This is a genomic window from Pseudomonas sp. CFBP 13719, from assembly GCF_014842095.1.
Classification (GTDB): Bacteria; Pseudomonadota; Gammaproteobacteria; order Pseudomonadales; family Pseudomonadaceae; genus Aquipseudomonas.
Window position 1 is genome coordinate 170190 of sequence record NZ_JACYVB010000005.1, and the last position, 113629, is coordinate 283818.

Here is a 113629-nt window from a genome sequence, read left to right on the forward strand (position 1 = left end):
CCATGCCGCGCCAGACGAGGCGTTGACATGGATGAAGACACCTTCAAAGAGTAGCCTTGTTTGCAGCCTTGGCCCGTGTGGTTTAGTGCCGCACGACCAGATGTCGCACCCGGTTTACTTTCCTCTGGTATGGGCTTTGAAGAGGCTATCTGTTACCCAAAAAGGCCCGACAGGTACCGCGCAGGCACCTGCCGGGCCAGGTTCCTCAGAGCACCTTGTCCAGCGTGATGGGAAACTCGCGAACACGCTTGCCGGTAGCGTGGTAGATGGCGTTGGCCACTGCAGCGGCAACCCCGACGATACCGATTTCGCCGACGCCTTTGGAACCCAGGGCGTTGACGATGTCGTCAGGCTCGTCGACGAAGATCACTTCGATGTCGTTGATGTCCGCGTTCACTGGAATGTGATACTCGGCCAGGCTGTGGTTCATGAACCGGCCCAGGTTATGGTCGGTCTGGGTCTCTTCCTGCAGCGCCATGCCCAGGCCCCAGACCACCCCGCCGAGAATCTGGCTGCGGGCCATTTTCGGATTGACCACGCGACCGGCGGCCACGGCGCTGACCACACGGGTCACGCGGATGGTGCCAAGGTCTTCGTCGACCTCCACTTCAACGAACACCGCCGAATGCGTAGCCGTGGCATAGCCTTCGCGCTTCTTGTCCGGCTTGGCGTCGACCTGCGCCTCGAAAGTGTCCGAGCCGTCGATGCTGGCCAGGTTCGCCAGCGACAAATGGTGGCCAGGGCAACGCAGTTCGCCGTTCTCGACGAACACCTGGGTAGGATCGGCGTCGGCAAACGCCGGCTGCACCTGGCTGGCCGCGTGGATCAACTTGGCCTTGAGTGCCTCGCAGGCCTGCTGCACAGCCGTGCCTACCGAAGACACGGTGAACGAGCCACCCTGCAGCGGCGCCGTAGGCAGCGACGAGTCGCCCAGCTTGAACTCCACGTCCTGCGCGGCGACGCCGGCCGCCGCAGCGGCAATCTGGGTCATCACGGTATAGGTACCAGTGCCGATGTCGGTGGTCGCACTGCTCACCACCAGCTTGCCTTGCTTGTCCAGCCTGGCCTTGGCGCTGGCCGGCATCTGCATGGCTTCCCAGACCCCACCGGCCATGCCCATGCCCACCAGTTGGTTATCGCGGCGCATGCTGCGCGGCTCGACCTTGCGCTGGCTCCAGCCGAAGCGTTCGGCACCCTGCTGATAGCAGGCCTTGAGCTCTTTGCTGGAATACGGCTTGCCTTCGTTCTGATTGGTGTCGGAGAAGTTGACCAGGCGCAGCTGGACCGGGTCGATTTTGGCCGCCACGGCCAACTCGTCCATCGCGCACTCCAGGCCGATCATGCCCAGGGCCGCACCCGGCGCCCGCATGTCCAGCGGCGTGAACACGTCCAGCGGCACCAGGTTGTAGGTCAGTTTGACGTGGTCACAGTGGTAGAGCATGCCGCTCCATTCCACGACATGTTCCGAGAAGTCTTCGAAGCGCGAGGTCTGCCCGGTCGCGGTGTGACCGACCGCCTGCAGCTTGCCATCGGCACTGCAGGCCAGCTGCAGTTGCTGCACGGTGCGTGGGCGGTAGCCAAAGGTGAACATCTGCTGACGGGTCAAGGTGACGCGCACCGAGCGCTTGAGGTGCAGGGCCGCCATGACGGCCAAAGGCAGCTGATACTGCGGACGCAGGCCAGAACCGAAGGCACCGCCGACAAAGGCGGCCATGACGCGGATCCGCTCCTTGTCCATGCCGAACACGTTGGACAGGTAGGTCTGGCAGTTCTGCGTGCTCTGGGTCTTGTCGTGGATGACCAGGCTACCATCGGCCTGGTAGAGCGCGGTGCTGGCGTGCGGCTCCATCGGGTTGTGGTGCTCGACCGGCGTGTCGTAGGTCGCGTCGACGGTGATCGGCGCAGCTGCGAATTGCCCGGCGAAATCGCCACGTGGCTCGGGCAGCTCGGCGGGTGCCGGCTTGGCGGCGGACAGCTGGGCGCGCAGGTCGGTCTGGTGGGATTCCTGGGCGTACTCGATGTGCACCAGCGAGCCTGCATGGCGGGCCAGTTCCAGGTTTTCCGCGACGACCAAGGCCAGGGGTTGACCACTGTAGAGCACGTTGTCGTTGTACAGCGGACGAAACGGCGAGCCATCGGCGGAGTCGTCGTCTTCGTATTTTTCGTCGTAGCTGGCCAGTTTCGGCCGGTTGGTGTGGTCGATCACGGCCACCACACCGGGCAGCGCCAGCGCTTTGGAAGCGTCGATGGAAACCACTCGACCATTGGCGATGGTGCTGGAGACAACGCTGCCGAACAGCAGGCCGTCTTCCGGGAACTCGCCGGCATAGCGCGCTTGACCCGTCACTTTGAGCAGACCCTCGACGCGGTCCATGGGTTGGCCAAGTGTGCTCATGGCTGCATCTCCCCTTTTGCGGCATCGCTCAGGGCACGGACTATCGCGCGGCGGGCCAGCTTGATCTTGAAGGTGTTGTGTTGCAGGCCGCGAGCGTCCTGCAGCAACAGGTCGGCGGCTTTGCCAAAGGTTTCGGCTGTGGCGGGCTGGCCGATCAGCAGGCGTTCCACCGCCTCGTCGCGCCATGGCTTGTGAGCAACCCCGCCCAGCGCCAGGCGGGCGTCGCGGATGGTCTCGCCGTCGAGTTCCAGAGCGGCCGCGACCGAGACCAGTGCGAACGCATAGGACGCCCGATCGCGAATCTTCAGATACTGGCTGTGCGCGGTGAAGCCGGCGGCAGGCAATTCCACTGCGGTAATCAGCTCGTCATCGGCCAATTGGTTGTCGCGCTCGGGGGCGTCGGCAGGCAGGCGATGAAAGTCGGCGAACTCGATGGTGCGTGCGCCGTTCGGGCCTTGTACATGAACCACGGCAGCCAGGGCCGCCAAGGCCACACACATATCCGAAGGATGGGTGGCCACGCATTGCTCGCTGGCGCCGAGAATGGCGTGAATGCGATTCAGGCCGTCCTTGGCCGGGCAGCCGGTGCCAGGCTCGCGCTTGTTGCACGGCATCTTCGAATCATAGAAGTAGTAGCAACGCGTGCGTTGCAGCAGGTTGCCACCGGTGCTGGCCATGTTGCGCAGCTGCGGCGATGCGCCCGCCAGAATCGCCTGGCTGAGCAATGGGTAACGCTGCTCGATCAACGGATGCCAGGCCAGGTCGGCATTGCTCACCAATGCGCCGATGCGCACGCCGCCGTCGGTGGTCTCCTCGACTTCACGCAGAGGCAGCCCGGTGATGTCGATGAGCTGCTCGGGCTGCAGGACGTTTTCTTTCATCAGGTCGAGCAGGTTGGTGCCACCGGCGATGAAGCGCGAGTGCGGGCCAGCCAGGCGTACGGCTTCATCGACGCCTGCAGGCTTGGCGTAGGTAAACGGATTCATGAGCGCTCGCCCCCCTGCACTTCGACCACTTCTTCGATGGCCGCGCGAATGTTGCTGTAGGCGCCGCAGCGGCACAGGTTGCCACTCATCAATTCCTTGATGTCGGCGCTGGATTCGGCACGGCCTTCGTTGATCAGGCCGACGGCGGAGCAGATCTGCCCAGGCGTGCAGTAACCGCACTGGAAAGCGTCGTGCTTGATGAATGCGGCCTGGACCGGATGCAGTTGGTCACCCTGCGCCAACCCTTCGATGGTGGTCAGTTCGGCGCCATCGCACATCACCGCCAGGGTCAGGCAGGCATTGACCCGTTTGCCATTGAGCAGCACGGTGCAGGCACCGCACTGGCCGTGGTCGCAGCCTTTCTTGCTGCCGACCAGGTCGAGTTGTTCGCGCAACAGGTCCAGCAGAGTGGTCCAGGGCAGCACGTCGAGTTGACGTAATTGGCCATTGAGTTGCAGGGAGATGCTGTGGCTGGCGTACGGCTGCGCACCAGCGCTGGGAGAAAGCGTGCTCATCGGGTCGACCTCACGGTAATTCAGCTTGCTGCGCGACATTTTTCTTGTCGCGTCGTTTGCAGGTACGACTTTGTGCGGTCGCCATTCGTTCAGACGAGCTGATGAGTGTTTCCATGCGGTGCTGCTGGTATGATGCGCGGCTTTTTTTACCGCCCGGATGTGCTTTGCTATCAGGGTCGACACTACAACACTCGACAACAACGGCAACGGCGCAAAAAGCGCCACAGGGAGCAGGCATGCTGGAAAGGCTGTTTCAACTCAAGGCGCACAACACCAACGTGCGCACGGAAATACTCGCCGGGGTGACGACCTTCCTGGCGATGGCCTACATCCTGTTCGTCAACCCCAGCATCCTGGGTGAAACCGGCATGGACAAGGGCGCGGTCTTCGTCGCGACCTGCCTGGCTGCCGCTATTGGCTCGACGATCATGGGTCTGATCGCCAACTACCCGATCGCCCTGGCGCCCGGCATGGGCCTGAACGCCTTCTTCACCTACACCGTGGTCCTGCACATGGGCCACACCTGGCAAGTGGCGCTGGGTGCGGTGTTCATCTCGGCCGTGTGCTTTTTCCTGCTGTCGATCTTTCGCATCCGCGAATGGATCGTCAACAGCATTCCCCTGCCGCTGCGCTCGGCCATCGCCGCCGGCATCGGCCTGTTCCTGGCGCTGATCGCCCTGCAGGGCGCTGGCATCGTGGTCGGCAATCCGGCCACGGTGGTGGGCATGGGCGACCTGACCAAGCCTGGCGCGGTGCTGGCGATCCTCGGCTTTTTCCTGATCGTTGCCCTGGAGGCGCGCAAGGTTCGCGGGGCGGTGCTGATCGGCATTCTGGTGGTGACCACCGCGTCGATCCTGCTGGGCTTCAGCCCGTTCAACGGGCTGGTGTCGATGCCGCCGTCGCTGGCGCCGACGTTCATGCAACTGGACATCGCCGGGGCCCTGGACATCGGCCTGCTGAGCGTGATCTTCGCTTTCCTTTTCGTGGACCTGTTCGACAACTCCGGGACCTTGATCGGCGTTGCCAAGCGCGCCGGCCTCATGGGCAAGGACGGCCACATGCCGAAGATGGGCCGCGCGTTGATTGCCGACAGCACGGCGGCCATGGCCGGCTCGCTGCTGGGCACCTCCACCACGACCAGCTACATCGAGTCCGCCGCCGGTGTGAGTGCCGGTGGCCGTACCGGGCTGACCGCCATCGTGGTTGCAGTGCTGTTTCTGCTGGCGCTGTTCTTCGCTCCGCTGGCTGGCAGCGTGCCGGCCTATGCCACGGCGCCGGCGTTGTTCTTCGTGGCGGTATTGATGGCCTCGGGGCTGGCTGAGATCGACTGGGACGACATCACCGAAGCCGCACCGGTGGTGGTCACTGCGCTGGCCATGCCTTTGACCTATTCGATCGCCAACGGCATCGCCTTCGGCTTCATCGCCTGGACCTTGATCAAGCTGCTGGCGGGCCGTACCCGCGACTTGAATTCGGCACTGGTGATCCTTTCCATTCTGTTCGTTGTGAAACTGGGCTGGTATCCATGAGTGCTGTTCTCGACCCCTCCTCCTACACCCAGCAACTGGATGAAAAAGTGGCGCGCCTGCGCGCGCTGCTGGCGCCGTTCGACGCGCCGGAACCGGCTGTCTTCGATTCGCCGCGCGAGCACTACCGGCTGCGTGCGGAATTTCGCCTGTGGCGCGAGGATGGCCAGCGTCACTATGCGATGTTCGCCCCCGGCGAGAAGCATGTACCGATCCTGATCGACAGCTTTCCCATTGCCAGCACCCGCATCAACGAGCTGATGCCGCGCCTCAAGGCCGCCTGGCAGAACGATGCAGCGCTGAGCAACAAGCTGTTTCAGGTGGAGTTCCTGACCACGCTGGACGGCGACGCCATGGTCACCCTGTGCTACCACCGCCCGCTGGACGAGCATTGGCAACGCGCGGCCGAGCAGTTGGCGAGCGATCTGGGCGTGAGCCTCATCGGTCGTTCCAAGGGCAAGCGTGTGGTCATCGGCCGCGACTATGCAGTCGAGGCGCTCGACGTCGCTGGCCGTACCTTCCGCTATCGCCAGCCCGAGGGCGCGTTCACCCAGCCCAACGGCACGGTCAACCAGAAGATGCTCAACTGGGCGTACGAGGCCCTGGGCCCGCGTGACGATGATCTGCTGGAGTTGTACTGCGGCAACGGCAATTTCACCCTGCCGCTGGCCACCCGAGTGCGCAAGGTCCTGGCCACGGAGATCAGCAAGACGTCGGTTGCCGCCGCCCTGCACAACCTCGACGACAATGGAGTCGACAACGTGACGCTGGTGCGTCTGTCGGCCGAAGAGCTGACCGAAGCGCTGAACGAGGTGCGTCCTTTCCGCCGCTTGCAGGGCATCGATCTCAAGGCCTATGACTTCGGTAGCGTATTCGTCGATCCGCCGCGGGCCGGCATGGATGCGGACACCTGCGAGCTGACCCGGCGCTTCGACAACATCCTGTACATTTCCTGCAATCCGGAAACCCTGGCGGCCAACATCCAGCAGCTGCATGACACCCACAAAGTGGCCAAGTGCGCGCTGTTCGACCAGTTTCCGTATACCCACCACATGGAATCGGGGGTCCTGCTGGTGCGCCGTTGAGGCGCGCCCTGCGCCATCGTCGAAAACCATTTGACGTAAGTAACTAGTTCGTACAATTTATCTCCATTGCACAAACAATAACAATGGAGTCACCTGATGAGCGGCAATAACGTCCTGGCAGGCCTGATCGGCGCCGGTATTCAGCAGTCCCGTACCCCGGCCATGCACGAGCGTGAAGGCGCCGCGCAAGGCTTGGGTTATGTTTACCGGCTGATCGATCTGGATGCGCTGAAGCTCGACAACGGCGCCCTCGAAGAGCTGCTCACTGCCGCTCAGCGCATGAGCTTTACCGGCTTGAACATCACTTTCCCTGCCAAGCAGGCGATCATCCCCCTGCTCGATGAGCTGTCGCCGGAAGCGGCCGGGATCGGTGCGGTGAATACCGTGGTGCTCAAGGACGGCAAACGGGTGGGCCACAACACCGACTGCCTGGGTTTCGCCGAAGGTTTTCGCCGCGGCATGCAGGGTGCCAAGCGCGACCGCGTAGTGCAGATGGGCGCCGGCGGCGCCGGTGCGGCAGTGGCCCATGCCTTGCTGCTCGAGGGTGTGGGGCAACTGACCATTTTCGATGTCGAGCCGGCACGGGCGCAGGCCTTGGCGGACAACCTCAACCAGCATTTCCCGGGGCAGCCGGCGCGCGTGGGCAGTGACCTGCTGGCGGCCTTGTCCGAGGCCGACGGACTGGTCAATACCACGCCGATGGGCATGGCCAAGCTGCCAGGCATGCCCGTGCCCAAGGCGGCATTGCACCCGGCGTTGTGGGTGGCCGAAATCGTCTATTTTCCGCTCGAGACCGAACTGCTGCGTGAAGCCCGCGCCTTGGGTTGCCGTACGCTGGACGGTGGCACCATGGCGGTGTTCCAGGCGGTGAAGGCCTTCGAGCTGTTCAGCGGCCGGCAAGCCGATGCCGAACGCATGATGGCGCATTTCGCCGAAATGAACGCATAAGTCAAAACCCACTACGCGGTGCGGCCGGACGCGGCTTGCACCGCTGCTACAGGAGATCGCGGTGTCTGTAGCAGCGGCGCGAGCCGCGTCGGCGGTGGGTGCGGTGGGTCAGGCGCAACGCAGTGTGGCCGGACGCGGCTTGCGCCGCTGCTACAGGGGATCGCGGTGTCTGTAGCAGCGGCGCGAGCCGCGTCGGCGGTGGGTGCGGTGTGTCAGGCGCAACGCGGTGTGGCCGGACGCGGCTTGCGCCGCTGCTACAGAGGGTGATATCGGCGCACATGGGGCATTTGTAGCAGCGGCGCGAGCCGCGTCGGCGGCCAAGGCGGTGTGTCAGGCGAAATGCCGCTACGGGGCCTTGATGAAGCGCAGGAGCGATTCGCAGAGCATTTCGCGGTGGTGCAGCTTCAACGTGGCTTCGTTGAAATCGACCTGGAACAACTCGCCGAAGGTGTGCTTGTTGGACACTCGGTAGAAGCAGAACGAGCTGATGAGCAAATGCACGTCCATGGCATCCAGGCCCGGACGAAACACGCCCTGTTCGGTACCACGTCGCAACAGGTCGGCCAATGCCAGCAGCACGGTCTTGTTCAACTCGCGAATGCTCGTGGACTTCTTGACGTACTCGCCCTTGTGCATGTTTTCGTTGCACACGATACGCACGAAATCCTCGTTGCGATCATGGTGATCGAAGCTGAACTCCACCAACCGCCGGATGCCTTCCACCGGCGTCAGCTCGTCCAGATGCAACTTCGCTTCGGTGCCGCGAATATCACCATAGAGTTTTTCCAGCACCTCCAGGTAAAGCTGCTCCTTGCTGCTGAAATAGTAATAGATCATGCGCTTGGAGGTGTGCGTACGCTCGGCGATGGCATCCACGCGCGCGCCCGCCAGACCCTGCTCGACGAACTCGGTGATGGCGGCCTGCAGGATGTTCTCGCGGGTCTTCTCGGGGTTGTTCTTGCGGGGCTTGCGAGGAACGTCGGTCGATTGCGCGTCCGCCTCTGAGATCGTAGTCATGCTGGGCTCACGGCCGTCGTTGGTCAGCGGCCATTATGCGGCGCGCCGCGCGCCCATGGAAAGCCCGCAGCACACCTGCGCTGCGGGCACGCCTTCACAGCTTGGCGTGACGGATGCCGCCGGCGCGCGCCTTGGCCATGGCCGACAGCCGCACGGCGACGTTGGCCGCGCCATAGCCGGCATAGCCACCACGACGCTGCAGCACCTCGAAGAAGAAACGCTCCTCGAACGGCTCCGTGTACACGTGGAACAGCTCGCCACCGTTGGCGTCACGGTCGTATAGCACGTTGTAGTACGCCAGTTCGCTGAGGAATTCGTCGTCGAAATCGAACCGCGCGCCCAGGTCGTCGTAATAGTTGAGCGGGATGTCCAGCAGTGCCACCCCAGCCTCCTTGGCTTTGCTCACGGCCGCGAAAATGTCGTCGCAATCGAAGGCGATGTGATGCACGCCCGAGCCGCGATAAGTCGACAGCGCATGGGAGATCGCTGTGTTGCGGTTCTCCGAGATGTTCAGCGGCAGGCGGATCGAGCTGCACTGGCTGCGCACCGCACGGCTTTTCACCAGGCCGTAGGGGTCGGGCAGCACCACCTCGTCGTCGGCCTTGAAGTCCAGCACGGTCTTGTAGAACAGCACCCAGCTGTCGAGGGTGTCCGGCGGTATGGCCATGGCCATGTGGTCGATGGACTTGAGCATGCCGGGTGTCGCCGCGGGCGCACTGAGGCTGAAATCGGACTCGTAGATGGTCGGCCCATCGCTGGCGTCGTCCACCAGGTAGATCAGGCTGCCATCCAGGGCCCGCACGGCCGCCAGCTGGCGCTCGTTAGGGCCGACCAGACCGCGGAAAGGCTGGGCCTTGTAGGCCACGGCGCGCTCCAGTGCCTTGGCGCTGTCCTTGACCCGCAACGCCGTGGCGCACAGTGACGGGCCGTGGGATTCGAAGAAGTTGTGGGCAAAAGAATAGGGTTCGGCGTTGAGAATCAGATTGATATCGCCCTGACGCAGCAGGCTGACGTTCTTGGAGCGATGCTGGCCGGCCTTGGCAAAACCCAGTTGCTGCAGCCAGTGGCTGAGCTTGGCGCCCAGGCTTTCGTCCACGGCGAACTCGAGAAACTCGATGCCCTGGTATTCATCCGCAGCCGGGGGCGCGAACAGAATGTCCATATTGGGCACTGCCGTGGCCTCCTGCTCCAGCAGCTTGCGGGTTTTTTCCTCGAGGTACAGCAGCGAGCGCAAGCCGTCGGCCGCGTTGGCCCGAGGCGGTGCGGCACGGAAACCGTCGTTGAAGATTTCCAGAGACAACGGCCCGGTGTAGCCGGTCTTGATGATCGGCGCGAGAAAGCCCGGCAGGTCGAACTCGCCCTGCCCGGGGAAGCAGCGGAAATGTCGGCTCCACTCCAGCACGTCCATGGCCAGAATGGGCGCATCGGCCATCTGCACGAAGAAGATCTTGTCGCCGGGAATGTCGGCTATCGCACGCGGATCGCCCTTGAGCGACAGGGTGTGAAAGCTGTCGAGCAGCACGCCCAGCGCCTTGTGGTCGGCCTGGCGAACGATGTCCCAGACCTGCTGGTAGGTGTTGACGTGGCGGCCCCAGGCCAGGGCTTCGTAGCCGATGCGCAGGCCACGCTTGTCGGCGCGCTCGGCCAATTGGCGCAGGTCGTCGACGAGAATCTGCTGTTCGCCCAGGGAGTCGGCAGCGGTATTGCTGCATACCAGCACCAGGTCGGTGCCCAGTTCCTGCATCAAATCGAACTTGTGCTCGGCGCGGTCGAAGTTGCGCGCCATGCGCGAGCGGTTGCCGCCTTCGAAGTCACGGAACGGCTGGAACAGGGTGATGGCAATGCCCAGGTCGGCGCACATCTGCCGAACTTCCCGGGGGCTGCCGTCGTAGTACAGCAGGTCGTTTTCGAAGATTTCCACGCCATCGAAACCGGCGGCGGCAATGGCTTCGAGTTTTTCCGGCAGGGTACCGCTCAGGGACACAGTGGCGATCGAACGCTGCATGGCACGCTCCAATGGCTGCTCGAGGGCTTACGGGGAGGCCTCGAAACGAGCCTTTTTCTGCAGTTCTGCCGTGCCCTTGCAAGCAGGCAAAACCGTGATGAAAGAAGTGGTTGTATCAGCTTGCTACTCTACCCGAGCACGTACCAACCAGTTAGTTTTGCGTGCGATTATCGACCAATTACCGCATGGGTCGATTGATTCGCCGGGGCCGTGTGCCCACCATCGTTCCCGACAGTGAAGCTGGTCGATGCACATTTTGCCAATCGACCGAGCGCGGACCGTCAGCACCGCCGGTCAACACCCCATAAGAATTTCAAGAACCCAGGTAATCGCTCATGCACACCCCTATCTGCTCCTGCGCCGTGTCCGTACCCGTCTTCGGTTGCGTCGAAGACTACCAAGACGCACCTGTCTGACCCCACCGAGCGCACCCCCTGACGGCGACGTCTCTGATACCGTGCACGCCGCTGTATCGGACTGCGCCGCGCTCAGTCGAAGTTCGGCGGTGGCTCCTGCCCACCGCGCCTGTACGGAAGGCCCCAACCATGACACAACCCCACAGCTCCGCCCTGCCCCGCGCCCAACAGGCGCCTGATGCCAAAGTCGGTTTCCGGGACATGGTCAAAGCCGGCGCCGCGGTCGGCAAGACTCGCTGGGGCATGCTCGCCCTGGTGTTCTTCGCGACCACCTTGAACTACATCGACCGCGCCGCGCTGGGCGTGATGCAGCCGATTCTGGCCAAGGAGATGAACTGGACGGCGATGGACTACGCCAACATCAATTTCTGGTTTCAGGTGGGCTACGCCATCGGCTTCCTGCTGCAGGGCCGGTTGATCGACAGGATCGGCGTCAAGCGCGTGTTCTTCTGCGCGGTGCTGCTCTGGAGCCTGGCCACCGGCGCCCATGGCCTGGCCACTTCGGCGGTGGGCTTCATGGTCTGCCGGTTCATTCTCGGGCTCACCGAGGCGGCCAACTACCCGGCCTGCGTGAAGACCACCCGGCTGTGGTTCCCGGCCAGGGAACGCGCGGTGGCCACTGGCATCTTCAATGCCGGGACCAACGTGGGTGCCCTGCTGACGCCGATGATGCTGCCACTGATCCTCAGCGTCTGGGGCTGGCAGGCGGCGTTTCTCACCATCGCCCTATTGGGCCTGGCCTGGGCGGTATTCTGGGGCCTGAAGTACTTCGACCCGGACCAGCACCCCCGGGTCAAGGCCAGCGAACTGGAATACATCCAGGATCAGGAAGCGCCCGAACAAGCGGGCGTGCCGTTCTGGAAGATCATGACCATGCGCGGCACCTGGGCCTTCGCCGGGGCGTTCATGATGACGGCCCCGGTGTTCTGGTTCTACCTGTACTGGCTGCCGCCGTTCCTCAATCAGCAATACCAGTTGGGCATCAACGTCACCCAGATGGGCATTCCGCTGATCATCATCTACCTGAGTGCCGACGTCGGCAGCGTGGGCGGCGGCGTGCTGTCGTCGTTCCTGATCGGACGCGGCATGCAACCGGTCAAGGCGCGGCTGCTGTCGATGCTGGTGTTTGCGCTGGCGATCATCAGCGTGGTGTTTGCTGCTGGCGCGGCCAACCTGTGGGTGGCGGTGGCGGCGATCTCGCTGGCCATTGCCGCGCACCAGGCGTGGACGGCCAACATCTGGAGCGTGGTGATGGACTACACACCCAAGCACATGATGAGCACGGTGTTCGGCTTCGGCGGCATGTGCGCGGCGGTGGGCGGGATGTTCATGACGCAGGTGGTGGGGTACATCCTGACGGTGACCAACAACAACTACACGGTGCTGTTCACGATCATTCCGGCGATGTATTTCATTGCCCTGGTGTGGTTGTACCTGATGGCACCGCGCAAGGTGCCGCAGGGGGGTTGAGCCAGGCGCGGCCTACATCCCAGCCAATAACGCCTGGGTTTTCTCGAGGGCCATCCGCGCTCTTTCATAAGCGCTCACACCCTGTTCCAGCAGGCGCGCCGTGGGTATCTCCAGGCTCAGCGGGATATCCCCAGGCAGTGCCCGCAGCAAGCCGACCAGGTCGCAATCACCGTCTCCGGGAAAACGTCGTTCCTGGCGCGCCTGGCGCAGTATCTCGGCCATGTCATCGGGACGCGGTCCTGCCACGTCGCACAGCTGGGCATAACGCAAACGGTGCGCCGGCAGGGTCCGCAGCTCTTCGAGTCGCGAGTTGGAGCGGTCGAAATGAAAGGCATCGACCAGGATGCAGGCATTGTCGCGACCGGCCTTGTCGAGCATGACCATCGCACTGGCCAGGTCCGGGCAGTCGGTCCACGGCATGAATTCCAGGTGCGGATGGATGCCATAGGGCCGCGCCAGGTCGCACAGCTCGGCCAGATTGTCGCTGGCCCTTTGCAGGTCTGGATCATTACCCGCCACCAGCAATTCGCTCGCGCCGAACTCGGCGCCCAAGGCCAGGTGAGCTTCGAACTCCGCCACGCGGGTAAATGGCTTGAGCCGCAGGATTTCGATGTCCAGCACCTTGATGCCGGTGTCACGCAACCGTGCGGCGGTCTGGCGTTGCAATGCCTTGTCGCGCAGCAGCGGATAATGGTGCTCTTCGGCGGTAGCCGGCTCGGTACGCAGGCCGATGTGGCTGTAGCCGGCGCGGGCAGCGACTTCGACCATCTCGGGAGGCGACAGCTCGAGCACGGTCAATGCGGCCAGGGACAGGATACGGTGGGTCATGGACGGTTCCTTGGGGCGTGAAAGGGACGACGGTGGCCAGGGCACGAGGATGTCAGCCAACCCACCGGCCTAGCCCAAGGCACGTGGCGCACAGGCGCATCCGCTGCGTATCGCTTCGCCGATGGCGTCGACCAACGCCAGGGTGCGCGCGGCATCCGCTGCGCTCACCAGCGGCTCGGCGTGCCCACGCGCGACCTCGACGAAATGCTCCAGCTGCACGCGCAACGCCTCTGCAGAGTCAAAGGTTTCCTGCACCTGCAGCAAGGGCTCATGCCAACCTGCGCCCGGTTCGGCGTAATGCCAGCGCTTGAGTTGCGGCACGCTCAGCGCACCGGCAGTGCCAGCCAGCAGGTAGCACGGCTGATCGGCCTGGCGTGGATAGACCGGGTTCTCGCCCGAGCCAAGCTCCCAGCTCCAGGGCGCAGCCACACCGTCGGAACCGGTCAAGGTGCCCAGCACGCCGTTTTCGAACTGCAGCAACACCGCCAGACTGTCGTGGTTGCCGAAGCCGCGAATGCCATTGCTGCCGAAGGCCTGCACCTGGCGGACTTCGCCGCACAGGTAGCGCAGCAGATCGAGGTCATGAATCAGGTTGGTCAGCAGCATTCCGGCCCCTGGTTCGCGGCGCCAGGCAATGTCGAAATAACTGTCGGGTTTCTGCAGCTGCCACAACGCTGTCACCGTGGTCAGGCGGCCGAGCACGCCGCTTTGCACGACTTGCCGGGCCCGGCTGATCATCGGGTTGTGCCGCCGGTGATGACCGACCAGGACCGGTACGCCGCTGGCGGCGCTGGCAGCTACCAGCGCGGCCACTTCGTCCAGATCGACCCCTACCGGTTTTTCCAGCAGCACGGGCACACCGGCTGCCAGGCAATCGAGTGCCGTGCGCACATGCTGAGCATTCGGGTTGGCCACGATGACGGCTGCAGGCGTTACCTGCGCCAGCATCTGCCGATGATCGGTGAAATGTGGCACCGCACATTCAGCGGCAAAGGCGGCTGCCTGAGGACCGGGGTCGGCGATGGCGCAGAGTTGCGCTGCATCCATTTCTCGCAGGTGCTGGTAATGCTGTCGGCCCATGGTGCCGGCACCGATCAGGGCAATTTGCAGAGGGACGGTCACGATGAAATCCTTTGTTTTTTATTCTCTCCACTTATTTAGAACCGAGTTCCGGAATATTTCAAGTCATGGATAACGGATTGGCGACGAATCGACGGACCCAGACGGCATCGCTGTTCCAACGCTCAGCTGAACAGCTCCGACGCCAGGCTGACCTGAGACAGCTCCTGTGCCGCAGCCAACAGCCCATTCGCCAATTCGTGCAGGCGTGCCTCTGACAATCGCGCGCTGGGCCCGGCAACGCTCAGCACACCCACCACGTGAGCGTCCCGTGGATGCCGGATGACCGCAGCCAGGGCCGAAGTGCCCAGCGCGGAGCTCTCGACCACCCAGGCATAGCCGGCCTCGCGGGCCAGGCGCAGACGCTCGAGCAGATCGGCATTGGAACGCGGGGCGTTCGGCCCGAAGTCGTCACGGCTGGCAATACCTTGCTGCTCAACCAGGGCCAGCGCCTTGGCATCGCTCAGCGTGGCCAGCCAGGCGTGGCCGGAGGCGGTGTAGAACAAGGGCGCATCGCGCCCCATTTCCGGGTCGTAGCGCAGGCCGGAGCGAGCGCCCTGGGATTTGGCGATCCAGGTTTGCCGCTCACCCTCGATCACTCCAAGACGCACCAGTTCGCCTGTGTCCTGAGCCAGGCGATCGAGAATCGGCTGGACGATATCGGCACCACTGCCCGAGAGGTACTGGAAGCCCAACGCAACCAGCTTGGTCGACAGGTGATAGCGCAAGGTTTCGGTGTTCTGCCGCACATACCCCAACCGGCTCAGTTCGGAAAGCATGCGATGGGCCGCGCTCTTGGGCATGCCCAATTGCTCGGCAAGGGCCTGCAAAGCTTGGCCGCGGGGTTCGTTGGTAAGGCGCTCAAGCAGGCTGAGCGCCCGTTCGATCTGACTGCCGGCCATGATAGGGCTCTCGGGAAGTTGGAACGGGTAGAAAAATTCTGCCGATTCTACACTTGGCGATTCGGCCAGCAATCCATAGAATGTGGAACCAGGTTCTATAAAATATAAGTCGACCCACCTGCCGCTCTGGAGATTCGCCCCATGCCTGCTTCCGATTGCGTAACGCCCCCTGTGGAGTGCGATGTACTGGTGATCGGCTCGGGGGCCGCAGGCCTGGCCACGGCAGTCACCGCCGCCTACCACGGGCTGAGCGTGATCGTGGTCGAAAAGGACAGCACCTTTGGCGGCGCAACTGCCTGGTCCGGTGGCTGGATGTGGGTGCCGCGCAACCCGTTGGCCCGGCGCGCCGGCATCGATGAAGATCCGGCCCTGCCTCGCACCTACCTGCAACATGAACTGGGCGCGCGCTTCGATCCGGCGCGGGTCGATGCCTTCCTCGAGGCCGCCCCGCAGATGGTCGCGTTCTTCGAGAAACACACCCGTCTGCAATTTGCCGACGGCAATGCCATCGCCGATATCCATGGCGATACCCCAGGCGCCGGCACCGGTGGCCGCTCGGTCATCGCGGCCCCCTACGACGCACGCCAGCTCGACAAGAAGCTGCTCAAGCGCCTGCGCAGAACGATGCGCGAAACCTCCTTCCTGGGCATGCCCATCATGGCGGGGGCTGACCTGAGCGCCTTTCTTACGCTGACTCGATCTTGGCGTTCGCTACTGCACGTCAGCCGGCGAGTGGGCCGACATCTGTTCGACCTGGCCTGGCACGGACGCGCCATGCAACTGCGCAACGGCGTTGCGCTGGTGGCGCGGCTGGTAAAGTCGGCCGATGATCTGGGCGTTCTGCTGTGGGAGTCGGCGCCGGTCCGGCGGTTGTCGATGCAGGGCTCGCGGGTGTGCGGTGCAGTGGTCGAGACGGCCAAGGGTGAGGTCACGATAAGCGCGCGCAAGGCCGTGATGCTGGCCACTGGCGGTTTCGCCAACGATATCGAGCGGCGTCGCAGCCTGTTCCCGCGCACGCCCACCGGCCATGAGCACCTGGCCCTGCCACCGCTGGGCGTCGAAGGCGACGGGCTGCGCCTGGGCGAGGCGGCCGGCGGCGAAGTGGCCACCGAACTGGCGTCGGCCGCAGCCTGGTGCCCGGTTTCGCGAGTGCCCTACGCCGACGGCAGCGTCGGCCACTTCCCGCACATCATCGAACGGGCCAAGCCCGGCATCATCGGCGTGCTGGCCAACGGCAAGCGCTTCGTCAATGAGGCTGACGGCTACTACGACTACGTCCAGGCCATGGTCGAACACGCCCCCGGTACTGAGGTCGCCTCCTGGCTGATATGCAGTCATCGCTTCCAGCGTCGCTACGGATTGGGCATCTCGCGGCCTTTTCCCCTGCCGCTCAAGCCACACCTGGACAGCGGATACCTCAAGGTGGGCAGTACGCTGGAGGCATTGGCTAGCGCCTGCGGCATCGACCCGGCGGGGCTGCGCCGTACGGTGGACGACTTCAACCGGCACGCGCGCCAGGGGCAGGACCCGGCATTCGGCCGCGGCGGCAGCGCCTACAACCGCAAGCAAGGCGATGCGCTGCACCGGCCCAACCCGTGCGTGGCACCGATCGAACAGGGGCCGTTCTATGCGGTCAAGGTTGAAGCGGGCAGTTTCGGCACCTTCGCCGGGCTCAAGACCAATGAGCACGCACAGGTGCTTGATCGTCAGGGCCTGCCCATTGCCGGGCTGTACGCCGCCGGCAGCGACATGGCCAGCATCATGGGCGGCCATTACCCGGCCGGTGGCATCAACCTGGGCCCTGCCGCCACCTTCGGCTACGTCGCCGCGCGGCACATTGCCGGGGCAACGCAGGACGAATAACCGCCATTAGAGAAGGAGATCGACATGCAACTCATCACCAACGCGCAGCACCTGAAGATGCCGAAACTGGGGCTTGGCACCTGGCCGATGCTTGGCGAGGAGTGCACCTCGGCCGTGATTCAAGCACTGGAACTGGGCTATCGGCACATCGATACCGCCGCCGGCTACAACAACGAGGCCGCCGTGGGTCGTGGCCTGACCGAGTCCGGGGTGCCGCGCGGCGACATTCATGTCACCAGCAAGGTCTGGTGGGACAAGCTGGCGCCCGACGCGATGCGCGAATCGTTCCAGAACACCTTGAGCGCGCTGCAAAGCGACTACATCGACCTGTTCCTGATCCACTGGCCCGGCCAGGAGGGCTGGGATGTGAAAGCAGCCATCGACACCCTGGTGTCGTTCAAGCAGGACGGCCGCGCGCTGAACATCGGCGTGGCGAACTTTCCCCTGCCGCTGCTGCGCCATGTCATGGAAGATTTGAACGCCCCGTTGGCGGCGATCCAGGTTGAATACCATGTGACCCTGGGCCAGAACGCCCTGCTCGACTACGCCCGCAAACATGACATGGCGCTGACCGCCTACAGCCCGTTGGTGCGCAACAAGGTGTCGCAGATTCCCGAGCTGCAGCAGATCGCCAGCAAGCACGGTGTACTGCCGACCCAGGTGGCACTCAAGTGGCTGCTGGATCAGGAGAACGTGGCGGCAATTCCGAAGGCGGCGAGCAAAGCCAACCAGCAGAGCAACCTGGATGCGCTGAAGGTGCAGTTGGACGATGAAGATCGTCGGATCATTGCGGCGCTGCCCAAGGATCAAAGATTGGTGAGCCCGGATTTCGCGCCCAAGTGGGATTGAGGTAGGGCTTTGAATCGCGGTGCTCCCATTCGCGGGCAGAGCCCGCTCCCACAGATTGCCCAGAGGTCACACGGGAGACCTGTGGGAGCGGGCTCTGCCCGCGAATGAAGGCACCGCAATATCCAATCAGAAATCGAAAAACACCGTCTCCCCTTCCCCTTGGATACGCATATCGAAACGGTAGGCCAGCTTGCCGTCCACCTCGCAGCGCGTTGCAATCAGGGTTTCCCGGCGCGCGGGTTGTTCGATCAGATTCAGCACCGGGTCCTTGCCATTGGCTTCGGCCTCATCGCTGAAATACAGCCGCGTGTGCAGGTGAATGTTCACCCCGCGGGCGAACAGACTGATGTTGATGTGCGGCGCCATCGGTACGCCAGCGGCGTTGTTCACCACACCTGGCTTGATCGTCTGCACGGTCCATTCGCCGGCATCGAACGTGGTGGCGGTACGGCCAAAGCTGTTGAAGGGTTGGTTCTGGTCGAAATCGATGTGGTAGTGGCCCTGATCATCGGCCTGCCACAGTTCCAGGAACGAGTCGCGCACCAGATGGCCATTGCCGTCGTAGACATTGCCCAACAGCAGGATGTGCTCGCCTGGCGCTTCGGGCTTGGCCATCTGGTTCCAGATTTCATGCTCGCGCGGCTCGATGCCGGCCGCCGCCAGGGCCAGGCCGATGTGAACGTAGGGGCCAGCTGTTTGTGACGGGGTTTCTTTAAGCAGTTCGATAGGCATGTCGATTCCCCTCAACGGTTTTCGAAGTGAGTCTTGCGCTGACCGCGCAGCACGATGTCGAAACGGTAGGCCAGGCAATCCATCGGATTGGCGTTGGCCATGTCCAGCCTGGCGATCAGGCTCTGCACCGCCTCGGGGTCGTTGATCGACTTGACGATGGGGCACATCGGGATCAGCGGGTCGCCTTCGAAATAAAGCTGGGTGATCAACTTGGTGGCGATCGACGGGCCGCTCACCGAGAAATGCACGTGGGCCGGGCGCCAGTCGTTCGGCCCGTTGCGCCAAGGGTACGGGCCCGGCTTGATGGTACGGAAACTGTAGTAGCCCTCGCTGTCGGTCAGCGTGCGGCCGACACCGCCGAAGTTGGGGTCCAGGGGCGCCAGGTAGCGGTCGTTCTTGTGCCGATAGCGGCCACCGGCGTTCGCCTGCCACATTTCCACCAGGGTATTGGCAATCGGCTTGCCGAATTGGTCGCAGACGCGCCCGGCCAGAATGATCCGCTCGCCGATCGGCAAGCCGCCATGGTTGTAGTTGAGCAGCAGGTCGTTATCGAACTCGCCGAACTTGAGGTGGGCGAAGTTGGGGCCGGTGCTTTCACTGGCCGACTGCGGAATGCTCACCAAGGCCTGGCGCGGCGAGCGCATGGTCGAGGTCTTGTAGTCGGGCGTCAGCGCCTTGGGGTGCCAGTTGCGATCACGGATGATGAAGCGACTGCTGTCTTGGGAAGACATGCCGTTCTCCTGTTATTCGATTTATAGAGGACCTGTTTTAAGGCTTCGTACTAGTCTCAAGGAAATGGCCGACAACGAATATTGAAAAACACGGTCACAGGCATACCCGAATGGTTATGCATGAATCGAGTGAGGATTTGCCATGTTATGGAAGAAAGGCCGACGCAGCGATAACGTCGTGGATGCCCGCGGTGATGGTGGCGGCAGTGGCGGCGGCGGGATGCGCATGGGCGGCAAGGGCCTGAGCCTGACCGCCGTGGTGCTGATCGTCGGCTTCGGCCTGCTGACCGGGCAGGACCCCATGCAGATTCTCGGTGAACTGACCGGCCAGGGCCAGCAGGCCGCGCCGGTCGACACCAGCCAGCGCAAGGCGCCACCGGCCAACGATGAGCAGGCCGAATTCGTCAGCACGGTACTGGGCGATACCGAAGACACCTGGAAGCAGATCTTCCAGCAAGGTGGCCACACCTACAAGGAACCCAAGCTCATCCTGTTCAGCGGCCAGGTGCAGTCGGCCTGTGGCTACGCGACGGCGGCCAGCGGACCGTTCTATTGCCCCGCCGACCAGCAGGTGTATCTGGACATGGCGTTCTTCCGCGAAATGTCCCAGCGTTTCGGCGCCGCCGGCGATTTCGCCCAGGCCTACGTGATCGCTCACGAGGTGGGTCATCACGTACAGACCTTGCTGGGCGTGTCGGATCAGGTGCAGAAAGCTCGTCAGGGTGGCCAGCGCATGGAAGGTGCCAATGGCTTGCTGGTGCGCCAGGAACTGCAGGCCGATTGCTTCGCCGGGGTCTGGGCGTTCAATGGGCAGAAGCGCTTGAACTGGCTGGAGCCGGGTGACATCGAAGAAGCCTTGAACGCTGCCAATGCCATCGGCGACGACCGTCTGCAACAGCAGGGCCAGGGTCGTGTAGTGCCCGATTCGTTCACCCACGGCACCTCGGCGCAGCGCGTGCGCTGGTTCAAGGCCGGCTTCGCCCAGGGCCAGATCGTCCAGTGCGACACGTTCGCGGCCAAGAGCCTCTGAATGGTTTGCCCACCACCACCTGCCCAGCAGGTGGTGGCGGGTTCAGATCAGTTCGCGCAGGTGCGCGCAGTCCAGCGCATGCCAGTCCGCCAGCTCCGGCCAGAGGTTCTCCGGCTGGTTGACCAGCACCGTGGCGGTGCCAGCCGCCCGGCCGGCCTGAAGGTCCATCCGATGATCCCCTACCATGACCATGTCCGGCTGGCGCACGCGCCAGGCGCTGGCCAAGCGCAATAGCCCGGCCGGGTCTGGCTTGTGCGCAGCTTCGTCGCGGCCCAGCACATCGTCGGCTTGAAAACAGTCGGCGATGCCGATCGCCTGCAGGCTGATGTGCGCCAGTTCGCGTGCGTTGCGCGTGAGAATGCCCAGACGATGGCCACGGTCGGCCAGTTCGCGGACCAGCTCCACCGCGCCAGGTGCTGGCGCCGAGGCCACAGCCAATGCGCGCTCGTGTTCCAGCAACCAGGCATGCTTGGCATGTGATTCTTCGGCCGGCAAGGTGGCCAGGTGGTCAAGAATGTCGGCCTCCTGCGGAATCTCAAGATGACGGCGGATGGCGGCAAAGTCATGCACGGCCACGGTCAGCGTGCCGTCCAGGTCGAACACCCAGTGGCGAACCCGCGCCAGGCTCATGACCAGTCCTGCCGATGGCGGATCAGACCTTCCTGGGCCGATGACGCCACCAACTGGCCGGCGCGGTTGTACACACTGCCGCGGGCGAAGCCACGCGCGTTGCCCGCCCAGGGGCTGTCCAGGGCATACAACAGCCAGTCGTCGGCGACCAGGTTGCCGTGGAACCACAGCGAGTGATCGAGGCTGGCGATCTGCATATCGCGGTGCCACACCGACTTGCCGTGGGGCAGCAACGAAGTGGTCAGCAGGTTGAAGTCCGAGGCATAGGCCATGACGTACTTGTGCAAGGCGGGGGTCTGGGCGAGTGCGCCGTCGGCGCGAAACCAGATGTATTTGATCGGATCGGTCGGCGTGGGGTTGTACGGGTCGCGCTCGGCCACGGGGCGCATCTCGATGGGTTTGCCGCACAGCAATTTGTCGCGCATGTGCGCAGGGATCAGATGGGCCACCTGCTGCATCAGCTCAAGCTCGGTGGGCAGGTTTTCCGGCCCGACCACTTCGGGCATCACACTTTGATGGGCAAAGCCTTCTTCGTCGTACTGAAACGAGGTGGTACCGGTAAAGATCGGTTGGCCCTTCTGCACGGCGGTCACCCGGCGCGTGCTGAAACTGCCGCCGTCACGCACTCGGTCGACCATGTACACCACCGGCAGCTGGGCATCGCCGGGGCGCAGGAAGTAGCCATGCAGCGAATGCACGTGGCGATCGGGCTCGACCGTCTGGCTGGCAGCCGACAACGACTGGCCCAGCACCTGGCCACCGAACAGCTGGCGAAAGCCCAGGTCCTGGCTGCGGCCGCGGAACAGGTTTTCTTCTATGGGTTCCAGGCTCAGCAGCTCGACCAGATCGTCCAACACATGGCTCATTCAAAACTCCTCGGCATAGGCATTACCCACATAGGCAGAACCAAATGGGCGCAATGATAGCGGACACTTGTACTGCGGACACCTGTGGGAGCGCTAGCGAGTGTGCTGCCACTGATCCTGGGTGATGCGGTACAGCATGTGCCGCTGCAATTCATGCCCGGGCAGGTTAGGGTGGTCGAAGTCGCCCTCTGGGTCGCGCAGCATGCCGATCGATTGCATCACTTTCTCCGACGACACATTGGCCACCGCCGTGAACGCCACCACCTCGTTCAGGCCCAAGCGGCCAAAAGCGCAATTCAAACAGGTCCAGGCCGCCTCGCTGGCGAAACCCAGGCCCCAATGCTCATAGGCCAGGCGCCAGCCAATCTCGGTAGCCGGGGCAAAAGGCGCATCGAAACCCACCTGGCCCAGTCCGGCGAAGCCGATGAACTGCCCGCTGTCCTTGCGCTCGAGCGCCCACAGGCCGTAGCCCAATTCGGCAAAATGGCCACGCACACGGCCGATCACGGCGGCGCTCTGCAGTCGTCCCAGGGTTTCGGGAAAATAACGCATGACCCGCGGATCGGCGCACATGTCCGCAAACGCCGGCAAATCGCTGTCTCGCCACTGACGCAAGATCAGTCGCGCACTTTCAAGTTGGAGGATCCCGCTCATTGCTGATTCCTTGTCGATACCCGCTCGCCCCGGCCTGATTCGGCGTGGCAAACACCGTCCCGCTCCTTTCGAACGCGAGGTGTCAGGGGAGTTTTCACGGCAAGACCAACGGCACTTACAGGCATGTCGAGCAGACCTTTCGACAGAAGGCGTTGCGCTCGGCCAAGCGCGCTATCGCCGGGTACTGCGCTCGTAGGCCGCCAGCACCGTACGCTCCGAACGCACCAGATAGGCCTCGAGCAACTGCGTGGCCTCCTGCGCACGTCCTTCTTCCAGGCACTGCAGAATGGAGCCGTTCATGTCCAGGTAGGGCATGTGCAGGAAGCGCGGATCGTCGAGCAGGCCGAAGGCCAGGCGCAACTCGGCCGAAATCTGCGCATAGAACGACTCCAGGCGCGGGCTGTCGGCCAATTCGACGACCGCCTTGTGGAACATCATGTTGGCGGTGCCCACCGCCTTCCAGTCCTTGGCCTCGCCAGCCTGCTTGCCCATGGCAACCGCTTCGCGCATGTGCACGGTGCCAGGGTGCAGTGGATAGCCCTGGGCAAGGGCCTGGCATTCAATGAAGCGGCGCACCCGGTAGATGTCGATGATCGACGCCATGTCCGGCACCGCCACGGTCACGCCGCGATTCGGCTCGTGCTTGAGCAGGCCTTCACGGGTCAGGCCCCTGAAGGCCTCGCGCAGGGTGTTGCGCGAGATCTGCAGGGTTTCCGCCAGGGCGGCCTCGGACAGGCGCTGGCCGGGGACCAGCTCACCTTCCACCAGCATCCGGCGAATCTCCTGGGTGATGGATTCGCCCAGCGAACGAGGCAGGGGAAGCGCAATGTCATTCATGTACGGTCCAGACGCGAAAAAGTCGCTTCGATGTTCACCCACCGCCTGATCACAGGCAAGGCGAATGCCACTGCCGTGCATCATTAAGTAACGGCGATAACCGCAAGCGTTACAAAATGGTGCACATTGTGGGTCAATACGAAAGGCATTGTTGAACAATGCAGAGCACGCACATCAACACTCTCGGCCAGATTATCAGGCTCTGGCATGCTCATTGCTCTGTCCCTGTCATCTCCCATCGCAGGAACGATGCCGTGACACAGACAGCCGCGACACAGACCGCCAAGGATTTCACCAAGGCGCGTCGCTCTTCCCTGATCGCCGCGATCTTCATGATGGCGACTTCGGCCATCGGCCCGGGCTTCATCACCCAGACCGCCACGTTCACGGCCAAGATGGGCGCCGCGTTCGCGTTCGGCATCCTGGCGTCGATCCTCATTGATTTCGTGGTCCAGTTGAACGTGTGGCGCATCGTCGCCCTGACCCGGATGCGCGCGGCCGATATCGCCAACAAGGCCATCCCCGGCAGCGGCTACGTATTGGCCGTACTGGTCATCTTCGGTGGCTTCGTGTTCAACGTCGGTAACATCGCCGGCGCCGGCCTGGGGCTGAATGCGTTGATGGGCCTGGACCCCAAATGGGGCGGCGCATTGAGTGCGCTGGTGGCCATCGGCATCTTCATGTCGCGCCGCGCCGGCGTGGCCGTGGATCGATTGATGGTGGTGCTGGGCCTGGTGATGATCGGCATGACCCTGTTCGTCGCGTTCGTTTCCAACCCGCCGCTGGGTCAGGCGCTGTACCAGACCATCCTGCCCGAAACCGTGGACTTCGCCATCATCACCACCATCGTCGGCGGCACCGTGGGCGGCTACATCACCTACGCCGGCGCGCACCGCCTGCTCGACCGCGGCACCACCGGGATCGAGAACCTGGACGCCGTGAACAAGGCGGCCCTGAGCGGCATCCTGGTCACAGGCATCATGCGCTACGTGCTCTTTCTGGCCATCCTCGGGGTGGTCGCCAGCGGCGTAATCATCGACATCTCCGGCCAGGGCGCCAACCCTGCGGCACAAGCCTTCGAAGCGGCTGCCGGACAGTTCGGCCTGCGCATCTTCGGTCTGATCCTGTGGACCGCCGGCATCACCAGCGTGATCGGCGCCGCCTATACCTCGATTTCCTTCATCACGGTGTTTGCACCCAACATCAGCGAGCAGGCGCGCAACCGCGCGACAACGGTGTTCATCGCCGTGTCGCTGCTGATCTTCGTGCTGCTGGGCACCGCGCCCGCCGCTCTGCTGCTGTTCGCCGGTGGTTTCAACGGGCTGATCTTGCCCATTGGCCTGAGCATTTTCACCTATGTCGGCTGGCGCCGGTCCGACCTGATGGGCGGCTACCATTACCCTCGCTGGCTGCTGGTGCTGGGCCTGCTGACGTGCCTGCTGACCTGGTACATGGCGATCAAGTCGGTCGGGCCGATCTTCGCCTTCCTCACGGTCGTCTAAACCAGACCAAGAACAAGGAGTCTCTTCAATGCCAAGCATAGATATCAACAGCGACCTGGGCGAAAGCTTCGGTGCCTGGAGCATGGGCGACGACGATGCCATGCTCGACATCGTCACCAGCGCCAACGTTGCCTGCGGCTTCCACGCAGGCGATCCGGCCGGCATCCTGCGCACTCTCAAGGCTGCCGCGGCCCGGCAGGTCAGCATTGGCGCCCATGTGTCCTACCCGGACAAGGTCGGCTTCGGCCGCCGCAACATGGATGTGGCCAGCGACGAGCTGACCGCCGACGTGATCTACCAGATCGGCGCCCTGCAGGGCCTGGCCCAGGCCGCGGGCACCCGGGTCAGCTACGTGAAGCCCCATGGCGCTTTGTACAACACCATCGCCCATGATCGCCGTCAGGCATTGGCCGTGATCGCTGCAATCCGCGCAGTCGATGCCAGCCTGGTACTGGTCGCCCTGGCCGGCTCGAGCCTGATCGAACTGGCACGTGAGCAAGGCCTGACATGCATTGCCGAGGCCTTCGCCGACCGCGCCTACACCCCCGAGGGCACCTTGGTTTCACGCCGCGAGCCGGGCGCGGTCCTGCACGATCCGCAACTCATCGCCCAGCGCATGCTGCGCCTGGTCGAGGACGGCACGCTGGAAGCGATCGACGGCAGCATCACGCGCATCCAGGCCGACTCGATCTGCGTGCACGGCGACAGCCCGGCCGCCGTGGCCATGGCCCGCGAGCTGCGCCGCGTGCTGGAGCAGGCGAACATGCACCTGCAGGCGTTTGCCGCAGCGCCCGTCAGCGATGTGCCGAACGGCGCGTCCCACCCCTAGGAGATTGCCGTGCGTTTTCTACCGGTCAACCTGGACACCCTGCTGGTCGAGCTGAACGACCTGGAACAGACCCTGGCCCTGTTCGACGCCTTGAGCGCCGAGCCGCTGGCGGGGGTGGAAGAGATCATCCCGGCCGCGCGGACGCTGCTGATCCAGTTCCGCCCCAGCGCCATTACCCGCCAGACGCTGGTCGACCACGTCGCCCGTCAGGACCTGGGCCAACGCCGGGCCGCCGAGCAGCGCCGGGTGGACATTCCCGTGCACTACAACGGCAAAGACCTCGACGAAGTCGCCGCGCTGCTGCAGATCAGCCGCGCCGAAGTGATCCGCCGCCATACCGCCGAGGATTACAGCGTGGCGTTCTGCGGTTTCGCGCCGGGCTTCGGCTACCTGACCGGCAGCGCCGGATTCCAGGTACCGCGCCGACAGACGCCGCGCACGCGCATACCGGCGGGCGCCGTAGCGCTGGCCGGCGAGTTCAGCGGCATCTATCCCAAGGCCAGCCCCGGTGGCTGGCAGATCATCGGCGTGACGCCCTTGCAGATGTGGGACCTGGAGCGCGCCGAACCGGCCCTGCTACGCCCCGGCTACAAGGTGCGCTTCATCGATGCCGGGCCGCTGCCTGTAGGTGGCTTGCCCGTGCCCAGCCAGCCCGTTGCGGCCCTGCCACCGAGCGGCGCGTACCTGCAGATTCTCAGCCCGGGCCTGCACAGCGTGCTGCAGGACACCGGTCGCATTGGCCAGACCGGCCAGGGCGTGTCCCGCTCCGGCGCGCTGGACCTGGGCGCCTTGCGGGCCGCCAACCGCGCGGTCGGCAACCCCTCGGACACGGCCTGCGTGGAAACCGTGCTCGGCGGGCTGAGCTTCGTCTGCCACGGCCACGCCGTGATCGCCCTCACCGGCGCACAAACGCCAGTCACCCTCACCAGCGCCAGTGCCCTGCAATGGCCTGTGGACAACTATCGACCCATCGAACTGGTACCGGGTGACACGGTCACCCTCGGCACGCCCAGCGCCGGGCTGCGCAGCTACCTGGCGATCCGCGGCGGCTTCGACGTGGCGCCGGTGCTCGGCAGCCTGTCGACCGACACCCTGGCCCAGGTCGGCCCACCCGCCCTGGCTGCGGGAGACCAACTGGGGTACACCCCGCCAACGGGCGGCACCAGCGTGTCGCTGAGCGAAGCCCCGGCGTTCGCCCTGCCCAAAACGGCCGACATCGTCACCCTGGATGTGCTGATGGGGCCGCGCAGCGACTGGTTCACCACCGACGCCATCGAGCGCTTGAGCAGCCAGCTCTGGCAGGTAACTGCGCAATCCAACCGCGTCGGCATCCGCCTGGCCGGTGAAACCCCGCTTACGCGCAGCAACCCGCAGGAGCTGCCCAGCGAAGGCACCGCCGTGGGCGCGATCCAGGTGCCGGCCAGCGGCCAGCCCGTATTGTTCCTGGCCGACCACCCGCTGACCGGCGGCTACCCGGTCATCGCCGTGGTCGCCAGCTACCACCTCGACCTGGCAGGGCAGATACCGGTCAATGCACGGATCCGCTTCAACCCGGTGGCCGCCTTCGAAGAGATCCAGCCCACCGCGCCAGCCCCTTCTTCCCCTGCCGATGTGGAAAGACTTCCATGAAAAAGCTCTTGATTGCCAACCGCGGCGAGATCGCTGTGCGCATCGCCCGTGCCTGCCGCGACCATGGCGTGCAATGCGTGGCGGTGTACGCCGATGCCGACATCGACGCGCTGCACGTGCGCCACGCCGATGAAGCCTACGGGCTCGATGGCCAGCGGCCCGCCGAGACCTACCTGAACATTGAGAAACTCCTGGACGTGGCCCGGCGCAGTGGCGCCGACGCCGTGCATCCGGGCTATGGCTTTCTCTCGGAGCGAGCCGATTTCGCCCGCGCGGTCATCGACGCGGGGCTGATCTGGGTCGGCCCCAATCCCGAGACCATCGACGTGCTCGGCGACAAGGTCGAGGCGCGCAAGATCGCCCAGGCCGTCGGCGCGCCCCTGGTTGCCGGTACGCCGGGCCCGGTGGCAAGCGCCGACGAGGTGCTGGCCTTCGCCGAACAGCACGGCCTGCCGATCGCCATCAAGGCCGCGTTCGGGGGTGGTGGGCGCGGCATGAAAGTCGCCTGGCGCCTGGACGAAGTGGCTGAGCTTTTCGCCTCGGCCGTGCGCGAAGCAGAGGCCGCCTTCGGCCGTGGTGAATGCTACGTGGAACAGTTTCTCGACCGGCCCCGGCACATCGAAGCGCAGATACTGGCCGACAAGCATGGCCAGGTCGTGGTCGTCGGTACGCGCGACTGCTCCCTGCAGCGCCGCAACCAGAAGCTGGTGGAAGAAGCGCCCGCGCCGTTCATCACTGAACAGCAGCGCGAGCGTATTCACCAATCGGCCCGCGACATATGCGCCAAGGCCGGTTATGTCGGCGCCGGCACGGTCGAATTCCTGCTCAGCCAGGACGGCACCCTGTCATTCCTGGAGGTCAACACGCGCCTGCAGGTCGAACACCCGGTCACCGAAGAGACCACCGGCGTGGACCTGGTGATCGAGCAACTGCGCATCGCCGACGGCTTGCCGCTGTCGTTCGATGAAACGCCGGCGCCGCGCGGTCACAGCTTCGAATTTCGCATCAATGCCGAGGATCCGGGCAAGGGCTTCTTGCCTACGCCCGGGCAGATCGACGAGTTCCTGCCGCCGTTCGGCCCAGGCGTGCGCCTGGACAGCGGCGTGACCAGCGGTTCGAGCGTGCCCAGCCACTTCGACTCAATGATGGCCAAACTGATCGTCACCGGCGCCACCCGCGAGCAGGCCATTGCCCGCGCCCGGCGCGCCCTGGCCGAGTTCCGCATCGAGGGGATCGCCTCGGTGCTGCCGTTCCACCGCGCCGTCATGGATCACCCGGACTTCACCGGCAGCGACGGTTTTGCCGTGCACACGCGCTGGATCGAAACCGACTTCGCCGAGGCCATCACCCTTGCGCCGCGGGCCGCACCCGTGGCCGACACGGACATTCTGCGCACCTTCGTCGAGATCGATGGCAAGCGCCACGCACTCGGCCTGCCAGCCGCACTGTTGCGTGGCATGAGCCTGGATGCGCCAGCCGCTGCCCCACCGCACGCAACGGCCGCTGCAGACGTCGATCCGCAGGCGTTGCTCACGCCGGTGGCGGGCAACCTGCACACCTGGGTGGTGGAAGACGGCGCGACGGTGTCCAGTGGTCAGGTGGTGGCAGTGGTCGAAGCGATGAAGATGGAAAGCTCGGTGCTGGCCCCATGTGCTGGCCGCGTACACATCAGCCAGCAGGCCGGTGACTACTTCGAGGCCGGCGCCGTGATCGGCCGTATCCAGATCGACGAGTGACCCAGGGCAGCAGGCGGCACCGGCTCTTGGCCCGGGTGCCGCCAACTGGAAAAAGCCCAGCCATACGCACTGCGCATCTGAAATAATGCCGGCCTTCGTCACGCGCAACACTCCATGGATTTTGCACAAGGCCTGCAACAATGCTTTCGATCGTCGCTTCACTCCTGCCCATCCTGCTGGCGCTGGCCGGTGGCTGGCTGCTGGCAATCTTCATCAGCCCTGCCCTGCGCCAGCGCCTGGTGAAGCTGATCACCCCGTTCATCTGGCTGCTGCTGTTTTCCATCGGCTACGAATTCGGCAACGTCTTGGGCGCCCTGAACTCGGCGCGCGAATCGGCGTTCACCGCGCTGGTCTTCGCCCTGCTCACTACCGCCGTGCCGTGGTTGTTGCTGTCGTGGGGCACCACCGCTGCCGTGGCTCGCCCGGCGTCGGCCCGCCAAGGGCTGGCGGCCATTGTCCCACCGCTCAAGGAGTGTCTGATCGCCCTGCTGGCGCTGGCACTGGGGGTCGGCATGTATCACCTGTGGGGCGCTGCCGACGGCTCGGGCTTCGCCTGGCCTTCCACCAGCTACTTCCTCTATGTACTGATCGTGCTGGTCGGGCTGGACCTCTACGGGGTCCGGCCCGACCCGTCGTGGTACTCGCTGCGCACGCTGAAGATTCCCGCCATGGTGGTGATCGGTTCACTGCTGGGCGGCCTGCTCGCCGCCTGGGCCACCGGCCAGCCGCTGGCCATTGCCATGGCACTGTCCAGCGGCTTCGGCTGGTTTACCTTGTCCGGCGTGCTGGTCGGCCACCATGCTGGTGAAGCCTTTGGCGCCATGGCGCTGCTGACCGATCTGTTCCGCGAGATCCTCGCCATCGGTTTGCTTTATGCCCTGGGTGCCCGACGCCCTTTGCAGTGCATCGCTGCGGGCGGTGCCACGTCGCTGGATTCGACCTTGCCGATCGTCAAGCAGAAGTGCCCGGCTGAATTGCTCCCAGTGGCCCTGGTCAGCGGTTTTCTGCTGACCTTGATCGGCCCTTTGCTGATGGTGTTTTTCCTCACCGTATGAGTTATGCACAGCGCAGTACCGGTGGATAAGTTACGCACAGTGGCTGTGCAACCGCCTGTGGATAATCTGCGCATAAGCCACTGACGACCCGCGCCGCCGGGGGCTTGCGCAATGTGATCATTTTTTGAGCAAAAACTGTGAGCGGGTTTTGCACAAGCGATGGCAGTTACCCACATTCGCTGTGCAACCACATGTGGATAACCTGCGCAAAACAGGCTGCAGGCCACGCGATGCGGGGCTTTCAGTGAGCCGATCAAATATTGATCAGTGCCCTCTGTGGATACAGGACCGGAACGAGCCGTGTAGAATTCTCGTTCTTTCCCCTGTCGATCCGTTTCCATGCCCTCTTCTTCCCCTCGCGTTGCCGTGATCGGCGGCGGCCCGGCAGGCCTGATGGCCGCCGAAGTGCTGAGCCTGGCCGGCGTGACCGTCGAGGTCTACGACGGCATGCCGTCGGTGGGCCGCAAATTCCTCCTGGCTGGCGTTGGTGGCATGAACATCACCCATTCCGAGCCCTACCCTGCCTTCGTGTCTCGCTATGCGGAACGTGCGCAGGACGTTCGGGAGTGGCTGGACCCCTTCGATGGGCCACGGCTGCGCGAATGGATTCACGGGCTGGGCATCCAGACCTTCGTCGGCACCTCCGGACGGGTATTCCCTACCGACATGAAAGCCGCACCGCTGCTGCGTGCCTGGCTCAAGCGTCTGCGCGAGGCTGGGGTGGTTATCCACACCCGGCATCGCTGGCTGGGATGGAACGCCGACGGCAGCTTGCGCATTGCCAATCCACAAGGCGAACTGGCCGTACGTGCAGATGCCACGGTGTTGGCATTGGGTGGCGCTAGCTGGGCGCGGCTGGGTTCCGACGGCGCCTGGGTGCCGTGGTTGCGTGATCGCGGTGTACCGATCAAGCGGCTGCAACCGTCCAACTGCGGCTTCGACGTGCCTGGCTGGAGCGCGCTGCTGCGGGAGAAGTTCGCCGGCGCACCGTTGAAGAACGTTGCCCTGGGGTTGGCAGGCGAGCCTGCGCGCAAAGGTGAGTTCGTGCTGACCCAGACAGGTGTCGAAGGCAGTCTGGTCTACGCGCTGTCAGCGCGGATTCGCGACGCTATCAACCAGGCGGGAATTGCCAACCTGCACCTCGACCTACTGCCGGATCACCCTGTGGATAAAGTCCGAAGTGTCTTGCACAAGCCACGCGGCACGAAGTCCATGGCGCGCCACCTGCAGGGGCAACTGGGTCTGGAAGGTGTGAAGGCCGGGCTTCTGCGGGAATTGTCCGACGCGCAGACCTTCACCGATCTCGATGCGCTGACCTTGGCAATCAAGGCCCTGCCGCTGACGCTGGTACGCGCGCGCCCACTGGACGAGGCCATCAGCACGGCGGGCGGTGTGGATCTGCAGGGGCTGGACAAGCGCCTGATGCTCGGCGCCGTGCCAGGCACGTTCTGTGCCGGCGAGATGCTGGACTGGGAGGCGCCTACCGGCGGCTATCTGCTGACAGCCTGTTTCGCCAGTGGGCGCCGGGCGGCGGATGGCGTGCTGGAGTGGCTGGCGCGGGGGTGATGTTTGCCTTTAGGGCCTCTTCGCGGGCAGAGGCCCGAGAGGCCCCCACACACCTCAAGGCTTGCGCTTGCGCGGCCCGGTATTGAACACCGGGACCTTGCGCACCGGCTTGACCACCGGCAGCGCATCCACCGGTGAATCGCCGCTGTCGACCCACTTGCCCAGGTTCTTCTTGCTGCCACTGACCTTGGGCTTCTTCGGTTTTTTCGGTTTCTTCACCACCTGGCCACTGGCATCGGTGTCCGGCACGCGGTGGTCGGGCACGAAGTCAGGCTCATCGACGCGCTTGAGCGTCTGTCGGGTGAGCGTTTCGATGGCCGACAGCAGCTGCACTTCGTCGGCACAGACCAGCGAAATCGCCTCGCCCGTGGCCCCGGCCCGGCCGGTGCGACCGATGCGGTGAATGTAGTCCTCAGCGACGATGGGCAGGTCGAAGTTGACCACCAACGGCAGGTCTTCGATGTCCAGGCCGCGCGCGGCGACATCGGTGGCCACCAGGATCTGCACCTCCGAGGCCTTGAAGCGATCCAGCGCACGCTGGCGCGTGGCCTGGGGCTTGTCGCCGTGGATGCCGTCGGCGTTGATGCCCAGCCCCTGCAGCTTCTCGACCAGCGCGTCGACGCCGTTGCGGGTCTTGGCGAACACCAGCACCTGCTTCCAGCGCTGTTTTTTCAGCAGATGGCAGAACAGTTCGGCCTTGCGTTTCTTGTCCACCGGCACGATCCACTGCTGCACCGAGCTGGCCGCCACGTTGCGCGGGCTGACTTCGATGCTCAGCGGGTCGTTGAGCATCTGTCCGGCAAGCAAGCGAATGGCATCGGAAAAGGTCGCCGACAACAGCAAGGTCTGACGCTTCTTCGGCAAGGCTGCATAGATGTCGCGCAGTTCCTCGGAAAAGCCCAGGTCGAGCATGCGGTCCGCTTCATCCAGCACCAGGGTCTGCAGCTGGGAAAACTTGACCGCGTTCTGCCGATACAGATCGAGCAGGCGCCCAGGCGTCGCCACCAGCAGGTCGACGCCCTTGCGCAGTTTCATCATCTGCGGATTGATGCTGACCCCGCCGTACACGGCATAAGTGCTCAACGGCAGGTGCTCGCCATACTCGACGATATTGGCGTGGACCTGCTCGGCCAGCTCGCGCGTGGGGCACAGCACCAGCGCGCGCACCGAATTGCTCGCCACCTTGGGCCCTTCCATGGCCAGCAACTGCAGCAATGGCAGGGCGAAACCGGCGGTCTTGCCGGTGCCGGTCTGGGCCGCGGCCATCAGGTCGCGGCCGGCCAGCACTGCGGGAATGGCTTGGGCCTGCACCGGAGTCGGCGTCTGGTAGCCAAGCGTTTCAAGGGCGCGCTGCAGGGGTTCGATCAGGCCAAGAGTGGCGAATGTCATGGGTCTACCGTCAGAAGATGTTTCGCAATGGCCGGCAGTTTACCCTGTCGGCAGCGCTTTCGCCTTGCGCCATTGCGGTACCCCGATCAACACCACCGCGCCGATGATCACCGCCATCGCCACGCATTCCTCCACGCCGATGTGCTCGCCGGCGAACAGAATGCCCAGCAGCACGGCCACTGCCGGGTTGACGTAGGCATAACTGGTGGCGGCCGCCGGGCGCACGTGCTTGAGCAGGTACATATAGGCACTGAAGGCCACGATCGAGCCGAAGAACACCAGGTAGGCCAGCGCGCCCCAGCCGGCGGCGGTCGGCCATTGCTGCAGGCGCTCGCCGGAAATCAGGCTGCCGAGCAGCAGCACCGCGCCGCCGATGAGCATTTCCGCCGCTGCTGCCATGGCGCCTTGGGGCAATGGCAGGCTGCGGCTCCATACCGAGCCGAAGGCCCAGGCGGCCGCCGCGAAAATCAGCAAGGCGGCGCCCAGCGGGCTGGCCTGCAGGTTGGAACCCAGGTTGAGCAGACCGATGCCGATCAGCCCGAGAACGATGCCGGCCCACTCCAGACGAGTATTGCGCTGGCCGCGAAACAGACCGAAGAACAAGGTGAACAGTGGCACGGTGGCCACGGCCAGCGCCGCTACCCCGGACGACACGCCCGCGTGTTCGGCGACCGTCACCCCGCCGTTGCCGCAACTGAGCAGCAGAATGCCCACACACCCGGCCGCGCGCCATTGCGGCCAGCTGGGGTTGGGCGCCCCGCGCAGACGCAGGAAGGTGTAGAGAAGGCTCCCGGCGATGAGAAAGCGCACCCCGGCCATCAGCAACGGTGGCCAGGACTCGACGCCGATGCGGATGAACAGGTAGGTCGAGCCCCAGACGAAGTACAGGGCCAGAAAAGCGCCGATGAGCAGCAGGGGAAAGCGGGACTTGGCAGGCATTTCAAAGGTCATCCATGGTGTGTTTTTATTATTTCCTGATGGGAGCGGCGCGGGCGGCGTTCCCATCTGCCCGCGAAGAGGCCCTCCAGCCCTACGCCAATCGATGCTTCTGCAATACCTCGCGCATCTTCGCCATCGGCACTTTCTGCAGCTTGCAGAACAACCCGTGGGACACCTCGGCCAGCCCGTGGCGCTCGCGCAGTTCCAGCGCCAGGTGCTGGGTCAGGTTGGCGGCCATCTCGGCGTCGGCCATAGCCCGGTGGGCCTGGCCGGTGTGCGGCAGTTTCGCCCACTGGGTCAAGGTGCCCAGCTTGTGATTCGGCGCGCCGGGGAATAGCCGCCTGGCCATCAGCATCGAGCAGGCAAAGCTCTGCACCCGCTCGCGACGCAGCAGGCTCAGCTCGTGGTCCCAGAACTTCTGGTCGAACGAGGCATTGTGCGCCAGCAACGGCGTGCTGCCGACGAACTCGGCGACTTCGGCCATGACCTCGGCGGCCGGTGGTGCCTTGCGCACCATGGCTGTGGTGATGCCGGTCAGGCTGGCGACGAAGCCGGGCACGGGCAGGCCGGCGTTCATCAGGCTCTGGTAGCGCCCGACGATTTCGCCGCGCTCGAGCATGACCACGGCAATTTCCGTAGCGCGGCAGCCCATGTTCGGCGAGATGCCAGTGGTTTCGAAGTCGATGACAGCAATGCGTTCCAAAGCGGTGAAACCTCAGTTCTTCAACAGCAACGCGCCTTCGATGGGCACGTAGCGGGTGGCGGCGCGGATCAGTGAGTTGGCGGTCAGGCCGGGCACCCCATAGGCGACGGCCTCGACGCCATGCTTGCCGATGATGCGATCGAGCAGCAGGTCGAAGTCGCCGTCGCCCGAGGCGAGCACGATTTCGTCGACATGATCGGCGGCGTCCATGATATCGATGGTGATGCCCACATCCCAGTCGCCCTTGGCCGAGCCATCGCTGCGCTGGATGTAGGGCTTGAGTTTGACCGTGAAGCCGAGGTTGCGCAGGATCTGCTGAAACTGCTGCTGCTTGCTGTCGCCCCGGTCGATGGCGTAGGCATAGGCTTCGACGATCTGCCCACGCTGGCCAATGTCGGCCCACAGCGCGGCGTAGTTGAAATGGCAGCCGTAGGCCTGGCGCACGGTGTAGTAAAGGTTCTGTACATCGGCGAACACCGCGATCTTCTTCACCGCACTTCCTCGTCGCGCTGGGCGCCTGAGCTTCTGGATAGCCAGTATGCCAGTGTTGGGGTGAGGATGGGGTGTCAGTGCCGGCCTCTTCGCGGGCAGAGGGCTCGCCGCCCGCGAAGAGGCCCTCAGCCTTTACACGAAATCATCATCCTCGGACATGAAGCCGCCGTCATCGCCGCTGTCATAACCGGCATCCGCCAAACCACCCTGTTCATTCCAGCTGTCATTGCTGACCTGCTGGGCATCGCCGCTTTCGTTCCAGCCACCGCCGTCGCTGGCCTGGGCGGGCTCTTCCTTGATCACCTCGACGATCTCTTGCGGGTTGTCATGGTGAAACAGACTGCTGATGCCCTGCGCCAGCATCACACCCCCGGCCACACCTGCGGCCGTCTGCAGGGCGCCGCGCATGAAACCGCCGCCTGCGGCCGGCGCCTGAGCACCTGGGGCGGCGTAGTTCTGCTGTGGCGGCGGCTGGTACGCCGGCGCCTGGCGAGCCGGCTCACGCCAGCCATTGCCCTGCGGCTGCACCGCCCGCGCAGGCTGTTGTGCTTCGCGATTGCCACCGCCGAAAATGCTCGACAGGAAACCACCACCGCCCTGCTGCGCCGGTGCTGCCGATTGGCTGCGCGCCTGTTGCAATTCGGTCTGCAGCTGCTGGTTCTGCTCGCTCAGGCGCTTGATCGCGGCCTCCTGGACCAGGATTGCCTGGGCCATGTAATAAGGCGCGGCCGGCTGGGCGGCGACGTGCCCCTTGATGCGCTCGTCGGCCTGCGCATCGCGCGCACTGCCTTCCTTTTCGGCCTGCTGAAGGCGGGTAAACAGACCGTCGATCAAGCTTTGTTCATCAGTGTTCATGGCGACCTCGCTCGATTGCCCACAAAATGGGTACAGCCGGCGCACAGTGCGTCGGTTCTGCTTCAATGATGGGGCTGGCGCCCCGCCTTTCAATGACCGGCCGTGATTAAACTTTGTTCACCCTCCCGCATTGCCGCCGTTCGCAGCCTGCGGGCCGGGTGTTGAAAAGCGTCACCATCGGCTAAAGTGTCGACCTGCTTTTTGACCTGTGACCCAGCCCCATGAACCCGCTGATCGTATTGCGCGACTCGTTCTATTTCTTCCGCATCAACCTGTGGGCGATCCTGCGCCTGTGCCTGCCGCTGGTGGTCTGCGAGGCCCTGGCGCGCGAACTGGTGGCACGCGCCAGTGGCCCCGATGCCACGGTCATGTACGACGTGGCGGTGGGCTTGCTGTTCTACCCGCTGTACACCGCCGCGCTGATCCTGTTTCTCGATGCCCGCACCGACGGCTACGAGCCGCAGGGCCGGCACCTGCTGGGCAAGGCCCTGCACCTGTGGCCGCGCTTCGCCCTGATGGCCGCCCTCAGTACCCTGCTGATCATGTTCGGCATGTGGCTGTTCGTGCTGCCGGGCCTGTACCTGATGATCAAGCTGTCGTTCTCGGAATACCTGCTGGTGCTGCGCAACATCACCCCCTTGCAGGCCATGCGCGAAAGCTTCGACATGACCAAGGGCAAGTTCTGGCCGATCCTGTTCACCCTGCTGGCGATCATGATCCCGCTGTGGCTGCTCGACGGCCTGAGCGCCATGGCCTGGACCGACACCCAGCCCACGCTGGTGCGGCTGCTGGTGGACAGCGTCAACAGCTTCCTGCAACTGCTGCCCAGCGTCGTGTTGTTTCGCCTGTTCATGTTGATGAGCAAGGCCGACTGACCACTGCGTTCAGGCGCTGGCCTGGGTGCCGGCCAGCTCGTGGTAACGGCGAGCGAAGTAGACCAGCACGTCGGCTTCGTTTTGCTGGCGAATATCCAGCACTTCGCACACCAGAATGTCGTGGGTACCGACGCTGGTACTGCTGGTGATCTTGCAGTCGAAAGACAGCTTGGCCCCTTCCAGTATCGGCGCACCGGTGACCCCCTGGCTCCAGCAGCCACCCTCGAAGCGCTGCGCCTGGGGCGTCTTGCCGCCAAAGGCGTTGGACAACGCCTGCTGGCCATTGCCCAACGTATTGACACACACCGTGCCGTTGCCCGTGAACGACTCGTACACCGATGCAGTGCGATTGATGCACACCAGCAGCGTCGGCGGCTGGTCGGTCACGCTGCACACCGCCGTGGCAGTGAAACCCGCGCGCCCATGGGGGCCGTCGGTGGTGATGACGTTGACGGCGGCAGCCAGGCCGGCCATGGCGTCACGAAAGGCTTGACGCTCGACGGGAAGCGAATGAGGCACGGTCATAGTGAAAGTCCTTGAAAGTAGTCCAGCACAGCATGATGGAAGGGTTGCGGATCACTGACGCTTGACGCGTGCCCGCCGTATTCGAGTACCACCAGCGTGGCATTGGGCAACTGCTCGGCCAGGTGCCGGGAACGCTGCCACGGCACCAGCATGTCGTCGCGGTTGGCGATCAGCAGCGTGGGCGTATGAATGCCCTGCAGCCGCGATTCGATGTCGAAGGTTTCCAGCGCGTTGATCCGCCGCAGCAGGTTGTCATGGCTGGGAAAATGGGCCAGAGCATGGGCCTCGTCCTCTGCCAGACGCGCGCCATTGCTGGCGATCCAGTCGGCGGGATAGAGGAACAGCGCCTGCGCCTGTACGTAAGCCTGCGAGCCGCAGTGGCGCAGCAGGTTCTTGCGTACCGCAAAACAACGGGCGCTGTGCGGATTGGGGCTGCTCCAGGCGTTGATCAGCACCAGGCTGCTCAACCGCTCCGGGCACATCGCTGCCAGTTCCAGCCCAACCAGTCCACCCAGAGCATGGCCCATGAAATGGCACTGTTCGATGTCGAGCTCATCGAGCAGTGCCAGCAGCTCTTCGGCCATGTGCGCGATGCAGTAGCCTTCCGGCAGTTGCGCAGGGCTGCGCCCGGTGCCGGCGTGATCATAGGTCACGACGCGAAAATGCTCGCCGAGCACCGCCAGGTCACCGGCCCAGAATCCGCCTGAGCCGCCGAGACCTGAACTCAGCAGCAAAGTAGGCGCGCTGGGGTCCTTTCGACCTTGAATGGAATGATGCATGGAAACCTCCGGGCTGAGCGTCAGCCAACGTGAGCGATGCTGGCGATTTCAATCAGCGCGTCGGGTTTGACCAGACCGCACTGGATGCAATAGCGCGCAGGTTTCTCGCCGGCAAAGTACTCGGCGTACACCTCGTTGACCTTGGGGTAGTCGGCCCAGTCGCGGATCATGATCATGTTGAAGGTCACGTCATCCAGGGTACCGCCGGCGGTTTCCACCACACCCTTGATGGTTTCCAGCACGTGACGGGTCTGCGCTGCCGCGTCACCGACGTGCACCACGTTGTTGTCCTTGTCGAACGGCAGGGTGCCGGACACGTACAGCACGCCATCGGCCAGGGAGCCTGGAACGAACGGCGCCAGGGGCTTGCCGGTGCCTGCAGGGATAATCGATTGCTTGGTCATCTGTGCGTCCTCAGGAGGGCTGCCCGACAGGGGCGAAGGTGGTGCAGAAGTCATCGACGCTGGAGACCCAGCCGAAGAAGGTTTCGATGTTGAACAACGCTGCCTGCTGCGCGAATGCCGGCCCGGCCTGGTGGGTGGCATCGGCCAGCACCACACCGAAATACTCCAGGTGGAAGCCGTCGCGCAGGGTCGACTCGACGCACACGTTGGTGGCAATACCGGTGAACACCAGGTTGCGGATGCCGCGCGCGCGCAGGGTGCTGTCGAACGTGGAGTTGAAGAAGCCGCTGTAACGGGTCTTCGCAACCACGATGTCGCCCGGCTGGGGCTTGAGTTCGTCGACCAGGGCATAGTCCCAACCGCCCTTGGCCAGCAGCTGGCCTTGCAGCTCGGGGCGCTTGCGCATGGTTTTCAGCGCATTGGACTTGTGCCAGTTGGGCGAGCCGGGGCCGCCGGCCTCGACGTAGGCCGGGTCCCAGCCGTTCTGGAAGAAAATCACCGGGATGCCAGCGGCGCGGGCCGCCGAAATGGATCGCTGAATGGCGGCGATCACCGGCCCCGTGCTCGACACATCGAAGCCGGCCAGGTCCAGGTAGCCACCCAGCGTGGCGTAGGCGTTCTGCATGTCGACCACCACCAGCGCGGTTTCACTGGCTTTCATGCGCAGCGCTTCGGGGCGTGCAGGCAGTTCACGGGCGGGGTGCGGGTCCAGCGGCAGGGACACGCCGGAAACGTTCACGGGCGTATTCATCACACGGCCTCCAGGGTGCGCAGCACGTGGCGACGGCTGCTCATCAGCGGCTGTATCTTTTGCCCGAAGTCTTCGATGCCTTGCACGAAATCGTCGAACGTCAGCATCACGCCCTGGGTGCCCGGCACGCTGGCGACTTCGTCGAGCATGCGCGCCACATTGGCCCACGAGCCGACCAGGGTGCCCATGTTGATGTTGACCGCCGAGGTGGGGTCGGCCATCTGCCGCAGGTTCGAGCTGGCACTTTTGTCTGCCGAGCCCTTCTCGCCCAGCCAGGCAATGGCTTCCTGGTCGGCACCGGCCTTGATGTGCTCCCAGCGCGCGCGTGCTGCCTCGTCACTGTCGGCGGCGATGATCATGAACAACACGCAGGAGGTCACATGGCGCCCGGTCTTCTTGTTGGCCTCGACCAGCGCCTGGGCAGTGGGGGCGAACGCGGTCGGGGTATTCACGCCCTTGCCAAAGCAGAAATTGTAGTCGGCGTATTGCGCCGAGAAGGCCATACCGGCTTCGCTCTGGCCGGCGCAGATCAACTTCATGTCGGCCTGCGGACGCGGGCTGACGCGGCAGTCCTGCATGGTGAAGTGTTCACCCTTGAAGTCGCTGCGCCCGGTACTCCACAGGTCGCGCAGTACCTGCGCGTATTCGCCCAGGTACTGGTAACGGGTACCGAAGAAATCGTCACCGGGCCACAGGCCCATCTGCTCGTACTCCGGCTTCTGCCAGCCGGTAACCAGGTTGACGCCGAAGCGGCCATTGGAAATCGAGTCGATGGTTGCCGCCATGCGTGCGGTGATGGCCGGCGGAATGGTCAAGGTGGCGACGGTGGCGAACAACTGGATCTTGCTGGTCACGGCAGCCAGGCCCGCCATCAGCGTGAACGACTCCATGTTGTGTTCCCAGAACTCGGTCTTGCCGCCGAAGCCGCGCAGTTTGATCATCGACAGCGCAAAGTCGAAGCCATAGTGCTCGGCTTTCTGCACGATTTGCTTGTTCAATTCGAAGGTAGGCAAGTACTGCGGCGCGTTTTCGGAAATCAGCCAGCCGTTGTTGCCAATAGGAGTGAAAACACCGATATCCATGTGGGCCCCTCTCAAAGTGATGAACGTTGCGCACCGGACAGGTTGCGCATGAAAGGGTACTTAGCAGGGATCGGGCCATGTTTGATTAAGCTATATCTTTCATTAACTTACGAATAAAATAGGCATTCTTGTGGACCAATTGGTCTGAAGTAGAGCACTTGGTTTGTGCGATTTTCCGGCTGCCGGTGCAAAACGATGCACGACGCTCCCCTGCCTGTATCGTCGGCAGACATTCGCCCGTTATCATGGCCGTCTACATCCAGCTGCAGGTTCCAGTCGCGTGAAAGAACAGCCACCCGTCAACGAGCCCCGTGCCAAGCGCGCGCGCAACGTCAAGCCCAAGCCTGTGGTCAAGGCGACCCGAGAGCCCAGCGCCGCGGCACTCAAGCGCCGGCTGCAACTGATGGAAAGCAAGCGCACCGCGATACTGGGCGCCGCACTGGATGTGTTCTCGCGCTATGGCCTGCACGGCAGCAGTCTCGATCAGGTGGCCACCCGGGCCGATGTGTCCAAGACCAATCTGCTGTACTACTTTTCCAGCAAGGACGACCTTTACCTGAGCGTGCTCAGGCAGTTGCTGGAGGTCTGGCTGAGCCCCCTGCAGTACTTCACTGCCGACAAGAACCCGGTAGAGGCCATCGGTGCCTATATAAAAGCCAAGCTCGAACTTTCCCGTGACCACGCGGCGGAATCGCGTTTGTTCTGCATGGAGATCATGCAGGGCGCCCCGCTGATGCTCAGTGAACTGCAGCAGCCCCTGCGCGAAACCGTCGACACCAAGGTCGCGGTGATCGAGCACTGGATCGCAACGAGCCAACTGGCGCCGGTCAACCCGCACCACTTCATCTTTTCGCTGTGGGCGACCACCCAGCATTACGCCGACTTCCGCACCCAGGTAGAGGCCGTGACCGGCAAGACCCTGCACGATCCGGTGTTCTTCGAAGAGGTCCTGGTGGGGTTGCGCGGGTTGATACTCGATGGCGTGCGACCCAGAGCGAACTGAGCGCCCCGTAATCGTGCCGGGCGCACAAACCAAGTGCTCTACTTCAGACCAACTGCTCTGAATTAAGCTGGATGAATAACTCAAGCAACTGTTAAACAAGCGTTTTTCTGATATGGCACGGATGCTGCTTTCGAGCTTCGGGCGGCCAAGGGCAGATTTCTGGCCATGGCAGCGCCCTGCTGCCCCACGCTCATATTTCAGGAAGGCGCCTCATGCTCAAGACACTGCTGCCAGGAATGTTGCTCGCCGCTTCGGCCTACGGGACAGGGAGTGCGGCGTACGCCGAGGGCCTCACCCTCAAGGGCCCGGCCAAGATCGCCATGGTCTACATCAGCCCGCGCAACGACGGTGGTTGGACCCAGGCCTTCGACGAAGCCCGCATCAAGCTGGAAAAAAGCCTGGATCAGAAAATCCAGTACGTTGAAAGCGTCCCCGAAAACGCTGCGGCGGTCACCCCGGTGGTCGACCGCCTGATCGCTCGCGGCGCCAACATCATCATCGGCACCGCATTCGGTTACTCCGACACCTTCCTGGCGCTGGCGAAGAAGTACCCCGAGGTAGCCTTCCTCAATGGTTCGGGCACCACCAACGCCGCCAATCTCGAATCCTTCTACGGCCGCACCTACGAAAGCCAGTACCTGTGCGGCATGGCGGCTGGGGCAGCGTCGAAATCAGGCAAGCTGGGCTTCGTTGCTGCCAACCCCTTCGGCCAGGTCAACTGGACCATCAACGCGTACGAACTGGGCGCTCAGCAAATCAATCCCGCTGCCACGGTCACTGTCATCTACACCGGTGCGTGGAACGACCCGGTGAAGGAGCGCGCCGCGACCATGGCGCTGATCGACAACGGCATCGACGTGATCGGCCAGCATGTCGACAGCCCTACTCCGCAGATCGTGGCACAAGAGCGCGGTATTCATGGCACCGGTCATCATCGGGATCTGAGCGAGTTCGCGCCCAAAGCCACGGTGTGCTCGTCGATGTGGGTGTGGGATCGTTTCCTTACGCCTGAAATCAAGAAAATCATGGCGGGCAACTGGGTACCCGAGGCCAACGGCGCGTTGCTGTCGATGCAGCAGGGCGGCACCGATATCAGCCTGACCAAGGACGCCGCGATCAGCCCCGAGAACCGGGCGAAGATCGAAGCGGCCCGGGCTGAATTGCTGGCAGGCACGAAAACCCTCTACAAAGGCCCCATGGCCGACCGCGATGGCCAACAGCGGCTTGCTGCGGACCAGGTCATGAGCGATCCGGACCTGTGGAAAATGGACTGGTTCGTCAAAGGCGTGATGACCCAGAAATGAGCCAGGCCAACGCGCTTCAACTCACCGGTATCAGCAAATCGTTCGACGGTTTCAAGGCGCTCAGCGAAGCCGACTTCAGCGCACGCTGGGGCGAGGTGCATGCCCTGCTCGGCGAGAACGGCGCAGGCAAGTCGTCCCTGATGAACATTGCCGCAGGCCTGTACGCACCGGAAACCGGCAGCGTGCTGATCGACGATAACAGCGTGCGGCTGAACAGCCCGAAGGATGCCAGCCGGCACCGCATCGGCATGGTTCACCAGCACTTCAAACTGGTGCGCCCCTTCACCGTGGCGCAGAACATCCTGCTGGCCCTGCCCGAGCAACCGGGCGAAGGCAGCTATCGCAAGCGCCTTGCAGCGCTTGAGCAGACCATCGCCAGCAAGGCCGAGGAACTGGGTTTCGTCCTCGATCCGCGCCAGGTGGTAGAGACCCTGTCGGTGGCCGAGCAGCAGCGCGTGGAAATCCTCAAGGTGCTGCTGGCCGGGGCGCGCATCCTGATTCTCGATGAGCCGACCGCCGTGCTCACCGACCAGGAAGCAGAGCGCTTGTTGAGCACCGTGCAGTCCTTTGCCCGCCAGGGCGCCGCCGTGGTGCTGGTCACGCACAAAATGGCCGATGTGAAACGCTATGCCGACCGGGTCACGGTCATGCGCGGCGGTCGCACGATAAAAACCCTGGACCCGCAGGGCGTCAGCATCGAAGAACTGGTGCGCTTGACGGTGGGCGAGTCGATGCCCCACGGCGCGGCCCTGCCGGCAACGCCTGGCGAGCCGTTGCTGCGGGTCAGGAACCTCACCAGCGTGGCGGGCACCGGCGCGCTGCGAGGCGTCGACCTGACGCTCTGTGCCGGGCAGATCTACGGCATTGCCGGCGTCGGTGGCAATGGCCAGGGCGAGTTGGCCAATGCCCTGATGGGCCTTGAACAGCCCACCGAAGGGGATATCCATCTGCAGCCCTTCGGCGACCTGCGCAACGCCAGCGCCGCACAGCGTCGGGCCCTGCGCATCGCCGCCATCCCTGCCGATCGATACGGCGCCGCGCTGGCCGGCTCGCTCTCGGTAGCGGAAAACTTCGCCATCGGCCAATTGCACGATGGGCGCTACGGCTCCTTCCTGCGCTTGCGCGGCCAACGCCTGCTGGAAGATGCCGCCCAGGCCGTGGCCGATTTCGATGTGCAGGGTGTTCGCTCGCTGCAGCAGAAAGCGGCGCTGCTGTCGGGCGGCAATGCTCAGAAGCTGGTGATCGCGCGCGAGTTCAGCCGTGATCCGCGGCTGATCCTGGTGCATAGCCCCAGCCGTGGTCTTGATGTGCGCGCGAGCCAGGCGGTGCACGCACGCCTGCGCGCCGCGCGTGACGCCGGGGCCGCCGTACTGGTGATCAGTGAAGACCTTGACGAGGTCATGGCCTTGGCCGATCGCATCGGTGTGATGAATGGCGGCCGCATCGTCGCCGAATTCGACTGCCCGGCAGACCGCCAGGCCATTGGCAAAGCGATGGTAAGCCATGACTGAACTCTCCCAACCCCTGATCAAGACGCCACGCCAACCCTTGCTCGGCAGACGCTACACCCTGGAGCTGCGTCAGCAGATGGGCTGGAGCGGCCAGGCCCTGGTGATCGGCCTCGCGGTGATTGTCGGCCTGGCCTTGAGCACGGCCATTCTGGTGGCAGCAGGCGTGCCGGCCGATCAACTGCTGGAAGAGTTCGTCGGGCAGACGCTGCTCGATGCCGGCAACTTCAAGGCCGTGCTGTTCCAGGCGGCGCCGATGATTCTGGTCGGCATGGCCGGTTGTCTGGCGTTTCGCGCGCGCTTCTGGAACCTGGGCCTGGAAGGCCAGATGATCTGGGGTGGCATTGGCGCGGCGGCCGTCTCGATCTTCCAGATCGGCCCCGAAGCATTGCGCCTGCCCTTGATGATGGCAGCGGCCATCGTTTGCGCGATGCTCTGGACCCTGGCCCCGGTTCTGCTGAAGTTGCGCCTGAAGGTCAACGAAGTGATCTCGACCCTGATGCTCAACTACATCGCCGCCAACTTTCTGCTGCACCTGCTCTACGGCAGTTGGAAAGACCCACGCGACAACTTCCCCTACTCACCGGCCTTCCAGCCGTTCGAACGCCTGCCGGACCTGTTCGCCGGCTACAACGTGGCGATCGTCATCGCCCTGGTCATCATGGCCCTGGCCGTGTGGTTCATCAGCGTATCGCGCGCCGGACTGTACCTGCGCTTCGTCGATGCCAACCCCAAGGTTGCCAGCGCGGTCGGCGTCCCCGTACGGCGGATGATCCTCAGCACCGTGTTGCTCTCCGGCGCTCTGGCCGGGGTGGCAGGCTTCATCGTCAGCGCAGGCCAGGAAGGTCGGTTGACCCAGTCGTTCTATCAGGGCTATGGCTTCTCCGGAATCCTCATCGCGTTTCTGGCCCGCAACAACCCGTTCGCGGCCGCCGTGGTCGCGCTCGTGGTGGCGATGCTGTTCGTCGCCGGGCGCAACCTGCAGGTGTTCTACCAGATCCCCTTTTCGATGGTGCAGTTGATCCAGGCCATCCTGGTGATCTGCGTGGCCTCGTCGGACTTCTTCATACGCCACCGTCTGCGGCGCATCCAGGCAGGAGAACAGTGATGGATCTGGTGACTTACTGGCTGAGCAGCGTTCCCGAATTCGCCGTGCCCTTCGCCCTGGCCGCGCTGGGTCTGATCATCATTGAACGTGCCGGCGTGCTGGCCCTGGGCGCCGAAGGCATGATGCTGGTCGGCGCCCTCGCAGGCATCGGCATGCAACTGGCCCTTGGCCTGCCTGGGCTGTCGATGTTGGCGGCCATGGCGGCGGCCAGCGCGGTCTCGTTGCTGTTCGCGCTGATGGTGCTGTTACTGCGCATCAACCAGGTCATCGCCGGCCTGGCCCTGGTGTTTTTCTGCCAGGGCCTGACCGGGCTCCTCGGCACCTTGCTGGGCTGGACCAATCGTCCGGTCAGCGGTTTGCAGGCCGCGGAGCTCTGGCCATTGAGCGAGCTACCCGTGGTCGGCGGCCTGTTCAGGCAGAACCCGATGGTGTTCCTCACCGTGCTGATCTTTGTCGCGGTGGTCTGGTTTCTCAACCGAACGCGCACGGGACTCAAGCTGCGCGCCGTTGGCGAAAACCCCCAGGCCGCCGATGCCGCAGGTCTGCCGGTGCTGCGCTATCGACTGGCGGCAATTCTGGCCGGCAGCGCATTGATGGGCCTGGCGGGCGGCTTCATCGCCGTGCTCAGCACCAAGATGTGGATCGCCGACATGACCGGTGGCCGTGGCTGGATCGCCATCGCTTTGGTGATCTTCGCGCGCTGGTCGCCCTGGCGCGCCTTTGCTGGTGCCCTGCTGTTCGGCGGCATCGAGGCGTTGATTCCGCAACTGGCCGCCGCCGGGGTGCAACTGCCGCAATATTTCATGCTGATGACGCCCTATGCCGTGACTCTGGCGGTCATGGTCTGGGTCGCCGCCAGCAAGCGCGCAGGCGCCAGCCAGCCTGGTGCATTGGGCGAACCCTACGTTCGCGAAGAGCGCCGTTGACCGATTTTTGAGCTGTCGAGGTTTCCACATGAGCGGTACTGTTTTCATCACCGGCGCAACGTCCGGTTTCGGCCGGGCAACGGCCCGTCGTTTTGCGCAGGCAGGCTGGTCGTTGATTCTCACCGGGCGGCGCCTGGAGCGCTTGCATGCCCTGCAGGATGAACTGGGTGCACGCGTGCCCGTGCATGTCGCCGCCATGGATGTGCGCGATGCCGCGGCCGTCGCCGCAGTGGTCACCGGCTTGCCCGAGGCTTTCCAGCGCGTGACGGCGCTGATCAACAATGCCGGCCTGGCCCTGGCGCCCGTGCCGGCGCAGCACGCCAGCCTCGACGACTGGCACACCATGATCGACACCAACGTCACCGGCCTGGTCAACGTTACCCACGCGGTCTTGCCGGCGCTGCTGGAAACCGGCGCCGGCGCGAGCATCATCAACATCGGCTCGATCGCCGGTGCATGCCCCTATCCCGGCAGTCACGTGTATGGCGCGAGCAAGGCCTTCGTCAAACAGTTTTCCTATAACCTGCGCTGCGATTTACTGAGCACGGGCGTACGCGTCACCGACGTGGCCCCCGGCATCGCGGAAACCGAGTTCACACTGGTGCGCACCCAGGGCGACGAGGAGGCTGCAGGCCAGGTGTATCAAGGCACGACCCCACTGACGGCGGATGATATCGCCGAGCAGATTTTCCACGTCGCCACACTGCCCGCCCACATCAATATCAACCGCCTGGAAATGGTCCCCGTGCGCCAGGCCTGGGGACCGTTCGCGATTGACCGCGATTGAACAAGAAGCGTCGTACAACCGGGTTTGGTTTTAAAGACGCCATTGCGCTACACCCCTGCGCCTTGCGCAGGTTCAGCTATCGAACTGCGTGGCCTGCCCACCAATATGGCGCCCGGTCCTGGACATGTGTCGAACGAATACCGGTGCGCTCCAAATAAAACATTGATTGATGGGTAAAACATGAAAAACGCTTGGGGAGCATCACTGTGCATGTTGGGTCTGCTGGGGGCAGGTGCCGCACATGCGCAAGGACCATTGTTGTGGCATGGCGAAAGTGTGTCGTATCTGTACGGCAAGAATTACAATGTCGATCCGGCCATCCAGCAAACCATCACGCTGGAACATGCCAGCGCATGGACGTGGGGCGATCTGTTCGCCTTCGTCGATAACAGTTGGTATAACGGCGCCCGGTCCGGCAACGGCAATTACAGTATGTATGGCGAGTTCAGCCCGCGCTTCAGCGCCGGCAAGCTGCTGGGCCAGGACCTGTCGTTCGGGCCGGTGAAAGACATATTGCTCGCCACCACCTACGAGTTCGGCGATGACGACGTCGACGCCTACCTGATAGGTCCGGGCTTCGATCTGGCCATTCCCGGCTTCGACTATTTCCAGCTGAATTTCTACTACCGCAAACCCGACGGCAACCGCGTGCCTTCCGGTGCCTGGCAGATTACTCCTGCCTGGTCCTACACCCTGCCGCTGGGCAACTCGAACCTGTTGATCGACGGTTTCATCGACTGGGTGGTGAACAACAAGAGCGGCCATGGCAACAACCAGTCCGACTACCACGCCAACCTGCACTTCAACCCGCAGATCAAGTATGACTTGGGTAAAAGCCTGGGCTATGAAGCCAAGCATCTGTATGTGGGTGTGGAATACGATTACTGGTCCGACAAATATGGCATCAAGGATGACGGCTCTTTCACCACGGACCAGAACACGGCCAGTTTGTTGGTGAAGTATCAGTTCTAGCTCTGTCGGGGCTGCCCATGCCGAGGTGTTTATTGCGGCCACTGCTCCAGCAAGATCGCAACGAACTTCTCGGCGGCGGGCGACAGCGAGCTGCCCCGTCGCGTGACCAGGCCCAGGGTTCGGTCCACGACCGGTTCGATCAGCGGTACGCTCACCAGGGTGGGATGCTCCCCGGCCGGCATGGCCAGGCTGGGCATCACTGAAATACCCAAGCCGGCCTCCACCAAGCCCAGCGACGTGGACAGATGCTGCACCTCGTAGAACCACTTCAAGCGCCAGGGCAAGCCTGCCAGGGCGTTGTCGAGCAGCATGCGATTGCCGCTCAGCCTGCCGACCCCGATCAGTTGATGGCCCGCCAGTTCGGTCCACTTCACCGACTTGCGACTCGCCAGCTCATGATCGCGCCGGCAGGCAAGCACGAACGGCTCCTTGACCAGGGCATGGAACTCGATGTCCGGATGCTGGCCGCTCATCATGTTGATACCAAAATCCGCTTCGCCACGCAGAACGGCCTCCAGCCCCTCGTTGGCACTGAGGTCCAGAAGCCTGATGCGAATCTGCGGGTATTGCTGGTTGTAGATACGAATGACCGACGGCAGGAAATAGAACGCCGCCGTGGGAATGCACGCCAATGTCACCTGCCCTACCTGCCGCTCGGCCAACTCCTTGATGTTGAGAATGGAGTCTTCGAAGTCGTCGAGCAGGCGTCGCGCCTTGGGCAGGAAATCGCGACCGACGCTGGTCAGGCTGACCCGCCGAGTCGTGCGATCGAGCAAGGCCGTTCCCAGCCCCTCTTCCAGCTTCTTGATACGCCGGGTCAGTGCCGGCTGTGAAATATGCAGGTGATCCGCAGCCTCGTGAAAACTGCCAACTTCGGCGATTTTCACGAACGATCGTATATCGACCAGCTCATATTGCATGAATTTCGCTCTCCCATGCCGGAACGCTCCAGCCACTTCTTTATTTCGTTTGATGGAATAATCACTACGATCTTTGCATTGGATCTAGCAATTCAAGCTGTGTAAATCTTCACTCCAATACATCAATGACGTCCATTGATTACCAGAGTCGTGACTTATGCAACTGATTCCTTGCGTACTGATGCGTGGCGGGACCTCCAAAGGACCAGTGTTTCTGGCCTCCGATTTACCGGCAAGATCGGCCGAGCGCGATGAGATGCTGCTGGATGCAATGGGCTCCGGGCACGAGCTGGAGATCGATGGCATTGGCGGCGGCAGCCCGCAGACCAGCAAGGTGGCAATCGTGTCTCGCTCCGATCACCCGGACGCGGACGTGGACTACCTGTTCGTCCAGGTGATGGTTTCGCAACGACGCGTGGACACCGCGCCCAACTGCGGCAACATGCTCTGCGCAGTCGGCCCGTTCGCCATCGATCAGGGCCTTGTACAGGCACAGTCGGGGGTGACTCAGGTGCGCATCCGCAACCTCAATACCGGCACGTTCATCTGCGCCGATGTGTGCACGCCCGACGGCAAGGTCACCTACGAAGGCGATACCGCGATCGACGGCGTACCCGGCACTGCCGCCCCTGTGGGGCTGACCTTTCTCGACGCAGCGGGCAGCAAGACTGGCAAGCTGTTTCCCACCGGAGCCACCGTGGACTGGCTGGGCGATGTCCCCGTGACCTGCATCGACATGGCCATGCCGATGATGCTCGTCGAAGCGACACAGCTGGGCAAGACCGGCAATGAAAGCCCGGCCGAACTCGACGCCGACCCCAAATTCCTTCGCACCCTCGAAGCGTTGCGCCTGCGCGCCGGCCTGTTGATGGGCCTGGGCGATGTAACCGACAAGGTCATCCCCAAGCCTGTGCTGGTAGCCCCGCCCCAGGCCGGCGGCACGCTGCAAGTACGCTACTTCATGCCGCATAATTGCCACAAGGCACTGGCGATTACCGGCTCGATCGGATTGGCAACCGCCTGTGTCACCGACGGGACCGTGCTGGAGCGGATGCTGGGCCAGCGCCACCAGAAGCGCCTGACCACGGTGAAGATCGAACACCCCAGCGGCGCCATCGAAGTCAGCCTGTCCTACGTCGGCCACGACGCCGGTACCGTTCGAGCCTCGGTCGTGAGAACGGCCCGTCGATTGTTCTCAGGCAATGTCCACGTGCCAACGACACACCGATTGGCCGGTTGAGGCCACATCCGCTCTACCCTGAGTGACCCGCTTTCGCATCAGCGCAACTCCCCAAATAACTACAAGAGATAACTCATATGCTGGCGCTGTTAGGCTTAGCCATGGTGGTCGTGTTCACCTACCTGATCATGTCCAAACGCTTGTCCCCCATCGTCGCACTGACCGTGGTGCCGATCGTGTTCGCCATCATCGGCGGATTCGGCGGCACCACCGGCAAGATGATCCTCGATGGCCTGAAAGTGGTCGCCCCGTCCGCTGCACTGCTGCTGTTCGCCATCCTGTTCTTCGGTCTGATGATCGACTCCGGCCTGTTCGACCCCTTGATCCGCAAGATCCTCAAGAAGGTCAACGGCGATCCGGTGAAGATCGCCATCGGCACCGCGCTGTTGTCGCTGACCGTGGCACTGGACGGCGACGGCACCACCACCTACATGATCACCTGCGCAGCCATGCTGCCGCTGTACAAGCGCATCGGCATGAACCCGATGGTCCTGGCCACCGTGGCCATGCTGGCGCTGGGCATCATGAGCGGCATGTCGCCCTGGGGCGGCCCCGCCACCCGTGCCATTGCCGTATTGGGCATCGACGCGAGCGAGTATTTCATTCCGCTGTTGCCGACGATGGCGGGCGGCGCCGCCTGGGTGGTGTTCACCGCGTACCTGCTGGGCAGGGCCGAACGCAAACGCATCGGCAGCGTGCACCTGCAGAGTGGTGGCGGCGAGTGCTACATCGAGGCCATTCTGGGCGATACACCTTACAAGCGGCCGAAATTGGTCTGGGTCAACCTGCTGCTGGTGATCGGCGTGATGGTGGCGCTGGTCATGGGCCTGGCGCACTCGGCGGTGCTGTTCCTGATCGGCTTCGTGCTGGCGCTGATGATCAACTACCCGCAGCTGGACATCCAGAAGGAGCGCATTCTCGCCCATTCCGGCAACGCCATGACGGTGGTGCTGCTGGTCTTCGCGGCGGGCGTATTCGCTGGCATCTTCAGCGGCACCAAGATGGTCGACGCCTTGGCACAGTCGCTGGTCGACATGATTCCGCCTTCCTGGGGCCACCTGTTCCCCCTGGTGGTTGCGGTGACCAGCATGCCGTTGACCTTCGTGCTGTCCAACGACGCCTATTACTTCGGTGTGGTGCCGATCCTGGCCAACGCTGCGGCCGCCTATGGCATCTCCCCCGTGGAAATCGCCCGCGCCTCCATCCTCGGCCAGCCCGTGCACTTGATGAGCCCGCTGGTGGCGTCGACGTTATTGCTGGTCGGCATGGTCGACCGCGACATCGGCGACTTTCAGAAGGCAACCGTCAAATGGGCGGTACTGACCTCCCTGGTGGTGACCGCCCTGGCCCTGCTGACCGGTGCAATCAGCCTGTTCGCATAACCCCCCGCTACCCATAACAAGAAGAGAGTTCACCCATGCGTACAACCCTGATCGGCGGGTTCGCTTTGCCGTGCCTGAGCGTTTTGTTGCAAGGCTCGGCGACCGCCCAAGGTTTCATCGAAGACAGCACCTTGAAACTGCAACTTCGCAACGTGTACTTCAACGAAAACTTCCGCGATGAAAACGGCCTGAGCCCGCGCGCCGCCGCCACTGCCAAAAGCGAGCGCACCGAGTGGGCACAGGGCGCGCTGCTGGACTTCCAGTCCGGCTACACGCAAGGAACGTTCGGCCTGGGGTTCGATGCCCTCGGCCTGTTGGGCATGAAGCTCGACTCTGGCCGTGGCCGCAGCGGTACCGGGCTGCTGCCCGTGCACGGTGACGGTCGCGCAGCCGATGAGTCGACCAGCCTGGGCCTCACTGCCAAGGCGCGCTTCGCGCACACCGTGGTCAAGCATGGCACCCTGCTGCCCAAGACACCGGTGCTGGTCTACAACGACGCACGCCTGGTGCCGCAGACCTACCAAGGCACCCAGCTCGTCAGCAAAGACTTCGATGACTGGCTGCTCACCGCCGGCCAACTCGATCAGTTCAAGCTGCGTGACTCCACCGACAGCCGCTCGATCATCCCCGACGGCTATTCCGGCAGGGAGGGTGGCGATTTCACCTATGCCGGCGCCGACTACACCGTGAACAAGCAGCTGCGACTCAGCTACTTTCGCGGCCAGCTCGATGACTTCTACAGCCAGGACTTCTTCGGCCTGCTGCACACCCTGCCAGTGGGCCCCGGCACATTGACCACCGACCTGCGGTATTTCCTCAGCCGGGATGAAGGCAACCACTATTCCGGACAGATCGACAATGGCATGTTCAGCGGTCAGCTGAGCTTCGCGATTGCAGGCCACACCGTTGCCGCCGGCTACCAGCAGATCCACGGCGACGGCGGCCTGCCCTACATCAACGGCGCTACCGTGTACTCGTTCAGCAACGTCGGCATCGGCAAATTCATTGAGGAAGATGAAAAGGCCTGGCTCGCCAGTTACGGCTACGACTTCAAGAACCTGGGTTTCCCCGGCCTGAGCTTCATGACCCGCTACATCAGCGGCTCGGACGGCAAGTCGGGCCCTGCCGGCGTGAACGAGTGGGAGCGCGACATCGAACTGGCCTACGTGGTACCGACCGGCACCTTGAAGGGCCTGGGGGTTAAGCTGCGCAACTACGTCTATCGCTCCGACACCGCGCGCGGGCGCGACAGCAATCGGCTGTACCTGACGTATGACATTGCGCTGTGGTAGGTGGGGTTTACTTGCGGGGTTTGATGCGCGCCGTGGGTTCGGCTACCAGTGGGTTATCCGGCCAATAATGCTTGCTATTAGTTATGTTCCCTCCATCGTAGCTGTAGCACTCGGCTTGCTTTGGTAAAGTCCACGGCATGACTTTTCACGGCCCCGACCAGGTATCTCAGCAATCGCGCAGTTCGCGCAGGTCGCGCAGGTCGCGCACAAGATCGCTTGGGAATGGGGCCTGCCGACAGCGCGAAACGCTAACCCACTATCTCGCGCATCAACCTATATACCTTGAATCGCCCGATCTGCATGGCGTCCCTTTTCCATCATCGGCAAGATGCTCCAGCTGCCCGCTGCGCTTCGGCCTTGGGTAAACAGCACGTTCACGCGGCTACGCAAAACGACTCGTCCGGCATCCGGATACCGACGTTTTCGGCAGTACGCCTAGTAGCGAGATCGGGTGATCTCAAGTACCGAGCATAATAGATCAGCAGACTCTGGAGCCCGCAGTTGATCGAGTAACGCGAACGCTCCTATTCCTCAATCGACTCCAATGCGCAACGCTGAACGCACCGTGCATCAATGTCATCCGCGAGCTGACACATTTAGAGACATATACCCGCTGTTTGGCGATCCGTACCGAAGACAAAGTGACGCGCTGAGCATAAACGACTTGCACGGCCTAGAAAAACAACGACTTAGATAAAATTAGCCTATTAAGCTAACGCCGTTTTTGGATAGATCGACAGCGAGAAAAGATACAGATACGCTCTAAAAGTCAGTACAGTTTTTCATTCCAACTCGCCACCCTTCAAGGCGCAATCAATCATCACTTGACTTCTTCTAACCCTATATTAACCTCGAGCTGCAATATCACAGTGGTATCTATTGAACACGAGGGAATGGATTTAAGTTTTGGATCAAGAATCTTATTGCTGACGAAGCCGTACACTTTGGCAATGCTATTAAGATCCTGAAAACCTATTACCCTCACAGGCTACACGAGGCTGAAAAGGTACTTAGAACGATCGCAAACTTCGAAGGCGGAGATTATAAAAACACCTTCTTGTTCGATCACGACGGACCACATTTCTTGCTAGATAATCATGAGGTCGGCGATGTAGTGATACGAGAGATCCTGCAAATACTAGATAAGAGGTCTTAGTGAAAAAAGAATACTACATGCTTTTCGCGCTAGCTTTTATGGTGTTCGGGGAGATTTTGACGATCTACAGTGAAGTATATGCTGCCAAGCTACCTGGAAAGCTTCTGGAAACGCCGGGTATGTTTATCAAGCCCATACTCCTGATATGTATTGCAGGAGTCAGTTTGGTATTTGCCTATTGGCTGGGCTATCAAGCTTCTGGCAATATTTGGGTTGTCACTGTAGCGTCACTGACTCTATTGCTTATCTTAGAACCTATCGTTATCTACGCCATGCTGCAGGAGTTACCAAAGAAAGGTGCAGTGATAGGTTTCATATTAGGCGCTGCCGGATTGATTTCGACTGTAATTTTATAATGATAGATAAGGATTGAGGTATGGCTTCGGAAAATGACATTAAGACCTGCACTGTTTGTGGTTACGAATACGACCCATCCAAGGGCGATCCGGCTAATGGTGTACCCCCAGGCACGCACTGGGACGATGTGAGCGACTCATGGCTATGTCCAGACTGCCAAATGCCAAAAAGCGACTTCGAATAATCACGCTCTAAATTAAAAGTCCCGCTTCGGCGAGACTTTTCGTACGCGCTGTTTATGTACAGCCAATAGTTAACACAGGTCTTACGAGAGAGTGACTGCTTTGTGGAGCGAACCTGCGCTGCAATTGATTGATGTGCGGGACGGGCACGATCATCTGACGCTGTTGTTGGGCGGGATCAACATTCCCTTGAGGGAGTTGCCACAACGCCTGGCCGAGACAGTGGCTGGCGTCGAGACTGTGGTCTACTGCAAAAGTGGCGTGCGCAGCTTGAAAGCCTTGCATGCAATTAGCGCTGCCGTCGGCGAGGGCCGCTGCCGCAGTTTGACCGGTGGAATAGACGCCTACGTTGCAGCCGGCTGCCTGGAGCGCCTGCGCTGCGCTGAGGTCGGGCAATGAGTAATCCTTCCCTCGGTGGGCTGGGACGGGATTTCTACCTGATCCAACTAGCAGCGTTCTTGAACGCGGTGGGAACGCGTTGTGGTCAATTCGCAATCGCTTGGTGGGTGCTGGGGAAAACCGCAGACCCCGTTGCCTTTGCAGGCTATGTCGCGGTGGCCACCCTGGCGGATGTGCTGGCACGAGCGGTGTTCGGCTGGCTGGGGGATCAGTATGACAGGCACCGCCTGCTGGTGGGCTGCTACGTCATCAGCGCAACAATGACCCTAGTACTGGCCGGCCTAAGCACCCTGGATCTTTACCTTCCCTGGGTGATCGGGGGCTGTCTGGCGATTTCGGGGGTAACCATTGGCATTCGCGACCCTGTCCAGATGAGCTTGACACCTACACTGGTTGCCGCGCACAGGATCAGCGATGCGGTGCGCCTCAGAAGCATCGTCGGTTCATCATCTGCGCTGATGGGGCCTCTGGCTGCGGGCATTTTATTAGGCCCGCTGGGGGTGTTGGGAACTCTCTGGCTCAACTCCTTGGCAGTCATGGTGGCGTTAGCACTGATAGTGCTAGTCAGGGCGCCCGCTGCCAGCCACAGCCCTGGCACCACTCGGCAGATGTCCTATCTGGCGAGTTGGTACACACGCACCCGTGAAGGTTTCACCGCGCTCTATCGGGTCAAGCCTGAATGGAACCTGAGCCTACTGGCGTTCATCGTCAACTTCTCGCTGTACCCGCTCTTCGCGGTGCTGTTCCCTGTGCTGATCAATCGCTATTTCCCCCAAGACTTATGGTTGATCGCCGTCACCGAGGGCGCCTTCGCGTTGGGCCTACTGGCCGGTAGCCTGTTCCTAGTGAAACGCGCCAATGAGCGTTGTGGCCGGCCCTATGTAGTATTTGGCGGTTTCCTGCTGGTTGGGCTGGCCATGCTTGGTTGTGGGCTTTTCAGCCAATTCTTCCATGTCGAGCCCGGTTGGTTCGCCGGAGTAACTGTGCCCTTGCTGTTTATCGCAGGCATCGGCCTGGTCATGGTGACCGTAAACACCTCGACCGTGCGAATGCTGGCTACCCCCGACAATTACCGCAACCGGATCGGGTCTGCGACCTCGTTTGTTTCCAGCATGGTCATCCCCTTCGGGGCTCTGGTCGGTGGGGCTTTTTCTGAAACGCTAGGCGTGGGCTACGCCATGGCAGCCTTGGGTTTGCTCATTGTCTTGGCATCCCTGCCATGCATGTTCAGTGGGGTACTGGTGCGTGTCCTGAGCATGGACGATGAACAGATCAAGAATATCTACAAGGATCTTTACCCTGATGCTTTCCCGGATTGAAGGTGAATCATGATTACTGCCACGACCGGAATTATTCGTGACCGCACACTGGGGCAACCCGGCAGTGCCGAGTACTGGCAGCGGGTGATCCGCGCAAGGGCTGACAGCCCCTTGTACATGCTAGCGCTGGACAAAGAGCCAGAGTTGCTGTTTGCGGTGGCGCGATGTTGAGTGTGCAGCATCTACAGGAAGTGCGTACGCTTATCACCGTGTTGCAGGGCGAGGCGCCCATAACTCTGGCTGAAGCAATGCCGGAGCAGGCCGACTATGAGCAAGTACACGCAGTAGTGCGCTGGTTGTATGAGCAAGCCGCGATCGACGTCTTTACCTCAGCGTGTGCTGGCATAGCGGCCAAGGCTGCTATGCCTCGGGCATCAGATGTGGCCTTGGGCTACGGCATAGGTGACGGCTTGAACTCGATTGCAGGCGCCAATCTTTTTTGGATATTGCGCAGGTGAAAGTTTACCGCATCGGCAGTCACATTTAATATGCGGCCAATCTCGTCTGAGAGACGCCCGCGACATTCTCATCCCCTATCAGGATTTCCTAGGCTTCACTCGAGCGGTAGCCTCGGCCACCAACGGATCCTCCGGCCAATAATGCTTGGGATACCGCCCCTTCAAATCCTTCTTCACTTCCTCGTAGGTGTTGGCCCAGAAACTGGCCAGGTCCTGGGTCACCTGCACCGGCCGCCGCGCCGGTGACAGCAGGTGCAGTTTCACCGCCTGCCGTCCACCGGCGATGCGCGGTGTTTCCGCCAGGCCGAACAGCTCCTGCAGGCGCACCGCGAGGATCGGCGGTTGCTCGCTGTAGTCCAGGCGTACCGACGACCCTGACGGCACGCCGATGTGGGTTGGCGCCAGCTCGTCGAGTTTCTGTGGCAGCGGCCAGGGCAAGCTGTTGCGCAGGATGGAGGACAGGTCGAGCTGGCCGAAATGGCTCAGGCGTGTGACCTTGCCCAGGTACGGCTGCAGCCAGTGTTCCAGCTGCTTCAGCAACGCCGCGTCGCTGACGTCCGGCCAGGGGTTCTGGGTGTCCAGCGCGCGCAGCAGCGCGACCCGCGCCTGCCACTGGCGCAGTTCTGGGGTCCAGGGCAGCAGCTCCAGGCCCTTGCGCCGCACCAGGCCGAGCAGCGCGGTGGCGCGGGCGTCGGCGTCCAGCCCTGGCAGCGGTTCGCGGCTGAGGATCAGTTCACCGACCTTGCGCTGGCGTTCGGCGCGCAGGACGCCCTCGCGCTCGTCCCAGTCCAGGTGATCGACGCGGCTGACCTGTTCGGCCAGCACCGTATCGAACAACCCGGGATCGAACTCGGCAGCCAGGTAGATGCGTTCCTCACGCTGCCCCTGACGACTGCCCAGGTCGGCGATGACGATCCAGGCCTGTTTCATCAAGCCGTCCACCTCGCCGAACAAGGCAGCGCGGCCGTTGGCAAGGCGGTACTCGGCGCCGCCTTCGCGACGCTGCTGCGCCACGCGATCCGGGTAGGCCAGGGCCAGCAGGCAGCCCAGCCAGCGCGGGTGCGCAGGGTTCTCGACCGGCGTCGCCGGCCTGCCACGCAAGTAGCCGCGGTACTGCCGGGACAACTGCCGTATGCGTTGCACGGCGCCGTGGCTCTGGCGCTGGGCCTTCTGCTCGCCGGACAGCAACACGAGGCGGCTGTGCAGGTCGGCACCGGCACCGCGCAAAATGTCGCGTTCACCTAACAATGCTGCCACATCGCAGGCCATGTCGCCGAGGCCCAAGGCATGGCCGCGCAACAACAGATGAGCGATGCGCGGGTGCGCCGGCAGCTGCGCCATGGCTTGGCCATGGGGGCTGAGACGGCCGTCGGGCAGGCGTGCGCCGAGGCGCAGCAACAGGTCCTGCGCCTGCGCATACGCCGCGCTGGGCGGCTGGTCCAGCCAGGTCAATTGAGCCGGCTCGACACCCCAGCGTGACAATTGCAGGGCCAGGCTGGCGAGGTCTGCCTGGAGGATTTCCGGGCTGCCGTAGGCCGCCAACTGGGCGTGCTGGTCTTCGGACCACAACCGATAACACACGCCCGGCTCCAGACGCCCTGCCCGTCCGGCCCGCTGGGTGGCGCTGGCGCGGGAGATGCGCTGGGTGTCCAGGCGGGTCATGCCGCTGCCGGGGTCGAAACACGGCACCCTCGCCAGGCCGGCGTCGATGACTACGCGCACACCGTCGATGGTCAGGCTGGTTTCGGCAATGTTGGTCGCCAGCACGACCTTGCGCTTGCCGGCGGGCGCAGGCTCGATGGCGGCGCGCTGGGCATTGAGATCCAGCTCGCCATGCAGCGGGCACAGCAGCACATTCACATTGCCAGCCAGGGCTTCGGCCAACTGCTGATGCACGCGGCGGATCTCGGCCTGGCCCGGCAGGAACACCAGCAGGCTGCCAGTCTGTTCATCGAGGGCATCGAGGCAGGTCTGCACCACTCGTGGCTCGATGAACTCACCCGGCTGCCACGGCCGCCCCCAGCGCACGTCCACCGGGTACATCCGGCCCTCGCTGCGCAGTACCGGGGCATCGTCGAGCAACGCGGACAGGCGCTCGCCTTCCAGGGTGGCGGACATCAGCAGGATCTTCAGCGGCGGTTCGTCGCGCAGCAGCTCCCGGCCGTTGAGGCTCAAGGCCAGCGCGAGGTCGGCATCCAGACTGCGTTCGTGATACTCATCGAAGATCACCAGCCCCACCCCGTCCAGGGCCGGATCATCCTGCAGGCGCCGGGTAAGAATACCCTCGGTCACGACCTCGATACGGGTGTTCGGACCTACCTTGCTGTCCAGCCGAATGCGGTAGCCGACCGTCTCGCCAACCCGCTCGCCCAACTCGCTGGCCAGCCGCTCCGCCGCCGCCCGCGCGGCCAGGCGCCGCGGTTCGAGCATGAGAATGGTCTGCCCGGCCAGCCAAGGCTCGTGCAGCAGCGCCAAAGGCACGCGAGTGGTCTTGCCCGCGCCGGGCGGGGCTTCGAGCACCGCTTCATGGCGCTCGGCCAGGGCTTGGCGCAGGGCAGGCAGGACGGCGTCGATGGGTAGCGAGGTCATGAAGGCTCCAGGTCGGGCGCGAAGTATAACGCCGGTCCGAGGTGCAGGCGCCGCGCACGTATGGATAGCACTCCAAGGTCAGCGAACTGACCTTCGAGGAACACTGTCTTTCCCCTAGGCATCACCGTTTGTTTGCAACATTGCGGCTTATTTCCGGGACGGTGCAGCATTGAGGTGCGTTGTATACTGAACTCAGTGAACGGAGGGCTTCATGAGCAATCTATTGAAAATGATCGGCAAAAAAGATGACTTCGCCTCCAAGGTGTTGAGTCGTTACAGCGCAAAGAAGGCTGTTGGCTCGTTTGCGCGTGATCTCTTTCGCTCCGAGGATGCTGATTCCATCAACGCGCGCTTTGCAAGAGCCAAGCAATCGGCCTCTCGGTAACATGTGGAAAAAGCGCCTTAATCGCCACTCCTTTAAACCATCCAGCAAGCAATCCGCTCCCGCGTCCAAAGTGGCTTCCCCTGCGGAGATCGAATACAACGTCGTTTACCAGCAGCTGGTCAACGATGATAACGACGTTGTAGGCCAGCTTGCCTATTGTCTTTATAAGCAGAGCAAACAGCAGTACCTCCAAGAGTTCGAGCGCTTGAACCAGCGACGTCCGACGGACTTGGAGCTGCGAAACCATGTGGTCTGCGCCGAGTTACCTGCCTTGGGAATGTACCGCGAAAAGTCTACTCGCGTAGTTTCAGAACTGCTGGCACAGGCTGCCGAAGAAAAACAAGAAGAACTGGAAGAACGTTTCAAAAATCGACTTTGGAAGTTCATTGCAAAACATCAGCACGAGACGCTTGGCGAGCGGTTCTGGCATAGGGTAAAGGTACTGACGTTTGGTGGCGCAGGCGGTGTAATCGGCAATTTCTTCACCACGTTAGCCGTACTGCTTATCCTGTTCTTCGCGGCATCGAGCGGTGAGCGAGATGAGTTCTCTAGAAGTGCCAAGGAGCGATTCGTTTCCGGGCTGGCCGAGGTTATCGGCGTCGGGGTACGTATAGACAGGCCTGAGTCAGCAGGCACTCCTGCCTCAGCGGCAACCGTGCTACCTGCACCTGCGCAATCAAAATAATTCGGGTCCGGTGGGCAGCAGCCAGGCGCGTATAGATATGACGCCAAGGTCAGCGAACCGACCTTCAGGTAACAAGGTCCATCTACTCGGCTTGACCATTTGCTTGTATCGTTGCGGCCTATTTTGCGGAGATTGCCATGCGTATTCCTTCACGTTTGATCGGCGGCGCCGTTGTCGCTGCCTTGGTAACCCAACTGACCGCCTGCGGCACCCTGTTCTGGCCGGATCGGCGCGGGCAGATCGAAGGGCGTATCGACCCGGTCGTGGCGGCGCTGGACGCCATCGGTATCCTCTTCTATGTGCTGCCGGGGCTGATAGCCTTCGGTGTGGACTTCGCCACCGGCGCGATCTACCTCAACGACGGCAAGACCGCACAGGTAGCGCCGGAAAAGCTGCAGCATGCGATTGGTCGCGACGGCAAGGTCGATAACCTGAAGCTGCAGGCCATTCTGGAAACCGAGCTGGGCCGCAGCCTGCCGCTCGACGATCCGCGCCTGATCCAGCACACCGGCAGCGTCGAACAACTGGCTATGTATGGCTTGAAGCCGGTTATCTAAGGATTTTTAATGGCAACCAGCAAGGAACACGCACGTCTGCTGCGGCTGGCGACAAGGGCGTCGCTCGCGGTCGCCAGCATTCTCATCGTGGCCAAGGCCGTTGCCTGGTGGCTCAGTGGTTCGGTGAGTCTGCTGGCGGGGCTCACCGATTCGGTGCTCGATGGCGCGGCATCGTTTCTCAACCTGCTGGCGGTGCACTACGCGCTGCGTCCGGCCGATGACGATCATCGGTATGGACACGGCAAGGCCGAGGCTCTGGCGGGGATGGCCCAGGCGCTGTTCATCGGTTCGAGTGCGGTGCTGATCGGTTACCAGGCTTGGAAGCAGGTGCAGGACCCGCAGCCGCTGGGCGCGGCTGGTGTAGGCATCGCGGTGATGATTCTTTCTTTGGCGTTGACCGTGGCGCTGCTGACCCTGCAATACAAGGTCATCCGCGAAACCGGTTCGACAGCCGTGCGGGCGGACTCGCTGCACTACCGCTCTGATCTGCTGCTCAATGGCAGCATTTTGGTAGCGCTGGTTCTGGCGAGTTACGGCTGGCCTCAGCTGGATGCTTTCTTCGGCTGCGGTATTGCGCTGTACATTTTGTGGAGCGCGGTGCAGATCGCCCGCGAAAGCACGGCAATCCTGATGGACAAGGAGCTGCCGGTGGATGTCAGTGAACAGATGCTGGCGCTGGCGTGCAATGTGCCGGGCGTGCTCGGGGCCCATGATTTGCGCACGCGCATGTCGGGCAATCATTGGTTCGTGCAGTTGCATCTGGAGTTGCCAGGGCAGCTGTCGCTGGCCGAGGCCCATGGCATTTGCGAGGGCGTGGAAACAGCCATCGAAAGCCAGTATCCACGTGCCGAAGTCCTGGTTCACGCCGACCCCATTTGAGTTGAATGCGGTCAGCCAGGGAAAACGCAATGTTCGCCGACGCGGCTTGCGCCGCTGCTACAGGGGATCTGGGCGCCACGTAAACGCATGCCGCGCGCCGACAGAACGCGGCCCCATGTAGCAGCGGCGCAAGCCGCGTCGGCGGCGAATGCGGTGTGTCAGGCAGAAAGCGGGCGCCCTTGACAGAGGTGCACGGCCGATCAGTTCACCGTATACCCACGCGATGCGAAGCAATTGGCCAGATTCTGCCGGTACACGCTGACCACTTCGGGCGATGGCGCATAGGTGGCACTGGCCGGGTCGAAGCGGCTTTGTTCCACGGCCCAGCGCTTGCACTCGTATTGATCCTGGGCGATCTGCTGCGGACTCTGGCCCTGGGCCGGATAGGCGGCGACGTCATAGTTGGTCAAGGTCGGCGCTGGCTGCGGGATACTGGCATTCACTGGCGGATTCACCACCACGTATTCCTGGGTATTGTCGGCCCATTGATAGTAAGTGCCGGCCGCGACGAAGAACACCGAACTGCCGATCCACATGCGCTGGGCGTAGTCGGGCAGCACGCGCACCCGAACGCCGCGCGGCGGCTCGATCACCACGTATTGCGGACCCTGCGGCCGATACCAGTACCCACCCGAGTAGTAATAATCCTGCCCCCGATACGGCACGCGATAATTCTGGCCGGGGAAGCGATCGATCACCTGACCCGGACGATACTGCGGGCCGGGGCCCCAGCCGCCACCGTGCTCGCCGGGCCAGCGGTCTCGACCGCCCTCCCAGCGCCGATCGTTGTCGCGACGCAGGTCCGGATAACTGCCTCGCAGCGGCGCCTGGGTCTGGCGCACTGCGTCGGGCTTGCCGATGATCTGCGGCCGATTGTCCTGTTGGCCACCTTCGGGACCACCCTGATCCGGGCGACCCTGCTCCGGCTGGTTGCCTTGCCACTGGTTCTGGCTGCCGCCGCCTGGCCGACCTTGCCACTGACCCTGATTACCCTGATTACCTTGCGGCGGTCGCCCCTGCCACTGACCCTGATTGCCACCTTGCGGTGGTCGGTACTGCCCACCTCCCTGCGGCTGCCCAGGCCCGGCATTGCCCCCACCCGGCCCACGCTGGCCACCATTGGAACTGCCGCGCAACTGGTCTTGCGGGCCTTCCGCATACGCAGGCGCGCCCACCGCCAGGCAGAGCACAGCGAGACCGGCCATACGCCATAGGGGCAAGTTCATGCTGTTCCTCGCAGAAAAAGGGGGTCACCCAGTATCAGACTGACAAACCCCAACGCGGTTCTGTGAAGATCCCGTCAGGTGCCTGCAAAGGATATCGGCACGTACTGCGCGTTCATGACCGCACGCCAGGCACCGGTCACATACATTTCGCAGACGAAAAAAGAGGAGACCCATAGGCCTCCTCTCGCGAACTGTGTCCTTGCTCGACGCTTGTGACGTCGGCTCACCTCACGCTGCCTTCTGGGCCGCATGCAGCCCGGGGGCCAGCGCGACCCCGGTGGGGGTGGTGGCCGCAATCCGCCTGATTGAGCGGATCGCAGTGGACGTGTGTCCGGGCAGTGATTCTGTGAATAACAATAGCGCCACGGACGCAGCAGCCGATTGCGAACATTGCTGAATTACACAGCACTTGCGCAATTTTTGCCTTCGGATAGATAATTTGCCGCAACGCAAAACACGAAGGCAGATTTGATGAGCAAGCTTGATCGCTATGACCTGAGCATTCTGGCGGAACTGCAGCGTGACGCGCGCATTTCCAACCAGGAACTGGCCGAACGCATCGGTCTCTCGCCGTCGCCCTGCTCACGGCGCGTCAAGCAGCTCGAAGACGACGGCTACATTTCCCGTCAGGTCGCCCTGCTGGACCGCAAGAAGCTGGGGTTGAGCCTGACCGCCTACGTGCTGATCGGCATGGACCGGCACACGCCGGAACGCTTCGAGACTTTCGAAGCGGCGATTCGCGGGCTGCCTCAGGTCCTCGAATGCAGCCTGGTGACCGGGATGGATGCCGACTATCAGCTCAAGGTGGTGGTGCCGGACATGGACCACTACCAGAAGCTGCTGCTGGGCCATCTGACGCGGATCGAGGGCGTCACCAGCGTGCGCTCCAGCTTCGTTCTCAACCAGGTAATGGCCAGCACTGAATTACCGTTGACCCATCTGCGCTGAGCTTCAGGCCCGAAACAGACTTGCAGCACCTTCGCGGGTAGAACCCGCTCCCACAGTGGCCCAGGTCGGCTACAGACTGGCCGGCACCTCGCGCCACTCGCCCTGCCCCAGGCCCTCGAGGCTCCAGTCACCGATGCGCACCCGCACCAGGCGCAAGGTCGGCAGGCCCACTGCGGCCGTCATGCGCCGCACCTGACGGTTGCGCCCCTCTTTGATCACCAGCTCCAGCCAATGCGTCGGTATGCTCTTGCGAAAGCGCACCGGCGGATCGCGCGGCCACAGGTCCGGCTCGTCCAGCAGCCGCGCTTGCGTCGGCAGGGTCATGCCATCGTTGAGCTCGACTCCGGTGCGCAAACGCTGCAACTGGTCTTCGTCGGGTACGCCTTCCACCTGCACCCAATAGGTCTTGGCCAGCTTGTGCTTCGGGTCGGCGATGCGCGCCTGCAACTGGCCGTCGTTGGTCAGCAACAGCAGCCCCTCGCTGTCACGGTCCAGGCGACCGGCCGGATAGACCCCGGCAATGTCGATGAAATCCTTCAGCGTCGCGCGCCCTTCACCGTCGCTGAACTGGGTCAGTACATCGAACGGTTTGTTGAACAGCAGCAGCCGCGGCTGGGCCGGCGGGGCCTTGGCCACACGGCGGCCGCTGGCGGGTGGACGTTTGTTGGAGCGAGGAGGAAGAGGCATGACGAAGCGGCTTTCGGGCTGGCAAGGGCGCTCATGCTAGAGGCCCTTGCCAGCCACGGCAAACCTGTCAGCGGAACGGCGGCTCATCGAAGCTGCGCAGCTTGCGCGAGTGCAGCGAGTTGAGCTGGTTGCGCAGCAAGTTCAAGGCCGTGATGCCGATGTTCAGATGCTGACTGACCGCGCGGTTGTAGAACGCGTTGGCCGAGCCCGGCAGCTTGATCTCACTGTGCAAGGGCTTGTCCGACACGCACAGCAGAGTGCCGTACGGCACCCGCAGGCGATAGCCCTGGGCGGCAATGGTGCCGCTCTCCATGTCCACCGCAACGGCGCGCGACAGGTTGATCAGCGGTCGCTCCTGGGCCCAGCGCAGCTCCCAGTTGCGATCATCGTAGGTCAGCACGGTGCCGGTACGCAGGCGCTTCTTCAAGTCGTCGCCACGCTCGCCGGTCACCTGTGCCGCCGCTTCCTGCAATGCCAGCTGCACTTCGGCCAGGGCCGGAATGGGGATGTTCGGTGGCAGGACGCGATCGAGAATGCCGTCCTGGCGCATGTAGGCGTGGGCCAGCACATAGTCGCCGATGGTCTGCGACTGTCGCAGGCCACCGCAGTGGCCGATCATCAGCCAGCAATGCGGACGCAGCACGGCCAGGTGGTCGGTGATGTTCTTGGCGTTCGAAGGCCCGACGCCGATGTTCACCAGCGTCACGCCGTCGCCATCCTCGGCAATCAGGTGATACGCCGGCATCTGATAGCGGTGCCATACCACGCTGGCCACCAGCGCCTGGGCTTCGCCGTTGTCCATGCTCTTTTCGATGATCACGTTGCCCGGCATCACCAGGCGCACGAAGCGCGGGTCGTTGCGCAGCTGTTCCAGGCCGTGGGTGACGAACTGGTCGACGTAGCGGTGGTAGTTGGTCAGCAGGATCCACGGCTGCACGTGCTTCCAGTCGCTGCCGGTGTAGTGGATCAGGCGACGCAGGGAGAAATCCACCCGCGCGGCGTCGAACAGCGCCAGCGGCAGGGGATCGGCCGTGGCCCAGTCGTACAGGCCGTCGGCGATGCCATCGGTGGCGGCAGACAGGTCGGTACTGGGGAACACCCGCGCCAGGGCGGCTGCGGTCACACCGCTGCCGGCCAGCTCGTCGCCCTGGTCGACGACATAGGGATAGGGAATGTTCTGCTCGCTGACACCGACTTCGATGGTGACCGCGAAGTCGCGCATCAGCGGCCGCAATTGGTCCAGCAGATAACCGCGGAAGGCGGCCGGTTGGGTCACGGTCACCGAGTACACGCCAGGCAGGTTGACCTTGGCGTAGGCCCGGGTGATGGCAGGCAGTTCGCCGCCGTAGGCGTAGGTCAGGCGCAGTTCAGGGTAGCGAAACAGATCACGCTCGGCCGCATCCGGCTCGCTGCGATCCTTGAGGTAGCGCTTGAGCGCCTGGCTCAGGGCGCGAGTGGCCCGTTCGTGCAGTTCTGCCAACCGATCCACGGCTTGTTCGGCAGTTTCCACAACTACGAAGTCTGGAGCATTACTCATGGGGCATGTCCTGGCTGATCTGGCAGGCTTGCATCTTGCCTGCAATGCCGACGAAAGGCACCCCCGGTGCGACGGCCTTGATTACGCCGGGGCAGCGCCGGGGGGCGCATCTGCAATCGGCGGCGACACCGGCTTGGGATGGCTCAGGATGCAACCGTGCAACAGCGCCTGCAGTTCTTCGAAGCGCACCGGGCGCGCCAGGCAGACCGATACTCCGGCAGCCAGGCACGCCTCGCGCGGGGCCTGCCCGGGCTCGGTGATCGCCAGCACCGGCAATCGCTCGCATCCCGGCAGGCTGCGCAGCTGGCGGGTGGTGTGCAGAGCGCTCTGTGCGGGCAGGCTGTGCTCCATGAGCACGGCATCGAAACGCTCGCGAGTCAGCAGGGCCAGCGCACCGGCGCCGTCCTCGGCCGTGCGCACGCGGTAGCCGAGCTTGAGCAGCATGGCCCGCACGACCAACTGGTCGACGCTGTTGGCGTCCACCAGCAATACCGTGCATTCATGGGCTGCGCGCTGGGTGCCAAAGGCACCGGCGCTGGTGCTCAAGGCACGACCCGGATGCGCTTCGACAACACCCAGGCGCACGCTCAGTTCGAAACAGCTGCCGCGTCCGGGCTCGGACTGATGATGAAGCTGCCCGCCTACCAGTTCGGCCAGCTGCCGACAGATCGCCAGGCCGATACCCAATCCGCCGTACTCGCGGGTCACCGAGCCATCGAGCTGGTAGAAGCGTTGATAGAGGGTTTCTTCGTCGCGATGACTGAAACCGATGCCGCTGTCGCTGACCGTGAAGGTTATCTGCAGCTGATCACTCACTGGCTCGCCGCCACTGACGCGCACATTGACACTGCCTTCGCCGGTGAACTTGATGCCGTTGTCGATCAGGCAGCCCAGGCACAGGGCAAGCTTCTGCGAATCGCCCTGCAGGCGGTCGGGCAGACCGGCTGCGCGCTCCACGGTGAACGCCAGCCCCTTGCTCTGGGCCTGACGGCTGAATTGCATCTGCACGCTGTCCAGCAGCGCCTGCAGGCTGAACGGTTCGTTGCGCGGATAGAGCCGCCCGGCTTGCAGCTCGGTCAGGATCAGGATGTCGTCGACCATGCGCATCATGTGCCGCGCCGAACCTGCAGCGGTGTGCTGGTACTGCGCCAGCTCCGGCCCCATGGGCACGGTCTGCATCAGTTCCAGCGAGCCGATCACGCCATTCATCGGGGTGCGCAGCTCATGGGTGACAGTGGCAAGGAATTCGTCCTTGAGCCGGTTGCTGGCAGCCAGTTCCTGATTCGCCTGCTCAAGCTTCAGCCCGGCTTGCTTCAGGGTCTGCGCCTGCTGGTCGCGCAGCACGTTGATCCGGTCGGCCAGGGCCAGCGACAGCAGGCCGACCTCCAGCGCCGAACCGATCTGGCTGGCGTACATGGTGATGAACACATTGGGTAGATAGCCCAGCACCATCAGGGTATTGACGATGCCGCCCAGCAGGAACGCGCTCCAGGCAATGATGAAGTAACGCGCCAGGCGCATGCCACGCAACCAGGCGAGGATGCCGGCGGAGAAGATCACCACGGTGAAACACAGCGCCAGCAACGTGGCCAGGCGCAATGCCAGGGCGTAGCTGGTCGACAGCGACAGCACCATGACCACGGCGCCGTAGACCATCAGGCCGAGCAGCAGTCGATCCATCCAGCGACTGTGCCGCGCCGTCTGCAGAAAGCTGCGCGAGAACTGGCAACCGAAGAAGCCGGCCGCGCCGATGAAGAATGGCGTGGCAGCGTTGGCCCACCACGGATTGTCGGGCCAGAAATACTCGACCCCGGCACCGTTCACCGACACCTGGTACAGGCCGAACGACGCGATATAGACGATGTAGTACAGGTAGCTGCGATCGCGCACGCTGAGGAAGATGAACAGGTTGTACACCAGCATGCCCAGCAACACGCCGTAGATCAGGCCGAGTACGTACAGCCTCGAGGGCTGTGCCTCGAGGTACGCGTTGGCCGACCACAGGCTGACCGGCGCCTGCACCGAGCCCTGGCTGTGCAGGCGCAGATACACGGTCTTCGCTTCACCTGGCTGGAATGGCAGTTCGAACAAGTAGTTGTTCTGCTTGATCTGGCGGCTGGCATACGGCAAGGCATCGCCGGTTCGCTGCACCGAGCGGTACTGCCCGGCGGCATCGGGCAAGAACAGTTCCAGGTGGTCCATGGGCGGATAGGCCAGCTCCAGCAGCCAGCTGTGCGGCGATCCGTCGGCGCGCGGTACATAGCGCAGATCGATGCGCAGCCAATACACGGATCGCGAGTAGCCGGCATTGAGCACGTCGCTGTGGTGCTGACGAAAAGCGGGGGCCAGGCCGGTGGTGATCTGCTCGATGGTGGCGTCGCCCGACACATCCTCGTAGACCTGCATCGTGCGCCCCAGCGCGAGGCTGCGCGTGGTTTCGTCGAAGTCGACCGCACCTGCCAGCATGGGCAGCCAGGCCATTATCAAGATAAGCAAATAGCGCATGGTGCCTTCGGGATGTGTTGCAGCGTAGTGTCAATATGATACATAGCCCCCCTGCAAAGCGCGAACGCCGTTCACCGATCGCAGCGCGGCAGGCGCGCTCGACGCCGCTCGCGGCCCTGCTACAACGCCCTGCACCGTGATAAGCTCGCGCACCATGAATATCTATAGTTCCCGCCCCGTTGTCCTCTGTCTCTCCGGCCACGACCCCAGTGGCGGCGCCGGCCTGCAGGCAGATATCGAAGCCTTGCTCGCGCAGGGCTGCCATGCCGCGCCGACGATCACGGCGCTGACCGTGCAGAACACGGTCAATGTCAGCGATTTCCGCGTGCTCGACCGCGAGTGGATCCTGGCGCAGGCCAATGCCGTGCTCAGCGACTCGCCGGTGGCGGCGGTCAAGCTGGGCATGCTCGGTTCGGTGGACATGGTCGCAACCGTGGTCGAGCTGTTGTCCGCCCATCCCCATCTGCCGATGGTCTGTGACCCGGTATTGCGCGCCGGTGGCGGCGGCAGCCTGGGCAAGGACGAGGTCGGCTACGCGATGCGCGAAAGGCTGCTGCCGCTGGCGACCATTGCGACGCCGAACCTGCCCGAGGCGCGCATTCTCGCCGACCTGCCCGAAGGCAGCGCCGATGAATGCGCACAGAAGTTGCTGCCGTTCTGCAAGCACCTGTTGATCACCGGTGGCCATGGCGACGAGCACGAAGTGCACAACCGCCTGTACAGCCGCGACGGCAGTCGTCGAACGTTCACCTGCCAGCGCCTACCCGGCAGTTACCACGGCTCCGGATGCACCCTGGCCAGCGCCCTGGCCGGCCGCCTGGCGTTGGGCGAAGGCCTGGAAAGCGCGGTGCAGTCGGCGCTCGACTACACCTGGCGCACCTTGCGTGACGCCGAGCAATTGGGCCACGGGCAATTCGTGCCGCGCCGCCTGCCCCTGGATTTCTGCTCTTGAGCCGAACCCCTGCCCCCTGCCTCAGGACCGAGCGATGAACCTACGTGGCGTCTACGCCATCACCGACAGCCAACTGTTGGCCGGCAAGTTCCTCAAGTACGTCGAGGCTGCACTGGACGGCGGCATTACCCTGCTGCAATACCGTGACAAGAGCAACGACGACGCCCGGCGCCTGCGCGAAGCCGACAAACTGCGCCAGCTGTGCGAACGCTACAAAGCGCACCTGATCATCAACGACGATGCCGAACTGGCCGCGCGGCTCAACGTCGGCGTGCACTTGGGGCAGACCGATGGCCCGCTGACGCCTGCCCGCGCCTTGCTCGGCCGCAAGGCGATCATCGGCAGCACGTGCCACAACCGTCTCGACCTGGCCCACCAGGCCGCCCGCGAAGGGGCCAGCTACGTCGCCTTCGGGCGCTTCTTCGCCTCCCAGACCAAGCCCGACGCATCGCCTGCCAGCCTGGAACTGTTGGCGCAGGCGCGTGCCGAACTGAAATTGCCGATTGCCGTCATTGGCGGCATCACCCTGGACAACGCCGCTCCGCTGGTGGCCCAGGGTGCCAACCTGCTGGCCGTGGTGCATGCGCTGTTCGGCGCCGACACGGCCCAGGAAGTCACCCGTCGCGCCCGTGCGCTGAACGCGTTGTTCGAAACTGCCTGATGCAAGAGAGCTTATCTATGTCCCGTTCCGAAACTCTGTTCGCCAACGCCCAGAAGCACATTCCCGGTGGCGTCAACTCGCCCGTGCGTGCTTTCAAGAGCGTTGGCGGTACGCCGCTGTTCTTCAAGCACGCCGCCGGCGCCTATGTCACCGACGAAGACGACAAGCGCTACGTCGACTACGTCGGTTCCTGGGGTCCGATGATTCTGGGCCACAGCCACCCGGACGTGCTCGATGCGGTGCGCAAACAGCTTGAACATGGTCTGTCGTACGGCGCCCCCACCGAAATGGAAACGCAGATGGCCGACCTGGTCTGCGCGATCGTGCCGTCCATGGAAATGGTGCGCATGGTCAGCTCGGGGACCGAGGCAACCATGAGCGCCATTCGCCTGGCCCGTGGTTTCACCGGGCGTGACAGCATCATCAAGTTCGAAGGCTGCTACCACGGCCATTCCGACAGCCTGCTGGTCAAGGCCGGTTCCGGCGCCCTCACCCTTGGCGTGCCCAGCTCGCCCGGCGTACCGGCGGCGTTCGCCAAACACACCCTGACCCTGCCGTTCAACGACATCGCTGCGGTGGAGCAGATGCTGGCCGAGGTCGCCGATGAAGTGGCCTGCATCATCGTCGAGCCGGTGGCGGGCAACATGAACTGCGTACCGCCTGCGCCGGGCTTTCTGGAAGGCCTGCGTCGCCTCTGCGACCAGTACGGCGTGGTACTGATCTTCGACGAGGTCATGACCGGTTTCCGCGTGGCCCTCGGTGGTGCCCAGGCCTACTACGGCGTGACCCCGGACCTGAGCACGTTCGGCAAGATCATCGGTGGTGGCATGCCCGTCGGCTGTTTCGGCGGCAAGCGCGAGATCATGTCGCACATTGCGCCGCTGGGGCCGGTCTATCAGGCCGGCACCTTGTCGGGCAACCCACTGGCCATGGCCGCCGGCCTGACCACACTGAAGCTGATCAGCCGCCCCGGTTTCCATGACGAGCTGAGCGACTACACCGCACGCCTGCTCGATGGCCTGCAGCAGCGTGCCGATGCCGCGGGCATTCCGTTCGTCACCACTCAGGCCGGAGGCATGTTCGGCCTGTACTTCAGCGGCGCCGATGACATCGTCACCTTCGAAGACGTCATGACCAGCGACGCCGATCGTTTCAAGCGTTTCTTCCACCTGATGCTCGACGGCGGCGTGTACCTGGCGCCGAGCGCATTCGAGGCAGGCTTCACGTCCATCGCCCACGGCGATGCCGAGCTGGCGATCACCCTGGATGCTGCCGAGAAAGCGTTCGCTGCGCTGAAGTAACCACCTTCGCTCCCGTAGGAGCGGTCAGCGACCGCGAAAAGGACGCTGCGGTATGCCTGGCCGATCGCAGCGCATCGTTCGCGGCCACGGACCGCTCCTACGCAGAAGGTTGCATCTAAATCCGTAGGAGCGGTCAGCGGCCGCGAAGAAGGCAACACGGTGCGCCTGACACACCGTGCTGGATTGTCTACGGCCACGGACCGCTGCCGCGGCTGGCACCCCGTGAAACAGTGCCATCTGAGCGATATCGCAGAAAAACGAGTAAAGACTTTGTAACAGCCCCCCCGCTTATTTCATAATGCAGCACCCGCCACGTTTCGACGTCGGGTCCGCCCGCATTCCGCAGAGGTAAGTCGATCCCCATGAACCGCACCGGCCGCGCCCTTGCATTGGGCTGCCTGTTGCTTCTTCAGCCGCTAATGGCTACCGCAGGCGGCAATTCGTTGTTGATTCCGGCGGTGGGTCGCTGCACCCTCAATACCTCTGCCCAGGCATTGCCCGCAGCGCTGGCTGCCTGTCAGCAGGCCGCCAAGGACGGCGACGCCCAGGCGCAATTCGAGCTTGGTCAGTTCTATTACGACGGTACTCGAACCGAACGCGACTTGAACCAGGCCCTCAGCTACTTCGAACAAGCGTCCCTGCAAGGGCATGCCGAGGCCCAGTATCATCTGGGCACGATGTTCTTCAAGGGCGAAGGCGTGGCGGCCAACAACGTCCAGGCCTATATCGTGCTGAAGATGGCGGCGGTCAACGGCGCTGAGGATGCGCTTGACGCGGCCGACGAGGTGTCCGGGCAGATGCGCCGCGAAGACCTCGAAGTGGCCACCCAGGTACTGGGGCAGATTTTCCGCAAATACCTGCTCGAGTTGCAGACGGCCGACGGCGGCAGCCGGTCGCCTTTCGCCCCGCTGCCCTGAGCCTGGCAGCGGTCCGACAGATGACTATTTGTCGGGCATCGGCATCGGGAATGGCATGACATTGCCAGTCATGCGTGCCTCGCTGATCTTCGGCGTGCCCAGGCGCTCCACTTCATCGATCCGCACGATCGAGTGCATGGGCACGAAGCTGCGCGTCACACCTTCGAACTGAGCCTTGAGCTTTTCTTCGCTGGGGTCGACGACCATGGTGGTGCGCTCGCCAAAGACGAATTCCTCGACCTCCAGAAACCCCCACAGATCACTCTGGTAGATCTGCTTGGCGTACATCTCGAATACCTGGCCCTGGTTGAGGAAAATCACTTTGTAGATTGGAGCTTCGCGTTTGGTCATCGTCGGCAGATATAAGGTCGTGAGCTTGGAAGAGGGCGAAAACTATAGCATAGCCGCCCGACAGGCAATGCTAGGAACCACCGACCACGGGCACTATAATGCGCGGTTCTTTGAACCACTTGATGATCACCCCATGGCCAAGAAGCTTTATATCGAAACCCACGGTTGCCAGATGAACGAGTACGACAGCTCGCGCATGGTCGACCTGCTGGGTGAACATCAAGCCCTGGAAGTCACGGCACGCGCAGAAGACGCCGACGTGATCCTGCTCAATACCTGCTCGATCCGCGAGCGTGCCCAGGACCGCGTCTATTCGCAACTGGGCCGCTGGCGCGAACTGAAGCTGGCCAAGCCAGACATGGTCATTGCGGTCGGCGGCTGCGTGGCCAGCCAGGAAGGCGCAGCCATCCGCGATCGCGCGCCCTACGTCGATGTGGTGTTCGGCCCGCAGACCCTGCATCGCCTGCCCGAGATGATCGACGCGGCGCGCATCACCCGCTTGCCGCAGGTGGACATCTCCTTCCCCGAGATCGAGAAGTTCGACCACCTGCCCGAACCGCGCATCGACGGCCCGACCGCCTACGTCTCGGTGATGGAAGGCTGCAGCAAATACTGCACGTTCTGCGTGGTGCCCTACACCCGCGGCGAAGAAGTCAGCCGACCGTTCGACGACGTCCTGGCCGAGGTCATGCACCTGGCCGACAACGGCGTGCGCGAAGTCACCCTGCTGGGGCAGAACGTCAACGGCTATCGCGGCCAGACCGACGACGGCCGCCTGGCCGACCTGGCCGAGCTGATCCGTATGGTGGCCCAGATCGACGGGATCGAGCGCATCCGCTACACCACCTCGCACCCACTGGAGTTCTCCGACAGCCTGATCCTGGCCCACGCCGAAGTACCGCAACTGGTCAAGCACCTGCACCTGCCGGTGCAGTCGGGCTCGGATCGCGTGCTGGCGGCCATGAAACGCGGCCACACGGTGCTGGAATACAAATTCAAGCTGCGCAAGCTCAAGGCGGCGGTACCGGACATCTGCATCAGCTCGGACTTCATCATCGGTTTCCCCGGCGAAACCGAGAAAGACTTCGAGCAGACCCTGAAGCTGGTTACCGATGTGGGCATGGATTTCTCGTATTCCTTCATCTATAGCCAGCGGCCTGGTACGCCGGCGGCGGATCTGGCCGACGACACGCCCGAGACGGTGAAGAAACAACGTCTGGATGCGCTGCAGCATCGGCTGAACCAGCAGGGTTTCGAGATCAGTCGTCAGATGGTGGGCACTACCCAGCGCATTCTGGTCACCGATTATTCGCGCAAGGACCCTGGCCAGTTGCAGGGGCGTACCGAGAACAACCGCATCGTCAACTTCACCTGCTCGGATGCAAGGCTGATTGGCCAGTTCGTCGACATCCACATCGCCGAAGCCCGCCCGCACTCGCTGCGCGGCGAACTGCTGGCCTGACAGAGCCACACCGCGGCGCGACGTTCGCGGCCGATGACCGCTCCTACAGGGTGACCGCGATCCCCGTAGGAGCGGTCCGTGGCCGCGAAAGGGGCACCGCGGTATGTCAGGTTCACCGCGCCGAACCCTTCGCGGCCGATGACCGCTCCCACAGGGTGACCGCGATCCCCGTAGGAGCGGTCCGTGGCCGCGAAAGCCGCACCGCGGTGCGTCAGGTTCAACGCACCGAACCCTTCGCGGCCGATGACCGCTCCTACAGGGTGACCGCGATCCTTGTAGGAGCGGTCCGTGGCCGCGAAAGGGGCACCGCCGAGAGCCAGTCGTGCGCTGGCCAGGGCCATTCGCCGCCCACCCCTTTCGCCCCGCCCCTGACAGGGGTTATCCTTGGACTCATTTCAATTGCCGTCGGGCGGCCGAATACGACCTTGAACGCACCTATCGAACCACATCGCTTCCTGCTCGAGCCTTTCGAGGCTCGCCGCTTCGCCAACCTGTGCGGGCAATTCGACGAGCATCTGCGCTTGATCGAACAGCGCCTGGAAATCGAAATCCGCAACCGTGGCAATCAGTTCGAACTGATCGGCGACGCCCGACACACGCGCTCGGCGGAAAACCTGCTGCGTCGCCTGTACCGGGAAACCAAGGCTACCGAGCTGTCCCCCGATACGGTCCACCTGTTTCTGCAGGAGTCGGCCGTTCAGGAGCTCGACGATCCGGCTTCCGGCGAAGTCCCGGTCGCACTGCGTACCCGCAAGGGCATGATCAAGCCCCGAGGCTTGAACCAGCAGCGCTACGTCAAGGAAATCCTGAGCAACGACATCAACTTCGGGATCGGCCCTGCAGGTACCGGCAAGACGTACCTGGCCGTGGCCGCCGCCGTCGATGCGCTGGAGCGCGAGCAGGTCCGACGCATTCTTCTGGTGCGGCCTGCCGTGGAAGCGGGCGAAAAGCTTGGCTTTCTGCCCGGTGACCTGGCGCAGAAGATCGACCCCTACCTGCGCCCGCTCTACGATGCGCTCTACGAAATGCTGGGGTTCGAACACGTCGCCAAGCTGATCGAGAAACAGGTCATCGAGATCGCGCCGCTGGCCTACATGCGCGGACGCACCTTGAACAACAGCTTCATCATCCTCGATGAAAGCCAGAACACCACCGTGGAACAGATGAAAATGTTCCTGACCCGGATCGGTTTCGGCTCGACGGCGGTGATCACCGGTGACATCACCCAGGTCGACCTGCCAAAGGGCACCAAGTCGGGCCTGAGCCAGGTCATCGACGTGCTCAAGGACGTACCGGGCATCAGCTTCACCCACTTCAAGCCCAAGGACGTCGTCCGTCACCCGCTGGTGCAGCGCATCGTCGAGGCCTACGAGCGCTTCGAAGCCCAGCCCGCCGCCGTCAACGAGGCCGGGGACAAACGCCGCGATGCTTGAGCTTGACCTGCAACGGGCCAGCACCGCGCCTGGCCCGAGCGACGCCGCGTTCCGCCGCTGGTGCGAACTGGCATTGCGCCAGCGCAGCGCCGATTCGGAAATGACCATTCGCTTGGTTGATGAAACCGAAGGCCGCGAGCTGAATCTGACCTATCGTCACAAAGATTACGCAACCAACGTGCTTTCATTCCCTGCGGACGTGCCGGACGAGATGCTCGACATCCCGTTGCTGGGCGACCTGGTCATCTGTGTGCCGGTGGTGGAACGCGAGGCCGCCGAACAGGGCAAGGCCCTGGACGCCCACTGGGCGCATCTGGTGATGCACGGCTGCCTGCACCTGCTGGGCTACGACCACATCGACGACGATGAGGCCGAGGAAATGGAAGCGCTGGAACGAGAGTTGCTTGCAGAACTGGGTCATCCGGACCCCTATGCCGCCGACGAACACGTCGACGACACCCCCACCAAAGCAATTGGCAAGGATCACGAGTAAAGGGCTATGAGCGAAGATCGATCGAGCAACGGGCAGAAGTCATGGTTGGGTAAACTGACCCAGGCTTTTGCCCATGAGCCCAAGAACCGCCAGGAACTGCTGGAACTGCTGCGCGAAGCGCACCAGAACAAGCTCCTGGACAGCGAAGCATTGACCATCGTGGAAGGCGCCATCCAGGTCGCCGACCTGCAGGTGCGCGACATCATGGTCCCGCGCTCGCAGCTGATCAGCATCAAGTCTACCCAGACGCTGCAGGAATTCCTGCCGGCGGTCATCGACGCTGCGCACTCGCGCTACCCGGTGGTCGGCGAGAATCACGACGACGTGATCGGCGTGCTGCTGGCCAAGGACTTGCTGCCGCTGATCCTGCAGAACGATCACGCGAACTTCAACATCAAGGACCTGCTGCGTCCGGCCACCTTCGTGCCCGAGTCCAAGCGCCTGAACGTGCTGCTGCGCGAGTTCCGTGCCAACCACAATCACATGGCCATCGTCATCGACGAATACGGCGGTGTGGCGGGCCTGGTGACCATCGAAGACGTGCTCGAACAGATCGTCGGCGACATCGAGGACGAGCACGACGTCGAGGAAGACAGCTACATCAAGCCGCTGCCCAGCGGTGACTTCCTGATCAAGGCGCTGACGCCGATCGAGAACTTCAACGAGTTCTTCGAAAGCCAGTTTTCGGACGACGAGTTCGACACCGTCGGCGGCCTGGTGATGAGTGCCTTCGGCCATCTGCCCAAGCGCAACGAGACGACCGAGATCGGTGCCTACCGCTTTCGCATTCTCAATGCCGACAGCCGCCGCATCCATTTGCTGCGCCTCACGCCAATCGCCCGCTGAGGCTTCTGCCCAGACTCCTCGTTAAGGAAAATAATGCGCTGGATCACCCGCCCCGGCTGGCCCGGTAACCTGCTGGCCATGGCGGCCGGCGGGTTGACCCCGCTGTTCCTGGCCCCATTCGATATCTGGCCGCTGGCCCTGCTTTCGCTGGCCCTGTTCTACCTTGGTCTGCGCGAGCTGAAACCACGCCAGGCGCTGGGCCGTGGCTGGTGCTATGGCTTCGGCCTGTTCGGTGCCGGCACCAGCTGGATCTACGTCAGTATCCACACCTATGGCGGCGCGTCGGTTGTATTGGCGGCGTTGCTGATGCTTGGCTTCGTCGCTGCCGTGGCACTGTTCTTCGCCCTGCCCGCCTGGGCCTGGGCGCGCTGGTTGCGGCGTACCGATGCGCCATTGGCCGACGCCCTTGCCTTCGCGGCGCTGTGGCTGGGCCAGGAAGCGTTCCGCGGTTGGTTCCTGACCGGCTTCCCATGGCTCTACAGCGGCTACAGCCAACTGCATGGCCCACTCGCCGGGCTCGCACCGGTGGGCGGCATGTGGCTGGTGTCCTTTGCCCTGGCCCTCACTGCAGCGCTGTTGTGCAATCTGTCGCGCCTGCGCGAGCGAAAGCCATTGCTGGCCGCCGGCGTGATCCTGCTGCTGGCGCCCTGGCTGTTGGGCCTGGCATTCAAGGGGCACGGGTGGACCACGTCCGCAGGCAAGCCGCTCTCGGTTGCCGCCGTACAGGGCAACATTGCCCAGAGCATCAAATGGAACCCCGAAGCGGTCGACCATCAACTGCAGCTGTACCGTGACAAGACCTTCGTCTCCAAGCCGGTGGATATCATCGTCTGGCCGGAAACGGCGGTGCCGGTGCTCATGGACTCGGCGCAGGGCTATCTGGCCGTGATGGGGCGGTTTGCCAGCGACCGTCATTCGGCGTTGATCACCGGCGTCCCCATTCGCCAGGTCGAGGACGGGCAGCGCCGGTTCTATAACGGCATCACTGTGGTGGGTGAAGGCGAAGGCTTGTATCGCAAGCAGAAGCTGGTGCCCTTCGGTGAATACGTGCCCTTGCAGGATCTGCTGCGCGGCCTGATCGCATTTTTCGACCTGCCCATGTCCGACTTCGCCCGTGGCCCGGCCGACCAGCCGCTGCTGCAGGCCAAGGGATATCGGATCGCGCCGTTCATCTGCTACGAAGTGGTGTACCCGGAGCTGGCGGCGAGCATGGCTGCGCGCAGCGACCTGCTGCTGACCATCAGCAACGACACCTGGTTCGGCACCTCTATAGGCCCGCTGCAACACCTGCAGATGGCACAGATGCGCGCACTGGAGGCCGGCCGCTGGATGATTCGCGCTACCAACAATGGGGTCACGGCGCTGATCGATCCGTTCGGCAACATCACTACCCAGGTGCCGCAGTTCGAAGAGGCTGTGATGTATGGCGAAGTGACTCCAATGCAGGGCTTGACGCCTTATCTATTGCTGCGCTCGTGGCCCATGACAGTGGTGTGCGTATTGCTGCTGGGTTGGGCGTTGCTAAGTAGAAGGGCTGGCAGCAGGGCTTGATGTTGCCTGTACTGGCCTCTTCGCGGGCAGAGCCCGCTCCCACCGGTTCGTGTTGTAGCCCGTTCTTTGTGGGAGCGGGGCGGGCGGCGAGCCCTCTGCCCGCGAAGAGGCCCACAAGATCACCGATAAAACATCTTGTACCCCACCAACCCCACCGCCTCATTGAGCAACTGGCCGTTCTGCCAGATGGCCTTGCTTTCAGGCAGCCACCCTCCCAGCGGCCGTGCATTGTCGGTGCCCAGGAACCCCACCGGTGCCGGCACCACTTCCAATCCGCTCTGCTCGAAGCTCCAGCGCGAGCGCTGCATGTGCCAGGCCTGGGTCACCACGACCACACGCTTGATGCCATGCTCGGCGAGCAGTTCGGCGCTGAACCGGGCGTTCTCCCAGGTCGTGCGGCTGCGCTCTTCCATCCAGCGCGCGGAAGTGCCGAAATCATCGCGCAACGACTGCGCCATGATCCACGCTTCGCTGGGCGGCGAGCCGAAGTGCAATCCACCGGACGTCAGCACCGGCAGCCCGGATGCCTTGGCCAGCCGCGCTGCATAGCGAACCCGCTCGAGCGCGACGCCGGTGGGCTGATCGATGCCATCCCAGGCTGGGTCGCCGCGCTCGCGACCGGCACCGAGAATGACGATGGCGTCGGCACGCTGCGCCAGGCTGCTCCAATCCTGCACGGGTAGCGCCGGCTGGTTTTCCAGCCAGCCGGCCGCACCCTGCACCACCACCGGCAGGCTCATCAGCCACAGCCCGCCCAGCCCAATGACGAAGCAGGCCCCCGCCAGACGCGGCCAGCGACGGCGCAGCCACCAACTCGCCAGCAACAGGACGAGAAAGATGCCGGGAGGCAACAATAGCTGTTTGAGCACAAAACGTGAAAACATCGGGCATCTCCAGAAGATGCCCGAAGCCTAAGGGTTGCCACGATGACGAACAACTGCCGTCACGACTTTCCCGAATACCCGTGGCCGTGCTTGCCGATCGGCGAACGGCGCCGGTCGTGCTCGTGCAACCAGTACACTTTCGCCGACGCCTTGGGCGCAGGCGCGAGCGGGGCCTGGGGCTCGACGCAGGCGCGTTCGCCACAGGCGTGCAGGTAGGCATCGATCAGTTCGTATTCGGCCCGGCTCAAACCGCGCAACTCCAGTTCCGCAGGTTTTTCATCGCGCAGGCGCACCGCAGTGCGGGCCACATCCAGGGCCAGCCCCAAACGATCGATGAGTCGCTCGTAGACATCGGGCTGCATGACTTTGATAGGCGGCTCCAGCATTCGCTCACCTCACTTGAGAGAAAACATTCTTTGCTTCATAAGCTTAGCGCCGGCTGGAAAATCAGCCGGTTGCAGCGACCAACGGAATGCGTCAAGTGCCTGCCACGGTCCGCGCAGCTGCAATCAAGGTTTCCCTCGATAGACGGGGGTCATGTATGCTACGGCGTTTAATATCATCGTACCTTGCCAACAGGCTCAGCCTATTTAGCAGCTGCCGGATAAGGTCACCCATTTCTCAGCGCAAAGTAGCCATGCACGAACTCTATCAGCCCCGCGAAATCGAAGCCGCCGCCCAGTCTTTCTGGGATGCGAAGAAGTCTTTTGAAGTGAGTGAACAGCCAGGCAAGGACACGTACTACTGCCTGTCGATGTTCCCCTACCCCAGCGGCAAACTGCACATGGGGCACGTGCGCAACTACACCATCGGCGACGTGATCGCGCGCTACCAGCGCATGCAGGGCAAGAACGTCCTGCAACCGATGGGCTGGGATGCGTTCGGCATGCCGGCGGAAAACGCCGCCATGAAGAACAACGTCGCGCCGGCCAAGTGGACCTACGAAAACATCGCCTACATGAAGACCCAGCTCAAGAGCCTGGGCCTGGCCATCGACTGGTCGCGTGAAGTCACCACCTGCAAGCCCGACTACTATCGCTGGGAGCAGTGGCTGTTCACCCGCCTGTTCGAAAAAGGCGTGATCTACCGCAAGAACGGCACCGTGAACTGGGACCCGGTCGACCAGACGGTACTGGCCAACGAACAGGTCATCGACGGCCGTGGCTGGCGTTCGGGCGCGCTGATCGAGAAGCGCGAAATCCCGATGTACTACTTCAAGATCACTGCGTACGCCGATGAGCTGCTGGAGAGCCTCGACGAACTGCCGGGCTGGCCGGAACAGGTCAAGACCATGCAGCGCAACTGGATCGGCAAGTCCAAGGGCATGGAAGTGCAGTTCCCGTACCACCAGGCCTCCATTGGCGAAGCCGGCACGCTGAAGGTCTTCACCACGCGTCCCGACACGCTGATGGGTGCGACCTACGTGGCCGTCGCCGCGGAACACCCCCTGGCCAGCCTGGCCGCGCGCTCCGATGCTGCGCTGCAGGCGTTCATCGACGAGTGCAAGAGCGGCAGCGTGGCCGAGGCCGACGTGGCCACCCAGGAAAAACGCGGCATGCCGACGGCGCTGTTCGTCGAGCACCCGCTCACCGGCGAGAAGCTGCCGGTCTGGGTCGCCAACTACGTACTGATGCACTACGGCGACGGCGCGGTCATGGCCGTGCCGGCCCACGACGAGCGCGACTTCGAATTCGCCTTGAAGTACGACCTGCCGATCAAGCCGGTGGTGCGCACCAGCGCGGGCGACCTGACGCCTGCACCCTGGGTCGCGGCCTACAACGAGCACGGCCCGCTGATCAACTCCGGCGAATTCGACGGACTCGATTTCGAGGGCGCCTTCGACGCCATCGAAGTGGCCTTGATCAAGAAAGACCTGGGCAAGTCGCGTACTCAGTTCCGCCTGCGCGACTGGGGCATCAGCCGCCAGCGCTACTGGGGCTGCCCGATTCCGATCGTGCACTGCGACGCCTGCGGCGACGTGCCCGTCCCGGAAGATCAACTGCCGGTCGTGTTGCCCGAAGACGTCGTTCCCGACGGTGCCGGTTCGCCACTGGCGCGCATGCCGCAATTCTACGAGTGCAGCTGTCCGAAATGCGGTGCGCCGGCCAAGCGCGAAACCGACACCATGGACACCTTCGTGGAATCGTCCTGGTACTTCGCCCGCTACGCATCGCCGCATTATGAAGGCGGCATGGTCGACCCTGCGGCGGCCAATCACTGGCTGCCCGTGGACCAGTACATCGGCGGTATCGAGCACGCGATCCTGCACCTGCTGTACGCACGCTTCTTTCACAAGCTGATGCGCGATGAAGGCCTGGTCAGCTCCAACGAGCCGTTCAAGAACCTGCTCACCCAGGGCATGGTCATCGCCGAAACCTACTACCGTCTCGAGGCCAACGGCAGCAAGACCTGGTTCAACCCGGCCGACGTCGAGCTGGTCCGCGATGCCAAGGCCAAGATCATCTCGGCCAAGCTCATCAGCGACGGCCTGCCGGTGGAAATCGGCGGTACCGAGAAGATGGCCAAGTCGAAGAACAACGGCGTCGATCCGCAATCGATGATCGACCAGTACGGTGCCGACACCTGTCGCCTGTTCATGATGTTCGCCTCGCCACCCGACATGAGCCTGGAATGGTCCGATTCCGGCGTTGAAGGCTCGCACCGCTTCCTCAAGCGCGTCTGGCGTCTGGCGCAGGCCCATGTTGGCCAAGGTTCGCACGCGCCACTGGACGTCGCCACGCTCGACGACGAGCAGAAGGCCATTCGCCGCGCCATCCACCTGGCGATCAAGCACGCCAGCCAGGACGTGGGCCAGAACCACAAGTTCAACACGGCCATCGCCCAGGTGATGACCCTGATGAACGTGCTGGAGAAAGCGCCGCAGGCCACCGACCAGGACCGTGCCTTGCTGCACGAGGGCCTGGAAGCCGTGACCTTGCTGCTGGCGCCGATCACTCCGCACATCAGCCATGAGCTGTGGCAGCAACTGGGCCACACCGACGCCGTGATCGACGCCAGCTGGCCGACGCTGGACGAATCGGCGCTGGTGCAGGACAGCCTGCAGCTGGTCATCCAGGTCAACGGCAAGCTGCGTGGGCAGATCGACATGCCTGCCAGCGCCAGCCGCGAAGAGATCGAAGCCGCCGCACGGGTCAACGAGAACGTGCTGCGTTTCACCGACGGCCTGACCATCCGCAAGGTCATCGTCGTACCGGGTAAACTGGTCAACATCGTCGCCAGCTGATCGACCGGCGCCCGTTTCATCGGGCGCCCGTCAAGCACGCCACAGCCAACAAGGTTTCAAGGGAGCAACAAGATGATCAAACGCAATCTGCTGGTTATGGGCCTGGCTGTCCTGCTCAGCGCCTGTGGTTTCCAGCTCCGGGGTACCGGCACCAACCAGCTGGCCATCAAGGAACTCAACCTCACTGCCCGCGACGCCTACGGCCAGACCGTGGTGCAGTTGCGCAAGGCGCTGCAGGGCAGTGGCGTCAACGTGGCCAGCGGCGCTCCGTACACCCTGGACCTGGTGGACGAGCGTGGCGACCAGCGCACAGCCAGCTACAGCGGGTCGGCGCGCTCGTCCGAGTACGAGCTGAGCAACACGCTGCAATACGAGATCCGCGGGCAGAACAACCTGACGCTGCTCAACGACAAGATCCAGGTGCAGAAGGTTTACGTCCACGACGGCAACAACCTGACCGGCTCCGATCAAGAGGCGAGCCAGGTGCGCCGTGAAATGCGCAACGAGCTGGTGCAGCGCATGATGCTGCGCCTGCAGCAGATCACCCCTGCGCAGCTGGAAAAGCTCCAGGTCGACGCCAACGCACGCGCCAAGGCGGAAGCCGACGCCGCTGCCGAAGCTCAGCGCGTGATGGATTCGACGCCACAGCAGTCGCCGATCCAGATTCCCAACCAGTAAGGCAGACAAGGGCGCTCAGGCGCCCTTTTCGCTGTCATTGCCCCCGTGAAGATTGCAACCCTGTCGATGCGTCCATGAAGATCAGCCCCGCCCAACTCGGCAAGCACCTGCAAGGACCGCTTGCGCCCGTCTACGTGGTGAGTGGCGACGATCCGCTGCTCTGCCAGGAAGCGGCCGACGCCATTCGCGCGGCGGCGCGCCAGCAAGGCTTCGACGAGCGCCAGGTGTTCAGCGCCGACAACAATTTCGATTGGGGCACGCTGCTGCAGGCCGGCGCCAGCCTCTCGCTGTTCGCCGAGCGACGCCTGCTGGAACTGCGCCTGCCTTCGGGCAAGCCGGGCGACAAGGGCGCTGCAGCGCTGATCGAGTATTGCTCGCGGCCTGCCGAAGATACCGTGCTGTTGATCAGCCTGCCCAAACTGGACGGCAGTGCGCAGAAAACCAAATGGGGCAAGGCGCTGGTCGAGGGCGCGCAGACCCAGTTCGTGCAGATCTGGCCGGTCGATGCGCAACAATTGCCGCAATGGATCCGCCAGCGCCTGGCCCAGGCCGGGCTGGCTGCGCAACCGGACGCGGTCGAGCTGATCGCCGCTCGGGTGGAAGGCAACCTGTTGGCGGCAGCGCAGGAAATCGAGAAGCTCAAGCTGCTCGCCGAGGGTAATCAGGTGACCCTGGAGACGGTGCAATCGGCGGTTGCCGACAGCGCCCGATTCGACGTGTTCGGGCTGATCGACGCGATCCTCAACGGCCAGGCTGAACATGCCCTGCGCATGCTCGAAGGGCTGCGCGGCGAGGGTGTCGAGCCGCCGGTCATTCTCTGGGCGCTGGCCCGCGAGCTGCGCCTGTTGGCCAACCTGTCGCAGCAGTACAGCCAGGGCGTGCCATTGGACAAAGCCTTCAGCCAGGCCCGTCCGCCTGTCTGGGACAAGCGCAAGCCATTGATGAGCAAGGCCCTGCAGCGGCATTCGGCGCTGCGCTGGGCACAGCTGCTGCAGGATGCGCAACGCATCGACGCGCAGATCAAGGGCCAGGCACCTGGATCGGTATGGACAGGCCTGTCGCGTCTATCGCTGTTGATGGCCGGCCAAAGGCTGAGCCTGCCCGCAGAATAGCGTCGTCCTCTTCGCGGGCAGAGCCCGCTCCCACAGGTGACCTGCTGTGTGTCTGTAGGAGCGGTCCGTGGCCGCGAAAGCTGCACTGCGGTACATCTGGCATACCGCGGTGCCCTCTTCGCGGGCAGAGCCCGCTCCCACAGGTGACCTGCAGTGTGTCTGTAGGAGCGGTCCGTGGCCGCGAAAGGAGCGCTGCGGTACATCTGACACACCGCGGTGCCCTCTTCGCGGGCAGAGCCCGCTCCTACAGGTGACCTGCAGTGTGTCTGTGGGAGCGGTCCGTGGCCGCGAAAGGAGCGCTGCGGTCTGTCAGGGTGACCGCTGACAAGGCTAAACCGATGCTACAGGTTCGGCTGGCATGTTAAGGTTTGCCTCTGCCCCGAAAGCCCTGGACTTGTGAATGTCTTCTCGTCGTACCTCAGGCTGGCCCATGCGCCAGTTCGCCGTGACTACCTGCCTGGCCTTGCTGGTTGCCTGCGCGGAAAAACCCACCGTCGCCGATACCCTGCCTGCCCCCATCGTCCAGCCAGCGTTGCCGGTGCCCATGGCGCCCGCGCCAAGCAGCGTGGACACCCCGGTACTGCCCACCCAGACATTCGCCGAATGGCAGCAGGGCTTTCGTCAGCAAGCCTTGCGCAGCGGCGTCGACGCGCAGCTGTTCGACCGCGCCTTCCAGGGCGTCACCCCCGACATGAGCGTGATCAAGGCTGACCGCAGCCAGCCCGAATTCAGCCGTCCGGTATGGGAATACCTCGACGGGGCGATCTCCCCGACCCGCGTGCGACGTGGCCAGGCCATGCTCGAGCAGTACGCCGACGTGCTGGCGAGCATCGAACAACGCTACGGCGTCGAGCGCCAGGTACTGGTGGCCGTGTGGGGCATGGAAAGCAGCTTCGGCCAGATCCAGGGCGACAAATCGGTGATCCGCTCCCTGGCGACCCTGGCCTACGAAGGCCGTCGCCCTGAATTCGCACAAAGCCAACTGCTGGCCGCGTTGCAGATTCTGCAGAACGGCGACATCCAGCCTGACCGCATGCTGGGCTCGTGGGCCGGTGCCATGGGCCAGACCCAGTTCATTCCCACCACCTACAATTCCCACGCCGTGGACTTCGACGGTGATGGCCGGCGCGATATCTGGAACAGCGCCGCCGATGCCCTCGCCTCCACCGCCCACTACCTGCAGAGTTCGGGCTGGCAGAGCGGTCAGACGTGGGGGCTTGAAGTGCGTCTGCCCGAGGGCTTCGACTACGCCCTGGCCGACGGCAACAGCCGCAAGCCAGTCAGCGAATGGCAGCGCCTGGGCGTTGCGGCGATGCCAGGCGGCGCCGTCCCGGCGGGCAGCGAAAACGCCGCTGCAGCGCTGCTCCTGCCGGCGGGCTACCGGGGCCCGGCCTTCCTGGTCTTCGACAATTTCCGCGCGATCCTCAAATACAACAATTCTTCGTCCTACGCGTTGGGTGTCAGCCTCTTGGCGCAGCGCCTGCAAGGATCGGGCTACATTCAAGGCACCTGGCCCAAGGATGACATGCCGCTCACGCGCACCGAGCGCATCGAATTGCAGAGCCTGTTGAGCGCACGCAATTACGATGCCGGCGCTCCTGACGGCATCATCGGCGCCAACACCCGCAAGGCCATCCGCAGCGCCCAGCAAGCCATGGGCTGGCCAGCCGACGGGTATCCGACGCACAAGCTGCTCGAGGCACTGCGTACGCAACAGTGAGCGCGTTGACCTTCAGGAGTGGCCCAGGTTTCGCCTAGGCCACTACATCCTGCTCCAGCCAGACCTGCTGTGCAGTGGCATCGAGCCTGACCAGAACGCCCAGTGGCAGCGTCAGGTTTGGATCGCAGTGGCCACTGCGCCAGCCGGCCAATACCGGGATGCCCTCAGCCTGGAATGTCTCGAGCAGCAACGGGGTCATCTGCTCGACGGCGATTCCGGCGAAGTCGCCCACGATCACGCCCTGCACGCCCTTCAGTTTGCCTGCCAGACGCAGGTGAGTCAGAAAGCGGTCCACGCGGTACAGGGGCTCGTTGACGTCTTCGATGAACAACACGATGCCATCGCCGAAAATCTCGTATGGCGTGCCGAGCGTGGCACTGATCATCGCCAGGTTACCGCCCATCAAGCGACCCTGAGCCTGCCCCGGCACTACCGTGGTCAACGGCCACTCGGGCGGATGACGCAGCCTGTCCCCGGCACCAATCTCACCGCGCAGCGCCTGCCATAGCGACGACTCGGTGGGCGCCCGCTTCTGTGTCAACAGATCGGCCTTGAACAGCGGCCCATGGAAGGTCACGAACCCTGCATGGCGGGCGATGGCCAGATGCAGCGCGGTGATATCGCTGTAGCCCACGAAAGGCTTGGGGTGTCGCCCCAGCAACGCGAAGTCGATCTTGTCCAGCAGACGGGGCGTGCCGTAGCCGCCGCGCAGACACAGGATGGCGTCTACCTCAGGGTCGGCGAAAGCGTCGTGGAGGTCTTGCAGGCGGGCCTGATCGCTGCCGGCCAGGTAACCCTGGGCGAGCGCGACACCAGGGTAGATGCGCAACGTGTAGCCGCGCTCGCGGAACCAGTCGCTGGCGGCCTCGGCGTCCAACTCGATGGGACCGGCTGGCGCGATCAAGGCGATCGTGCCGTGGTCGGGCAGGCGTGGAGGTAATCGCATGGTTGAAACTCTCGATCCCGGGAGGAAGGAGTGACAACCCCTACCCTCGGCTTATGCGGCGCGTATGCGCACTTCGCGGGCAGCGCCCGCGCCGCCCGTAGGGCAAGCGGGCGTGTTCGGTTCGATCAGAGCTTGATCTTGGCTTCGTGCGCCTGCTGATCGGCGTGGTACGAGGAACGCACCAACGGCCCGGAGGCGACGTTCTTGAAGCCCATCTTGTGGCCCTCTTCGGCGAACCAGGCAAAGATGTCCGGATGCACGAAGCGCTGTACTGGCAGGTGACTGCGCGAAGGTTGCAGGTACTGGCCCAGGGTCAGCATGTCGATGTTGTGCTCGCGCATGCGCTGCATGACCTCGATCACTTCCTCGTCGGTCTCGCCCAGACCCAGCATCAGGCCCGACTTGGTCGGCACGTGGGGAACCAGTTCCTTGAACTTCTGCAGCAAGGTCAGCGACCACTGGTAGTCCGAACCGGGACGCGCGGCCTTGTACAGGCGCGGGACGGTTTCCAGGTTGTGGTTGAACACATCCGGCGGCTCCTGCGCGGTGATGGCCAGGGCCACGTCCATGCGTCCGCGGTAGTCGGGCACCAGGGTTTCCAGCTGCACACCCGGCGACAGCTTGCGGATTTCGCGCAGGCAGTCGGCGAAGTGCTGGGCACCACCGTCACGCAGGTCGTCGCGGTCCACCGAGGTGATCACCACGTACTTGAGGCGCAGGTCGGCGATGGCCACGGCCAGGTTCATCGGCTCGTCGGCATCCAGCGCCTTGGGGCGACCGTGGCCGACGTCGCAGAACGGGCATCGGCGAGTGCAGATGTCACCCATGATCATGAAGGTTGCGGTACCGCCGGAGAAGCATTCACCCAGGTTGGGGCAGGACGCCTCTTCGCAGACACTGTGCAGCTTGTGCTTGCGCAGCAGTTGCTTGATGCGGTCGACCTCGGGAGACACCGGGATGCGTACGCGGATCCAGTCGGGCTTTTTCGGCAGCTCTTCGGTGGGGATGATCTTTACCGGGATGCGCGCGACCTTTTCGGCACCGCGCAGCTTGACGCCCGCCTCGACCCTGGGCCGTGGCGCATTGGCCTTGGGCGCACCCTCGGCGAGGTTCTGCAGGGGGATCAGCGTTTGCACAGCTTCTGTCGCGGTAGTCATATCAGTCGATTCCGCCCGTAAGGGTCGTCTGCTCAACATAGTCGAGGTGCTTGACCAGCTGCGCTCGCAGCCTCGCACTGACCTCGGCAAATTCAAGGGGTGCGACATGATCGCACATCTGCGTCATCGGCAGGCCGGCATATCCACATGGATTTATCCGCCGGAACGGCGCGAGGTCCATGTCGACGTTCAAGGCCAGGCCATGGAACGAGCAACCGCGGCGGATGCGCAAGCCCAGCGAGGCGATCTTCGCTCCGCCCACGTAAACCCCGGGCGCATCCGCACGGGCGGCGGCCTGCACGCCGTAGGAGGCCAGCAGATCGATCAGGGTGTGCTCCATGCGGGTGACCAGTTCTCGCACCCCGTAACCCAGCCGGCGCACATCCAGCAACAGGTACACCACCAATTGCCCGGGGCCATGGTAGGTCACCTGGCCGCCACGGTCGACCTGCACCACCGGGATCTCGCCGGGCACCAGCAGATGCTCGGCCTTGCCCGCCTGGCCCTGGGTAAAGACGGCCGGGTGCTGGACCAGCCAGACTTCATCGGCAGCCTCGGCGTCGCGCTGGTCGGTGAACCGCTGCATTGCGTGCCATACCGGCTCGTAAGGCAACAGGCCGAGTTCGCGAAACCCCAGGCATTGCGGCATCACAGCACCATTTTGACGATGCCGGTGGCGCGCAGCTCACTGTTGATGTTGTAGAGCTGCTCCTGGCCGGTGGCCAGGATATGCAGCTGCAACGTGGTGTAGTTGCCGTTGCTGCTCTGGCGCTCGGCATTCTTGTCGTGATTGACGGCTGCGTGCTTTTCGACGATCTGCACCACCGTGTCGCGAAAGCCAACACCGGTATCGCCGATGATCTTGATCGGGTAGTCGGCGCAGGGAAATTCGATTTTCGGCTCTTTTACTTCGGTATCGGTCATGGCGATGACGGCCTCGGGTAAACCGTGAAAACGACAACGCCCCCGCCTGTTGCAAAGGCGAGGGCGCGCGGTCGCGATATCAGTTGAACAAGCCGTAGAAGAATAGACGAACGCTATCCCATACGCGGCGGAAAATACCACCTTCCTGCACATCGTCCAGCGCAATCAGGTCGGTGGTCTGAACGATCTTGTCACCGTTCTTCACTTCGACCTTGCCGATCACGTCGCCCTTGGCGATAGGCGCGGTCAGCTGTGGGTTCATGGTCATGCTCGCCGCCAGGTTCTTCAACTGGCCCTTGGGCAGGGTCATGGTCAGGTCTTCGGCCAGGCCGGCCTTGATTTCGCGGATGTCGCCCTTCCACACCGGTGCCTTGGCCAACTCGGTGCCCTTCTGGTAGAAGGTCTGGGTTTCATAGAAGCGGAAGCCGTAGGTCAGCAGCTTCTGGGTTTCGGCAGCGCGGGCCTGCTCGCTGTTGGTGCCGAAGACCACGGCGATCAGGCGCATGCCGTCACGTACGGCCGAGGACACCATGCAGTAGCCGGCTTCTTCGGTATGGCCGGTCTTCAGGCCGTCGACGGTCTTGTCGCGCCACAGCAGCAAGTTGCGGTTGGGCTGCTTGATGTTGTTCCAGAAGAATTCCTTCTGCGAGTAGATCGCATAGTGAGCCGGGTCTTCGTGAATAATCGCCCGGGCCAGTACTGCCATGTCGTGCGCAGTGGAGTAATGCTCGGGGTTCGGCAGGCCGGTCGGGTTCATGAAGTGGCTGTTGGTCATGCCCAGCTTGCCAGCCGTGGTGTTCATCATGTCGGCGAAGGCGTCTTCGCTGCCGGCGATGTGCTCGGCGAGCGCCACCGAGGCGTCGTTGCCCGACTGGATGATGATGCCGTGCAGCAGGTCGCTGACCGACACCTGGGTGCCGACCTTGATGAACATCCGCGAGCCGCCGGTGCGCCAGGCGTTTTCGCTGACGGTGACCGGGTCGTTCTCGCCGATCTGGCCGCGACGGATTTCCAGGGTCGCGATGTACGCGGTCATCAGTTTGGTCAGGCTGGCTGGCGGCAGACGCTGGTCGCCGTTGTTTTCAACCAGCACGTTACCGCTGGAAGCTTCCATCAGCACGTAGGATTTGGCAGCCAGTTGCGGCGGCGCTGGCATCATCTGATCTGCCGCCCAAGCGGCAGGGGCGATGATCAGCGGTACAAGCAGGCACAGGCGTTTGGCAAGTGTGGTGATGTTCATCCGTCTCTCGAAATTGCTGATGGGCACATGCCCTTGCGGGCAGTCTTGTTGTGGGCGGCGGCCCGGTGTAGCACGCCCGTTGCCGGGCGCTCATTGCAGCGCCGCCCGCAGGCGGCGCGGTTCAATCCAGTGTCACCAACTTGGGCACGCCAAGATTGGCCATGCGCACGTTGTCCTGTATCTGCTGGGCTTCACCCTGGGAATTGATCGGTCCCAGGCGTACCCGATAGAACGTCTGCTGGTTGACCGCGATCTGGCTGGTGAAGGCCGGCGCGCTGACCATCGAGCTCAGCTTGGAACGCAGCAGTTCCGCAGCGTCGGGGTTGGCGAACGCTCCCACCTGGAGATACAGGCCAGACGCTTGTGCAGAACCGTTTTTTTTTGCGTCCATCTGCACCGGCAGCGTGGCGACCGCGTGTTGCTGCGGCGGTGGCGTGTATTGCTCGACCGTACCGGCCGACGGCGTGATGTTGGGCCGGGCCTGCGCCACCACCGGTCCCTGGTTGAGCACCAGTGGCGCCGGACGGCCGCGTTGTGCCCACCACTCCTGCGGGTCGATACCTTCGACACGCACCCGCGCCGTACCCGTTTCGGCGTAGCCCAGTTTCTTCGCCGCAGCGTAGGACAGGTCGATGATGCGGTCGGAATAGAATGGTCCGCGGTCATTGACCCGCAGGACCACGCTGCGGCTGTTGTCCAGGTTGGTCACGCGTACATAGCTGGGCAGCGGCAGCGTCTTGTGCGCCGCGCTCATGCCATACAGATCGTAGACCTCGCCGTTGGCGGTGTTCTGACCATGGAATTTGGTGCCGTACCACGACGCCGTGCCGGTCGCCAGATACTGACGCGATTCGGCAATCGGGAAATAGGTCTTGCCCAATACCGTATAGGGGTTGGCCTTGTACGGTCCGGTGTGCAGGGTTGGCACGGCATCGGGAATCTTCGACACGTCGACGTCCCACCACGGCGCGCCGTCCTTGTGCGCCCGGTTGATGTTCAGGCCGGGCATGGCCTTGACGGTCGGGCCGGACGATTTCACGGTACGCGACGGCGGCGGCGTCGAAGAGCAGCTGGCGAGCAGCAGGCCCAGGGCCGCGCAGGCCGCGATGGCGGAGGATGTATGTATCGGCATTGCCCGCATTACTTGACGCCCCGTGCTTGAACCAGCGATTCCGACAGTTGGTGCACAGCCATGGCGTACATCACACTGCGGTTGTAGCGAGTGATTGCATAGAAATTCTTCAGGCCCAGCCAATATTCCGGGCCCTCGGCGCCCTGCAGGCGAAAGGCGGTCACCGGCACGTCATCGCGTAGCGCATCATGACTCGACCAGCCCAGCGCCCGCAACTGCGCGACATTCTTGACCGGGTCGATGCCCGGGCTCAAGCCGTCGTCGACCTGCGGCCCGGAAACGCTGGCACGGCTGACCACCGGTTGACCGGCCACCCAGCCATGCTCCTTGAAATAGCTGGCAACACTGCCGATGGCGTCGTCGGGGTTGGTCCAGATATTGATGTGACCGTCGCCGTCGAAATCCACCGCGTAGGCGCGAAAGCTGCTGGGCATGAACTGCGGCAGGCCCATGGCGCCGGCGTACGAACCCTTGAGGGTCAGCGGATCGAGTTGCTCGTCGCGTGCCAGCAGGAGAAACTCGCGCAGCTCCTTGCGGAAGAATGGCGCGCGTGGCGGGTAATCGAAGCCCAGGGTGGAAAGCGCGTCGATCACCCGAAAATTGCCGGTGTTGCGACCGAAGAAGGTTTCGACACCGATGATCGCGACGATGACCTGCGCCGGAACGCCGTATTCGCGTTCCGCACGGGCCAGCACCGCTTCGTGCTGGCGCCAGAAATCCACGCCGCGGGCAATGCGTGCATCGGTGATGAACATCGGCCGATACTCACTCCACGGTTTGACCCGCTCGGCGGGACGCGAGATCGCGTCCAGAATCGACTGTTTGCGCTCCACTTCCCTGAACACTTCGTTCAACTGCTCGCTGGCGAAGCCGTAGTCGCGGGTCATTTCACCAATGAACTGGGTCACCTGCGGTGAGCCACCGTAGTCGCCAGCGCTGGCTTGCTGTGCCGACCCCAACAGGCCCATCAGGCCGATCCAGGGAACGTTCCGAGCTGCCCAGCTACGCATTACTTGCATGCAATTGCTCACCTTATTCAAACCTGTGCGATCCACTTGCGATGGGTGTGGATCGACATCAAAACGCCAAACGCTGACAGCAGGGTCACCAGCGAAGTTCCGCCGTAGCTAATGAAAGGCAACGGCACCCCCACCACCGGCAGCAGGCCACTGACCATACCGATATTGACGAAAACGTAAACAAAAAAAGTCATGGTCAAGCTGCCAGCAAGCAACTTTCCGTACAGGGTCTGGGCCTGCGCGGTGATCACCAGCCCACGGCCGATCAACAACAGATAGATCAACAGCAGCGCGCAGATACCGACCAGGCCGAACTCCTCGCCGAGCACTGCGATGATGAAGTCGGTGTGGCTTTCGGGGAGAAAATCCAGGTGCGACTGGGTGCCCAGCAGCCAGCCCTTGCCGAACACGCCACCTGAACCGATGGCCGCCTTGGACTGGATGATGTTCCAGCCGGTGCCCAGCGGATCGCTCTCCGGGTCGAGAAAGGTCAGGATTCGCTGCTTCTGGTAGTCGTGCATGATGAAGAACCACATGCCGACCGCCACCGGTACCGCCGCCGCCAGCACGCTGGCGATCCAGCGCCAGCGCAGCCCGGCCATGAACAACACGAAGGAGCCGGAAGCCAGGATCAGCAGTGATGTACCCAGGTCTGGCTGGCGCACGATCAGCGCAAAGGGAATGCCGATCAGGGCCAGGCTCAGCGCCACGTGCTTGAGGGTCGGCGGCAGGGTCCGCTTGGCCAGGTACCAGGCGATGGTGGCTGGCATGATGATCTTCATGAACTCCGAGGGCTGGAAGCGGATGACCCCGGGAATGTTGATCCAGCGCGTGGCGCCCATGGCGTTGTGGCCCATCACGTCCACCACCACCAGCAGTATCACCCCGGTCACATAGGCCAGGGGCACCCAGCGCGCCATGAAACGCGGTTCCAGCTGGGCGATGATGAACATCGACACCAGGCCCAGGCCGAAGGACGTGGCCTGCTTGATCAGCAGGTCCCAGTTCTTGCCGCTGGCCGAATACAGCACGAACAGGCTGCCTGCCGCCAGGGTCAGCAGCAGGATCAGCAGCGGGCCGTCGATGTGGATGCGCTGCAGGAATGTCGCGCGGCGACGCATCACATCCTCGCTGGAGAGGATGCGGTCGAAATTACTCTTCAAGGGCGGTGATCTCCGCGCCCGTGGCGCTGGCGTATTCGGGTTTCAACTGGCCGTCGGGGCCGAGCAGCCAGGCGTCCATGATCTGGCGCACCACCGGCGCCGCCACGCCCGAGCCGGACTCGCCGTTCTCGACCATGACCGAGACCACGATGCGCGGGTTGTCCGCGGGCGCGAAGCCGACGAACAGGGCATGGTCGCGGTGGCGCTCCTGGACCTTGCTGCGGTCGTACTTCTCGCCTTGGCGAATGGCGACGACCTGGGCCGTACCGGACTTGCCGGCGATTCGATACTTGGCGCCGATGGCAGCCTTGCGCGCGGTACCGCGGGCACCCTGCATGACCTGCTCCATGCCGTGGGTGACCTTGGCCCAGTCGGACGGATTGCGCAGCACGATATCGGGCACCGGGTTCTCGTCCACCGGCGGCACGCCTTCGATGGTGCGCGCCAGCCGCGGGCGGTTCCACTTGCCCTTGTTGGCAACCAGGGCAGTGGCCTGGGCCAGTTGCAGCGGCGTGGCTTGCATGTAGCCCTGGCCAATGCCCAGGATGAGCGTTTCGCCGGGGAACCAGGCTTGCCGGCGGGTCTTGCGCTTCCATTCGCGCGAGGGCATCAGGCCCGGCGACTCTTCGAACATGTCCAGCGAGACTTTCTGGCCGATGCCGAACTGGCCCATGTAGTTGTCCAGCTTGTCGATGCCCAGCTTGTGCGCCAGGTCGTAGAAATAGGTGTCGTTGGAACGCATGATGGCGGTGTCCAGGTCTACCCAGCCATCGCCGGTGCGGTTCCAGTTGCGGTATTTGTGGTCATAGTTGGGTAGCTGATAAAAGCCTGGGTCGAACACCCGCGATCCGGCATTGATCACGCCTGAATCCAGCCCGGCGATCGCCACTGCAGGCTTGATCGTCGAACCGGGTGGATACAGGCCGCGCAACACGCGGTTGAACAGCGGTCGGTCGATGGAATCGCGCAGGTCGGCATAGGCCTGGAAACCGATGCCGGTGACGAACAGGTTGGGATCGAAGCTGGGCTGGCTGACCATCGCCAGCACCTCTCCGGTGCGCGGGTCCATGGCCACGATCGCGCCGCGGCGGCCGCCCAGCGCTTCTTCGGCAGCTTCCTGCAGCTTGATGTCCAGGCTCAGGACGATGTCCTTGCCCGGTTTCGGATCGGTGCGCTTGAGCACCCGCAGCACACGGCCGCGTGCATTGGTCTCGACTTCCTCGTAGCCCACCGTGCCGTGCAGTTCAGGCTCGTAGAAACGTTCGATGCCGGTCTTGCCGATATGGTGCGTGCCGCTGTAGTCCACCGGATCCAGGGTTTTGAGTTCCTTCTCGTTGATGCGCCCGACATAGCCCACCGAGTGCGCGAAATGCGCCCCCTGCGGGTAGTGCCGCACCAACTGCGCGACCACTTCCACTCCCGGCAGGCGAAACTGGTTCACTGCGACCCGGGCGATCTGCTCTTCGTTGAGCTCGAACAGGATCGGTACCGGCTCGAACGGTCGACGTCCCTGCTTCATGCGACGCTCGAACAGTTGGCGGTCTTCATCGCTGAGCTCCAGCACCTCGACGATGGTATCGAGCACCTGACGCCAGTCACCGGAGCGTTCGCGGGTCATGCTCAGGCTGAAGCTGGGGCGGTTGTCGGCCACGACCACGCCGTTGCGGTCGAAGATCAGCCCACGCGTGGGGGGTATCGGCTGCACGTGCACCCGATTGTTCTCCGAAAGCGTGGAGTGATATTCGTACTGGATCACCTGGAGGAAATACAGGCGCGCGATCAGCACGCAGATCAGCACCAGGATCGCCGCCGCACCGACCACGACGCGGCTGCGCACGGTGCGCGCGTCTTTCTCGTGGTCCTTGAGGCGAATCGGCTGGGACATCGGCTGGTTTACGGCCTATTTGTGATAAGGGTGCCCGGACAGCACGGTCCAGGCGCGATACAGCTGTTCACCGATGAGTATCCGTACCAGCGGGTGAGGCAAGGTCAGCGGCGACAGCGACCAGCGCTGCTCGGCGCGGGCGCAGACTTCCGGCGCCAGCCCCTCGGGACCACCGACCATGAAGTTCACCGTGCGCGAGTCCAGGCGCCATCGATCCAGTTCCACCGCCAACTGCTCGGTGCTCCAGGGCTTGCCGTGCACTTCCAGGGTAACGATGCGCTCACCCGGACCGACCTTGGCCAGCATCGCTTCGCCTTCCTGGCGGATGAAGCGCGCGACGTCGGCGTTCTTGCCGCGGGTATTGAGCGGGATTTCGACCAAGTCCAGTGCCAGCTCGGCGGGCAGACGCTTGGCATATTCATGCCAGCCCTCTTCCACCCACTTGGGCATGCGCGAACCCACCGCGATCAGACGCAGACGCATGGCCCAGGCTACTCTTGGTCGTTAAGAGCCTGGTTGCCAGGGGTGTGGTGCGCAGCGCTGGCGGCACGGCTCTGCTCGGCACCCTGCCACAGGCGTTCCAGGTCGTAGAACTGGCGGGAGGCAGCGGTCATCATGTGCACCACGACGGTGTCCAGGTCCAGCAGCACCCAGTCGCTGTCGCCCGCGCCTTCTTCGCCCAGTGGCTTGACGCCCTTGGCCTTGACCAGCTCGCGCACCTTTTCGCGCATGGCGCTGATCTGGCGGTTGGAGGTACCGGTGGCGATCACCATGAAGTCGGTGATGCTGTTCTTGTCACGTACGTCGATGACCAGGATGTCCTGAGCCTTGACGTCTTCGAGAGCGAGCTGGGTCAGCTCGACGATTTCTTCAGCGGGGATTGCTTGCTTATTGCTCATAAAAAAACTCGTTCAGTTCAATTGGACGCACGGTACAGCCCGTGCGCCTCGATGTAGGCCAATACTGCGTCGGGCACCAGGAAACGTACCGACTTGCCGCTGGCCAGCAGTTGACGGATCTGGGTGGCCGACACCGCGAGCGGTGCCTGCCAGACGAAAGTAATCTGCCCGCAGGCCCCCTTGAGGGCTTGCGGGTCGCTGATGGAACGCGCCGCCACCAGGTTGCGCAAGGCATCCGGCAGCTCGGTGTCCGCATCAGGTCGCTGCAACACGACGATGTGGCAGTGTTGCAGCAGTTCTTCCCAGCGATACCAGGAGGGCAAGCCACAAAAGGCATCCCACCCCAGCAGCAGGAGCAACTGGTCCTGCGGGTCAAGCTCGGCACGCATCGACACCAACGTGTCGAGGGTGTACGACGGTTTGTCGCGCGCCAGTTCACGGTCATCCACGGTCAGGGGCGCCAGCCCCTCTACCGCGGCACGCACCATGGCCAGGCGCTGCTCGGCCGATACCTGCGGGCGGTCGCGATGCGGCGGCCGGGCGCTGGGCACCAACCGCAGATCGTCCAGGCCCAGGGCCTCGACCACTTCCACGGCGCCGCGCAGATGACCGATGTGCACCGGGTCGAAGGTACCGCCCAGCACGCCGATTCGACGTGCAGTGCGCGATTGTACAGCGTAGGGACCGGGCCGGTTCGGTGCGGTCAACTCAGACCGGCTCCTGGCCACGCAACTGACCATCGCCGATCACCACGTATTTTTCGCAGGTCAGGCCTTCGAGGCCCACCGGGCCGCGGGCGTGGATCTTGTCGGTGGAAATGCCGATCTCCGCGCCCAGGCCATATTCGAAGCCGTCGGCGAAACAGGTCGGCGCATTGACCATCACCGACGCGGAGTCGACTTCGGCGACGAAGCGACGGGCATGGCCCTGCTGCTCGGTAACGATCGCGTCGGTGTGATGGGAGCCATGCTGGTTGATGTGTTCGATGGCCTGGTCCAGGCCGTCGACCACCCGAATGGACAGGATGGCCGCCAGGTATTCGGTGTTCCAGTCCTCTTCGCTGGCCGGCACGGCCTCGATCAGGTCGCGGGTACGCGGGCAACCGCGCAGCTCGACGCCTTTGTCGCGGAACTGCGCCGCCATCGGCGGCAGGAAACTCGCCGCCACCGACTGGTCGACCAGCAGGGTTTCCATGGCGCCGCAGATACCGTAGCGGTAGGTCTTGGCGTTGAAAGCGATGCGTTGCGCCTTGGCCAGGTCGGCCCCGGCGTCGACGAACACGTGGCAGATACCATCCAGGTGCTTGATCACCGGCACCTTGGCATCGCGACTGACACGCTCGATCAGCCCTCGCCCGCCACGCGGCACGATGATATCGACGTACTCGGGCATGCTGATCAGCGCGCCGACCGCGGCGCGGTCGGTGGTGTCCACGACCTGTACCACGGCGGCGGGCAGGCCGGCTTCGGCGAGGCCGCGCTGGATGCAGGTGGCGATGGCACGATTGGAGTGGATGGCCTCGGAGCCGCCGCGCAGGATGGTGGCGTTACCCGACTTCAGGCACAGGCTGGCCGCGTCGATGGTCACGTTGGGCCGCGACTCGTAGATGATACCGACCACACCCAGTGGCACGCGCATCTTGCCGACCTGGATACCCGAGGGTCGGTAGCTCATGTCGCGGATCGCCCCGACCGGATCCGGCAGGCTGGCCACCTGGCGCAGGCCGACGATCATGCCGTCGATGCGTGCAGGGGTCAGCGCCAGGCGCTCGAGCATGGCCGCGTCCAGGCCATTGGCGCGACCGGCCGCCAAATCCTGCTCGTTGGCGGCAACCAGTTCGGCACGGGCGCTGTCCAAGGCACTGGCCGCAGCCTGCAGGGCGCGATTCTTCTGCGCGGTGCTGGCACGGCCAATGACCCGCGAGGCTTCACGGGCAGCGCGACCCAGGCGGGTCATGTAGTCAAGAACGGACTCGGTCATGGTCTCTGTGGTCTTGGCAAAGAGGAAAGCGGCTGATTATAGCTGTCACGTACGCCCACTAACAGCGATGACGGGCGGATGGTCGAAAACACCTCTTTAAACATATGTCCACGGGCCTCACCGATGTGCAATTGCTATCATCCACCGCGACACCGAATGGACCCCGTTATGTTCAACCCGTTGCCCGATGCCTTTTTCGACACCGACGCGCAATCCCTGGCCCGTGCATTGCTGGGCAAGGTGATCCGCCATCGTCAGGGTCCGTACTGGCTGTCGGCGCGCATCATCGAAACCGAGGCGTACTACGTCACGGATCGCGGCAGTCATGCATCGCTGGGCTATACCCACAAACGCCGCGCACTGTTCCTCGAAGGCGGCCACATCTATATGTATTACGCCCGCGGCGGCGACTCGCTGAACTTCAGCGCGCAGGGGCCGGGCAACGCGGTACTGATCAAGTCCGCCTACCCCTGGCTCGACGCCCACACCGATGGCAACGCCTTTGCCCAGATGCAGCTCAACAACCCCGATGCGGCGGGTCAGCCACGTCCGGCCGAGCGCCTGTGCGCCGGGCAGACCCTGCTGTGCAAAGCCCTGGGCCTGAAGGTCCCGGTGTGGGACGCCCAGCGTTTCGACACCGAGCAGCTCTTCGTCGACGATGTCGGCGCCCGTGTCACCCATGTTCTGCAGACCACGCGCCTGGGTATTCCCCTGGGCCGCGACGAACACCTGCCCTACCGCTTCGTGGATGCCGGCTATGCCCGTTTCTGCACGCGCAACCCCCTGCGTCGCGGCCAGACAGACGGCCGCGATTACTTCTCGATCTTTCAAGGAACCTGACTCATGGGCGAATGGCTGGACAGTCTGACAGGCTGGCTGACGTTGCATCCACAGTGGCTGGGGGTGGCGATCTTCGCCATTGCCTGCATCGAATGCCTGGCAATCGCCGGCATCGTCGTACCCGGCACCGTGGTGTTGTTCGCTGTGGCCGTACTGGCCGGCAACGGTGCGTTGTCGCTCAGTGAAACACTGATGCTGGGCTATGCCGGCGGTCTTCTCGGCGATGCCATCTCGTACGCCCTGGGTCGGCGTTTTCAACAGAGCATCCGCGGCCTGCCGCTGCTGCGCACGAACCCGCAATGGCTGGAAACTGCAGAGGGCTACTTCCATCGCTATGGCGTGGCGAGCCTTTTGGTCGGACGTTTCATCGGCCCGCTGCGGCCGATGCTGCCCATGGTCGCCGGCATGCTGGAAATGCCGTTGCCACGTTTCATTCTGGTCAGCCTGGTGGCCGCCGCCGGCTGGTCGGTGGCCTATCTGCTGCCGGGCTGGGCGACGGGCGCCGCTTTCCGCTTGCCCCTACCCGAGGACTTCTGGCCACAGGCCGGTATTGTGGCGGCCTGCATCGCCTTGTTGATGGGGCTCAGCCTGCATGCCACCTGGCGCGACCGCGAGCGCGGAACGTTATTGATCGCCCTCGCCTCGCTGATCATGCTGATCGCCCTGTTCTTCGGCTTCCCGCACCTGAGCGCACTGGATAACGGCCTCAAGGCGCTGGTCCAGGAACATCGCAGCGAAGCGGCGGAAACCTTCGTGGTGCTGGTCACGCGCATCGGTGATTTCCGCACCCAGTTCATGGTGGCCGGACTGCTCACCGCGCTGCTGCTGATCACCCGCCAATGGCGTCCGGCGCTGTTCGCCTGCGCGACCATGCTGATCACGGCGCTGCTCAACGGCTCGTTGAAACACCTGGTCGCCCGCCAGCGGCCCGACGTGCTGCTCGAACCGCTGACCACGTTCAGCATGCCCAGCGGGCACAGCTCGGCGGCCTTCGCGTTCTTTCTGAGCCTGGCGATACTGGCCGGGCGTCGACAGACACCGCGCATGCGCCTGGTGTGGGTCATTCTGGCGAGCATTCCGGCGCTGTCGATCGCACTGTCGCGGGTGTACCTCGGTGCTCACTGGCCGACCGACATCATTGCCGGCAGCATGCTGGCCTGTTTTGTCTGTGCCTCGTGCCTGGCCGCAGTGGAATACCGTCGGCCACTGCCGGCGATGCCGTTGCATGTCTGGTGGCTGGTCGTGCCAGCGTGTACGTTGCTGCTGGGTTTCTTTGCCGTGCACGGGCTGCCGTCGGCTCTGGAAGGCTATCGCTACATGGAATGAGAGCGCACCAGGCGCCCTTGGCCTGTTTGCATCAGGTCAGGGCGTCGCCCTGCAGGCTGTCGAGCAGAGCCTGGATCGCCACCAGGCGCAGGCCCGGGTCGCTTTCGGCGAGCAACTGTTCTTTCTCCTGCTCGGTGAACGGCAGCAGATAGGCCAATTGGTTGCCCAGCGACTGCTGGCCCTGAGCACCGGCGGTCATGCCCAGCGCCGCCACCATCGGGTGCTCGGCCAAGGCCAGCAGCAGGGCCTGCAGGTCGGCGTGGGTATCGGCCAGCGGCTGCTCGGCCTGATCTTCCAGCCACTGCACGTCTGCCGTCAGCAATTGATCGCGCTGCAGGTGGGTGGTCTCGATGCGGAAACGCCGAGCGCCCTGCACGCGGATACCCAACAGACCGTTGTCTTGCTGCTGGAAATCGGTGATCACCGCTTCGCAGCCGACCGTGGCATGCGCGCTGGGAGCCTGGCCCACTTCGCGCCCTGCCATGATGCCGACCACGCCAAAGCCGGCGCCCTGCTTCATGCAGCGACCGATCATGTCCAGGTAGCGCGCTTCGAAAATCTGCAGATCCAGCACGCAACCGGGGAACAGCACGGTATTGAGGGGAAAGAGTGGCAATGTCATGGCTTGTGTCCTCACGCGAATACGCTGATGGCCAACGGCAGGAAAACAGCGGTACCCACCCCCATCAGACTCATGGCCAGCGCCGCGAAGGCACCGGTTTCCTCACTTTCCTGCAACGCCAGCGATGTACCCACGGCATGCGCGTTGAGGCCCAATGCCATGCCGCGCGCCGCCGGGTGGTCGATGCCCAGCAAAGACAGCAGGCCGGGGCCGAAGATTCCGCCGATGACGCCGGTGATCAGCACGAACACAGCCGCCAGCGCCGCGACGCCGCCGATCTGCTCTGCCACCAGCATGGCGATCGGCGAGGTGACCGACTTGGGCGCCATGGTCATCAGAATCATGTGGTCGGCGCCCAAACCCCAACCCAGCAACAGGCACAGCACCGTCGCGAACAGCCCGCCCAGGCCCAGGGTGATCAGGGTGGGCCAAAGCAGTTGGCGAATGCGCCGCAGATTGAGAAACAGCGGCACTGCCAGGGCCACGGTCGCCGGGCCGAGCAGGATGCCGAGAATCTCGGTGCTCTTGCGGTACTCGGCATAGCTGATCCCGCAGCCTACCAGCACCGCGACCAACAGCAGCATGGACAACAGCACCGGTTGCAGGAAGACCCAGCGGGTCTTTTCGTAGCCGGCGAGCACCAACTGGTAGGCGCCCAGCGTGATGCCGATGCCAAACAGCGGATGGTGGATGACGGCCTGCAGCGTGCCTTGCCAGTCCAGCATCATGGTTGCACCGGGGTATCGCGGCGACGCCTGCGAATCAACCGCTGCATCAACCAACCAACGAACACGGTGGAGACCGTGACGGAAATCACCAGCGAGCCGACGATGGCCCAGAAGTCATCGGCAATCTGCTGGGCATACACCATCACGCCCACGGCAGGCGGCACCAGCAGCAGTGGCAGATAACGCAGCAGGCTGTTGGCCGCCAGGCTCAGGGGCTCGCCAACCTCGCCACGTACCATGAGGTAGCCGAGCAGCAGCACCAGGCCGATAATCGGCCCGGGCAGCACGGGCAGCAGCAGGTGATTGAGGGCAGTGCCCAGCAGCTGGAACAGCACCAGCCAGGTCAAACCGCGTAGCAACATTGCAGGTCTCCTTCGCAAGCCAGGCATTATAAGCACCCATGGCATGCCCCAGGGTGATGCAAGATGGCGCACCCCCTGATCGGGCCCGGCAGCGGCACACCCATCCGGCAGTCACCCGGCTCTGGCCTTAAAAGCGCCCGGCATCTGTTGTCCACCCCGGCATCTGCGGCATACTCGGCGCCTCAATCGCCCGGACCCCCTCATGCGCCTTCTTGCTCCCCTCGCCCTTTCGTTGTTGATCGCCGCTTGCGGGGATGGCGAGCCACTGTCGCCGCCCGACGCGCGACTGCCCGATGGCGGCCGCTATCGCGGCGAGGTGGTCAATGGGCTGCTGCAGGGCCAGGGCCGGGTCGACTACCCCAACGGCAGCGGCTACGCCGGGCAGTTCAAGGACGGCCAGTGGCAGGGTCAGGGTCAATGGCATGGGCGCAACGGCGAGGTCTACACCGGTGGCTTCGACCACGGGCTGTTCCATGGTCAAGGCACCCTGATCGCTCGCGGCACCACCTACACCGGCGGCTTCGTCAAGGGTCGACGCCAGGGCGAAGGGGCTTTCAAGGAAGCCGGCGTCTCCTATCGTGGCGGTTTCAAGGAAGACCAGTACTCGGGCGCCGGCCACATCGAGCTCGACGACGGTAGCCAGTACCAGGGCTGGTTCGCCCACGGCAAACCCAATGGCGAGGGCACGCGCAGCGACGCGGCAGGCAACCAGTTCAGCGGCACTTTCGTCAATGGCCTGCTCGAAGGCCACGGCACGTTCAGCAATGCCGACGGCGATCAGTACATCGGCAACTTCCACCTCAACCAGCTGCATGGTCGCGGCCGCTACGAAAACGCCGCGGGCGATGTGTGGATCGGTACGTTCAAGGAAGGCGTGCTCAGCGGCAAGGGGGAGATGTTCGCCAGCGACGGCAGCCACTACAAGGGCGAGTTCGCCGACTGGCGCTTCAGCGGCAAGGGTTGGCTGGCGCTGGCCGACGGCAGCGTCTACAGCGGCACCTTCGAGAACGACACCTACCAGGGCCAGGGCAGCCTGACCCTGAAGGACGGCAGCAGCCAGGTCGGCTACTGGCTCAATGGCCAGCGTATCCGTGATGCACAAGGCCACCTGTTACCCGATCCGTTGGAACTGGGCCTGCTCAACCAAGGGCAATTGCTTGAGCAGGCGCTCGCGGCCATTCCGCCGTCCACGGCGGCAATCGAACTGTACAGCCTGGCGTTGGCCGGCGATGGCAAGCAAAGCGTGTTCATGCGCGAAGCCGACTACGTCACCGGCATGCTGGCCAGTCGTTTTGGCGCGGTCGGACAGATCACCCTGGCCAACCACCGCGACCACCTGGCCGATCGACTGATGGCCACTCGCGAGACCTTGAGCCGCAGCGTGCAGACGCTGGCCGCGCGCAGCGGACCGGAAGACCTGGTGTTCATCTACCTGACCAGCCACGGCACCAGCGAGCATGAGCTGGTGCTCGACCAACCCCGCTTGCAGCTAGGCGACCTGCCGGCCGATGAACTCGCCGCGGTGCTGGCGCCGCTCAAGGGCCGCGACAAGGTGGTGGTCATTTCCGCCTGCTATTCGGGCGGGTTCATTCCCGCGCTCAGGGACGAGAAAACCCTGATCATGACCGCCTCGCGAGCCGACCGCGTGTCTTTCGGCTGCTCCGAAGAAGCCGACTTCACCTATTTCGGCGACGCCCTGTTCGCCCAGGCCCTGAACCAGACGGACGACCTGCAGCAGGCATTCGAACTTGCCAGCCGGCACGTTGCCGAACGGGAGATCGCCGATAATTACGAAGCCTCGCAGCCACAGATCTGGGCGCCCAAAGGGGTCCTGGCGCATTGGCAGCGATTGCGCCAACAGCAGGCCAAGCGCGCGTTGCTCGACGCCGCCACGCCTGACAACAAGCAATAGGGCATCTGCTTCACGCTGCCTGTATCAAGGGAGACATTGCATGTACTTGACCCCGCAGCACATCCTACTCGCGGGCGCCACCGGCCTGACCGGCGAGCACCTGCTCGACCGCCTGCTTGCCGAGCCGACCGTGCAACGGGTCCTGGCTCCCACCCGCCGCCCCCTGGCCGAACACGCGCACCTGGACAACCCGGTGGGGCCACTGCTGCCTTTGCTGGCCGATCTGCAGGGGCCGGTGGACATCGCCTTCTCGTGCCTGGGCACGACCATCAAGCAGGCCGGCTCGCAAGAGGCGTTCCGCGAAGTCGACCACCAGCTCATCGTTGCCTATGCCCAGCGCGCCCGCGAGCTGGGTGCACGCCACTTCCTGCTGATCAGCGCCATCGATGCCGACCCGCAATCCTCGGTGTTCTACAACCGCGTCAAGGGTGAAACCGAGCAGGCGCTGCGTGCCCAGGGCTGGCCGCAACTGACCATCGCCCGGCCGTCGGTGCTGATCGGCGACCGCGTCGAAGCACGCCTGGCCGAGCGCATTGCCGGGCCGCTGTCGAAGCTGATTCCGGGCAAGTACCACGGCATCGAAGCGCTGCAACTGGCGCGCGCCCTGTGGCGCCTGGCGCTCGAGGAGCAGGACGGCGTGCGCGTGGTGGAATCGGACGAGCTGCGGCGCCTGGGCAAATAACCCGCAGCCGGCGCGTCAGTCGTCGCTGCCGTGGTGGTGCTCACCCCAGCGCGGCAGCATATCCTGAGGAATATCCAGCAGATTGAGCACCCGCGCGACGACGAAGTCGATCAGGTCGTCGATGGTCTGCGGCTGGTGATAGAAGCCCGGCGCTGCCGGCAGGATCACCGCCCCCATCTGCGACAGCTTGAGCATGTTCTCCAGATGAATGGTCGAGAACGGCGCTTCGCGCGGCACCAGGATCAACTGCCGCCGCTCCTTGAGCGTTACATCGGCAGCGCGCTCGATGAGGTTGTTGCAGGCACCGCTGGCGATGGCCGACAGGGTTCCGGTCGAGCATGGCACCACCACCATGGCGCTCGGCGCGCCGGAGCCTGAGGCCACCGGCGACATCCAGTCTTCCTTGCCATACACGCGGATCTGCCCGGCGGACGCACCGGTGTACTCGTTGAGAAAGGCCTGCATGGCCTGCGGCTTGGCCGGCAAGCTGACGTCGGTTTCCGTGGCCAGCACCAGTTGCGCGGCCTTGGAGATGAGGAAATGCACCTCGCGATCCTCGCGCACCAGGCAGTCGAGCAGGCGCAAGCCATACTGCGCGCCCGACGCGCCGGTCATGGCCAGGGTGATCCGCTGCGGGCCGCTCATTTGAGGGCCTCCGCCAGTTTCAGATGCAGGCCGCCGAAGCCGCCGTTGCTCATGATCACCACGTGGGTGCCCGGCCGTGCCTGGCCCTTGACCCGCTCGATGATGGCTTCGAGCGAGTCGGCGACGATGGCCGGAACCGGGCACTGTGCAGCCGTGGCGGCCAGATCCCAGCCCAGGTTGGGCGGCGCGTACCAGATGACCTGATCGGCGTCGCGGACACTTTCCGGCAGGCCGTCGCGGTGCGCGCCCAGCTTCATCGAGTTGGAGCGCGGCTCGATCACGGCGATCAACGCTGCATCGCCAATGCGCTTGCGCAAGCCGTCCAGAGTAGTGGCGATGGCCGTGGGGTGGTGGGCGAAGTCGTCGTAGAGGGTAACGCCCTGCACTTCGGCCACCCACTCCATGCGCCGCTTGACGCTCTTGAACGCGCACAACGCCTCGATACCCAACGGCGCGACCACGCCCACGTGGCGTGCAGCAGCTAGCGTCGCCAAGGCGTTGGCCACGTTGTGCTGGCCGGTCAGTGGCCACTCCACCGTGCCCTGCACGACACCTTCGAAAGAAACCTCGAAGCGCGATCCATCCGCACTCAGCAGGTTTGCCTGCCACTGGCCGTTCTCGCCGGTGGTCTGCACCGGTGTCCAGCAACCCATCTCGATCACGCGGCCCAGGGCCGGCTCGGTGGTAGGGTGGATCACCAGGCCCTCACTGGGCACGGTCCGAATCAAATGGTGGAACTGGCGCTCGATGGCGGCCAGGTCGGGGAAGATGTCGGCGTGATCGAATTCCAGATTGTTCAGAATCGCCGTGCGCGGACGGTAGTGGACGAACTTGGAGCGCTTGTCGAAAAACGCACTGTCGTACTCGTCCGCCTCGACCACGAAGAACGGCGTCTGCCCCAGCCGCGCCGACACCGCGAAATTCTGCGGCACCCCGCCGATCAGGAAGCCGGGCGCCATGCCCGCATGCTCCAGCACCCAGGCCAGCATGCTGCTGGTGGTGGTCTTGCCGTGGGTACCTGCCACGGCCAGTACCCAGCGTCCCTGCAGCACATGATCGGCCAGCCACTGCGGGCCGGACACGTAGGGCAAACCCTTGTTCAGTACATACTCGACCGCCGGGTTGCCGCGCGACAGGGCATTGCCGATCACCACCAGGTCGGGCGCAGGTTCCAGCTGGGCCGCGTCATAGCCCTGGGTCAGCTCGATACCTTGAGCCTGCAACTGGGTGCTCATGGGCGGATAGACATTGGCGTCCGAGCCTGTGACACGGTGGCCCAGCTCCTTGGCGAGTACCGCCAGGGAGCCCATGAAGGTGCCGCAGATACCGAGAATATGAATGTGCATGATTGGCCTCGTAAAACGTGGAGGCAGGGTAGCGTAGGGTAGGAAAAATCTCATCCTTTGATTGGCGATCGCCCCCCTCCGACCGGTCGGCAGGGTTACACGTGTTTCAAGGCGCCGCGCTCGCCTTTGTTCTACGCTTACTGGGCGCCACGGCGCGTCCTCCACAGAACCACAACAGCAGGAGACACCCCATGCGTTACGCACACCCGGGCACCGCAGGCGCCAAGGTCGAATTCAAGGCCAAATACGGCAACTATATCGGCGGTGAGTTCGTCGCGCCGGTGGACGGCAATTACTTCACCACCACCTCGCCAGTCAACGGCCAGCCCATTGCCGAATTTCCCCGTTCCAACGCCAAGGATATCGACAAGGCGCTGGACGCCGCCCACGCTGCCGCCGACGCCTGGGGCGCGACCTCGGTGCAGGCCCGCTCGCTGATCCTGCTGAAGATCGCCGACCGTATCGAACAACACCTGGAAACCCTGGCCATCACCGAAACCTGGGACAACGGCAAGGCCATCCGCGAAACCCTGAACGCCGACATTCCGCTGGCAGCCGATCATTTCCGCTACTTCGCCGGCTGCCTGCGTGCGCAGGAAGGCAGCGCTGCCGAGATCGACGGCAACACTGTCGCCTACCACATCCATGAACCGCTGGGCGTGGTCGGGCAGATCATCCCGTGGAACTTCCCGATCCTGATGGCGGCGTGGAAGCTCGCCCCGGCACTGGCCGCCGGCAACTGCGTGGTGCTCAAGCCGGCCGAACAGACGCCCCTGGGCATCACCGTGCTGATGGAACTGATCGGTGACCTGCTGCCACCGGGCGTGCTCAACGTGGTCCAGGGATTCGGCAAGGAAGCAGGCGAGGCTTTGGCCACCAGCAAGCGCATCGCCAAGATCGCCTTCACCGGTTCGACGCCAGTGGGTTCGCACATCATGAAGTGCGCGGCCGAAAACATCATTCCCTCGACCGTGGAACTGGGCGGCAAATCGCCGAACATCTTCTTCGAAGACATCATGCAGGCCGAGCAGACCTTCATCGAGAAGGCTGCCGAGGGGTTGGTGCTGGCCTTTTTCAACCAGGGCGAGGTGTGCACCTGCCCCTCTCGCGCGCTGGTACAGGAATCCATCTACCCGGCCTTCATGAAGGAAGTCATGAAGAAGGTCGAGCAGATCAAGCGCGGCGATCCGCTGGACACCGACACCATGGTCGGCGCCCAGGCGTCGGAGCAACAGTTCGACAAGATTCTGTCCTACCTGGAAATCGCCAAGAGCGAAGGCGCCGAGCTGCTGACCGGTGGCCAGGTGCAGAAGCTCGAAGGTGCCCTGTCGACCGGCTATTACATCCAGCCGACCCTGCTCAAGGGCACCAACAAGATGCGTGTCTTCCAGGAAGAAATCTTCGGCCCGGTGGTCAGCATCACCACCTTCAAGGACGAAGCCGAAGCCCTGGCCATCGCCAACGACACCGAGTTCGGCCTGGGCGCTGGGGTCTGGACCCGCGATATCAACCGCGCCTGGCGCATGGGCCGTGGGATCAAGGCCGGGCGTGTCTGGACCAACTGCTACCACCTGTACCCGGCGCACGCAGCGTTCGGCGGTTACAAGAAATCCGGTGTGGGCCGCGAGACGCACAAGATGATGCTCGACCACTACCAGCAGACCAAAAACCTGCTGGTCAGCTACGACATCAACCCGCTGGGCTTCTTCTGATTCAATGGCAGCGGGGCGCGTCTTGACGCACCCCGCCGGCCGTTGCGAGCCCACGATGCCTTGCTGCCCTGCATGGTGACCATTCGTCGGTTGCGCAGGCCTTGCGCACCGACCCAACAAACCTGCCTCACCCATCGGTATACTGCGCGGATTCTTCACGTTCGGATCCGCACAGGTACCTCCCATGGAATTCAGCTTCATCGACCTCATCCTGCACCTGGATGTGTACCTCAACATGCTGGTGACCCAGTACGGCACCTGGGTCTACGCGATCCTGTTCCTGGTGATCTTCTGCGAAACCGGCCTGGTGGTGATGCCTTTCCTGCCCGGTGACTCGCTGCTGTTCATCGCCGGCGCGGTGGCCGCGGGTGGCGGCATGGACCCGTTCCTGCTCGCTGGCCTGTTGATGACTGCCGCCATCCTCGGCGACAGCACCAACTACATCGTCGGGCGTACCGTGGGCGACAAGCTGTTCAGCAACCCGGACTCGAAGATCTTCCGCCGCGATTACCTGGACCAGACTCACGCCTTCTATGCCCGCCACGGCGGCAAGACGGTAACCCTGGCGCGATTCCTGCCGATCCTGCGCACCTTCGCCCCGTTCGTGGCTGGTGTCGGCAAGATGCACTACCCGCGTTTCCTGGGCTTCAGTGTGCTGGGCACGGTGTTGTGGGTCGGTGGTCTGGTGACGTTGGGCTACTTCTTCGGCAACATGCCGTTCATCAAGCAGAACCTGACCCTGTTGATCGTCGCGATCATTCTGATTTCGCTGCTGCCAATGATCGTCGGCCTGCTGCGCAGCCGCACGGCCCGCACCGCACCGACGCGCTGATCCCGTGTGGTCGTTCAAGGCTTGGCGGCGACGGCGAACCCTGAACCGCCACCGTATCGCTGAATCGCTGTGGCAGGCGGTGCGTGCCGAGTTGCCGATCCTCGACGGCCTCGATGCCCGGCAGGACCTGCAACTGCGCGAGGCCTGCGTGCTATTCCTGCAGGCCAAGACCCTGACCTGCCTGCCCGGCGTCGAACTCGACGACCGGGCGCGCCTGCACCTGGCAGCACAGGCGCAACTGCCGCTGCTGCAGCTGGGCGACCTGGACTGGTACCAGGGCTTCCACGAAATAGTCCTGTACGCCGACGATTTCGTCAGCCCGCAGCGCTACCGCGACCCCAGCGGCGTGGAGCATCAATGGGACGGCGAGCACAGTGGCGAGGCCTGGCAGCAGGGGCCGGTGATTCTCGCCTGGTCGGGTGTGGCAGCCAGCGGCGGTTGGGATGGCTACAACCTGGTCATCCACGAACTGGCGCACAAGCTCGACATGCTCAATGGCGACGCCAATGGGCTGCCGCCACTGCATGGCGACATGCGCGTGAGCGACTGGGCCCGCGCCATGCAGGACGCCTACGACGACCTTGATCGCCAGCTCGATGCCAATCCGGAGGCGGAAACGGCCATCGACCCCTATGCCGCGGAAAACCCGGCGGAATTCTTCGCCGTCACCAGCGAGTATTTCTTCGCCGCGCCGGATTTGCTGCACCAGGCCTACCCACAGGTCTACGAGCAGTTGCGCCTGTTCTACCGCCAGGATCCGCTCGAGCGGCTCTCGGCCCTCCCCCGACCTGCGTAACGCCGTGACGCGGCTTGCGCCGCTGCTACAGGGACCGCGTTCATCCACGCCGCGTCGGCCGTCGACATCCAATCCCATTCCCCAACACCGTGCTTGATGGCAAAACCATTCCCTGTAGCAGCGGCGCAAGCCGCGTCGGCGGGCGCCGCATGATGTCACGCGGCCCACGGCGCGTATGGCATGCGGTCTTGCAATGTGCCTATAATCGCGCCCACATTTTCGGCCTGCACGGCCTTCAGACTGGCCCAAACCACGGGGGCAACGCCCAATGAGCTACAGCAAGATTCCGGCTGGCAAAGACCTGCCGAACGACATCTACGTCGCCATCGAGATTCCGGCCAACCACGCGCCGATCAAATACGAAATCGACAAGGACAGCGACACCCTGTTCGTCGATCGTTTCATGGCCACGCCGATGTTCTACCCGGCCAACTATGGCTTTATCCCCAACACCCTGGCCGACGACGGCGACCCCCTCGACGTGCTGGTCGTGACGCCTTACCCGGTCACGCCCGGTGCGGTCATCCGCGCCCGTCCGGTCGGCATCCTGCACATGACCGACGACGGCGGCGGCGACGCCAAGGTCATCGCCGTACCGCACGACAAGCTGTCGCAGCTGTATGTCGACGTCAAGGAATACACCGATCTGCCTCCGCTGCTGCTGGAACAGATCAAGCACTTCTTCGAGAACTACAAGGATCTCGAAAAAGGCAAATGGGTGAAGATCGAAGGCTGGGGCAACGCAGACGCCGCCCGCGCCGAAATCACCAAGTCGGTCGCCGCGTTCAAGGGCTGAGCCGTCGCTGTACGAAAAACCCCGGCCCCGGCCGGGGTTTTTCATGGGCGCTGCAAAGGGATCGGGTGAAAAGAGATTTGCACACGCAAGCGGCCCTGCGTATTCTTTGGCCCTCACCAGCCCAGGCTGGTCATCAGTTGCAGGCGGTTGCGGCTTACCAAAAGTAAGGCAAGATCGTCGACGAGAAGCCGGCCATAAGCCGGCTTTTTAATGCCCCGAAAAAAGTCCGCAGCGCCTGTTTCGCGGCCACGGACTGCTCCTACCGAACAGCAGCGGCAACACGCCCCCGTGAAAGCGGTCATCGCCCGCGAAGACTCCACCGCGGCCGACCCGATCCTGCCCTCATCACCCCTCGCAGAACCGAATCCGGTTACCGAACGGGTCATACACCTCCAACAGCCGCCCCCACCCTTGCTCGACAATTTGCGGACGGCCATAGCCATACCGCTTGGCCAGCAGCTCATCGCGCAACGCTTCGACCCCGTGCATGGGTACGAACACGGTCGAGCCCGGCGAGCAGTCGCCATGGTGTTCGGACAGATGGAGTTGCAGGCCCGCGCGCGCGACACCCAGATACAGCGGCAGGTCGGCCTCGAAGCGGTGCTCGAACTCGACCGTGAAACCCAGGAAGTCCAGATAGAACTCGCGAGCCTTGGCTTCGTCGAAAATCCGCAGGATGGGGATGGCCTTGTCGAAACCGATCGCCGCTGAGGCAGTCGGCGTCAGGCTGGCCGAAGCGGTGTTCCAGTCCTTGTGCCCCATCTGCCGGGCAACCATTTCCAGAGCGGTGGAATGCGATACGTCGTGACCTTGCGCCTGCAGTGCGACGCGCAGCGTCTTGGCCATCTGCTTGGCGTGCTCGATTGAAAACATGACAACTCCCGAGTCGATGCATGCTGGTGCTCGCGTTGCCAGGCCTCGACCATCAAGAGAGGGATGAAGGCGTGATGATGCAAAAATGCTTTCACCTTTCCTTGCGGAGCGAGCGGCGGGCAGCATGGGCCACCGCCGATGTTAGCGCAAAGCGTCGAAGGGGTCACCACGGGACCCTCTCGCAGCTGGAAAATCCCGCTTGCCAGACACGATTAAAAGGTCGGCATGGCCATCGAAAATATCGTGGCCAGGACGTGTACAACCGGCACGGGGAAACGTCTGTACAGGATTTTTCATGCCTGCCAACCCGCATTCATCGGGCGCTTGTCGCTAGCGATCGGCAAGGGCTTCGAGCGCAAGCCGATGAGTGCGAACCGTGCGTACCCAAGTGTAAATATCCTTTCAAACCCAGCCTGTTCCGCCTCGATTGACCGTGCCCTGGCGCGCTGCTAACTCTTAGGACAGCGACACCGACCGTCAGTTTTCCTTCGAGACGCTATCCATGAATACAGCCATGAACGCCCTACCCACGGCCTTGCCAGCGGAGGCTTCGAGCACCCGCTCGATTGCCGATGCGCTGGCGCACCAGAGCATTCACAACCTGGAGCGCTATTACGATCACTGGGCCCGCCACTATGACGCCGACGTGGAAGCCGAGGCCTACTGCGGGCCGACGATGGTCGTCGACTTGCTCGACGCGGTCGCGCGGCGAGGCAACGTCCGCCACGACAGCCGCGTTCTCGATGCCTGCTGCGGAACCGGCCTGGTCGGACGCACCCTGCAGGGGCGCGGCTATCGGCAGATCAGCGGTTGCGATCTGTCCCGACCCATGCTCGATCAGGCAGAAGCTTCCCGGGCCTACCAGCATCTACACGGCCAGATAGACCTGACCCAACCGTTGCCATCGGCCCTGCTTCGGCATTTCGACGCGGTGGTCTGCTGCGGCGCCTTCATTCCCGGGCATCTGCCCGCTTCCGCGCTATGCGGCCTGGTCGCCATGACCCGGCCCGGCGGCGTGGTGGTGATCAGTGTTCGCGAGGCTTACTTCGACACTGCCGGCTTCGAGCCGTTGCTGCAGAGCCTGGGCCGCGAGCAGGGACTTGCCGTGCTGGAAGCGCGGATGTCGGCCCGCTACCTGCAAAATGCGCGAGCCCACTACCTGGCGTTGCGCGTCGCATGAACGGGGCGTACGGCATGCCTGTACTTCCCATCATCTCCCTGGCGCAACTGGCGGCACGTGAGCCGCGGGCGCTAGCGCAACTGAGCGCGGCGTGCGAGCAAGACGGCTTCTTCTATCTGGTGGATCACGGGCTTCCAGCGGTACTGATCGAGCGATACATGAGTGCCGCCGAGGCGTTCTTCGCGCTGCCAGAGCTGGTCA

At 63.5% G+C, this 113629-nt stretch carries 110 protein-coding genes (1 of these 110 running past the window's edge); 58 read left to right on the forward strand and 52 right to left on the reverse strand.

Annotated elements, in window-relative coordinates; translation table 11 throughout:
• Positions 1-205 precede the first annotated feature (205 nt).
• From IFT57_RS17200 to IFT57_RS17210, 3 genes are read right to left on the reverse strand one after another with little or no spacing between them, the layout of a single operon-like run.
• Positions 206-2395, reverse strand: coding sequence for a xanthine dehydrogenase family protein molybdopterin-binding subunit (locus IFT57_RS17200; protein WP_192152141.1), 2190 nt, complete (start codon positions 2393-2395; stop codon positions 206-208).
• Positions 2392-3381 carry an FAD binding domain-containing protein gene (locus IFT57_RS17205; RefSeq protein ID WP_192152142.1) on the reverse strand — a complete coding sequence of 330 codons (990 nt, stop codon included), beginning with the start codon at positions 3379-3381 and terminating at the stop codon, positions 2392-2394. The genes IFT57_RS17200 and IFT57_RS17205 overlap by 4 nt, the downstream gene beginning before the upstream one ends.
• A complete protein-coding gene (locus IFT57_RS17210) occupies positions 3378-3896 on the reverse strand; it encodes a (2Fe-2S)-binding protein (RefSeq protein WP_192152230.1) in 519 nt (172 codons plus the stop codon). Before IFT57_RS17210 ends, IFT57_RS17205 begins: the two co-directional genes overlap by 4 nt.
• A gap of 236 nt (positions 3897-4132) precedes the next feature.
• Between IFT57_RS17210 and IFT57_RS17215 the strand changes: the two genes are divergently transcribed.
• The 3 genes from IFT57_RS17215 (at position 4133) to IFT57_RS17225 (ending at position 7455) form a co-directional block, all read left to right on the forward strand.
• Positions 4133-5425 carry an NCS2 family permease gene (locus tag IFT57_RS17215; protein WP_122475388.1) on the forward strand — a complete coding sequence of 431 codons (1293 nt, stop codon included), beginning with the start codon at positions 4133-4135 and terminating at the stop codon, positions 5423-5425.
• The gene (trmA, locus tag IFT57_RS17220; RefSeq protein WP_192152143.1) at positions 5422-6507 is read left to right on the forward strand and encodes a tRNA (uridine(54)-C5)-methyltransferase TrmA; all 1086 of its coding nucleotides are present in this window, start codon (positions 5422-5424) and stop codon (positions 6505-6507) included. Before IFT57_RS17215 ends, trmA begins: the two co-directional genes overlap by 4 nt.
• Positions 6508-6603: 96 nt before the next feature.
• A complete protein-coding gene (locus IFT57_RS17225; RefSeq protein ID WP_446731209.1) occupies positions 6604-7455 on the forward strand; it encodes a shikimate dehydrogenase in 852 nt (283 codons plus the stop codon).
• A 345-nt stretch (positions 7456-7800) separates the two neighbouring features.
• Here the strand turns inward: IFT57_RS17225 and IFT57_RS17230 are convergent, their stop codons facing one another.
• Together IFT57_RS17230 and quiC are read right to left on the reverse strand one after the other, a co-directional pair.
• Positions 7801-8472, reverse strand: a complete 672-nt coding sequence (locus tag IFT57_RS17230; RefSeq protein ID WP_122715081.1) for a TetR/AcrR family transcriptional regulator — start codon at positions 8470-8472, stop codon at positions 7801-7803.
• Positions 8473-8566: 94 nt separating this feature from the next.
• The gene (gene quiC, locus IFT57_RS17235; RefSeq protein WP_192152144.1) at positions 8567-10477 is read right to left on the reverse strand and encodes a 3-dehydroshikimate dehydratase QuiC; all 1911 of its coding nucleotides are present in this window, start codon (positions 10475-10477) and stop codon (positions 8567-8569) included.
• Between the two features lie 545 nt (positions 10478-11022).
• Between quiC and IFT57_RS17240 the strand changes: the two genes are divergently transcribed.
• Positions 11023-12363, forward strand: coding sequence for an MFS transporter (locus IFT57_RS17240; RefSeq protein ID WP_122795411.1), 1341 nt, complete (start codon positions 11023-11025; stop codon positions 12361-12363).
• 12 nt (positions 12364-12375) lie between these two features.
• Here the strand turns inward: IFT57_RS17240 and IFT57_RS17245 are convergent, their stop codons facing one another.
• The 3 genes from IFT57_RS17245 to IFT57_RS17255 form a co-directional block, all read right to left on the reverse strand.
• A complete protein-coding gene (locus IFT57_RS17245; RefSeq protein WP_192152145.1) occupies positions 12376-13191 on the reverse strand; it encodes a sugar phosphate isomerase/epimerase family protein in 816 nt (271 codons plus the stop codon).
• A gap of 69 nt (positions 13192-13260) precedes the next feature.
• Positions 13261-14313 carry a Gfo/Idh/MocA family oxidoreductase gene (locus IFT57_RS17250; protein ID WP_192152146.1) on the reverse strand — a complete coding sequence of 351 codons (1053 nt, stop codon included), beginning with the start codon at positions 14311-14313 and terminating at the stop codon, positions 13261-13263.
• A gap of 122 nt (positions 14314-14435) precedes the next feature.
• A complete protein-coding gene (locus IFT57_RS17255; protein WP_192048661.1) occupies positions 14436-15212 on the reverse strand; it encodes an IclR family transcriptional regulator in 777 nt (258 codons plus the stop codon).
• Between the two features lie 141 nt (positions 15213-15353).
• Here IFT57_RS17255 and IFT57_RS17260 point away from each other — a divergent pair, with 141 nt between their 5' ends.
• Both IFT57_RS17260 and IFT57_RS17265 read left to right on the forward strand, forming a co-directional pair.
• Positions 15354-17075, forward strand: coding sequence for an FAD-dependent oxidoreductase (locus IFT57_RS17260; RefSeq protein WP_192152147.1), 1722 nt, complete (start codon positions 15354-15356; stop codon positions 17073-17075).
• 24 nt (positions 17076-17099) lie between these two features.
• Complete coding sequence (locus IFT57_RS17265) at positions 17100-17924, forward strand: aldo/keto reductase (protein WP_192152148.1); 825 nt, start codon at positions 17100-17102, stop codon at positions 17922-17924.
• A 126-nt stretch (positions 17925-18050) separates the two neighbouring features.
• Here the strand turns inward: IFT57_RS17265 and pcaG are convergent, their stop codons facing one another.
• Both pcaG and pcaH read right to left on the reverse strand, forming a co-directional pair.
• The gene (gene pcaG / locus IFT57_RS17270; protein ID WP_192152149.1) at positions 18051-18656 is read right to left on the reverse strand and encodes a protocatechuate 3,4-dioxygenase subunit alpha; all 606 of its coding nucleotides are present in this window, start codon (positions 18654-18656) and stop codon (positions 18051-18053) included.
• An 11-nt stretch (positions 18657-18667) separates the two neighbouring features.
• Positions 18668-19387: a protocatechuate 3,4-dioxygenase subunit beta gene (pcaH, locus tag IFT57_RS17275; RefSeq protein WP_122475410.1), complete on the reverse strand. Its 720-nt coding sequence runs from the start codon at positions 19385-19387 to the stop codon at positions 18668-18670.
• A gap of 142 nt (positions 19388-19529) precedes the next feature.
• Between pcaH and ypfJ the strand changes: the two genes are divergently transcribed.
• Entirely contained in the window at positions 19530-20417 is an 888-nt protein-coding gene (ypfJ, locus tag IFT57_RS17280; protein ID WP_192152150.1) for a KPN_02809 family neutral zinc metallopeptidase, read from the forward strand.
• Between the two features lie 42 nt (positions 20418-20459).
• On the opposite strand, the gene IFT57_RS17285 is transcribed toward ypfJ, so the two are convergent.
• The 4 genes from IFT57_RS17285 to IFT57_RS17300 form a co-directional block, all read right to left on the reverse strand.
• Positions 20460-21047: an HAD family hydrolase gene (locus IFT57_RS17285; protein ID WP_192152151.1), complete on the reverse strand. Its 588-nt coding sequence runs from the start codon at positions 21045-21047 to the stop codon at positions 20460-20462.
• Positions 21044-21913, reverse strand: a complete 870-nt coding sequence (gene tesB / locus IFT57_RS17290; RefSeq protein ID WP_122475415.1) for an acyl-CoA thioesterase II — start codon at positions 21911-21913, stop codon at positions 21044-21046. The genes IFT57_RS17285 and tesB overlap by 4 nt, the downstream gene beginning before the upstream one ends.
• Positions 21914-22006: 93 nt before the next feature.
• Entirely contained in the window at positions 22007-22567 is a 561-nt protein-coding gene (locus IFT57_RS17295) for a GNAT family N-acetyltransferase (RefSeq protein ID WP_192152152.1), read from the reverse strand.
• 171 nt (positions 22568-22738) lie between these two features.
• Positions 22739-23404, reverse strand: a complete 666-nt coding sequence (locus IFT57_RS17300; protein ID WP_122715069.1) for a GntR family transcriptional regulator — start codon at positions 23402-23404, stop codon at positions 22739-22741.
• Positions 23405-23658: 254 nt separating this feature from the next.
• Between IFT57_RS17300 and IFT57_RS17305 the strand changes: the two genes are divergently transcribed.
• The 6 genes from IFT57_RS17305 to IFT57_RS17330 all read left to right on the forward strand — a co-directional run bounded on the left by IFT57_RS17305 (position 23659) and on the right by IFT57_RS17330 (position 31721).
• Positions 23659-24906, forward strand: a complete 1248-nt coding sequence (locus IFT57_RS17305; protein WP_342030366.1) for an NRAMP family divalent metal transporter — start codon at positions 23659-23661, stop codon at positions 24904-24906.
• 28 nt (positions 24907-24934) lie between these two features.
• Entirely contained in the window at positions 24935-25735 is an 801-nt protein-coding gene (locus IFT57_RS17310) for a LamB/YcsF family protein (RefSeq protein ID WP_192152153.1), read from the forward strand.
• 9 nt (positions 25736-25744) lie between these two features.
• Complete coding sequence (locus IFT57_RS17315; protein WP_192152154.1) at positions 25745-27364, forward strand: 5-oxoprolinase/urea amidolyase family protein; 1620 nt, start codon at positions 25745-25747, stop codon at positions 27362-27364.
• Complete coding sequence (locus tag IFT57_RS17320) at positions 27361-29100, forward strand: acetyl/propionyl/methylcrotonyl-CoA carboxylase subunit alpha (protein WP_192152155.1); 1740 nt, start codon at positions 27361-27363, stop codon at positions 29098-29100. The genes IFT57_RS17315 and IFT57_RS17320 overlap by 4 nt, the downstream gene beginning before the upstream one ends.
• A 140-nt stretch (positions 29101-29240) precedes the next feature.
• Positions 29241-30155 (forward strand): lysine exporter LysO family protein, encoded by a 915-nt coding sequence (locus tag IFT57_RS17325; protein ID WP_192048686.1) that lies wholly within the window; start codon positions 29241-29243, stop codon positions 30153-30155.
• Positions 30156-30494: 339 nt separating this feature from the next.
• Positions 30495-31721: a TIGR03862 family flavoprotein gene (locus tag IFT57_RS17330; RefSeq protein WP_192152156.1), complete on the forward strand. Its 1227-nt coding sequence runs from the start codon at positions 30495-30497 to the stop codon at positions 31719-31721.
• Positions 31722-31775: 54 nt separating this feature from the next.
• Here the strand turns inward: IFT57_RS17330 and IFT57_RS17335 are convergent, their stop codons facing one another.
• The 5 genes from IFT57_RS17335 to IFT57_RS17355 form a co-directional block, all read right to left on the reverse strand.
• The gene (locus tag IFT57_RS17335; protein WP_192152157.1) at positions 31776-33110 is read right to left on the reverse strand and encodes a DEAD/DEAH box helicase; all 1335 of its coding nucleotides are present in this window, start codon (positions 33108-33110) and stop codon (positions 31776-31778) included.
• 39 nt (positions 33111-33149) lie between these two features.
• Positions 33150-34049, reverse strand: a complete 900-nt coding sequence (yedA, locus tag IFT57_RS17340; protein ID WP_192152158.1) for a drug/metabolite exporter YedA — start codon at positions 34047-34049, stop codon at positions 33150-33152.
• Between the two features lie 91 nt (positions 34050-34140).
• Complete coding sequence (locus tag IFT57_RS17345) at positions 34141-34752, reverse strand: 3'-5' exonuclease (RefSeq protein WP_192152159.1); 612 nt, start codon at positions 34750-34752, stop codon at positions 34141-34143.
• Positions 34753-34764: 12 nt separating this feature from the next.
• Complete coding sequence (locus tag IFT57_RS17350; RefSeq protein ID WP_043192734.1) at positions 34765-35244, reverse strand: LabA-like NYN domain-containing protein; 480 nt, start codon at positions 35242-35244, stop codon at positions 34765-34767.
• 132 nt (positions 35245-35376) lie between these two features.
• A complete protein-coding gene (locus IFT57_RS17355; protein ID WP_192152160.1) occupies positions 35377-36099 on the reverse strand; it encodes a DUF2076 domain-containing protein in 723 nt (240 codons plus the stop codon).
• Between the two features lie 221 nt (positions 36100-36320).
• On the opposite strand from IFT57_RS17355, the gene IFT57_RS17360 reads away from it, so the two are divergent.
• Positions 36321-36974, forward strand: a complete 654-nt coding sequence (locus IFT57_RS17360) for a YciC family protein (RefSeq protein WP_122715059.1) — start codon at positions 36321-36323, stop codon at positions 36972-36974.
• 9 nt (positions 36975-36983) lie between these two features.
• Here the strand turns inward: IFT57_RS17360 and rutF are convergent, their stop codons facing one another.
• Genes rutF through rutA form a run of 5 tightly spaced genes read right to left on the reverse strand, consistent with a single transcriptional unit; the run spans position 36984 to position 40515 of the window.
• The gene (gene rutF / locus IFT57_RS17365; protein WP_122795430.1) at positions 36984-37499 is read right to left on the reverse strand and encodes an NADH-dependent FMN reductase RutF; all 516 of its coding nucleotides are present in this window, start codon (positions 37497-37499) and stop codon (positions 36984-36986) included.
• Positions 37496-38278 (reverse strand): pyrimidine utilization protein D, encoded by a 783-nt coding sequence (rutD, locus tag IFT57_RS17370; protein ID WP_192152161.1) that lies wholly within the window; start codon positions 38276-38278, stop codon positions 37496-37498. Before rutD ends, rutF begins: the two co-directional genes overlap by 4 nt.
• A gap of 20 nt (positions 38279-38298) precedes the next feature.
• Entirely contained in the window at positions 38299-38682 is a 384-nt protein-coding gene (gene rutC, locus IFT57_RS17375; RefSeq protein WP_122475450.1) for a pyrimidine utilization protein C, read from the reverse strand.
• Between the two features lie 10 nt (positions 38683-38692).
• Positions 38693-39433 (reverse strand): pyrimidine utilization protein B, encoded by a 741-nt coding sequence (gene rutB / locus IFT57_RS17380; RefSeq protein ID WP_185795166.1) that lies wholly within the window; start codon positions 39431-39433, stop codon positions 38693-38695.
• Positions 39433-40515: a pyrimidine utilization protein A gene (gene rutA / locus IFT57_RS17385; RefSeq protein ID WP_192152162.1), complete on the reverse strand. Its 1083-nt coding sequence runs from the start codon at positions 40513-40515 to the stop codon at positions 39433-39435. Before rutA ends, rutB begins: the two co-directional genes overlap by 1 nt.
• A 280-nt stretch (positions 40516-40795) precedes the next feature.
• Here rutA and rutR point away from each other — a divergent pair, with 280 nt between their 5' ends.
• From rutR to IFT57_RS17420, 7 genes are all read left to right on the forward strand, one after another.
• Entirely contained in the window at positions 40796-41518 is a 723-nt protein-coding gene (gene rutR / locus IFT57_RS17390) for an HTH-type transcriptional regulator RutR (protein WP_192152163.1), read from the forward strand.
• A gap of 212 nt (positions 41519-41730) precedes the next feature.
• The gene (locus IFT57_RS17395; RefSeq protein WP_122795435.1) at positions 41731-42822 is read left to right on the forward strand and encodes a BMP family ABC transporter substrate-binding protein; all 1092 of its coding nucleotides are present in this window, start codon (positions 41731-41733) and stop codon (positions 42820-42822) included.
• Entirely contained in the window at positions 42819-44333 is a 1515-nt protein-coding gene (locus IFT57_RS17400; RefSeq protein WP_192152164.1) for an ABC transporter ATP-binding protein, read from the forward strand. Before IFT57_RS17395 ends, IFT57_RS17400 begins: the two co-directional genes overlap by 4 nt.
• On the forward strand, positions 44326-45438 hold the full coding sequence (locus IFT57_RS17405; RefSeq protein WP_192152165.1) for an ABC transporter permease: 1113 nt from the start codon (positions 44326-44328) through the stop codon (positions 45436-45438). Before IFT57_RS17400 ends, IFT57_RS17405 begins: the two co-directional genes overlap by 8 nt.
• Positions 45438-46364 (forward strand): ABC transporter permease, encoded by a 927-nt coding sequence (locus IFT57_RS17410; RefSeq protein WP_192152166.1) that lies wholly within the window; start codon positions 45438-45440, stop codon positions 46362-46364. Before IFT57_RS17405 ends, IFT57_RS17410 begins: the two co-directional genes overlap by 1 nt.
• A gap of 28 nt (positions 46365-46392) precedes the next feature.
• Positions 46393-47151: an SDR family NAD(P)-dependent oxidoreductase gene (locus IFT57_RS17415; RefSeq protein ID WP_192152167.1), complete on the forward strand. Its 759-nt coding sequence runs from the start codon at positions 46393-46395 to the stop codon at positions 47149-47151.
• Positions 47152-47331: 180 nt separating this feature from the next.
• Positions 47332-48123 (forward strand): outer membrane protein OmpK, encoded by a 792-nt coding sequence (locus IFT57_RS17420; RefSeq protein WP_192152168.1) that lies wholly within the window; start codon positions 47332-47334, stop codon positions 48121-48123.
• 29 nt (positions 48124-48152) lie between these two features.
• On the opposite strand, the gene IFT57_RS17425 is transcribed toward IFT57_RS17420, so the two are convergent.
• A complete protein-coding gene (locus IFT57_RS17425; protein WP_122795441.1) occupies positions 48153-49043 on the reverse strand; it encodes a LysR family transcriptional regulator in 891 nt (296 codons plus the stop codon).
• Positions 49044-49200: 157 nt separating this feature from the next.
• Here IFT57_RS17425 and IFT57_RS17430 point away from each other — a divergent pair, with 157 nt between their 5' ends.
• From IFT57_RS17430 to IFT57_RS17470, 9 genes are all read left to right on the forward strand, one after another.
• A complete protein-coding gene (locus IFT57_RS17430; protein WP_192152169.1) occupies positions 49201-50283 on the forward strand; it encodes a 4-oxalomesaconate tautomerase in 1083 nt (360 codons plus the stop codon).
• A gap of 77 nt (positions 50284-50360) precedes the next feature.
• The gene (locus IFT57_RS17435; RefSeq protein ID WP_043192708.1) at positions 50361-51665 is read left to right on the forward strand and encodes a CitMHS family transporter; all 1305 of its coding nucleotides are present in this window, start codon (positions 50361-50363) and stop codon (positions 51663-51665) included.
• Positions 51666-51700: 35 nt separating this feature from the next.
• On the forward strand, positions 51701-52957 hold the full coding sequence (locus IFT57_RS17440) for an OprD family porin (RefSeq protein WP_192152170.1): 1257 nt from the start codon (positions 51701-51703) through the stop codon (positions 52955-52957).
• Positions 52958-54130: 1173 nt separating this feature from the next.
• Entirely contained in the window at positions 54131-54469 is a 339-nt protein-coding gene (locus tag IFT57_RS17445) for a hypothetical protein (RefSeq protein WP_192152232.1), read from the forward strand.
• Between the two features lie 20 nt (positions 54470-54489).
• Entirely contained in the window at positions 54490-54654 is a 165-nt protein-coding gene (locus tag IFT57_RS17450; protein WP_192152171.1) for a rubredoxin, read from the forward strand.
• Positions 54655-54745: 91 nt separating this feature from the next.
• Positions 54746-55051, forward strand: a complete 306-nt coding sequence (locus IFT57_RS17455) for a rhodanese-like domain-containing protein (RefSeq protein ID WP_192152172.1) — start codon at positions 54746-54748, stop codon at positions 55049-55051.
• Positions 55048-56370, forward strand: coding sequence for an MFS transporter (locus tag IFT57_RS17460; RefSeq protein WP_192152173.1), 1323 nt, complete (start codon positions 55048-55050; stop codon positions 56368-56370). The genes IFT57_RS17455 and IFT57_RS17460 overlap by 4 nt, the downstream gene beginning before the upstream one ends.
• A gap of 9 nt (positions 56371-56379) precedes the next feature.
• The gene (locus IFT57_RS17465; RefSeq protein ID WP_192152174.1) at positions 56380-56541 is read left to right on the forward strand and encodes a hypothetical protein; all 162 of its coding nucleotides are present in this window, start codon (positions 56380-56382) and stop codon (positions 56539-56541) included.
• Positions 56535-56828, forward strand: a complete 294-nt coding sequence (locus IFT57_RS17470; RefSeq protein ID WP_192152175.1) for a hypothetical protein — start codon at positions 56535-56537, stop codon at positions 56826-56828. Before IFT57_RS17465 ends, IFT57_RS17470 begins: the two co-directional genes overlap by 7 nt.
• Before the next feature lie 78 nt (positions 56829-56906).
• Here IFT57_RS17470 and hrpB read toward each other — a convergent pair whose 3' ends face one another.
• Positions 56907-59417 (reverse strand): ATP-dependent helicase HrpB, encoded by a 2511-nt coding sequence (hrpB, locus tag IFT57_RS17475; protein WP_192152176.1) that lies wholly within the window; start codon positions 59415-59417, stop codon positions 56907-56909.
• Between the two features lie 211 nt (positions 59418-59628).
• Here hrpB and IFT57_RS17480 point away from each other — a divergent pair, with 211 nt between their 5' ends.
• The 4 genes from IFT57_RS17480 (at position 59629) to IFT57_RS17495 (ending at position 61923) form a co-directional block, all read left to right on the forward strand.
• Positions 59629-59802 (forward strand): hypothetical protein, encoded by a 174-nt coding sequence (locus IFT57_RS17480; RefSeq protein WP_192048727.1) that lies wholly within the window; start codon positions 59629-59631, stop codon positions 59800-59802.
• A gap of 70 nt (positions 59803-59872) precedes the next feature.
• Positions 59873-60487, forward strand: coding sequence for a hypothetical protein (locus tag IFT57_RS17485; RefSeq protein WP_192152177.1), 615 nt, complete (start codon positions 59873-59875; stop codon positions 60485-60487).
• A gap of 137 nt (positions 60488-60624) precedes the next feature.
• Positions 60625-61044 carry a polyribonucleotide nucleotidyltransferase gene (locus tag IFT57_RS17490; protein ID WP_185795154.1) on the forward strand — a complete coding sequence of 140 codons (420 nt, stop codon included), beginning with the start codon at positions 60625-60627 and terminating at the stop codon, positions 61042-61044.
• Between the two features lie 9 nt (positions 61045-61053).
• Positions 61054-61923, forward strand: a complete 870-nt coding sequence (locus tag IFT57_RS17495; RefSeq protein ID WP_192152178.1) for a cation diffusion facilitator family transporter — start codon at positions 61054-61056, stop codon at positions 61921-61923.
• A 200-nt stretch (positions 61924-62123) separates the two neighbouring features.
• Here IFT57_RS17495 and IFT57_RS17500 read toward each other — a convergent pair whose 3' ends face one another.
• Complete coding sequence (locus IFT57_RS17500; protein WP_192152179.1) at positions 62124-63149, reverse strand: DUF6515 family protein; 1026 nt, start codon at positions 63147-63149, stop codon at positions 62124-62126.
• A 471-nt stretch (positions 63150-63620) separates the two neighbouring features.
• On the opposite strand from IFT57_RS17500, the gene IFT57_RS17505 reads away from it, so the two are divergent.
• On the forward strand, positions 63621-64097 hold the full coding sequence (locus IFT57_RS17505; protein ID WP_122475484.1) for an Lrp/AsnC family transcriptional regulator: 477 nt from the start codon (positions 63621-63623) through the stop codon (positions 64095-64097).
• A 69-nt stretch (positions 64098-64166) separates the two neighbouring features.
• On the opposite strand, the gene IFT57_RS17510 is transcribed toward IFT57_RS17505, so the two are convergent.
• The 3 genes from IFT57_RS17510 to IFT57_RS17520 all read right to left on the reverse strand — a co-directional run bounded on the left by IFT57_RS17510 (position 64167) and on the right by IFT57_RS17520 (position 68826).
• A complete protein-coding gene (locus IFT57_RS17510) occupies positions 64167-64733 on the reverse strand; it encodes a pseudouridine synthase (RefSeq protein WP_192152233.1) in 567 nt (188 codons plus the stop codon).
• Between the two features lie 118 nt (positions 64734-64851).
• Positions 64852-66321, reverse strand: a complete 1470-nt coding sequence (amn, locus tag IFT57_RS17515) for an AMP nucleosidase (protein ID WP_122715037.1) — start codon at positions 66319-66321, stop codon at positions 64852-64854.
• Positions 66322-66402: 81 nt separating this feature from the next.
• A complete protein-coding gene (locus tag IFT57_RS17520) occupies positions 66403-68826 on the reverse strand; it encodes a hybrid sensor histidine kinase/response regulator (RefSeq protein ID WP_192152180.1) in 2424 nt (807 codons plus the stop codon).
• Positions 68827-68980: 154 nt separating this feature from the next.
• On the opposite strand from IFT57_RS17520, the gene IFT57_RS17525 reads away from it, so the two are divergent.
• From IFT57_RS17525 to IFT57_RS17540, 4 genes are all read left to right on the forward strand, one after another.
• Positions 68981-69778: a hydroxymethylpyrimidine/phosphomethylpyrimidine kinase gene (locus tag IFT57_RS17525; RefSeq protein WP_192152181.1), complete on the forward strand. Its 798-nt coding sequence runs from the start codon at positions 68981-68983 to the stop codon at positions 69776-69778.
• A gap of 34 nt (positions 69779-69812) precedes the next feature.
• The gene (gene thiE, locus IFT57_RS17530; RefSeq protein ID WP_122715034.1) at positions 69813-70439 is read left to right on the forward strand and encodes a thiamine phosphate synthase; all 627 of its coding nucleotides are present in this window, start codon (positions 69813-69815) and stop codon (positions 70437-70439) included.
• 17 nt (positions 70440-70456) lie between these two features.
• Positions 70457-71740, forward strand: coding sequence for a glutamate-1-semialdehyde 2,1-aminomutase (gene hemL, locus IFT57_RS17535; RefSeq protein WP_122715033.1), 1284 nt, complete (start codon positions 70457-70459; stop codon positions 71738-71740).
• Between the two features lie 362 nt (positions 71741-72102).
• The gene (locus tag IFT57_RS17540) at positions 72103-72657 is read left to right on the forward strand and encodes a tetratricopeptide repeat protein (protein WP_122715032.1); all 555 of its coding nucleotides are present in this window, start codon (positions 72103-72105) and stop codon (positions 72655-72657) included.
• Between the two features lie 24 nt (positions 72658-72681).
• Here IFT57_RS17540 and IFT57_RS17545 read toward each other — a convergent pair whose 3' ends face one another.
• Positions 72682-73008 carry a DUF1820 family protein gene (locus IFT57_RS17545; protein WP_122715031.1) on the reverse strand — a complete coding sequence of 109 codons (327 nt, stop codon included), beginning with the start codon at positions 73006-73008 and terminating at the stop codon, positions 72682-72684.
• 133 nt (positions 73009-73141) lie between these two features.
• On the opposite strand from IFT57_RS17545, the gene miaB reads away from it, so the two are divergent.
• From miaB to lnt, 5 genes are all read left to right on the forward strand, one after another.
• Positions 73142-74470 (forward strand): tRNA (N6-isopentenyl adenosine(37)-C2)-methylthiotransferase MiaB, encoded by a 1329-nt coding sequence (miaB, locus tag IFT57_RS17550; protein ID WP_192152182.1) that lies wholly within the window; start codon positions 73142-73144, stop codon positions 74468-74470.
• 425 nt (positions 74471-74895) lie between these two features.
• Positions 74896-75903, forward strand: a complete 1008-nt coding sequence (locus IFT57_RS17555; protein WP_192152183.1) for a PhoH family protein — start codon at positions 74896-74898, stop codon at positions 75901-75903.
• On the forward strand, positions 75896-76396 hold the full coding sequence (ybeY, locus tag IFT57_RS17560; RefSeq protein WP_122795455.1) for an rRNA maturation RNase YbeY: 501 nt from the start codon (positions 75896-75898) through the stop codon (positions 76394-76396). The genes IFT57_RS17555 and ybeY overlap by 8 nt, the downstream gene beginning before the upstream one ends.
• A gap of 6 nt (positions 76397-76402) precedes the next feature.
• The gene (locus IFT57_RS17565) at positions 76403-77242 is read left to right on the forward strand and encodes an HlyC/CorC family transporter (protein ID WP_122475507.1); all 840 of its coding nucleotides are present in this window, start codon (positions 76403-76405) and stop codon (positions 77240-77242) included.
• A gap of 33 nt (positions 77243-77275) precedes the next feature.
• Positions 77276-78793: an apolipoprotein N-acyltransferase gene (gene lnt / locus IFT57_RS17570; protein ID WP_192152184.1), complete on the forward strand. Its 1518-nt coding sequence runs from the start codon at positions 77276-77278 to the stop codon at positions 78791-78793.
• 119 nt (positions 78794-78912) lie between these two features.
• On the opposite strand, the gene IFT57_RS17575 is transcribed toward lnt, so the two are convergent.
• Positions 78913-79677 (reverse strand): YdcF family protein, encoded by a 765-nt coding sequence (locus IFT57_RS17575; protein ID WP_192152185.1) that lies wholly within the window; start codon positions 79675-79677, stop codon positions 78913-78915.
• Between the two features lie 59 nt (positions 79678-79736).
• Positions 79737-80063, reverse strand: coding sequence for a hypothetical protein (locus IFT57_RS17580; RefSeq protein ID WP_192152186.1), 327 nt, complete (start codon positions 80061-80063; stop codon positions 79737-79739).
• A 251-nt stretch (positions 80064-80314) separates the two neighbouring features.
• Between IFT57_RS17580 and leuS the strand changes: the two genes are divergently transcribed.
• From leuS to IFT57_RS17600, 4 genes are all read left to right on the forward strand, one after another.
• The gene (leuS, locus tag IFT57_RS17585; protein ID WP_192152187.1) at positions 80315-82921 is read left to right on the forward strand and encodes a leucine--tRNA ligase; all 2607 of its coding nucleotides are present in this window, start codon (positions 80315-80317) and stop codon (positions 82919-82921) included.
• Positions 82922-82993: 72 nt separating this feature from the next.
• Positions 82994-83599: an LPS-assembly lipoprotein LptE gene (locus IFT57_RS17590; protein ID WP_122800624.1), complete on the forward strand. Its 606-nt coding sequence runs from the start codon at positions 82994-82996 to the stop codon at positions 83597-83599.
• 74 nt (positions 83600-83673) lie between these two features.
• A complete protein-coding gene (holA, locus tag IFT57_RS17595) occupies positions 83674-84711 on the forward strand; it encodes a DNA polymerase III subunit delta (protein ID WP_192152188.1) in 1038 nt (345 codons plus the stop codon).
• A gap of 400 nt (positions 84712-85111) precedes the next feature.
• Entirely contained in the window at positions 85112-86431 is a 1320-nt protein-coding gene (locus IFT57_RS17600) for a lytic murein transglycosylase (RefSeq protein WP_192152189.1), read from the forward strand.
• A gap of 34 nt (positions 86432-86465) precedes the next feature.
• On the opposite strand, the gene IFT57_RS17605 is transcribed toward IFT57_RS17600, so the two are convergent.
• From IFT57_RS17605 to IFT57_RS17665, 13 genes are all read right to left on the reverse strand, one after another.
• A complete protein-coding gene (locus tag IFT57_RS17605) occupies positions 86466-87377 on the reverse strand; it encodes a S66 peptidase family protein (RefSeq protein WP_192152190.1) in 912 nt (303 codons plus the stop codon).
• 125 nt (positions 87378-87502) lie between these two features.
• Complete coding sequence (lipA, locus tag IFT57_RS17610; RefSeq protein ID WP_122475523.1) at positions 87503-88534, reverse strand: lipoyl synthase; 1032 nt, start codon at positions 88532-88534, stop codon at positions 87503-87505.
• A 1-nt stretch (position 88535) separates the two neighbouring features.
• Complete coding sequence (lipB, locus tag IFT57_RS17615) at positions 88536-89183, reverse strand: lipoyl(octanoyl) transferase LipB (protein WP_192152191.1); 648 nt, start codon at positions 89181-89183, stop codon at positions 88536-88538.
• Positions 89183-89458 carry a DUF493 domain-containing protein gene (locus IFT57_RS17620; protein WP_122475527.1) on the reverse strand — a complete coding sequence of 92 codons (276 nt, stop codon included), beginning with the start codon at positions 89456-89458 and terminating at the stop codon, positions 89183-89185. Before IFT57_RS17620 ends, lipB begins: the two co-directional genes overlap by 1 nt.
• 79 nt (positions 89459-89537) lie before the next feature.
• Positions 89538-90698: a D-alanyl-D-alanine carboxypeptidase family protein gene (locus IFT57_RS17625; protein ID WP_122475529.1), complete on the reverse strand. Its 1161-nt coding sequence runs from the start codon at positions 90696-90698 to the stop codon at positions 89538-89540.
• 121 nt (positions 90699-90819) lie between these two features.
• A complete protein-coding gene (locus tag IFT57_RS17630; RefSeq protein ID WP_122715018.1) occupies positions 90820-91839 on the reverse strand; it encodes a septal ring lytic transglycosylase RlpA family protein in 1020 nt (339 codons plus the stop codon).
• Positions 91839-92849: a lytic murein transglycosylase B gene (gene mltB, locus IFT57_RS17635; RefSeq protein ID WP_192152192.1), complete on the reverse strand. Its 1011-nt coding sequence runs from the start codon at positions 92847-92849 to the stop codon at positions 91839-91841. The genes IFT57_RS17630 and mltB overlap by 1 nt, the downstream gene beginning before the upstream one ends.
• Positions 92850-92866: 17 nt before the next feature.
• Positions 92867-93970: a rod shape-determining protein RodA gene (rodA, locus tag IFT57_RS17640; RefSeq protein ID WP_192152234.1), complete on the reverse strand. Its 1104-nt coding sequence runs from the start codon at positions 93968-93970 to the stop codon at positions 92867-92869.
• A 31-nt stretch (positions 93971-94001) separates the two neighbouring features.
• Positions 94002-95897 carry a penicillin-binding protein 2 gene (gene mrdA, locus IFT57_RS17645; protein ID WP_122795465.1) on the reverse strand — a complete coding sequence of 632 codons (1896 nt, stop codon included), beginning with the start codon at positions 95895-95897 and terminating at the stop codon, positions 94002-94004.
• A 15-nt stretch (positions 95898-95912) separates the two neighbouring features.
• Positions 95913-96380: a 23S rRNA (pseudouridine(1915)-N(3))-methyltransferase RlmH gene (gene rlmH / locus IFT57_RS17650; RefSeq protein WP_043192648.1), complete on the reverse strand. Its 468-nt coding sequence runs from the start codon at positions 96378-96380 to the stop codon at positions 95913-95915.
• An 8-nt stretch (positions 96381-96388) separates the two neighbouring features.
• Positions 96389-96796, reverse strand: a complete 408-nt coding sequence (gene rsfS / locus IFT57_RS17655; RefSeq protein WP_192152193.1) for a ribosome silencing factor — start codon at positions 96794-96796, stop codon at positions 96389-96391.
• A 17-nt stretch (positions 96797-96813) separates the two neighbouring features.
• Complete coding sequence (nadD, locus tag IFT57_RS17660; RefSeq protein WP_192152194.1) at positions 96814-97536, reverse strand: nicotinate-nucleotide adenylyltransferase; 723 nt, start codon at positions 97534-97536, stop codon at positions 96814-96816.
• A complete protein-coding gene (locus IFT57_RS17665) occupies positions 97505-98776 on the reverse strand; it encodes a glutamate-5-semialdehyde dehydrogenase (protein WP_122715011.1) in 1272 nt (423 codons plus the stop codon). The genes nadD and IFT57_RS17665 overlap by 32 nt, the downstream gene beginning before the upstream one ends.
• 168 nt (positions 98777-98944) lie before the next feature.
• Between IFT57_RS17665 and IFT57_RS17670 the strand changes: the two genes are divergently transcribed.
• Together IFT57_RS17670 and IFT57_RS17675 are read left to right on the forward strand one after the other, a co-directional pair.
• Entirely contained in the window at positions 98945-99616 is a 672-nt protein-coding gene (locus IFT57_RS17670) for a DNA-3-methyladenine glycosylase (RefSeq protein WP_192048763.1), read from the forward strand.
• A gap of 3 nt (positions 99617-99619) precedes the next feature.
• On the forward strand, positions 99620-100942 hold the full coding sequence (locus IFT57_RS17675) for a bifunctional DedA family/phosphatase PAP2 family protein (RefSeq protein WP_122795468.1): 1323 nt from the start codon (positions 99620-99622) through the stop codon (positions 100940-100942).
• Positions 100943-100973: 31 nt separating this feature from the next.
• On the opposite strand, the gene IFT57_RS17680 is transcribed toward IFT57_RS17675, so the two are convergent.
• The 3 genes from IFT57_RS17680 to IFT57_RS17690 are packed head-to-tail and all read right to left on the reverse strand — an operon-like array spanning position 100974 to position 102654.
• A complete protein-coding gene (locus tag IFT57_RS17680; protein WP_192152195.1) occupies positions 100974-101564 on the reverse strand; it encodes an LON peptidase substrate-binding domain-containing protein in 591 nt (196 codons plus the stop codon).
• A gap of 11 nt (positions 101565-101575) precedes the next feature.
• Positions 101576-102292 (reverse strand): LrgB family protein, encoded by a 717-nt coding sequence (locus IFT57_RS17685; protein ID WP_185795130.1) that lies wholly within the window; start codon positions 102290-102292, stop codon positions 101576-101578.
• Positions 102289-102654: a CidA/LrgA family protein gene (locus IFT57_RS17690; protein WP_122715006.1), complete on the reverse strand. Its 366-nt coding sequence runs from the start codon at positions 102652-102654 to the stop codon at positions 102289-102291. The genes IFT57_RS17685 and IFT57_RS17690 overlap by 4 nt, the downstream gene beginning before the upstream one ends.
• A 202-nt stretch (positions 102655-102856) precedes the next feature.
• Here IFT57_RS17690 and IFT57_RS17695 point away from each other — a divergent pair, with 202 nt between their 5' ends.
• Together IFT57_RS17695 and IFT57_RS17700 are read left to right on the forward strand one after the other, a co-directional pair.
• On the forward strand, positions 102857-104566 hold the full coding sequence (locus tag IFT57_RS17695; RefSeq protein WP_192152196.1) for a C13 family peptidase: 1710 nt from the start codon (positions 102857-102859) through the stop codon (positions 104564-104566).
• A gap of 40 nt (positions 104567-104606) precedes the next feature.
• A complete protein-coding gene (locus tag IFT57_RS17700; protein WP_122715004.1) occupies positions 104607-105248 on the forward strand; it encodes an oxidoreductase in 642 nt (213 codons plus the stop codon).
• A 15-nt stretch (positions 105249-105263) separates the two neighbouring features.
• On the opposite strand, the gene ubiX is transcribed toward IFT57_RS17700, so the two are convergent.
• Positions 105264-105893, reverse strand: a complete 630-nt coding sequence (gene ubiX / locus IFT57_RS17705; RefSeq protein ID WP_122795472.1) for a flavin prenyltransferase UbiX — start codon at positions 105891-105893, stop codon at positions 105264-105266.
• Complete coding sequence (mpl, locus tag IFT57_RS17710; RefSeq protein WP_192048777.1) at positions 105890-107239, reverse strand: UDP-N-acetylmuramate:L-alanyl-gamma-D-glutamyl-meso-diaminopimelate ligase; 1350 nt, start codon at positions 107237-107239, stop codon at positions 105890-105892. The genes ubiX and mpl overlap by 4 nt, the downstream gene beginning before the upstream one ends.
• Positions 107240-107430: 191 nt before the next feature.
• On the opposite strand from mpl, the gene exaC reads away from it, so the two are divergent.
• The 4 genes from exaC to ppa all read left to right on the forward strand — a co-directional run bounded on the left by exaC (position 107431) and on the right by ppa (position 111375).
• Complete coding sequence (gene exaC, locus IFT57_RS17715) at positions 107431-108951, forward strand: acetaldehyde dehydrogenase ExaC (RefSeq protein ID WP_192152197.1); 1521 nt, start codon at positions 107431-107433, stop codon at positions 108949-108951.
• Between the two features lie 184 nt (positions 108952-109135).
• The gene (locus IFT57_RS17720) at positions 109136-109783 is read left to right on the forward strand and encodes a DedA family protein (protein WP_122475565.1); all 648 of its coding nucleotides are present in this window, start codon (positions 109136-109138) and stop codon (positions 109781-109783) included.
• A gap of 4 nt (positions 109784-109787) precedes the next feature.
• Positions 109788-110579 carry a zinc-dependent peptidase gene (locus IFT57_RS17725; protein WP_192152198.1) on the forward strand — a complete coding sequence of 264 codons (792 nt, stop codon included), beginning with the start codon at positions 109788-109790 and terminating at the stop codon, positions 110577-110579.
• A gap of 268 nt (positions 110580-110847) precedes the next feature.
• Positions 110848-111375 carry an inorganic diphosphatase gene (gene ppa, locus IFT57_RS17730; protein WP_122475569.1) on the forward strand — a complete coding sequence of 176 codons (528 nt, stop codon included), beginning with the start codon at positions 110848-110850 and terminating at the stop codon, positions 111373-111375.
• A gap of 345 nt (positions 111376-111720) precedes the next feature.
• Here the strand turns inward: ppa and IFT57_RS17735 are convergent, their stop codons facing one another.
• Positions 111721-112248, reverse strand: a complete 528-nt coding sequence (locus tag IFT57_RS17735; RefSeq protein ID WP_192152199.1) for a glyoxalase superfamily protein — start codon at positions 112246-112248, stop codon at positions 111721-111723.
• A 514-nt stretch (positions 112249-112762) separates the two neighbouring features.
• On the opposite strand from IFT57_RS17735, the gene IFT57_RS17740 reads away from it, so the two are divergent.
• The gene (locus tag IFT57_RS17740) at positions 112763-113428 is read left to right on the forward strand and encodes a class I SAM-dependent DNA methyltransferase (RefSeq protein ID WP_192152200.1); all 666 of its coding nucleotides are present in this window, start codon (positions 112763-112765) and stop codon (positions 113426-113428) included.
• A 14-nt stretch (positions 113429-113442) separates the two neighbouring features.
• Positions 113443-113629, forward strand: partial view of an isopenicillin N synthase family dioxygenase gene (locus tag IFT57_RS17745; protein ID WP_192152201.1) — the 5' end (the start) only. The gene runs 737 nt beyond the window's last position; 187 of the gene's 924 nt are visible here — the first part of the coding sequence; the start codon lies at positions 113443-113445; its stop codon lies off the right edge, out of view.

Coding starts and splice junctions, on each gene's coding strand:
- IFT57_RS17665 (WP_122715011.1), bottom strand. CDS start 98,776: ATGACCGAGTCCGTTCTTGACTACATGACCCGCCTGGGTCGCGCTGCC.
- IFT57_RS17445 (WP_192152232.1), top strand. CDS start 54,131: ATGCTTTTCGCGCTAGCTTTTATGGTGTTCGGGGAGATTTTGACGATC.
- rutF (WP_122795430.1), bottom strand. CDS start 37,499: ATGACCGTGCCTCATTCGCTTCCCGTCGAGCGTCAAGCCTTTCGTGAC.
- IFT57_RS17255 (WP_192048661.1), bottom strand. CDS start 15,212: ATGGCCGGCAGTCAGATCGAACGGGCGCTCAGCCTGCTTGAGCGCCTT.
- IFT57_RS17330 (WP_192152156.1), top strand. CDS start 30,495: ATGCCCTCTTCTTCCCCTCGCGTTGCCGTGATCGGCGGCGGCCCGGCA.
- IFT57_RS17520 (WP_192152180.1), bottom strand. CDS start 68,826: ATGCGCTATTTGCTTATCTTGATAATGGCCTGGCTGCCCATGCTGGCA.
- IFT57_RS17200 (WP_192152141.1), bottom strand. CDS start 2,395: ATGAGCACACTTGGCCAACCCATGGACCGCGTCGAGGGTCTGCTCAAA.
- IFT57_RS17225 (WP_446731209.1), top strand. CDS start 6,604: ATGAGCGGCAATAACGTCCTGGCAGGCCTGATCGGCGCCGGTATTCAG.
- IFT57_RS17470 (WP_192152175.1), top strand. CDS start 56,535: ATGTTGAGTGTGCAGCATCTACAGGAAGTGCGTACGCTTATCACCGTG.
- IFT57_RS17435 (WP_043192708.1), top strand. CDS start 50,361: ATGCTGGCGCTGTTAGGCTTAGCCATGGTGGTCGTGTTCACCTACCTG.
- rodA (WP_192152234.1), bottom strand. CDS start 93,970: ATGCGTCGCCGCGCGACATTCCTGCAGCGCATCCACATCGACGGCCCG.
- miaB (WP_192152182.1), top strand. CDS start 73,142: ATGGCCAAGAAGCTTTATATCGAAACCCACGGTTGCCAGATGAACGAG.
- IFT57_RS17355 (WP_192152160.1), bottom strand. CDS start 36,099: ATGAACACTGATGAACAAAGCTTGATCGACGGTCTGTTTACCCGCCTT.
- IFT57_RS17480 (WP_192048727.1), top strand. CDS start 59,629: ATGAGCAATCTATTGAAAATGATCGGCAAAAAAGATGACTTCGCCTCC.
- IFT57_RS17420 (WP_192152168.1), top strand. CDS start 47,332: ATGAAAAACGCTTGGGGAGCATCACTGTGCATGTTGGGTCTGCTGGGG.
- pcaG (WP_192152149.1), bottom strand. CDS start 18,656: ATGCCTATCGAACTGCTTAAAGAAACCCCGTCACAAACAGCTGGCCCC.
- IFT57_RS17565 (WP_122475507.1), top strand. CDS start 76,403: ATGAGCGAAGATCGATCGAGCAACGGGCAGAAGTCATGGTTGGGTAAA.
- IFT57_RS17695 (WP_192152196.1), top strand. CDS start 102,857: ATGCGCCTTCTTGCTCCCCTCGCCCTTTCGTTGTTGATCGCCGCTTGC.
- IFT57_RS17205 (WP_192152142.1), bottom strand. CDS start 3,381: ATGAATCCGTTTACCTACGCCAAGCCTGCAGGCGTCGATGAAGCCGTA.
- exaC (WP_192152197.1), top strand. CDS start 107,431: ATGCGTTACGCACACCCGGGCACCGCAGGCGCCAAGGTCGAATTCAAG.
- IFT57_RS17490 (WP_185795154.1), top strand. CDS start 60,625: ATGCGTATTCCTTCACGTTTGATCGGCGGCGCCGTTGTCGCTGCCTTG.
- IFT57_RS17600 (WP_192152189.1), top strand. CDS start 85,112: ATGTCTTCTCGTCGTACCTCAGGCTGGCCCATGCGCCAGTTCGCCGTG.
- mltB (WP_192152192.1), bottom strand. CDS start 92,849: ATGCAAGTAATGCGTAGCTGGGCAGCTCGGAACGTTCCCTGGATCGGC.
- mpl (WP_192048777.1), bottom strand. CDS start 107,239: ATGCACATTCATATTCTCGGTATCTGCGGCACCTTCATGGGCTCCCTG.
- IFT57_RS17415 (WP_192152167.1), top strand. CDS start 46,393: ATGAGCGGTACTGTTTTCATCACCGGCGCAACGTCCGGTTTCGGCCGG.
- IFT57_RS17440 (WP_192152170.1), top strand. CDS start 51,701: ATGCGTACAACCCTGATCGGCGGGTTCGCTTTGCCGTGCCTGAGCGTT.
- IFT57_RS17300 (WP_122715069.1), bottom strand. CDS start 23,404: ATGAATGACATTGCGCTTCCCCTGCCTCGTTCGCTGGGCGAATCCATC.
- IFT57_RS17320 (WP_192152155.1), top strand. CDS start 27,361: ATGAAAAAGCTCTTGATTGCCAACCGCGGCGAGATCGCTGTGCGCATC.
- IFT57_RS17360 (WP_122715059.1), top strand. CDS start 36,321: ATGAACCCGCTGATCGTATTGCGCGACTCGTTCTATTTCTTCCGCATC.
- hrpB (WP_192152176.1), bottom strand. CDS start 59,417: ATGACCTCGCTACCCATCGACGCCGTCCTGCCTGCCCTGCGCCAAGCC.
- IFT57_RS17670 (WP_192048763.1), top strand. CDS start 98,945: ATGTTCAACCCGTTGCCCGATGCCTTTTTCGACACCGACGCGCAATCC.
- IFT57_RS17630 (WP_122715018.1), bottom strand. CDS start 91,839: ATGCGGGCAATGCCGATACATACATCCTCCGCCATCGCGGCCTGCGCG.
- IFT57_RS17500 (WP_192152179.1), bottom strand. CDS start 63,149: ATGAACTTGCCCCTATGGCGTATGGCCGGTCTCGCTGTGCTCTGCCTG.
- IFT57_RS17245 (WP_192152145.1), bottom strand. CDS start 13,191: ATGACCCACCGTATCCTGTCCCTGGCCGCATTGACCGTGCTCGAGCTG.
- IFT57_RS17460 (WP_192152173.1), top strand. CDS start 55,048: ATGAGTAATCCTTCCCTCGGTGGGCTGGGACGGGATTTCTACCTGATC.
- pcaH (WP_122475410.1), bottom strand. CDS start 19,387: ATGTCTTCCCAAGACAGCAGTCGCTTCATCATCCGTGATCGCAACTGG.
- IFT57_RS17540 (WP_122715032.1), top strand. CDS start 72,103: ATGAACCGCACCGGCCGCGCCCTTGCATTGGGCTGCCTGTTGCTTCTT.
- IFT57_RS17395 (WP_122795435.1), top strand. CDS start 41,731: ATGCTCAAGACACTGCTGCCAGGAATGTTGCTCGCCGCTTCGGCCTAC.
- IFT57_RS17310 (WP_192152153.1), top strand. CDS start 24,935: ATGCCAAGCATAGATATCAACAGCGACCTGGGCGAAAGCTTCGGTGCC.
- rsfS (WP_192152193.1), bottom strand. CDS start 96,796: ATGAGCAATAAGCAAGCAATCCCCGCTGAAGAAATCGTCGAGCTGACC.
- IFT57_RS17575 (WP_192152185.1), bottom strand. CDS start 79,677: ATGTTTTCACGTTTTGTGCTCAAACAGCTATTGTTGCCTCCCGGCATC.
- IFT57_RS17230 (WP_122715081.1), bottom strand. CDS start 8,472: ATGACTACGATCTCAGAGGCGGACGCGCAATCGACCGACGTTCCTCGC.
- IFT57_RS17680 (WP_192152195.1), bottom strand. CDS start 101,564: ATGACATTGCCACTCTTTCCCCTCAATACCGTGCTGTTCCCCGGTTGC.
- IFT57_RS17450 (WP_192152171.1), top strand. CDS start 54,490: ATGGCTTCGGAAAATGACATTAAGACCTGCACTGTTTGTGGTTACGAA.
- lipB (WP_192152191.1), bottom strand. CDS start 89,183: ATGCCGCAATGCCTGGGGTTTCGCGAACTCGGCCTGTTGCCTTACGAG.
- IFT57_RS17605 (WP_192152190.1), bottom strand. CDS start 87,377: ATGCGATTACCTCCACGCCTGCCCGACCACGGCACGATCGCCTTGATC.
- IFT57_RS17690 (WP_122715006.1), bottom strand. CDS start 102,654: ATGTTGCTACGCGGTTTGACCTGGCTGGTGCTGTTCCAGCTGCTGGGC.
- IFT57_RS17410 (WP_192152166.1), top strand. CDS start 45,438: ATGGATCTGGTGACTTACTGGCTGAGCAGCGTTCCCGAATTCGCCGTG.
- IFT57_RS17215 (WP_122475388.1), top strand. CDS start 4,133: ATGCTGGAAAGGCTGTTTCAACTCAAGGCGCACAACACCAACGTGCGC.
- IFT57_RS17700 (WP_122715004.1), top strand. CDS start 104,607: ATGTACTTGACCCCGCAGCACATCCTACTCGCGGGCGCCACCGGCCTG.
- ppa (WP_122475569.1), top strand. CDS start 110,848: ATGAGCTACAGCAAGATTCCGGCTGGCAAAGACCTGCCGAACGACATC.
- lipA (WP_122475523.1), bottom strand. CDS start 88,534: ATGACTACCGCGACAGAAGCTGTGCAAACGCTGATCCCCCTGCAGAAC.
- IFT57_RS17325 (WP_192048686.1), top strand. CDS start 29,241: ATGCTTTCGATCGTCGCTTCACTCCTGCCCATCCTGCTGGCGCTGGCC.
- mrdA (WP_122795465.1), bottom strand. CDS start 95,897: ATGTCCCAGCCGATTCGCCTCAAGGACCACGAGAAAGACGCGCGCACC.
- IFT57_RS17625 (WP_122475529.1), bottom strand. CDS start 90,698: ATGAACATCACCACACTTGCCAAACGCCTGTGCCTGCTTGTACCGCTG.
- rutA (WP_192152162.1), bottom strand. CDS start 40,515: ATGGATATCGGTGTTTTCACTCCTATTGGCAACAACGGCTGGCTGATT.
- IFT57_RS17620 (WP_122475527.1), bottom strand. CDS start 89,458: ATGACCGATACCGAAGTAAAAGAGCCGAAAATCGAATTTCCCTGCGCC.
- yedA (WP_192152158.1), bottom strand. CDS start 34,049: ATGCCTGCCAAGTCCCGCTTTCCCCTGCTGCTCATCGGCGCTTTTCTG.
- tesB (WP_122475415.1), bottom strand. CDS start 21,913: ATGAGCCATGTGTTGGACGATCTGGTCGAGCTGCTGAGCCTGGAACCC.
- ybeY (WP_122795455.1), top strand. CDS start 75,896: ATGCTTGAGCTTGACCTGCAACGGGCCAGCACCGCGCCTGGCCCGAGC.
- trmA (WP_192152143.1), top strand. CDS start 5,422: ATGAGTGCTGTTCTCGACCCCTCCTCCTACACCCAGCAACTGGATGAA.
- ubiX (WP_122795472.1), bottom strand. CDS start 105,893: ATGAGCGGCCCGCAGCGGATCACCCTGGCCATGACCGGCGCGTCGGGC.
- IFT57_RS17465 (WP_192152174.1), top strand. CDS start 56,380: ATGATTACTGCCACGACCGGAATTATTCGTGACCGCACACTGGGGCAA.
- ypfJ (WP_192152150.1), top strand. CDS start 19,530: ATGTTATGGAAGAAAGGCCGACGCAGCGATAACGTCGTGGATGCCCGC.
- IFT57_RS17260 (WP_192152147.1), top strand. CDS start 15,354: ATGCCTGCTTCCGATTGCGTAACGCCCCCTGTGGAGTGCGATGTACTG.
- IFT57_RS17740 (WP_192152200.1), top strand. CDS start 112,763: ATGAACGCCCTACCCACGGCCTTGCCAGCGGAGGCTTCGAGCACCCGC.
- rutC (WP_122475450.1), bottom strand. CDS start 38,682: ATGACCAAGCAATCGATTATCCCTGCAGGCACCGGCAAGCCCCTGGCG.
- IFT57_RS17505 (WP_122475484.1), top strand. CDS start 63,621: ATGAGCAAGCTTGATCGCTATGACCTGAGCATTCTGGCGGAACTGCAG.
- amn (WP_122715037.1), bottom strand. CDS start 66,321: ATGAGTAATGCTCCAGACTTCGTAGTTGTGGAAACTGCCGAACAAGCC.
- IFT57_RS17580 (WP_192152186.1), bottom strand. CDS start 80,063: ATGCTGGAGCCGCCTATCAAAGTCATGCAGCCCGATGTCTACGAGCGA.
- lnt (WP_192152184.1), top strand. CDS start 77,276: ATGCGCTGGATCACCCGCCCCGGCTGGCCCGGTAACCTGCTGGCCATG.
- hemL (WP_122715033.1), top strand. CDS start 70,457: ATGTCCCGTTCCGAAACTCTGTTCGCCAACGCCCAGAAGCACATTCCC.
- quiC (WP_192152144.1), bottom strand. CDS start 10,477: ATGCAGCGTTCGATCGCCACTGTGTCCCTGAGCGGTACCCTGCCGGAA.
- IFT57_RS17400 (WP_192152164.1), top strand. CDS start 42,819: ATGAGCCAGGCCAACGCGCTTCAACTCACCGGTATCAGCAAATCGTTC.
- IFT57_RS17720 (WP_122475565.1), top strand. CDS start 109,136: ATGGAATTCAGCTTCATCGACCTCATCCTGCACCTGGATGTGTACCTC.
- IFT57_RS17405 (WP_192152165.1), top strand. CDS start 44,326: ATGACTGAACTCTCCCAACCCCTGATCAAGACGCCACGCCAACCCTTG.
- IFT57_RS17295 (WP_192152152.1), bottom strand. CDS start 22,567: ATGAGCGGGATCCTCCAACTTGAAAGTGCGCGACTGATCTTGCGTCAG.
- IFT57_RS17210 (WP_192152230.1), bottom strand. CDS start 3,896: ATGAGCACGCTTTCTCCCAGCGCTGGTGCGCAGCCGTACGCCAGCCAC.
- IFT57_RS17735 (WP_192152199.1), bottom strand. CDS start 112,248: ATGTTTTCAATCGAGCACGCCAAGCAGATGGCCAAGACGCTGCGCGTC.
- rutD (WP_192152161.1), bottom strand. CDS start 38,278: ATGCATCATTCCATTCAAGGTCGAAAGGACCCCAGCGCGCCTACTTTG.
- leuS (WP_192152187.1), top strand. CDS start 80,315: ATGCACGAACTCTATCAGCCCCGCGAAATCGAAGCCGCCGCCCAGTCT.
- IFT57_RS17240 (WP_122795411.1), top strand. CDS start 11,023: ATGACACAACCCCACAGCTCCGCCCTGCCCCGCGCCCAACAGGCGCCT.
- IFT57_RS17425 (WP_122795441.1), bottom strand. CDS start 49,043: ATGCAATATGAGCTGGTCGATATACGATCGTTCGTGAAAATCGCCGAA.
- IFT57_RS17430 (WP_192152169.1), top strand. CDS start 49,201: ATGCAACTGATTCCTTGCGTACTGATGCGTGGCGGGACCTCCAAAGGA.
- IFT57_RS17525 (WP_192152181.1), top strand. CDS start 68,981: ATGAATATCTATAGTTCCCGCCCCGTTGTCCTCTGTCTCTCCGGCCAC.
- IFT57_RS17685 (WP_185795130.1), bottom strand. CDS start 102,292: ATGATGCTGGACTGGCAAGGCACGCTGCAGGCCGTCATCCACCATCCG.
- thiE (WP_122715034.1), top strand. CDS start 69,813: ATGAACCTACGTGGCGTCTACGCCATCACCGACAGCCAACTGTTGGCC.
- nadD (WP_192152194.1), bottom strand. CDS start 97,536: ATGGTCAGTTGCGTGGCCAGGAGCCGGTCTGAGTTGACCGCACCGAAC.
- IFT57_RS17335 (WP_192152157.1), bottom strand. CDS start 33,110: ATGACATTCGCCACTCTTGGCCTGATCGAACCCCTGCAGCGCGCCCTT.
- IFT57_RS17285 (WP_192152151.1), bottom strand. CDS start 21,047: ATGAGCCTGGCGCGGGTTCGCCACTGGGTGTTCGACCTGGACGGCACG.
- holA (WP_192152188.1), top strand. CDS start 83,674: ATGAAGATCAGCCCCGCCCAACTCGGCAAGCACCTGCAAGGACCGCTT.
- IFT57_RS17495 (WP_192152178.1), top strand. CDS start 61,054: ATGGCAACCAGCAAGGAACACGCACGTCTGCTGCGGCTGGCGACAAGG.
- IFT57_RS17675 (WP_122795468.1), top strand. CDS start 99,620: ATGGGCGAATGGCTGGACAGTCTGACAGGCTGGCTGACGTTGCATCCA.
- rlmH (WP_043192648.1), bottom strand. CDS start 96,380: ATGCGTCTGCGTCTGATCGCGGTGGGTTCGCGCATGCCCAAGTGGGTG.
- IFT57_RS17545 (WP_122715031.1), bottom strand. CDS start 73,008: ATGACCAAACGCGAAGCTCCAATCTACAAAGTGATTTTCCTCAACCAG.
- rutB (WP_185795166.1), bottom strand. CDS start 39,433: ATGAATACGCCCGTGAACGTTTCCGGCGTGTCCCTGCCGCTGGACCCG.
- IFT57_RS17265 (WP_192152148.1), top strand. CDS start 17,100: ATGCAACTCATCACCAACGCGCAGCACCTGAAGATGCCGAAACTGGGG.
- IFT57_RS17590 (WP_122800624.1), top strand. CDS start 82,994: ATGATCAAACGCAATCTGCTGGTTATGGGCCTGGCTGTCCTGCTCAGC.